Origin of the sequence: Bradyrhizobium sp. USDA 336, from assembly GCF_044908355.1 — a bacterium.
Taxonomy (GTDB): domain Bacteria; phylum Pseudomonadota; class Alphaproteobacteria; order Rhizobiales; family Xanthobacteraceae; genus Bradyrhizobium; species Bradyrhizobium yuanmingense.
The window spans coordinates 620100-730827 of the sequence record NZ_JBIYDC010000002.1 but is presented as its reverse complement, the minus strand read 5'-3'; the positions used below and the strand labels follow the sequence as shown (position 1 = coordinate 730827).

The window sequence follows — 110728 nt, the reverse complement described above, 5'->3', positions numbered from 1 at the left end:
GGCGCGTGCAGCTGCCCGATCAGCTCCGCCGGCAGCAGCCGCTCGCCAGCGAACTCGCCCCTGCCGAGATGCAGCCGCATCCAGTTGGCCAGATCAACCACCGACGTGTTGATGGCGCCGGCGGCCGTGGTGCGGATCGGCAGCTGCAACGCCGGCAACCGCGTGTCGACATCGATCATGTAAGGCCGCGCCGGTTCAGGCCCGGCTGCGAGCTCATCCAGCGAGAAACTCACTGTCATGCCGAGCGGATCCGTGAGGCGACTGCGGAGAAAGGATTCGAAGCTCTTCCCGCTCAGCCTCTCGATCAACAGACCGGCAGCGTTGTAACAGAGGTTGTTGTATTGCCAGGCGGCGCGAATGTCGCGGCTCAGCTCGAGATGCCGCATCAGGGGCAACATCTCAGCCGGAGAGAGGTCTCCCGGCATATGAACCCAATCGTGCCGTGGCAGCCCCGACTGATGGCTGAGCAGATCGCGAATAGTGACTCGTTCGGTGGCGACCGCGTCGGAAAGGCGAAACTCCGGCAAATAGTCGCGGACCGGTTTGCTCCAGTCGAGCACCTCCTCGTTGTGCAACAAGGCGACAGCGGTGGCGGTGAACGATTTGGTGATCGAACAGATCACGAAATGCGTATGCGGCGTGACCGGCAGATCGGCCTCCACATCGCGCCGGCCATAGGCGCGTGTGAGCACGACCTCGCCGTCCTGGACGACGGCGAGCGCCGCGCCCGGGACCTTCCAGACCGCCATCGCTTCCGCGGCGAGCCGATCGATGTCGGGAATGAGAGACGCGAACGGACTATCAGGGATCTCGGATGAACTGTTCATGATCGATGCGCGACCTTCAAGATGCGCAAGCTAGCGGTATCAACGTGAAATGGAAAGTCAGGGCGCGGACTTTCGCAAAGAAGTGAAGCTATGTGGCGAGATCGCCACGGATGGAAGAGATCGCGCTACTCCACCAGCTCCGGCCACGGCACGATGGTCGACTTCACCGTCTTCATCGCCATCGCGTCCTTCACCGCCTGCGCGACGCCTGCTTCCGTGAACGGGTAAATCGTCTGCATCTTCGCCCAAGGATATTTGTCGCGCGTGCGGTAGAGCATGTCGACGCCGAGCGGGAGATCATTGCCGGTGAAGCCCCAGGATCCCAGCACGTTGAGGTCCTTGGTGCAGATGCGGTGCCAGGAGGTGTCGATCGAGCCGGCGTCGGTGAACTGGCCCATCTCGACATAGGTGCCGCCGTCGCGCAGCATCTCGATGCCCTCGGGGCCGGCGGTCGGATGCCCCGAGCAGTCCATCACGAGATCAGCGCCGAAGCCGCCGACGATCTTTCGCACGCGATCGATGCGATCCTGCGGTGACTTCAGCTCGTCGATGTTCACAGTCGCCTCCGCGCCGAACTCGCGCGCCAGCTTGAGCCGCGGCTCCTCCGGCGCGCCGACGCAGATCACGCGCCCCGCGCCCATCTCCCTGGCGGCCGCGACTGCCAAGATACCGATCGGGCCGGAGCCCTGGATCACCACGGTGTCGCCCCAGCTGAATCCGCCGGCGCGCGTCGCCCGGTTGAAGGCGCGGATGCAGGAGGTCAGCGGCTCCGACAGCGCGCCGAGGCGCAGCGACATGTCGTCCGGCAGCTTGTAGATCTTGGTGCCTGGCAGCATGTCGAGATCGACATAGACATATTCGGCCCAGCCGCCCCACAAATGCGGCGCCCTGTCGAAGCCGAGATTGCGGCCGTAATAGACCGGCGTCAGGCACTTGTTCGCGGTTTGCGGATAGTGGATGCAATAGTAGCAGCGGCCGCAGGGCATTAGCGGCGGGATCATTACTTTTGAACCGACGCTGAGCGGCTTGCTCATGAAGTCCTCGGAAAATTCATCGCCGCATTCGACGATGACGCCGCCGAGCTCGTGTCCCAGCGTGAACGGCCAGGGCAGCGGCTTCGGCCAGTGTCCTTTCAGGATGTGCAGGTCGGTGCCGCAGACGCCGCAGGCGCCAATCTTGATCAGGGCGGCCTTCTTGCCGACCTTCGGCCACGGCACGGTGCGGATGACGGGCTCCGAGCCGGGACCGGCGTGGGTGCAGACGCGGATCTGTTGCATGGCTGTTTCCTCGCTGCCCGCTTGTTTTGTTTTAATCGTGCGGGCCTGCGATCAACCTATGACAGTCCTGCGACATTGGAAATACCAACGCGGCGCGTTGACACGCCGCAGTTGTGTGAGCAGGCTGCGTGTGCCGGAGCGATGCCTGCTTCGGACCTGCGCGGCTCCTCGCGCCGCTGTCAGCCGGGATCAATCGATGGATTTGCGACCGGGTTCGGAACGAATTTTTGTCGCCTCTGACACCGATCCGTTGGACGGATATGTGCAATGGGCGCCGCAGAAGTCGCTGTGGCTGGCGGGCATGACGGCGGCCGGCATCGCGCTCGGACCAATCTGTTGCTCCTGGTCGGCATTGGCGCTGTTCCTCGCGACCAGCGCCGTCACGCTCTGCGCGGGGCACTCCGTCGGCATGCATCGCAAGCTGATCCATGCGAGTTTCGATTGTCCGCTCTGGCTCGAACATCTCTTCGTCTATCTCGGCACGCTCGTCGGCATGGCCGGGCCGTTCGGCATGATCCGCCTGCACGATTTCCGCGACTGGGCGCAGCGGCAGGGCGCGTGCCATGAGTATTCCCGCCACGGCGCCGGCTTCTGGCGCGATGCCTGGTGGCAATTGCATTGCCGGCTGGTGCTGCGCCATCCGCCGGATTTTCGGCTCGAACCGCGGCTTGCCGGTGACCGGTTCTATGCCTTCATCGAACGCACATGGATGTTGCAGCAATTGCCATGGGCCCTCCTCTTCTTTGCAATCGGCGGGCTGGACTGGCTGGTCTGGGGCATTTGCGTGCGCGTCAGCGTCTGCGTCACCGGCCACTGGCTGGTCGGCCACTTCTCCCACACAAGCGGCGATCAGATCTGGACCGTCGATGGCGTCGCGGCCCAAGGCTACAATGTCCGCCTCGCCGCGCTGATCAGCATGGGCGAGAACTGGCACAACAACCATCACGCCTATCCGGGCTCGGCGAAGCTTGGACTTTTGCCGGGACAGGTCGATCCCGGCTGGTGGCTGATCCGATCACTCGAAGCGATCTGGTTGGTCTGGAATGTCAGGACGCCGCACAACCTGCCGGAACGGCCCGGCTTGCGGCGATTGACCGAGGCGAAGCTGCGCGATGGGGTCGCCGATGCTGCGTGATGATCGCGATGACGGGGCCGATGCGGTACGGGCGCCGTCATTGCGAGGAGCTCTTGCGACGAAGCAATCCAGACCCCTCCGCAGGTGCAGCCTGGATTGCGTCGCTGCCCCGGCTCGACGAGAGCGGGCCGGAGCTCGCAAGGCTTGCACCTGAGATCACGGGGCCTCGTGGCAAGCATGCATGGCTGCTGTTCCACCACACCCAATTGTCTTGAGCGCCGGCCGCCGAGCGTGTAACTCGCCACGAGTCTCACCTCAGGTCATCCCGTGAATCCCCTTCCCCAAAATCCCGTGGCCGCGTCCGGATCGTTCGCGGCGATGAGGTCCGTGCCCTACCGTCTCCAGTTCGTCTCTTACGTGCTGGCGATGATGGCGGACAATATCGAGCATGTGATCAGCTATTGGGTGGTGTTCCAGAAATTTCATTCGCCGACGCTGGGCGGGTTTGCCGTGCTGTCGCACTGGCTGCCGTTCCTGCTGTTCTCCGTCGCGGTCGGCGGCCTCGCCGACCGGTTCGATCCGCGCCGCATCATCCAGTGCGGCATGCTGCTGTTCATCGTCGCCTCCGCCGGTTGGGGCTACTTCTTCCTTACCGATACGATCCAGATGTGGCACGCGATGCTGCTTCTGGTGATCCATGGCTGCGCCGGCGTGCTCTGGCAGACCCCGAACCAGCTCTTGCTCTATGACCTGGTCGGCCCGGCCGATCTGCCGAGCGCGGTGCGGCTGAACGCGATGGCGCGCTATCTCGGCATCCTGGTCGGACCTGCGGTCGGCGGCATCATCATGCTGACGCTCGGTCCCTCGCACGGCATCATCTTCAACACGCTGTTTTATCTGCCGATGCTGCTCTGGCTGTTCTGGGCCCCGATCAGGGACAAGAGCGTGGCGGCGCATCGCTTCGCGGTGCGAGGCCTTGCCGACATCGTGCTCACCATCCGCGCGATCGGCACCCAGCCGGTGCTGTTGGCGATGACGTGGCTCGCCGGCCTCACCTCCTTCATGATCGGCAACGCCTATCACGCCCAGATGCCGGGCTATGCCGGCGATCTCGGCCATGGCGATCCCGGCGTCTCCTATAGCGTGCTGCTCGCCGCGGACGCGGCCGGCGCATTGCTGGCCGGCATCGCGCTGGAATCCTGGGGACGGCTGAAGGGCACCCCGCGCACCGCGATCACGCTGGCGATGCTGTGGAGCGTGGCGCTGCTCGGCTTCGCGCTCGTGCCGGTCTATCCGGTCGCGATCGCGCTATTGTTCTTCGCGGGCTTCTTCGAGCTCTCGTTCAACACCATGGCGCAGGCGCTGGTGCAGCTCAACGCGCCGCACGACATCCGCGGCCGCGTCGTCGGCCTCTACAACATGGCCGGGCTCGGCATGCGGGCCTTCAGCGGCATCACGATCGGGGTAGCCGGTGCGGCGATCGGCATCCACTGGTCGCTCGGGCTCTCGGCCGCGGTGCTGCTGGCGCTGCTGTGCCTGCTGTATCAGCGCGCGGCGAAGCGGGCGTGAGGGCGCAGCGCTACGACACTGCCGATTGACTCCGGCGTCTCCCCACCGCACGCTCGAGACTTGTGGGAGATGAGGCATTGCGCAATCGCTGGGGCATTCTTGCGATCCTGTTCGTCGTGCGCCTCACCATCGCGTTCCAGTTTCAGAGTGTTGCGGCGGTCGCGCCGCTGCTGCAACAGACCTTTGGCGTCGGCCTTGCCGATATCGGCATCCTGATCGGGCTGTATTTCACGCCGGGAGTCGTGCTGGCGCTGCCCGGCGGCGCAATCGGCCGCGCGCTCGGCGACAAGCCGACGACCATCGCCGCGCTGCTGCTGATGACGGCAGGCAGCCTCGTCATGGCCACCGCCGACGTCTGGGGCTGGCAGATGGCGGGCCGGCTCGCCTCCGGCGCCGGCGGAGTGCTGCTGACGGTGCAGCTCACCAAGATGGCCGCGGACTGGTTCGCAGGCAAGGAGATCGCCACCGCGATGGCGATCTTCGTCAATTCCTGGCCGGCCGGCGTTGCGATTTCGCTGCTGGTCCTTCCAGCAATCGGCACCGCCCATGGCGCAGGCGCCGTCTTCCTGTCCGTGGGCGCATTGACCGCGATCGGCATTCTGCTGGTCGCGTTCTACCAGCCGCCATCCGGAGCTGCCGTCAGCGCCGCCGGCTCGAGCCGGCTCGATCCGCTCGCCCTGCTCGCGGTGGTCGTCGCCGGCGTGATCTGGGGCCTCTATAATGTCGGCTTCGCCATGATCTTCTCGTTCGGCCCGACGTTCTTGGCCGAGCGCGGTTGGAGCATCGCCGCGGCAGGCTCGGCGATCAGCATCGTGATGTGGTTGTCGGTCATTTCTGTTCCGGCAGGCGGCTTTCTCGCCGATCGCTTCAAGCGACCTTTTATGCTGGCGATCGCGGCCAGCCTACTTGTGGCCGTGCTGCTGGCCTGGCTGCCGCGATCGGACTGGGTGATCACAATTCTGGTCCTGATCGGCCTCATCGGGGGCCATCCCGCCGGCCCAATCATGAGCCTCGCCGCCCGCGTGCTTGTCCCGGAGACCAGGGCGATCGGAATGGGCGTGTTCTACACGCTATTCTATGCCGCAATGATGCTCGGTCCCGCCCTGGCCGGGCGGCTCGCCAAATCGGCCGGGAGCGCGGCGGTCGCGCTCGACCTCGGCGCACTGACGGTGCTTGCGTGCCCGCCCCTGGTGTGGCTTTTCGAGCGCATCGTGTCTGTCCGCAACCGGCGCGCCCGATCCTAACGCGGCATTAACCCTGTGCACCTTAGGGTCGCAAGGACTCCGCCCGGGCGGGGGGTCGGGTGTTGGAAATGGCGTTGGCGAACAAAAAATTTCTTCCGGCCGCCGAGGAGCGCAGGCGCTTCCAGCGGGTGAAGGTGCACCTGCTCGGCCGCTACATGTTGCCGGACCGCCGGGAATTCCCCTGCCAGGTGATCAACATGTCGCCGGGCGGCCTCGCCTTGCTCGCCCCCGGCATCGGCAATGTCGGCGACCGCGTGGTCGCCTATCTCGACCATATCGGCCGCGTCGAGGGCAAGATCACCCGGATCATCGACAACGGCTTCGCCATGACCATCGGTGCGACGCCGCGCAAGCGCGACAAGCTCGCCGCGCAGCTGACCTGGCTCGCCAACCGCGACATCCTCAATCTGCCGGAGGACCGCCGCCACGACCGTATCGTGCCGCGCAACCCGATCGCGGTGCTGACGCTCGAGGACGGCACCAAGATGACCTGCCGCATCATCGACCTCTCGCTGTCGGGCGCGGCCATCGCTGCCGAAAACCGGCCGCCGCTGAAATCGACGGTTCTGCTCGGCCGGGTCCAGGGCCGCGTGGTCCGAAACCTCGAGGACGGCTTCGCGCTGGAGTTCATGCACGAGCAGCCGGCAGAGACACTCGAAGAGAGCGTTACCGCGCGGTAAAGCGCAAGGACGCGAAAACCTCCATATTTCCAGGCTCGAAGGCGGCTTCCGCGATGCGGACGCCGCCTTTTTCATGTCCAGCGGCGAATGGCCAGCGGTTAACGGAGGGGCTGCAGATAAGCGCAAACAACGCTCCTCCCAGCGTTTCCGCGTTAATAGATAAAATTTGAATCAATTGCAGTCATATCCAATTTTACGCGAATTCTATTCAAGTATAGATCGAATTCGCCGCGCCTTTTACTTGCATTCGTCTCGACTTGACTTGGTCGACTTAGCGGCAACTCAAAAGCTCCGTGCGAAATGTGGTCCCAACAAGAAACGGGGGCCGCAATGTTTGACTTCAGGGGACGGGGGAAGGGAGTGGCGCTGGCCGCCATGCTCTTCGGGATCAGCGCGGCAGCGCAGGCCGGCGAAGGCCGTCTGCTCTACGCGAGCCTCGGCGACACCACGCGTGCGCCGATAGGCTGGGTCGAGTTCTGCGCGGACAATGCTGCCCAGTGCCAGGGCGCACCGCTGCAGCCGCGCGACATCGTGATGTCGCAGGCCGCATGGCGCGACCTCGTCAAGGTCAATCGCTGGGTCAACGAGACCGTCAAGCCTCTGACCGACCAGGAGCACTGGGGCGTGATCGAGAAGTGGTCGCTGCCGTCAGACGGTTACGGCGACTGTGAAGACTACGTGCTGTTGAAGCGCAAGATGCTGATGGATGCCGGTTGGCCGCGCCAGGCCCTGCTCATCACCGTGGTGCGCGACAAGAAGGGCGAAGGCCACGCGGTGCTGACGGTGAAGACCGACAAGGGCGAGTTCATTCTCGACAATCAGAACGAGAACGTCCTCGCCTGGACGGAGACCGGCTACCGCTTCGTCAAGCGCCAGTCGCAGAGCGATCCCAACGTCTGGGTCTCGCTGGGCGATACCAAGCCGGCGGTCTCCACCGCCAGCGCCAAAGATTAGTAGGAACGAGACAACAGGTTACGCGACCCGGTCACATCCCCACCCCTCCCCGTCCCAGACCGGTTCGCGCGCGCCCAGCCATCCCCCAATGGCTGGGCGCAACTTTTTGGGAAAGCGCGATCAGCTCTGCTGGCCTTGGCGCGACCAGGGCACGCGTGCGGCGGCAAAATCCCGCCAGCTATCCTGCAAGCCCTGCTGCATGCCGATCGATGCCCGCGCCTGCCAGCCGGCGATCGCGGCCGCCGCAATGGCGCTGTCGCGATCGTCAGTGCCGAGCCCGTCGAGCAACGAGGCCGTCACCGCCATGTCGTTGAAGACGCCGAGCTCCTCCTGCAAGCCGGCGAGCCGGCGCGCGAATTTTCGTGCGGACTTGCGATCCTCGTACAGCGGCAGCAGGAACTCGCTGAGATAGCGCAGCCGCTTGGTGGCGAGCCGCACGCGGTGCAGCTCGTCGACCGTCAGCGACTTGAAGCGGCGACCGCGCTTGAGTGCCTTCGCATACTGCTCCGACAAGACGCGCTCGGCGAAATTGACGGCGGGCTCCGCGAGCCGGCCGAGATCTTGCGCCGCGACGCCGTTGCGCCAGCCGCGCGTCTCGATCCAACCGCCAAGACTGATCAGGAAGAGCGCGCAGCGGCGATCATCGAGCGCGTGGCGGGCGCTGCGATAAGCTTCCGCCTGACGCTGAGCCGCGGCCCGCCCAAGCGCATCGAAACCCGCGACCGACGGACAAGCTTTTGCGATCGCCGGCAAGGTGGCGAGCTGGAACACGTCCCAGTCGCGCGCGGCAGACAGGCCTTGCGCCAGCCATTTGGCCTCCGAGCGCAGCGCCTCGAGGTTGCTGAGCGCGCCGACCGATCGCATCAAGTCGAGCGCGGATCGCAGCCGGCGCAGCGAGACGCGCAGCTGATGCACGCCTTCCGGATTGCGGCCGTCCTCGGCCGCCGGCAGCGATTGCAGCAGGTGAAGGAAGCAGGCGCGCAGGATGGTCGCGAAGGCTTCGTCGAGCGTCACGGAGGGATCGAGACGAAGCTTGCGCGGCCGGCGAGCCGACGGCGGCAGGTCCGCGGCAAGATCGAATCCGCGCGCGGACTTGCTGCGGATGGACGGCTTCACCCTTCCGTGCTCCGCAAGGCGCAGCGCGATCTCGTAGATCGCGCTCGCGCTGCCGCTCTTCAGCTCCAGCTCGATCTCGCTGACAGGAACCGACCGGTCGCCGGCCGTCAGCTCGCCCTGGTCGCAGGCGACCTCGACCGTGCCGGACGGCAGGTCGACGATGCGCGTGTGCCGATGCACATCGGCCGTGAACACTGCTTCGAGCGGCTGAGTTCCGAGCCGCTCGCAAAGCTTCTCCGGAATGAACGGCATCGCCAAGGCGAGATCGGGCGCAAGCGACGGCACGCTTGCTTCCCATTCGCCGCGACGCAACGGATCGTCCGCAACCTCGGTCTTCACGGTCTGCACGAAACGCGTGCCGCTCTGGCGGACGCGCAAGCTCAGGCCGGCACGACGAAGCGCCCGCTCGGGCGTGTCGTAGTAGACGGATTTAAGACGTTTGCGCGTGCCCTTGTTGCGTGCGTTCGCCGCGATCACCGGCGCTGCGCCGAAATGCGCCATGCGATCGGCACCGACGAGCAGCTTGAGCTCGATTTCGGCGGCGGGAGATGCGGGCTGGGTCGGGCTCGGCGCGGGCGTCACGTCCTGCGATGGCGTCTGCTCAAGAGGAGCGCGCTCCTCGACCGTCGCGGGTTCCACGCTGACCTCCTCGTGTTGCCCCGGGAAGCCGGTGAGGAGCTGCGTTCTCTTAGTGTTCCCAACAGCAGAATTGGCTTCCGGCGCGCCCGGAGTCTTGCGAGCCGGCGCAGCATCTGACTTTAGCATTTGCGGTAACATGACAGTTCGATGACAAGGCGACAGGATATAGCCGGTACAGCCTGCGAGGACTAGTCACATCAGATCGCCGTGCGATCATGATTCACACGTAACGCGTCACACAAAAGGTGCAGCCGTCAGCGCAAACCCCTTCAACGCCTGACCACGACGCGCCGAGGGATGCCGCTCATTCTGCCGCTTCAAGATTGGCCGGCTTTTCAGCCCCGCCGAGCGGGGAAACCGCCGGGCCGTTGAGCGCGGTGCCATCGGGTGCAAACTGCGATCCGTGACATGGGCAGTCCCAGCACTGTTCGAGTGAGTTCCAGTGCACGACGCAGCCCAAATGGGTGCAGCTCGCCGAATGCAAATGCAAATGTCCGCTTCGGTCCCGGCACGCCGCGATCTTCTTCAGGCCACTTCGGAAGAGGCGCCCCTCGCCAGGCCGCAGTTGTTCAGCGCTCGCGATTTCACTTGCGGTGAGATACTCCGCGAAATTCTTGATAGGGGTGATGTTCTCGCTGATGAACTCGCCGATGTTCCTTTGAATCTTCCGTGACGGAGCGTAGACGTCCTCCCAGGGACTGGCGCCGCTGGTGATGAGATCAGCGATCAGCATGCCCGCCACGAGCCCGTTCGTGATCCCCTGCCCGGAATCGCCGCTGACAACGAATACATGCTCCTCGTCGGGGCTGCGACCGATGAAGCCGGCGAAATCGACCGGCTCCAGCACCTGACCCGACCACCGATAGGTGACCTCGCGCAAATCCGGCAATCGCTCGCGCGCCCAGCGCTCAAGAGCGTCAAGGCGTTGTGCACCATCATTTGCCTCACCCGACTTGTGATCTTCGCCGCCGATGATCACGATGTCCTCGTCGGCAGACAACGGTTGGAGGCGGACATAATGATAAGGATCGAGCGTATCCCAATAGAGCGCATCCTCCACGGCGCCCGCGGCAATCTTCGCGGCGAGCGCATAAGTGCGGTAAGGCGCCTGCTTGGTGTGGATCGCCACCTGCACGTTGACGGGCGAGTTGGTCGCAACCACCACGTCGGCGGCGTGAACCTCGTAGCCTGAGGCGGTGGTGACGACCATGCTGCCCTGGCGTTGCTGGATGCTCTCGACGCAGGTGTCGGCATAGAGCTGGGCGCCCCGGCGCTGCAGTGCGCTCGCCAGACCGGCGAGATATTTAGTCGGATGCAGGCGCGCCTGGCGCGGAAAGCGCAGCGAACGCGTCTGACCCCTGTCATGGAATGGTGTCCGCTCGACGCAATTGTCGACCGGAATCTGCAGCTTGCGACAGCAGTCCAACTCACTATCCAGCTCGGATGCGGACGTTTCGGATGCCAGTACCCAATAGCCATCGACGCGCTTAAAACCGCAATCGATGTGCTCGGCGCCTTGGATGGCCTCGACGCGATCGATCGCGGCCGCGACGCTCTGATAGTAACGCCGCGCACAGTCAGGGCCGCGGACTCGCACAAACGCATCGTAACCATCATCAAGCGCGGTCGCCAGATGCGCCGTGGTGCGCGCCGTCATCCCGCTGCCGATGCGGCCGCGATCGATCACTGCGACCGAACGGCCATGGCAAGCAAGTTCATATGCGACCGAAAGCCCGGCTATTCCGGAGCCGACCACGGCAACGTCCACGCCGACCGTACGCGACAGCACCGGAGCTTCGGCGACAGATACGTCCATCCAGAGCGACCGCGTGTGCTCATCCCGTACGTTCATGGCGCTACTCCTCGGAAGAACAAACGATGCAGCAGAATGACGGTTCCTATGTGCGCTGCCGAACGAAACGTCGATGAGATGGCCGCATTCATTAGGAACCTTCATCGTGCTCGCGCTTGAACCGGCATGAAAAGTCCATCACCGGGGATGCGCAGGGCGCTGCGCCAGGCGCGATTGTACGGGCACCTGCTCGTCCGCAACGACAGGCTGTATCACCCGGGCGGCAATCATCCGATCTGCTCGATACAGCTTGCACGAGAGATGGTCAGGTCAGGATGGATGACCAAGCACGACGGCGAATACGAGATCACGGCAGAGGGGCAGCTTGCCGCCGAAAGCGAACTCGGTCGCTGAGGAGCCGATGCGGCACCGTCCAATTCCCGGCCGGGGAGTCGGGCCTGTTGACTGTTCCGGCGATTGCATCATTGACTAGCGGCACGGTCCTCACAAAGAGCTGCCATGCCCTCGTTCCGTCCCGTTATCGCGTTGTCGAGAGGCCTCGAGGTCCTGCGCGTCATCAACCAGGAACGGCAATCGACCGTAGGGTCGCTGCACAAGGCGACGGGCCTCAACAAGGCAACGATCGTCCGCATGCTCGAAACGCTGGAGCATGAAGGATATGTGGTGCTGCGCGCCGAGCCGCCCAGCTATGCACCAACCGGACGGGCGCTCCTGCTCAGCGCAGGCTACGACGAACCCAATTGGATCGGCGGTATCGCCGAACCGATGCTCAACAAGTTTCGCCAGCAGATTCAGTGGCCCTCGGACGTGGCCGTGCTCGACCAGGAATCCATGGTGATCGCGCACACCACCCGGATCGGCGGCTCGCTGCTGTTCCACCGTCCCCCGGGTTTTCGTTTTCCAGTGCTGGGCACCTCGATGGGGCGCGCCTATTTGGCGTTTAGCGAGCCGGCCGAGCAGGAGCGCATCGCGGCGCGCCTTGCCCTCAGCCCGGAGCCCTGGAACGACCTCGCCCGCAATCCCGCCAAACTCACGAAGGTGCTGCGCGCGATCCGGAAAGCCGGATTCGCAGTGATGGGCGAGAGCTACAGCCGCCGCATCTTCGGCGGCGCCGTCTGGGCGATCGGCGTTCCCGTCGCTGTTCCGAACCGCCTCTTCGCAAGCATGAACGTGATGATGCTGCGCGAGGCCGTCAGCACCGAGGAAGGTCTCCGGCGCTTCGTGCCTCAGATGAAGAAAGTCGCCTCCGCACTGGCCGAGACGCTCAGCGCCAGGCTTGCTGCGGCAGGCCCGTCCGCGGCCGCCAAGAGGTAGCCATTTCACACAATGAAATGTTGTTTCTATTTGACTCTGCTCGTGTGACATCTCTGCCCGGCGTCCCAAGGGCGCCCAAAGACGCAACAAAACGGGAGGGGCAAGTGAGGACATTCGTCGCAATGCTGGGCGCTGCAATTGCAGGCTTGGTGCTGGCCACGGCTGACGGGGCAGCGGCCGAAGCCTGGCCGACCAAAGCAATCAAGATCGTCGTCTCGACTCCCGCCGGCGGCATCACCGATGCGTTCGCCCGCGCCTATGGCGATTACATCTCTCAGAAGCTCGGACAGCCGGTCGTCGTCGAAAACAAGACGGGAGCGAGCGGCGCGCTGGCAGCCCAATCGGTCAAGGATTCGCCGGCGGACGGCCATACGCTGATGTACACGATCTCGTCCACGCTGCTCGGAAACCGGCTGCTGCTGAAGTCGCTCGCCTACGATCCGGACAAGGATTTTACGATCGTCGCGATGACGCCATCGGGTCATCTGCCGCTGGTCGTCCATTCCGCTACCGGTGCAAAGTCCATCGAAGATTTCGTCGCCTATGCGCGCCGCAACAAGGTCACGGCCGGCTCGTATGGGATCGGTTCGTTCGCGCACATCGCGATCGCCGAACTCAACCGCCAATATGGCCTCGACATCTCCATCGTGCATTACCGCGGCGAAGCGCCGATGTGGCAGGACCTGGCGGCCGGCGTCATCCAGGCCGCGACCGGCAGCTACCAAGCCGCGCTTCCGGTCCTTGATACCGGCGTCGGCCGCGCGATCGCTGTTCCGTCACTGGTTCGCATGAAGAAGCTGCCGGACACCAAGACGTTCACCGAGCAGGGGGTCACCGGCAAGGTCTTCCAGCTGACCAGCTTCACGACCCTGGTGGCGCCCGCTGCGACGCCGACCGATCGGATCGAGCTGCTGGCCAAGCTGATGGTCGAAGGCGGCAAGACCGAGCGTGTCCAGAAGCTGCTGGAGGCCTTCGGGGTCGATGCGCCGGCAATGGACCGCGCATCCTCGGTCGCCCTCTACGAAAAAGAAGGGCCGGTCTGGCTGGAGTCGATCAAGAATCTCGGATTGGAGCCACAATAGCGTCCGGACCCGCCGATCCCGTGCGCTGGCGACGCCCTTCTCACGCCCCCAGCACGTCCGCCAGCCGCAGTTCGTCGGCGGCGGGATCCTTCAGGAACAGCTCCGCCTCGATCTCGTTCAGGTGCGACAGCATCAAGGCGCCTGCGCGCGCCTTGTCGCGCTTGCGGATCGCGGCGGCGATCCCGGCGTGATGATCGGTGCCGCAGGCGGGCGTGTCGTGACGGCGGTAGAGCAGGATGATGAGCGAGGAGCGCGCGATCAGCTCCTTCAGGAAGCCGAGATAGATGCTGTGGCCGCTCATCTCGGCGACGAGACGATGAAACTCGCCGGAGAGCCGCACCGAGGCGCGGGCATCGCCGCGCAACTCGGCCTCGCGTTCTTCCGTGAGATGGTGCTGCAGGCGATCGAGCCAGGCCGGCGAGACCGCGTCAATGGCGCGGTCCACGATGTTGGGCTCGATCAGGCGCCGCGCCTCGAACACCTCGCGGGCATCAGCCGGCGTCGGGCGCGCAACGAAAGCGCCGCGATTCTTCTCGATGTTGACGATGCCCTCATACGCAAGCTGCTGCAGCGCTGAGCGCACCAGCGTTCGGCTCGCGCCGTAGATGTCGCCGATCTCGTCCTCCCCGAGCTTGGTGCCGGGCAGCAGGCGATGCTCGAGGATCGCGGCGGTCACACCCTCCCGGATACGGCTGACGCGATCGCTCGCGTCTGGCGCATCGGGTTTCTGGCGGGTCTTGGCGGCCATGATTGTGAGGCTCGATCGACGAACGTTCGGCCTGCAATGTTAGTCGACGAGCTGTATCCAATCACAGGCGAAACTTTATACAATCTTCGCCCGTTTTGTGTGCAGTTGGCTGCACAGGTGACGGCCGGACAAATTGGGCCGGAATCGATCTAACGAACTGACTCCGCTGCACAGTTTTTGAAATTCGCACCGTCGCGGGCTGTTGGCACGGACCTTGCGGAGAGAGGCGGGACGCAACGCCCCTCCTCGGACACGCCATGGCCATTCCCGCCGCTCTCGAACTGGTCGCCGTCACCAAGCGCTACGACGCCACGCTGGCCGTCGACAACGTCAACCTGAAGATCCCGGCCGGCACCTATTGCTGCCTGCTCGGCCCCTCCGGCTGCGGCAAGACCTCGACGCTGCGCATGATCGCAGGTCACGAGGCGGTCAGCGAAGGCGACATCATCCTCGGCGCGCAGAACGTCACCGACCTCGAGCCCGCCAAGCGCGGCACCGCGATGATGTTTCAGTCCTACGCGCTGTTTCCGCACCTCTCCGTGCTCGACAACGTCGCCTTCGCCCTGAAAATGCGCGGCATCGACAAAGCGACGCGGCACAAGCGCGCCGGCGAATTGCTCGAGCTGGTCGCGATGAGCCAATATGCAGGCCGTCTTCCGGCGCAGCTCTCCGGCGGCCAGCAGCAGCGCGTCGCGCTCGCGCGCGCGCTGATCACCGAGCCGCAGATCCTCCTGCTCGACGAGCCGCTCTCGGCGCTCGATCCGTTCCTGCGCGTCAAGATGCGCGGCGAGCTGAAGCGGCTGCAGCGCGAGCTCGGCATCAGCTTCATCCAGGTCACCCACGGCCAGGAAGAGGCGATGGCCCTCGCCGACCACATCGTGGTGATGAACCACGGCAGGATCGAGCAGCAGGGCACGGCGCGCGACATCTTCCATCGTCCCCGCACCGAATTCGTGGCCCGATTCATCGGCGGCCACAACGTGCTCAGCGACGCCGGCAATCTCATCGCCGTTCGCGCCGATCAGCTCGGCATCGTGCCGTTCGTCGACGGCGCCTTCGGCGCGCCGGCGCTGCTGACCCAGACCGAGTATCAGGGATCCTACATCGCCGTCTCGCTCACGCTCGACGACGGCACCGCCCTGTTCTCCCACGTTCCCGAGTCCACCTTCGACGTGCATCCGTTCCGTCCGGGCGATCGCGTGCTGGCGACCTGGGATCCCGCCAAGGCGCAACGCCTGCAATAGCACCCTTCACCACGGAAATGCGCAACACAGAGGAGTGAGCGAAATGACCGAGACGACCAGGAAGACCGGCGTCAGCCGCCGCACGCTATTGAAGGGCACCGCGGGTCTCGCCGGCCTCGCCGCCGGCTCCGGCGCGATCACCGGCTTTCCTTACGTGAAGTCGGCCGATGCGAAGGTGCTGCGCTATCTCGGCACGGCCGTGAACGAGGGCGACGACATCGCCAAGCAGTGCCTGAAGGACACCGGCATCAAGATCGAATACATCACCGCGACCACCGACGATGTCACCAAGCGCGTGATGACCCAGCCGAATTCCTTCGACGTGCTGGATACCGAATATTTCTCGCTGAAGAAGCTGGTGCCGTCGGGCAACATCCTTGCGCTTGACGCCAAGAAGATCAAGGAGTTCGGCAACATCACGCCTGTCTTCACCAAGGGCGAGACGCCCGGCGGCAAGAAGATCGGCGGCCAGGGCACCGCGCCCTGGAAGGTGCTCTATCTGGAAGGCAAGGACTCCAAGAAGTTCGCGACGTCGGCGACCGAATTCGTCACGCTGATCCCGACCGTCTACAACGCCGACACGCTCGGCATCCGCCCCGACCTGATCAAGCGCCCGATCAGCACCTGGGCCGAGCTGCTCAACCCCGAGTTCAAGGGCAAGGCTTCGATCCTCAACATCCCCTCGATCGGCATCATGGATGCCGCGATGGTCGTGGAAGCCTCCGGCAAGTACAAATATGCCGACAAGGGCAACATGACCAAGGAAGAGATCGATCTCACCATGAAGGTGATGACCGAGGCCAAGAAGGCCGGCCAGTTCCGCGCCTTCTGGAAAGACTTCAACGAGAGCGTCAACCTGATGGCCTCGGGCGAGACCGTGATTCAGTCGATGTGGTCGCCGGCGGTCACCAAGGTACGCTCGATGGGCATCCCCTGCACCTTCCAGCCGCTGAAGGAAGGCTACCGTTCCTGGGCTTCCGGCTTCTGCGTGTCCAAGGGCGTCTCGGGTGCCAAGCTCGAATGGGCCTATGAATTCGTGAACTGGTTCCTGTCGGGCTTTGCCGGCGCCTATCTCAACCGCCAGGGCTATTACTCCGCCGTGCTCTCCACCGCGAAGGCGCACATGGAGCCCTACGAATGGGCCTACTGGATGGAAGGCAAGCCGGCCGAGAAGGACATCAAGGCGCCCGACGGCTCGCTGCTTGAAAAGGCCGGCGCGGTGCGTGACGGCGGCTCCTACGAGGATCGCATGGGCGGGGTCGCGTGCTGGAACGCCGTGATGGACGAGAACGACTACATGGTCCGCAAGTGGAACGAGTTCATCGCGGCGTAACGGACATGTCGGAAGAAGTCCTGCAACAGGCAGCCCCGGGTTTGATCCCGGGGTCGGGCACAGCGCGCGCCGCAAAGCCGACGCGCCTGTCGCCGTCCTTCATCTCCTGGCTCCAGGCCGGGCCGATGATGCTGGTGTTTCTCGCGTTCTTCCTCATTCCGCTCGTCTTCGTCGTCATCGTCTCGTTCTGGGACTACAACGAATACCAGCTGCTGCCGGCTTTCTCCGGCCGCGGCTACACCGACACGTTCGAGGGCTGCATCGCGCAGCTCCCTGAGCTCTGCACCATCGCCAAGACCTATCTGAAGACGCTGAAGCTCTGCTTCCTGGTCTGGGCCATCACCCTCTTCATCGGCTTCTGGGTCGCCTACTTCCTCGCCTTCCACGTCAAGTCCAAGACCTGGCAGATGGGCTTGTCGCTGCTCTGCACGATCCCGTTCTGGACCTCCAACGTGATCCGCATGATCGCCTGGATCCCGCTGCTCGGGCGCAACGGCCTGGTGAACACCGGCCTGATGAAGACGGGACTGATCAACCATCCGATCGAATGGCTGCTGTTCTCCGAATTCTCCGTCGTGCTGGCGCTGGTGCACCTCTTCACCTTCTTCATGGTGGTGCCGATCTTCAACTCGATGGTGCGCATCGACAAGTCGCTGATCGAGGCCGCCTATGATGCCGGCGCCAGCGGCTTCCAGACCGTCGTCAACGTCATCATTCCGCTGGCCAAGCCCGGCATCGTGATCGGCTCGATCTTCGTCATCACCATCGTGATGGGCGACTTCATCACCATCGGCGTGATGGGCGGCCAGCAGATCGCCGCCGCCGGCAAGATCATCGAGACGCGGGTCAACGCGCTGCAATTCCCCGCCGCCGCGGCCAATGCCGTGATCCTGCTCGCAATCACCTTCCTGATCATCACCATGATGTCGCGCATCGTCGACATCAAGAAGGAGCTCTAGAGCATGAAGGAAGGACGCCCGCGCTCGTTCTACGTGCTCGCGATCTTCTTCGCGGCCTATGTGCTGTTTCTCTACGGGCCGATGATCGCGATCTACGTGCTGTCGTTCCAGGGGCCGCTGGGCGGCCTCACCTTCCCGATGAACGGCGTGTCGACCTTCTGGATCGCGAAACTGTTCCAGGGCACCGGCATCGTCGATCTCGGTGCCGCCTTCCGCCGCTCGCTGCTGCTTGGCATCGTCGTGATGATCGTCACCGTCGTGCTGTCGGTCGCCGCCGGCATGGCGTTCCGGCGCAAGTTCAAGGCGCAGAGCATCCTGTTCTACTCGGCGATCGCCAGCCTCATCGTGCCCTCGATCATCACCTCGCTCGGCATCTCGCTCGAGTTCCGAATCATCGACGACCTAATCAAGGCGCATTGGAACGAGAATTTCGAGACCTCGATGGGCCTGCTCACGTCCGGGCTCGGCGCGCACCTGACCTGGACGCTGCCGTTCGGGCTGCTCATCATGTTCGCGATCTTCAACCGCTTCGATCCGCGGCTGGAAGAGGCCGCGCGCGATCTCGGCGCGACACCGTGGCAGACGTTCCGCCATGTCGTGCTGCCGATCATCCTGCCCTCGGTGATCGGCATCGGCTTGTTCGGCTTCACGCTGTCCTGGGACGAGCTCGCACGCTCCAGCCAGGCGATCGGCGCCGTGAACACGTTGCCGCTGGATCTTCAAGGCCTCACCACCACCGTGACCAACCCCGACATCTACGCGCTCGGCACCGTGATCTCGGCGGTCTCGTTCACGGTCATCACGCTTGCGCTCGGCACCATTCACGTGCTCAACAAGCGGCAGGCGGCCAAGGGCTCGGACGCCGGCAAGGGACTCGTCTGAGATAAGGACTCGTCTGTTCCGATGCGGCTTCACGTCGTCAATCCCAACACAACAGCGTCGATGACGGCGAAGATCGCCGCTGCCGCGCGCAGCGTCGCCGTCGCGGGTACCGTGATCGATGCGCGTCAGCCGGCGATGGGCCCGGTCTCGATCGAGGGATTTTACGACGAAGCTTTCGCGGTGCCCGGCATGCTCGGCTGCATCCGCGAGGCCGATCGCGACGGCGCGGACGCGCACATCATCGCCTGCTTCGACGACACCGGCTTGGATGCCGCGCGCGCCGCCGCCAAAGCGCCTGTGATCGGCATCGGCGAGGCCGGCTTCCACCTCGCGAGCCTGATCGCCGCTCGTTTTGCCGTGGTGACCACGCTCGGCGTCTCCATCGTTCCGATCGAGCACAATCTGCGCAAGTACGGCCTGGCCGAACGCTGCGTCCGCGTCCGTGCCGCCGAGGTCCCAGTGCTGGCGCTGGAAGAGCGCAACAATGATGCGCTCGGCAAGATCTCGGCGGAGATCACCGCCGCCATCCGTGACGATCGCGCCGAGGCCATCGTGCTCGGCTGCGCCGGCATGGCCGATCTCGCAGGCGAGCTCGCCGCCGCGCACGGCCTGCCCGTGGTCGACGGCGTCGCGGCCGCGGTGACGCTGGCGGAATCACTGGTGCGGCTTGGACTGAAGACCTCCCGGCTCGGGCCTTATGCGGCACCGCGCGCAAAGAGCTATTCCGGGCCGTTCTCGCAATTTCAGCCTTGATCCCTGCCCCCCGCGCTGCGCTCCGGGGCTGCAAGGGCCGCTGATCACTGGTTTTTTGCCGCTCAGCCTCTTTTTGGTCCCATTCCTTGCCGAAACGTAAGGCTTTCGGGACGCCCCGGTGACCCCTCTGGGTTGCCGGTCTTCGCCACTCACCAAGTTTCAATTTGGGTTTTGTCAGCGATGATCGATCTCGCCCAGGACAGGCCGTCCAACACCCTCCTTCGCCTTGGCGCCCAGCCGATCGCGCTGACTGCTGCAGCCCTCCTGCTGCTGATCGCCGGCGTGACGTCGATCGCAATCTGGCGGGCCTATACCGGCGCCGCCCCCGAGAGCGACCGGGTGGTGGCCTCGCGGCAGCTTCAGGCCCGCGCCGCCCAGGCCTCCGAGCAGCTGGTCGAGAAGACCAAGGGGCTGGAGGCGACCCAGCAGGAATCGATCGACCAGCTCCAGGTGGTGCAGGACCAGCTTCAGACGATGAAGCGGCTGCTGGCGGCGCAACAGGCCGACACCAAGCGCCTGTCGGAGCAGGTCACGGCCTTGAACGAATCCATCGACGGCTTGCGGCAGTCCTTTGCCAGTGCACGGGCGACGGAGGTCGAGACTCCATCGGTTACCCGCAGGAAACCGGCGCGGCACCGCCACGCCAGCGCACGCAAGCGCTCGGGCGGCTGAGCCGGTCACGGTGCGGGAACTTTATTTTCGCCACTTGTGAACTGGATCACATTCGCCGGTATGATTCCGCGCGATGCTCGCCGTTACCGGATGGCGTGAGCCGATTTCAATATCCGGGGCTGGCAAGGTCGTTGACGGTATACTGCGTCAACGACCTTGTTTTTTAACAGCTATTCCGCCTCACTCGCAGACGTCGACCTGGCGGTAGCGCCATCCCGACGGGGTCATGACGCGCTTGCGCGCGACGTAGCAGCCGCCATAACCGTCGTTGTAGCCGGCGCCATAATAGGTGGGGCCGCCGTAGTAGGGGTAGCCGTAATAACCGCCGTAGTAGCCGGCGCCGGCGAGACCTACCCCGATCCCGACCCCTGGCCAGAAGCCGCCGCCATGCCAATGACGGTGCCCCCAGCCATGGAAGCCGCCACCATGGAAGCCGCCGCCGTGAAAGCCTCCACCACGTCCGAAACCGCCGCCCGCCTCGGCCTTTTGTGGCGCCAACAGCCCGACCGCCGCCACGGCCAGCGCCGCCATCATCATCCTGCGTAACATCACTCGATCCTCCGCGTGGAGGTCGCTCCACGCTTCAAAGCAGGACCAAGCTACCGTCAGTCGGTCATTCGTGACAGCCACGCTGTCTCACTTCCGCGCGAGCATCGGCGGCAGATGCTCTTCATTGTCCTACCTTGCCCGTCCACTACGCGGCAGCGCCCATCTCCGCCCCGAGATCCTCGACCATGGTCACGAAGATATGCGAATCCTCTCCGTCGCCGCCGATTTGAAGGCGCCGCCACGACACCTTGCGCCGGCCGCGGATCGGGTTGTTGATCGTATCGGTGATGGGCTCGAGTTGCTGCTGCTGGGCGAGCAGCTGCTTGTCGCGCCGCTCGATCAGATCGGCAGTTTCCTTGGAAAACAGTTCGCGCGCTGTCTTGCCGACGATTTCGGCGCGCGACATGCCGATCTGCTTCTCGGCAGCCTTGTTGATGAACAGATAGCGCAGGTTGGGCGCATCCTTGGCGATGATGCCTTCGGTCACGTTCTCGACGACGATGGCGAGCAGGCGCTCCATGCGCTCGTGCATGCGCTCGCGCTGACGCTGTTCGGTGATGTCCTCCTGCACCGACACCCAGCCGCCGCCGTCCATCGGGCGCTCGTAGATCTTGATGACGCGGCCGTCGTTCAAGGCAAGCTCGTAGGCCGTCGGTTCGCGCCTGGCGATCCGGTCGAGCACCGCCGCGACATATTTCGCGACGTCGCCGCTGAACAATCCGCTCTTGACCCTGTGCTCGAGGATCTCCTCCAAGGTCGAGCCGGTCTGGATCGTCTCCGGCAGATCGTACATCTTCCGGTAATTGGCATTCATCGCGACCACATTGGCCTTGCCGTCGAGCATGATCAGCCCCTGCGGCATGTTGTTGATCGCCGCCGAAAGCTGCCACTTCTTGGCCTGGTACTTGTCGTTGAACTTGTCGCGCTCGGTCATCGCCGCGTCGCGCGCCTGCGCGGTGCCGAGCTCGAGCTCCTCGAGCTCGAAGATGCGCGCCACCGCGTCACGGAAATTCTGTACCGCGCGCGCAAGGCGCCCGATCTCGTCGTGACGGCGCAGATGCGGCACCTCGCTCTTGACGTCGCCCTGCGCGATCCGGTCGGTCGCCTGCGTGATATCGGCGAGCGCGCCGACCACCGAGTTCCGCATGACGACGACGTTCAACGCCGCGAGCATCAGCGCCACGAGCCCCAGCGCGAACAGATAGGCGGCTGCGTAACGGTGGCTGTCGGCGAGCTCGTCCGCCTCGCGGGCGCGCTGTTCGTAGATGCGCTCGAGCGCTTCGAGATCGCTGTTGAGCTTGCTGCGCAGGGTGCGGTTGGCGTCGTTGTCGCCCCACTCGCGGGCCGCGGCGGGGCTGATCTCGACGCCGCGGCGCACCAGCTCCTTGCGGAAGTCGATGAATTGCTGGATGCGTTGGCGGAAGGAGGAGAACAGCTCGGCGTCGTCGTCGCGCACCGTGCGCTCCATGCTCTTCACGGCCTCGGCGAGCTCGCGGTTGCGCCGCACCAGCCCGTCCGCGAACTGCTTCATCGCGGCACGATCGGCGGACATGTAGATGCCGCGCGATTCCATCACGACGGCGTAGATCAGGGCGTTGATGCGCCCGACGCCGACCGCCGCGTCGGCGGAGGTGGCATGCAGGTGGCGATACGTCGTCTGCAGGCGCACCGACTGGACCGACATCACGAGCAGGAAGGTGGTGACGATCGCGAGGAAGGCGGCAATGCTATAGACCTTCTCCGCAACGGTCAGCGTGTCGGCGCCGCGTATGAAACGGACCAATTTCTTCAAGAATTTGGTTCCGGCACCGAGACCGGATTGCAGCGCAGCAGCTCCCATGGCGCCGCTCCTCCTGGTTGAAAACGCTGGATGATAAGCGTGATCGCGCTAGCAGAGGATTAAAGCGCCAACCTGTATTTTTACGGTCGAGCCTTGGCCCGGCTGGGGCGAAGCGCGGCCGGGCGGGCCGGTCAGTCGATCCGCTTCAGGCCCTGCTTGAAGCGCGGACCGTTGGCTACGTAGAACCGGGCCGCGCTCCCCATCTTCTGCACCTGGGCGTCGTCGAGCGTGCGGATCACGCGGGCGGGCGAGCCGATGATCAGCGAGCGTTCGGGGAACTCCTTGCCCTCGGTGATGACGGAGCCGGCGCCGACGATGCTGTTGCGGCCGATCTTTGCCCCGTTCATCACGATCGAGCCCATGCCGATCAGCGCGCCCTCCTCGATGGTGCAGCCGTGCAGGATGACGTTGTGGCCGACCGTGCAGTTCTTGCCGATGACAAGCGGAAAGCCGAGATCGGTGTGGCAGGTCGAGCCGTCCTGCACATTGGCGCCCTCGCCGACCTCGATCCACTCATTGTCGCCGCGCAGCACCGCGCCGAACCAGACGCTCGCGCCCGGCTTCAGGCGCACCCGGCCGATCACGGTCGCGGTCTCGGCGATGAAATAATTGCCGTCGGCGGGAAGGTCGGGCGCCTGCCCGTCGAGCTCGTAGATGGCCATGGGGAACTCCTGTCGCGTTGACGAGTGGCATAGCCAAACGGCAGCCGCGACGCAAAGGGCCAGCCGCGCTCGAGGCGCTTCGGATCAGACCAGAAGGCCGGCGGCGCGCAGCGTCATCAGGAAGAAGGTGCCGCTCATCATGCTCCAGAACCCGGCGATGACGGTTGCCATCATCACGAATTCGACGCGGCGGCTTTCCACCCGCACGCCGCGCAGCGTGTTGCGCATGATGATGAAGGGCGCGGCGAACACCAGGAAGGGAACCGCCGCGAAGGTTTTCGGGGCCACGCCGTCCTGCAGCAGGCCGAAGCCGGCGGGCCGCTGCGCCAGCGCCTGGTATCCGTTCACGAGCGCGCCCGCGAGCGCGAAACCGATGCCGATCGAGAAGAAGGTGTTGAGAGCTTCAGGTGTCATCGGAAGTGCTCCGCCCTTACGCAACGCGCGTGCCTTCCTGTGACAAACAGAGCCCGTTAACGCTACATTATCCTTAAGGAAAGGTTAACGCGGCCGGGCGTCCGGTGCAGGGGCGTCCCCGATCCAAGCAGCCGGGAACGCTGCGCGAGAGCGCCGTCGCATGGCATATTCGCCGCTGATTCGTCGGCCATCGGCCGACCTCCGGTCGACCTCGCGCAATTCATGACATTGTTCTCGGCAGCTCCCCTCAGGTCCCCCCGCCCGCGCACTCGGGCGCATGTCGTCCCGATCGTGCTCGGCGGCGCGGCGGCGATCGCAGCTGTCGCGCTTGTCGCCTATCTGCTGTGGCCGACCTGGGGCAGCCGGGGCGCGAACGCGCCGGACAAGCTGCCGGTGAGCGTCGGCGGCACGTTGTTCAACCTGCCGGTGACCGCGATCCGGATGAAGATCCAGCGGCACTCGGGGCCGCAGGAGCGCATCGATCTCGACTTCCTCTATCCGTCGCTGGAGCCGCCCGGCGCGCCCAAGCACGTCACCTCCGACACGGCGGAAGCGGCGCTGCAGGCGATCGACCGCATCTTCCTGTCGATCGCGGCCCATCACGATGCGCTCTCGCCCGAGCAGCGCACGGCCATGATTTATCCGCGCTATCTCGACCAGGCCGCGGCAAGCCCAGCGGACGGCCTGACGATGCGGATGTTCCGAAGCGATACGCCCTACGGCAGCGAGGACCTCTATTCGGCTGCGAGCCCCGCGCTCACCGCGCGCTGCACGCGCGATGCCGCCACCCCCGGCATGTGCCTCGCCGAGCGCCGCGTCGGCGGCGCCGACCTCACCTTCCGCTTTCCACGGAGCTGGCTGTCGCAATGGCGCGACGTGGCCGAGGCGATGGACAGGCTGACGGCGCAGCTGCGCGGGCCGCGGGGCTGAGCGGGGGCAGCTGGCGTCTCCAAAAACAAAACGTCGAAAACAACCCCATGCACAGTAGCCAAGCGTTGGCAGCATCGAGTCTTTTCGTTTTTTTCGAATAATGATTGACCCATCAGGCCAAAACAGGGCATGATGGCCGCGATGCGTGGCACGGGGTTGCCCGGATGGCGCATGGATGTGTGACTGATATCACTGAGCACAGATTGCGATTGGCCATGCTGCGAATAATCTGACGCTATTGCATTCGGGGGCTGGAAAGCGGCTTCGGCTGTTTGTTTTGTTGATTGTTGCGAGCTGGGTCGGAGCCGGACCGGCGCTGGCTGAGAAGCGCGTCGCGCTGGTGATGGGCAACTCGGCCTACAAGAACGTGGCGCGGCTGGCGAACCCCGCGAACGATGCCACCCTGGTCGGCGGCATGTTCAGGAAGGCCGGGTTCGATACCGTCGACATCAAGCTCGACCTCAACGGTTCGGAGATGCGCCGGGCGCTGCGTGACTTTGGCGGCAAGGCACGGGATGCCGGCGTCGCGGTGGTTTATTACGCCGGTCATGGCATTGAACTGGACGGCGTCAACTATCTGATCCCGACCGACGCGACGCTGGAGACCGACAGCGACGTGCTGGACGAAACGATCGCGCTGGACCGCGCGCTGTTCGCCGTCGAGCCTGCAAAGCAGCTGCGCCTGATCATCCTCGATGCATGTCGCGACAACCCGTTTGCCAAGACGATGAAGCGTACCATCGCCTCGCGTGCCATCGGCCGCGGCCTCGCCAAGGTCGAGCCAACCAGCCCGAATACGATGATCGCGTTCGCGGCGAAAGCGGGCTCGACGGCGTCCGACGGCGACTCCAAGAACAGCCCGTTCGCGGCGGCTCTCGTCGAACGTCTGCCGACGCCCGGGCTTGACCTTGGCAAGGCCTTTCGGTTCGTTCGCGACGATGTGCTCAAGAGCACCGGCAACAAGCAGGAGCCTTTTGTCTACGGCTCGCTCGGCGGCGACGACGTGGCCCTGGTTCCGGCCAAGCCGGTCGCAGCGCCGGGCCCGCAAGCCAATCCTGACAGCGAAATCCGGCGCGACTACGAACTGGCGCTCCAGCTCGGCACGCGCGACGTTTGGACCGCGTTCCTCAATCGTTATCCCAGCGGCTTCTATACCGATCTCGCCAAGGCTCAACTCAACCGGATTTCTGCCGAAGACGCCCGCGCTGCAGCGGCCGAGAAGGCGCGGGCGGCCGAGGAGGAGAAGGCAAAGCTTGCCGCCGAACGGGCCAAGAGGGCCGAGCAGGAGAAAGCCGCAGCAGCGGCCAAGGCTGCCGAAGATGCTCGAATCGCCGCGGAGAAGGCCAAACGGATCGAAGAGGCCAAGGCGGCCGCCGCCGAGCAGCGCAGGAAGGATGCAGAGGCAAAAGCGCTGGCCGACAAGCAGGCCGCCGAAAAAGCGCTGGCCGAAAAGATCGCCAGCGAAAAGGCAGCGGCTGAGCTAGCCGCCAAAGAGAAGGCTCAGCGTGACGCTGAGCAGAAGGTCGCGGCCCTGGCCCCTGCTCAATCGGCGCCCTCGCTCTCGCCGCTGGAAACCGCCAAGCTGGTTCAGTCGGAGCTTCGTCGCGTCGGTTGTCTGGCCGTCGCCGCCGACGGCGACTGGAATGCGTCATCACAGCGCTCACTGACGCTGTTCAACCAATATGCGGGAACGAAGCTCGACCCCAAGCTCGCGAGCTTCGAGGCCCCTCGACATGATCAAGTCCAAGCCGGGCCGGGTCTGCCCGCTGGTGTGCAATCGCGGCTTCAAGGCGGACGGCGATACTTGCGTCAAGATCGCGTGTCGCGCCGGCTATCGCGTCAACGACGACAATGAATGCGAGAAGGTGCAAGACAAGAAGCCGGTCGCAACCCGTGAAGATGCCAAAAAGCGCGACACGGAGCGCAAGCAAACCGAAGCTGCACCCGCGAAGCCGCAGTCCTCTGGTCAAATAGTCTGTTCCGGAACCGGTGGAATCTGTCGTCCGGTTCGTCCCGGCTGTCGCCTTGAGCAAAAGGGCTCCAGCAACCTCGAGGTCTGCAATTGAGCACGTAAAGCTCATCAGGATGTTGGTCCAGCAATGCTGGCGCAGCTGCGCTGTGCTCGCAATGACCGGCGTGGAGAAAGTGCACCTCATTCTTCGCTGCGTGCATGGGACGCAGCGCAGCGTCTCCCTGGCGATACGAAGCATCGTGAGGTGCGCGGAGCCCGGCCCATGGTGCAGAGATGCGTCTCGGGGCTTCTGGGTTCCGGCTCTGCACCGCAACGCTGATGGCCTGGGGTGCGTCCGGGACACGAAAGAGCGCCGCACACATCGAAAAATGTCGCTGCGCTCGCAAGGAAGAGGATAAATTATTCCTGATCGACCAGGTCGTCCTCGAGGATCGCCATCTGGAACTGGAACGAGCGATCGTCGTCCTCGTCGTCGACGAAGAGCACGCCGATGAACTCCTCGCCGATATAGACCTCGGCGGAATCGTCCTTCTTCGGCCGCGGCACGACGCGGATCTTGGGATTGCCGAATACGCGCTTCAGATATGCATCTAACTTTCTGACTTCTTTGACGTCCACGGCAAGTCTCCGATCGAAAATGGTCGGCGGGTTTTAGGACGAGATGCGGCCAACCGCCAGCATGAATTGTCAAAGAATTTGGGGAGGAAAAGGGCCGGAAAATCCGGCCCTTCGCAGCATCAAGGGCCCGCTCAGAGCCCCATTGCGTTGATCATCTGGTCCATGGTGCGCGACGGCTCGGCGCAGCCGGCCTCGCCGACGATCTTGGCCGGCACGCCCGCGACCGTGACGTTATGCGGCACCGGCTTGACCACGACGGAGCCTGCGGCGATGCGCGCGCAATGGCCGATCTCGATATTGCCGAGGATCTTTGCACCGGCGCCGATCAGCACGCCGTGGCGGATCTTGGGGTGACGATCCTCGTTCTCCTTGCCGGTGCCGCCGAGCGTGACGCCGTGCAGGATCGAGACGTCGTCCTCGATCACAGCCGTCTCACCGCAGACGAAGCCGGTGGCGTGGTCGAGGAAGATGCCGCGGCCGATGCGCGCGGCGGGGTTGATGTCGGTCTGGAACACCGCCGACGACCGGCTCTGAAGGTAATAGGCGAAATCCTTGCGGCCCTTCAAATAGAGCCAGTGCGCGAGGCGATGGGTCTGGATGGCATGAAAGCCCTTGAAGTAGAGCAAGGGATCGATGAAGCGCGAGGTCGCGGGATCGCGGTCGTAGACAGCGACGAGGTCGGCGCGGAAGGCGTTGCCGAGATCGGGGTCGTCGCGCAGCGCCTCGATATAGGCCTGACGCACCAGATCGCCCGACAGCGCGGAATGATCGAGCCGGTCGGCGACGCGGTGGACCACCGAATCCTCCAGCCGGCCGTGATGCAGCACCGCCGAATAGATGAAGGTCGCAAGCTCCGGCTCGCGGCGGACGATGTCCTCCGCTTCGCTGCGGATCCGGTCCCAGATCGGATCGAGCGATGCGAGCTTTCCTCCCGGATTGACCTGATGCACTGCCATGGGATCTGCTCTTTCGAATTGGCTGGTTTTGTTGGTTCTATAGCACAGTCTAGGCGACAAAGTCCTGACGGGCTTGCCTGAGAGTGAACAGCACCTTGCCCCACAGGGCATGCCAAGGCCTTGAAAGACAACAGGTTCCTCTAACACCCCAAGCGGCAAGGTCGGCTCAAAGTGGTCAGAGTTCCGCCAAATTCAAGGCGGGCCGCGTCAAACTATTGGTGAATTCGCCCCCAACCGTTATTGCGGGCATGATCCGAACTGGGGGCAGTGCCGATTTGACCATCACCACCGATCAACTGCGCGCGCGCGCCGCGGGCTCATTTTGGCTGCGGCTGGCGGCGGTGGCCCTGCCCCTTCTCTTGCCCCTCCTGATGATCGCGCCGGCGGTCTGGAACGGCTATCCGCTGTTGCAATGGGATACCGGCGGCTATCTCGCGCGCTGGTACGAGGGTTATCTCGTCCCCAGCCGCTCCACGGTGTTCGGCCTCTATTTGCACTATGGCGAGGGTTTCGGTTTCTGGATCAACCTCGCCGCCCAGTCGCTGGCAACGCTATGGCTGCTGCAGCTCACGCTTCGCGTGCTGGGATTGATGCAGACCTTCCGCTTCGTCGCGATCAGCCTCTCCCTGATGCTGTCGACCGCGCTGCCCTGGCTTGCGAGCATGCTGCTCACCGACATCTTTGCCGGGCTCGCGGTGCTGTCGCTGTTCCTCCTGGTGGTCGGCGCAAACCGCACCTCGACGCTCGAGAAGGCATCTTTGTTCGTCTTCACCGCCTTTGCCGCAGCGACCCACAGCGCCACGCTCGGCGTGCTGCTCGGACTGTGCGCCGCGGGCTGGATGTCGCGGCCGTTTCTGGGCGCGCGCCTGCCGCTGGCCGGACTACTGCAGGCGAGCCTCACCATCGTCGCGGGCGGCTTGATGCTGGTGTCGGCGAATTATGCGTTGTCCGGCAAGCTGGCCTGGACGCCCGGCGGCTACGGCGTCGCCTTCGGCCGCATGATGCAGGACGGCATCGTCGCGCAATATCTCAACGACCGTTGCCCGCGCGAACGTTACAAGCTCTGTCCCTACCGCAACGAGCTGCCGGCGAGCGCCGACGAATTCCTGTGGGGCAAGAGCGTGTTCAACACGCTCGGCCGTTTCGCAGGCATGAATGAGGAGATGGGCACCATCGTCGTGCAGTCGCTGAAGGATTATCCGGCTTGGCAGGCCGGCGCGGCGCTCCGCGCGATGGGACAGCAATTGCTGCACGTGGCGACCGGCGAAGGCACCAACGGCTGGATCCCGCACACCCGCGGCATCATCGAGCGCTACATCCCCGCACAGGCCGCGCCGATGCGCGCGGCGCGGCAGCAGAACTGGGGCGTCAATTTCGATGTCGTGAACTGGCTGCATGTCCCGGTCGCGCTGGCCTCGATGCTGGCGCTGCTCGTGCTGCTCGGCCATGCGCTGGCGAGGCGCCGGCTGGACGATCTGACGCTGCTGGCGGCGACCGTGACGCTGGCCCTGCTCGGCAACGCCTTCATCTGCGGCGTGATCTCAGGGCCCCACGACCGCTACGGCGCGCGCATGGTGTGGGTCGCGACGTTCGTGGTGCTGATGGCGGTAGCGCGGCGGCTGGGCGAGGACAGCAAGGCGCGCAAGTCTGGAAGATGGCGCGATTGCAGAGATCACCAGCCGTGAGGGACTGACGGCATTTTCCACATCAATCCGCGACAGGCTGCTCCCGACCTTCCGAGCAGAATTCAGGTGCGTCGATGTGGCGAGCTCTTTCTCCTCAGATGCGAACCTATCATAGCGGAGACGGGATTGATCGCAGGCCTCCGCGCCAGGAGCCTTGATGCGCTCGTGCTAATCGCTGACCGGGTCTGGCCAAAAGATGACGCGCGAGGGTCCACACGGCATTACCTGCGTGCTAACTTGAACGACGTGTTATGTCATAAGGTGCCAGCGAGATGCGCCGCCGTGATTTCATCAAGGCTGTTGCGGGCTCGGCTGCAGCCTGGCCGCTGGCGGTGGGCGCGCAGCCCACAGATCAGCCCAGGAAGAAGATGCCTCGTATCGGCCTTCTGGCGTCGGTTCATCATGAACGAATCGATGCCTTTGAGCATGGGCTACGCGAGCATGGGTATGCCCAGGGCCAGAACATCATCATCGAGCACCGGTTCTGGAATAACGATCCGAAGCAACTGGCAAAGTTTGCCGCCGACTTGGTCACTCTGGATGTTGAAGTGATCGTAGCGCCCTCTACGCCCGAGGCCCTTGCCGTCCAAGCGCTTACCAGCACGATCCCCATTGTGACTGCCACCGCCGACGCGGTCGGTGTCGGGTTGGCGGCAAGTTTCGCGCGGCCCGGCGGAAACGTCACCGGACTGACCGCCGTCGGTGGAAGCAGCAAGAATCTCGGTCTCCTGGCGGAATTGCTGCCGCGAGCATCGCGTTTTGCGGTCCTGCTCGACCCAGACAACCGGTATCATGCCGAGTTGATGGCCGGCTTTCAGAAGACCGCCGCGGAACGACACTTCGAGATTCTTCCGGTGGTGAAACGCTCGGTGGAAGATATAGGTCGGGGATTCCACACCATGGCGTCGAAGCATGTCCAGGGCCTCCTCGTGCTTGCGGACCCCATCGCGCGCACCAACCGGCGGGAGATCATCGAGCTCGCCGCACAATACCGAATTCCCGCGGTGTACTATTTTCGTGAAGAAGCGGTCGAAGGAGGCCTTCTCGCTTATGGCGCGGATCTCATCGAGCTCCATCGTCGGGCCGCCGCTTATGTTGCAAAGCTCCTGCGGGGCGCGAAAGCCGCCGAACTCCCGATCGAGCAGGCCGAACGCTTCCGCTTAGTGATCAATCTAAAGACCGCCAACGCACTCGGCCTGAGTATCCCGACTGCGCTACTCGCGACCGCCGATGAGGTGATCGAATGATGCTGCCTGCATGCGGTCCGAGCGGGTCTGGTCGGCGAACGCGCGGAAGGTGCGGCCGACGGCATTGGTGATGTCGTCGAGGGACGGTTCTTCCAGCGCCTCGGCGACGTTCTCGCCGGGACCGCTGGACCTCGATCAGGGAATTGCGGTGACATTGCTGTCACCGTGATTCACCCCACATTTTTTCACATCTCCTTGGCGAGCGCGAACAGCCGGAATTCCTCGAGTGCCGCGTGCCGATGTGGCGCGGCTTCGCGCCGGTAGGTCTCCGTGTCGACGATCGCGCGAAAGGTGGCGAAATCGCCGTACTCATTGAGCGCGGCTTCGTCCCAGCGCTCGCCTGGCGAGCCGACGAGGCTCGTCAGGATCGGGCCGGAGAACATCCGCGCGAGCGGCTTACCGGCCGCAAGACGCCGGAACGCCGGCCTGTAGCGTTCGTGAAAGGCTTCGCGGCCCGTGCATGGCGCGGCGTCGAAGCCGTCCTCGTAACGCGCCTGCGCGCGGTAGCGCAGCAGATTGAGCATATAGACCGGCTGGCCGGGTGGAATCGCCCGCTCGGCGGCGTCGAGGGCTTGGAGAGTGATTTCGATTGGGTTCATCAGACTTCCCGCGTTTTTAGCGCTTGCAGAATGCGCGCTGCCTATCCCTAGCTAACGGTTCAGGGCCGGCGCTTGTAGTGACTGCACAGCCATGATTATGTGGACTTCATGTCCACAACGACTTTGCCTCCCGATCTCTCGCGTCTCCTCGCCTTCGTCCGCGTCGTCGAGGCCGGCTCCTTCGCTGAAGCCGCGCGGCGGGCGGGGACGACCACCTCGGCGATGTCCAAGGCGGTCGCCCGCTTCGAACAGGCTCACGGATTGCGGCTTTTGCATCGCTCCACCCATTCGCTGGCGCTGACCGAAGAGGGCGACAGGCTGATGACGGCGGGACGCGCGTTGGTCGAAAGTCTCGCCCGTGTCCAATCCGCGCTCGGCGAAGTCGCGCGCGACGATGGCGGACGAGTGCGCGTGACCGCTCCCGCCTCGTTCGCGCGCGCCTGCATCCTGCCACGGCTGCCCGCGTTCCTGCGGGAACGGCCAGAAATCGAGATCGAGGTCAAATTCCGCAACGAGATTCTCGATCTCGCAGCGGAAGGCGTCGATGTCGCGATCCGCACAGGGCCCCTCGACCGCGCGCCCGGCCATCAGGCGCGGCGGCTTTGCACGTTCTCCTGGATCGCTTGCGCCTCGCCCGCCTATCTGAAGGCGCGCGGCGCGCCGGCCACTCCCTTCGAGCTCTCCGCGCACGACCACGTCGGCTTCCGCAATCCCGCAAGCGGTCAGATCCTGACCTGGCGCTTCGCCGACCCGCGCGGCAAAGGACCCATTCGCTTCACGCCCAAACCCAAGCACATTTGCGACGACGCGCACGCTTCGCTGGCTTTGTTGACGAATGGGTTCGGTGTCGGCTGGGGGCCGGCGTGGCTCGTTGGCGACGACCTTCTCGCCGGCCGGCTGGTCGAGGTTCTGGCGCCCTGGCGCGCGCCTGGGGAACCCCTATGGATGCTGCGCACCTCGGGCCGCCGCCCGCCCCTGCGCACACAGCGCGTCATGTCGTTCCTCAACACGCTTCCCGCCGCGTTCAGCGACAAGGCGGTGTGAAGCAGCGGTCGTCACCCAAATTGAGGCGCTGAGAAACTGAGCTAAAGGTCCTAGGGGTTTGCCGACTCAGCCGCGGCGTGAAAGGAAGTCGAGCACGCCGGTCTTGTAAACCTTGTCGCCGACCGCGCGCATGTGGTCGCGGTTCGGAATGTCGAGCACTTCCGCGCCTGGGATGATGGCGCCGAGCGCGCTGGCGCTTCCTGCGACGTCGTCGGCGCTGCCGACAGCGATCAGCACCGGCACCTCGATGCGCGCGGCCTGCTGCCTCGTCATGAGATCGCGCGTGCCGCGCAGGCACGCGGCGAGCGCGCGGCGGTCGGAGCGGGTCTGGTCGGCGAACGCGCGAAACGTGCGGCCGACGGGATCGGTGACGTCGTCCAGCGCGGGCGCCTCCAGCGCTTTGGCGACGTTCTCGCCGGGACCGGTGCCCTCGACCAGGCCGCCGATGCCGATGCCGCCAAGGATCGCCGAGCGCAGGCGCTGCGGCTCGTTGAGGGCGAGCCAGGCCGTCATCCGCCCGCCCATCGAATAGCCCATGATGTCGGCCTGCGGGATGGCGAGATGATCCATCAGCGCGAGCACATCGCCGGCCATCACGGGTATAGAATATTGCGCGGGCTCGTAGAGCTTTGCGCTCTCGCCGTGGCCGCGATTGTCGAGCGCGATGACGCGGCGTCCGTTCTTGCGCAGTTCCGACACCCAGGTCGGATAGACCCAGTTCACGTTCTTGCTGGAGGCAAAGCCGTGCACCAGGATGATCGGATCGCCCTCGCCTTCGTCGAGATAGGCAATTTCAACAGCGCCGTTGTGAAAGCTCGGCATCAGCAGTTCCGTGAGGTGTTGAGGGGAATGACGCGATCTTAGAGCACGATCCGGCAAAGTGTGCAGCGGTTTTCCGGCAACATCATGCTCAAACAATAGCCTGAAGCGGATCGCGCCTCAGGCCGTCGCGGCCGCGTTAGCCAAAGCAGCGTCGGCCGCCATCTGCGCGCGGCGAAGCCGCCGCGCCCGCCTGCGATCGCACCAGGCCTGGGTCAGGCGCTCGGTCGTCGCCTTGATGGAGGAGAGCAGGCCGAACAGCGTCACGACCGCGCCGAACAACCACATCGCCAGATCGAACGCGCCGCCGACGAGCAGCAGCGCGCCGCGGCCGAGCAGCTTGATGATCGCGCGCGTCTTGCCGCCTTGCGCTTCCGCAAGCCGCACAGCGCGCGCGACGTCCTTGGGACCCTCGGCGATGCGGAGCGTATCCATGGCCCCGCGCGTGCCGGTCTTTCCGGCGACGCGCGTGACGTCCTTGCCGAGCCGGACCAGCGCACCGGCCTTCTCGGCCCGGAACGCGGCCTTGATCGCGCTCACGGTCTGGCCAGGGCGCAGCACCGAGCCCGATGCCACCGCGTTCCGCAGCATCGGCGCGTCGACGACCTCGCGCGCGGACCGACCGGCCCACGCGGCGAGCCCCTCGCCAAGCCGTCCGAGCTTGCGCGCATCCTTCACCAGAGTCAGTCCTGCGCGCACCGGCGCGGCACCGCCGACGGAGACATAGGTTGCCGCCGTCACCGCAAGGCCGGCCGCCGCAAGGGACAGCACGAGGCGGTCGGTGTCCTCGCCCATGGCGAGGTGCTTGCCTTCGCGCACCACGTCCCTGATGTCGCCGAACACGAAGAGATCGCCGGCCACGGTACCGGACAGGCTGGCGACATCGTCCGCGTTGCCGGTGACGAGACCGGTGGCGAAGCGCTTGGCGAAATGCGCGGTGGAATTCTCCGCTTTCACGGCATCAGTGACGCGGCTCAAGAGGTCGTCGGGAAGCGCGATGTTGCGCTCGCGCGCCAGCGTGACGAAACTGTCGGCGAGATCGGCATCGCCGGAGGCGAGCGCGGCCTCGATGTTGTCCTGAACCAGGCGGTCGTTGTGCCGGAGCAGTGCATCGAGCTTCAGCTCGGAGAGCGCGACCGGATCATCCTGGGCGGCCAGGATCGCGCCGGCCTCGCGGGCATGCGGCGCCACCTGCGCGAGCACGAAGCCGCACACGGCCATTCCCGCCAACGCCGTACTGATTCGCAGCCACTTCATGTGGAAAGCCCGGATGCCCTGAGATCGCTTGCGCGGAACACTACGTCTTTCGTCCCGGTTTCACGCAACCACAGAGATAGTATGCCAAAATTGCGACACAACGTCCCCGACGAAAGAAGGGCTTCTCTCAGGCCGCAAGATTGTGTCGAATTTGCATGAGCAAATGAGCATGGGGCGCTTGCGAAGCTTTTCGGTTCCGCTGGACTAGCAATCACCTGTACCCGCCAGTATGGTCCGCAGCGCCTCAAAGATGCCGCGTCGGTTCGTGATTGTATCTGCCGCCATTGCCACTCCAGGATGAACTTCGATGTCCGACCATGTCGTCCCGCACTTCCATAACGATGCCGGTGTTCCCGTCATCGAGATTGGTTCGCAAGAGTTCATGTGCGTGGGCGCCAATCCTCCGTTCGACCATCCGCACGTCTTCCTCGACCTCGGCAACGACAACGAGATCATCTGCCCCTATTGCTCGACGCTGTACCGCTTCGCGGCCGACCTGAAGCCGGGCGAAGCCCGCCCGCCGGAATGTGTGCTGAAGGACAAGGTGGCCTGACCGCGTCCATCGGTTAAGGGGTGGCGCTCTCCCGAACGATTGTCATCGCCGGTGCCGGCATTGGTGGCCTGACGGCCGCGCTCGCGCTCGCCGCCCGCGGCTTCCGCATCGTCGTGCTGGAGAAGGCCGAACGCCTCGAGGAGGTCGGCGCCGGCCTGCAGCTCTCGCCCAATGCCAGCCGCGTGCTGGTCGAGCTCGGCCTCACCGAACGCCTCAAGCTGCGCGCCGTCACCCCGGAAGCGCTCTCGATCATGAGCGCGCGCGCCGGCGGCGAGCTGCTGCGCATGCCGCTCGGCGAAGCCGCCTCGCTGCGCGCCGGAGCGCCCTATTGGGTGGTGCACCGTGCCGACCTGCAAGCGGCCCTCGCCGGCGCCGTCGCCGACCATCCCGACATCGACCTGAAGCTGGGCGCGACCTTCGAGGACGTCGCGCCTCACGCCAAGGGCCTGACCGTGGTCCATCGCAGCGGCACGATCCGCCGCAGCGATCTCGCCAGCGCGCTGATCGGCGCCGACGGCATCTGGTCGACGGTGCGCCAGCATCTGTTTCCCGAGGTGCAGCCGCGCTTTTCCGGCCTGATCGCCTGGCGCGGCACGCTCGATGCCACGCAATTGCCGAAGGACTATACCGCGCGCCGGGTGCAGCTCTGGATGGGACCGAACGCCCATCTGGTCGCCTATCCCGTTGCGGGCGGGCGCCAGATCAACGTGGTCGCGGTGCTGCCCGGCACCTGGAACCGGCCGGGCTGGAGCACGCCCGGCGATGTCAGCGAGGTGATGGACGCCTTTGCCGGCCCGCGCTGGCCGCCGGCGGCGCGGATGCTGCTCGCCGCGGTCGACAGCTGGCGCAAATGGGCGCTATTCGGCGTGCCGGACGGCTGCCCCTGGAGCAAGGGTTCGGTGGCGCTGCTCGGCGATGCCGTGCACGCGATGCTGCCGTTCGCAGCGCAAGGGGCCGGCATGGCGATCGAGGATGCCGCCGTGCTCGCCCGGCATTTGAGCCTGGAAGCCGCCGAGGGCAGCAAAGCGGTTGCCGCCGCGCTGACGCAATACGGCCGTGCCCGCCAGGCGCGGGTGCGGCGGGTGCAGCGGACCGCGCGGCAGCAGGGCCGCATCTATCATCTCAGCGGGCCGCTCGCGCTCGCACGCGATGTTGCGATCCGCGCGCTGGGCCCGCAGCGCATGCTGGCGCGACAGGACTGGATCTACGGCTGGCGGCCCTGATGCGGAGCGCCGCCGGCAGCATGCCTCAGCGGGCCGCTTTGCCGGATTTGGCGCTGGCCGCGGGCGATGCCGGAGGCGGCGGCGCCTCGGGCGGCGTCTCCCGGCATCTGTTGCGGCGCCAGGCGTCCTCGGCCAATTGGGCCTGCCCGCGCACGGCGACATAGTCGTTGCGATAAGCGAGCTCGGACACGACGGCGCCGCCCGCCCCGGTCTCGGCCTTCTCCATCAGCCGCTGCAAATCGGCGGTGCGCTTGGCGAGGTCCTTGCGCTCGGTCTCAAGCTGCTTGCAATCGTACAATTCGTATTTGGCGGGATCGGCAAAGGCCGGTGCGATCGTCTCGCTCACGCCGGCGCAGCCGGACAGCGCGAGGCCAGCCGCAAGCAGCGCGAAGGACGCGCCAAAGCCGCGCAGCCAAAAGGAAAACGAAGCAGCCATGCCGGATGAATAGCCCCCGTGGATTGAGAATGCCTAAAGCAGCAACAGATGTCCGGATTGAGGCTTTGCCTTGTGCCCCCGGCTCGCTTAAGGAAGAACCGTCCCTCCGGCGGCGAACGCGCCAATTCCAGACCGCCGGAACGGACTTAAGTGTTTGATCTCGTTGGATCAAGCGGGCATGGCGGAATTGGTAGACGCAAGGGACTTAAAATCCCTCGGTGCGCAAGCGCTGTGCCGGTTCGACCCCGGCTGCCCGCACCACTAGCTTGTATCACCCTTGCTCGAGTCGCTTTGGCTCTGCGCGGAAATCGAGCAGCACGATCCAGAAGCAGATCAGCGCGGTGACGAGGAGGATGAAGGTGCCCTCGATCGGCGCGCCCAGTAGCGAGATCAGTGCCGGGAAGGCGAGGCCGATGCCGAGACTGGCGGCGAGCGCCAGGGGCGGAAGATCGACGATGAGGATCGCGGCAAGAAGCGCGAGCTCGAAGAAGGCATATTCCTTCAGACGCGGCGAGCTGAGATAGAGCGCGAACATGGCAAGCACCGTGATGCGCATGGCCGTGCGCGGGTGATCCATCAGCCAGCGATCGAGCTGCGTCAGCAGCGATGCTCCTTCCCGCACCGGTCCGCTCGCGGCCGCGCGCAGGACCGACAGCGCGAACGGCACGAGCACGAGCGCAAGTGCCGCGAACGCATAGGCCGCCAACATCGCCGGCTTGCCGTCACCGAAGCCGGCCTGGACCATGAGGTCACGCGCCAGCAGCAACAGCGACGGATTGGTCTCCACGAGACCGACGGCATGCTGGCCGGGAATTTGTCCTGCGATCGCGAGCAGCCAGCTCGCGAACAGATCTGGATAGAGTAACCGCGACAGCGCGAGCGGCAACGCGAAGGCGAACGCGGCCACCGCGATCAAGGCCAGCTTGCGGCCAAGCGGCAGCGGCAGGAAATAGAGCGCCGCCAGCACCGGGACGAACACCAGCTTGAACGAGGTCACGAGGCCGAGCAGCGCCGCGCCGGCGAAGCGCGAGGAAAAGTTCGAATCCTGTTCGGACGCGAGCGGACGAAGCAGGAGCTTCAGCGCGATCGCGGTCAGCACTCCGCTCAGCAGCGCAAAATTCCCCGACGCCACCACGAATTCGAAACCGACGAACGCGCCGAGCGCGCAGAGCACCTTCAAGCCAGCATCGCGCGCGCTGGCACGCGTCCGGCCTAGGCCGGGCAGAAGCAGCGCGCAGAGCGCGGCGAGGACGAGAAAGATGCTCCTGTAATGATCGAGCAGAACGCCGCCCGCGCAGAGCGGACGGAAGACGTCCAGCGTCACCGGCAGATAGGGATAAGAATAGGTGGTGCCCCTCAGGTTCTTGACGAAGTAGGGATCGAGCCCGTCGGCATGCGCATCGACGGCCGCGCAATTGACCCGGACGTCCCAGCCATACGGCAGGTCGAGCGAGGCATCGTTGGCGAGATTACCGAGCACCAGCAGCGCGGTCAGCGTGACCACGCCGGCAAGCCAGACGTTGCGCCTGGCAACCTTGGCCGCAGGCGCCAACCATCGTGCTGCACCTGATATGTCGGACACGGGCGATACCCTGTTTGGCTTCTCGCGGCGCCGTTGCGGCAGCCGGTCCGGCCACAATGGACAGGACGGGTTGCCGATTCATCTCCCCGGCGTGCTGCGCCCGATCTTATGGTGAATCCCTGGTTGCAGGCCGAGCCGTCCGGCGACGCGGCTTCGGAAAACGCTTCGAAAATGGTTCGATGTGCGCGGCGACGCGGTCGCGGATGGCCCATCAGGCCGGCGACGGGCCCTCACCTGATCTTGACCGCTCCTGCTCCGCCTGCCAGCCATCCCGAAACATGGGTTGTGCAACGCAGCATCGGGGCTAAATAGCTCGCTTAATTGCAGGGGTAAGCTTCTTGTCCGACGTCAATGCCGACGGTTGGGTGTCCGCAGGACACCGCCCAATGGGTTTTCCGGAATTCGTCATCGTGATCGCGTCCATCATGGCGCTGAACCCGCTCGCGATGGACATGATGCTGCCGGCGCTGCCCAATATCGGCGCCGCCTTCAAGATTCCCGTCGAGAACCATCTGCAGCTGGTGCTGTCGACCTTCCTGATCGGCTTCGGCGCCGGTCAGTTCGTCATGGGTCCCCTGTCGGACCGCTTTGGGCGCCGACCGGTGCTGCTCGGCGGCATGGCGGTCTATGCGGTGGCGAGCGTGCTGGCGGTCGCCGCGCCCTCGTTCGAGACGCTGCTGCTGGCGCGCGCGCTCCAGGGGCTCGGCACCGCGGCGACGCGCGTGATCGCGACCTCGATCGTGCGCGATTGCTATGTCGGCCGCCGCATGGCGAGCGTGATGTCGCTTGCCATGATGGTGTTCATCGCGGTGCCGGTGGTCGCCCCCTCGTTCGGACAGGCGGTGCTGCTGGTGACGGCGTGGCGCGGCATCTTCGTCGTGCTGATGCTATACGGCCTGCTCGCGCTCGCATGGTGCGTGCTGCGGCTGCCTGAAACTCTCCCCCGGTCGGAGCGCCGATCGCTGGCGCCCGCCGACGTGCTCTCCGCGTACCGGCAGACCGTGACCCATCGCCAGACCATCGGCTATGCCACGGCTGCCGGCAGCGTGATGGGCGCACTGTTCGCCTACGTCTTCTGCGCCCAACAGATCTTCACCGGCATCTATCACCTCGGCCACTACTTCCCGCTTGCTTTCGCGGCGATCGCGGCCGGCGTCGCCATCGCCGGATTCCTCAATGCAAGACTGGTCGGGCGGCTCGGCATGCGCGTGATCTCGCACGGCGCGCTGACGCTCTACACGGCCGTGGCCGGCGTGATGCTGCTGACGGAAAGCCTTAGCGTGCTGCCGCTCGCCTTGTTCATGGTGCTCTCGGCCCTGATGATGTTCTCGTTCGGCATGATGGTCGCCAACTTCACCGCACTGGCGATGGAGCCGCAGGGCCACATCGCCGGCACGGCCTCCTCGCTGTACGGCTCGATCACCACGCTGATCGGGATCGTGGTCGGCATGGCGATCGGGCAGAGCTTCGACGGCACGCTGCTGCCGTTCTCGATCGGCTTCTTCCTGTCCACCCTCGCCGCGCTGGCGATCGTGCTGGTGGTCGAGAAGGGACGGCTGTTCAGGCCGCAACATCGTCCGATCAGCTAAAGCGCGATGAGATTCGGATGGATCGTCATCGTGCTAGTTGTTACGCATGATCTTTCCGGAAAGCCGCTTCGCACCTTTCTGGATCATGCTTTTAGGAACTTCCCGCCCCTCGCGATGTTGTACCGCAGCAATTCAAAGGATTGGCGAGATGGAACAAGAGAACAGATCGGATCAGCCCGCGTCCGAGATCGAACAGCCGATTTCGCAGCCTCGTTCCGATGAACGAAAGGACTCGAGCTTGGCATTCGTGAGGGAAGGGCTCGAGCAGCTGCGCGACAGCCACTGCTAGACGAGAGCGATCACCGACTGCTTCATAGAAGCGCTGCTTGATAAAAAACGGCGCCGCAGGAGACTGCGGCGCCGTTCGTTTTTCACATGCAAGGCGCGCGGCGCTTACTCCGTCTTGTCGACGTTCCAGAACACCGGGGTCGCGGGACCGTCGAGCACACCGTTCAGCGACTTGCGCCAGCCGCTCGCGATGAGATACTGCCCGAGCGGAATGTAGATCACCTGCTCATAGGCCTGCTTCTGGATGTCGGCGGCGATCTTCTTCTGATCGTCGACCGAGGCGGCGCGGACGAAAGCGTCCTTGAGCTGCTCGATCTTGGCATCCTCCGCCCAGCCGAACCAGCCCTTCTTGCCCAGGCCGCTGATCGAGAGATTGGCGATCGGGTTCGAGACGTCGGCCGCGACCCAGTTGGTGAAGAACATGTTCCAGCCGCCTTCCTTCGGCGGCTTCTGGCTGGCGCGGCGGCTCACCACCGTCTGCCAGTCGGTCGCCTGCAGGTCGACCTTGAAGCCGGCCTCGCGCAGCAGCTGGGCCGCAACGATCGGCTGCGCCTTCAGCGTCGTGACATCGCCGGGCGCCATGATCACGATCGGCGTGCCGTCATAGCCGGACTCGGCGAGCGCCTTCTTGGCTTGCGCCATGCCGTTCCCCTTGACCAGGGTCTCGGAGCCCACATCGGTCGCGAGCGGCGTGTCGCACACGAAGAAAGCGCCGCAGATCTTTTGGTACTTGGCATTGCCGACCAGCGCGTCGAGCACGTCCTTCTGGTTCATCGCCAGCAAGGCAGCCCGCCGCACCTTCACGTTGTCGAACGGCGGATGAAGGAAGTTCATCCGGCCGAGGGTCTGAAAGCCGAACTTGTTCAGGACCTCGATCTTGAGCTCCTTGTTCGCTTCCAGCACCGGCAACATGTCGAACGGCAGGTTCTCCATGAAGTCGATGTCGCCCGACTGCAGCGCGTTCACCGCGGTCTGCGAGTCCGGCATGGTGATCCATTCGACGCGGTCGACCTTCACCACCTTGCCGCCGGAGGTCCAGCTCGCCGGCTCCTTGCGCGGAACGTAATCGGTGTTCTTGACGTAGACCGCCTTCACGCCGGGCTGGAATTCGCCCTGCACGAACTTGAAGGGGCCCGAGCCGATCTGCTCGGGAATCTGCTTGTCCGCCGGCGTCTCCGCAAGGCGCTTCGGCATCATGAAGGCCACGCGCGAGGACGGCTTGCCGATGGAATCGAGGACGAGCCCATAGGGCTCCTTCAGCTTCAGCGTGATGGTCTTGGCGTCGGTCGCCTCGATGCTGGCGGTGAAGTCCATGAGCTTCTGGCCCATGCCGTCGACCGCGGCCCAGCGCTTTAGCGAAGCGACGCAATCTTCCGCCGTCACCGGCGCACCATCATGCCACTTCAGACCGTCGCGCAGCGTGAAGGTGTAGGTGAGCTTGTCGTCGGAGATCTTCCAGTCAGCCATCTGCGGCTGGACCTTGAAGTTCGAATCGGTGGCCACCAGCGTGTCGTAAACCATGTAGCCATGGTCACGCGTGATGTAGGCCGTGGTGAAGATCGGGTCGATGATGCGCAAATCCGAGTGCAGCACCGCCGTGAGGGTCTTGCCGGCTGCAAACACCGGCGAGGCCAGCGCGGTCGAGAGCGCGACGACTGACAGCGCGAGTGTGGAGGCGAACGCGCGAGGCCCCCGGCGCATGAAATGGAACATGGAAAGTTCTCCTGACGTGAAACTGTTCAAAGGCAGGTTATTGATTGAGCATGAAGTCCGTTCGTTGGGCGAACTAACCTCATGCATGCCTTTATCTTTTCGAGACTTGCAGACAGTGCCGAGCGCGTCAATCCGGTTTCGTTGCAAGCCCTTGCGGCGCAGGCACGGGCTCCACAGGGATCGATTTGGCTCTACAACACCTCCACTCGTCCTGCCCGCGCCGATGCAATGCGCGTTCCATCTTTCCAAGCTCGAGAGACATTGAGATGAATCGTGCCAATCTCCCCTTTGATTCCGAGGCAATGCTCGCGGGCCTGCGCACCTGGGTCGAATGCGAAAGCCCGACCTGGAACGCGGGCGCCGTGGACCGCATGCTCGATATCGCAGCGCGGGACATGGCGATCATGGGTGCGACGATCGAGCGCATCGCCGGTCGGCAGGGTTTTGGCAGCGTGATCCGCGCGCGCTTTCCGCATCCGAAGCAGGGCGAGCCCGGCATCCTGATCGCTGGACACATGGATACCGTCCACCCGGTCGGCACCATCGAGAAGCTGAAATGGCGGCGCGAAGGCAACAAGTGCTACGGCCCCGGCATCTTCGACATGAAGGGCGGCAATTATCTCTCGCTGGAAGCGATCCGGCAGCTGGCGCGCGCATCGTTCACCACGCCGCTGCCGATTACCGTGCTGTTCACGCCGGACGAGGAAGTCGGCACGCCCTCGACACGCGACATCATCGAGGCCGAGGCCGCGCGCAACAAATACGTGCTGGTGCCGGAGCCCGGCCGCGCCGACAACGGTGTCACTACCGGACGTTACGCCATCGCACGCTTCAACCTCGAAGCGACAGGCCGGCCGAGCCACGCCGGCGCCACGCTGTCGGCGGGACGCTCGGCGATCCGCGAGATGGCGCGGCAAATTCTCAACATCGACGCCATGACGACGGAGGACTGCACCTTCTCGGTCGGCGTTGTGCATGGCGGGCAATGGGTCAATTGCGTCGCCACCACCGCGACCGGCGAAGCGCTGTCGATGGCCAAGCGCCAGGCCGATCTCGATCGCGGTGTCGAGCGGATGCTGGCGCTGTCCGGCACCAAAGACGACGTCACCTTCAAGGTCACGCGCGGCGTGACGCGGCCGGTCTGGGAGCCGAATGCGGGCACGATGGCGCTGTACGAGAAGGCGCGCGGCATCGCCAGATCTCTTGGCATGGAACTGCCGCATGCAAGCTCCGGCGGCGGCTCCGACGGCAACTTCACCGGCGCGATGGGAATCCCGACGCTCGACGGCCTCGGCGTGCGCGGCGGCAATGCCCACACGCTCGAGGAGTATATCGAAGTCGAGAGTCTCGTTGAGCGAGGCCGCCTGATGGCGGGGCTGCTGGCGACGCTGGCGTGATCGCGAAGCGATCCCGTAGGTGGGCAAAGGCGCTAAGCGCCGTGCCCGCCGTTTTCCCGACTGAAAGCAGGTGGGCACGCTCCGCTTTGCCCACCCTACGAAGATTGGCTGCACCGCAAAAACTGTGGCCCTCGTGGCACGGGAATTGCTGAAATGTTAGGCTGATGGCAGGCTGGCCGAAGAGCCCTGCCCAATTTGACTCTAAACTGACGGATCCAACTTGCTCGGATATCTCCTTCGCCGAATTCTCGCCGCCGTGCCCGTGATGGGCGTGGTCGCGCTGTTCGTTTTCCTCCTGCTCCGCCTCACCCCCGGCGATCCCGCCGCGATCCTCGCCGGCGACAACGCGACCCCGGAACGGCTGGAGCGCATCCGCGAATCGCTCGGCCTCAACGAGCCGCTGATCGTGCAGTTCATCACCTGGGTGAACAAGCTGCTGCACGGCGACCTCGGGACGTCGCTGATCTCCAATTTGCCGGTGATGAAGATGATCGGCCAGCGCGTCGAGCCGTCGATCTCGATCGCGTTGTGCACCATCATCCTCGCCGTCATGGTCGCAGTTCCCTTGGGGGTGATCGCGGCGTGGAAGCACGGCACCTGGATCGACCGTTTCGTGATGGGTCTGTCCGTGCTCGGCTTCTCGGTGCCGGTGTTTGTGGTCGGCTATGTCCTCATCCAGGTCTTCGCGATCGAGCTGCGCTGGGTGCCGGTGCAGGGCTTCCGGAGCATCTTCAACGGCTTCGGTCCGTTCTTCGAGCGCATGATCCTGCCGACCTGCGCGCTGTCCTTCATCTACGTCGCACTGATCGCGCGCATGACGCGTGCGGCGATGCTCGACGTGCTCGGCGAAGACTACGTGCGAACGGCGCGCGCGAAGGGCATCAACGAGGTTGCGGTGATGATGCGCCATGCGCTGCGCAACGCCGCCGTGCCCGTGATCACCGTGATCGGGACCGGCTTTGCGCTCTTGATCTCCGGCGTCGTCGTCACCGAGAGCGTGTTCAACATCCCCGGCATCGGGCGTCTCACCGTCGATGCGGTGCTGGCGCGCGACTATCCGGTGATCCAGGCGATGATCCTGCTGACCTCGCTGATCTACGTCGTCGTCAATCTTCTCATCGACGTCGCCTACACCCTGCTCGATCCCCGGATCCGGTACTGAGGCAAGGACAAGAACAAAATGTCGGTCGATACCCTTCCCCAGTCCTCCATTCCGATCACGTCGCCGTTGCGGCCGCGATTCGGATTCCTCACCTCGACCCCGATCATCGCCACCGCGACGTGCCTGCTCGCGCTGATCGTGGTGGTCTCGATCCTCGCGCCGCTGATCGCGCCGCATGATCCGGTCCAGCTCGCCCCGTCGCAGCGGCTCAAGCCGTCCTCCGCTCAGTTCCTGCTCGGCACCGACGCCTACGGCCGCGACGTGTTGTCGCGCGTGATCTATGGCGGCCGCATCTCGCTTCTGATCGGCATCGGCGCGGCGATCCTGTCGATCGCCATCGGGCTCGCGATCGGCCTCGTCTCCGGCTTCTTCAAGCTGGTCGATTCCATCATGATGCGCGTCATGGACGGCCTGATGGCGATGCCGAGCATCCTGCTCGCGATCGCCGTGGTGTCGTTGTCAGGCGCCAGCCTCTGGACCGTGCTGATCGCGATCACGATCCCCGAGATTCCGCGCGTTGCACGCCTGGTCCGCTCGGTCGTGCTGTCGGCCCGCGAGGAGCCTTACGTCGAGGCCGCGATCTCGGTCGGCTCGAGCCTGCCGAAGATCATGTGGCGCCACCTGATGCCGAACACGATCGCACCGTTGATCGTCCAGGGCACCTATATCTGCGCCAGCGCAATTCTGACCGAAGCGATCCTCTCCTTCCTCGGCGCCGGCATCTCGCCGGAGACGCCGACCTGGGGCAACATCATGGCCGAGGGCCGCCAGTACTTCCAGATCAAGCCGTCGCTGATCTTCTGGCCGGGCCTGCTGCTCTCCATCGCCATCCTCAGCATCAACCTGATCGGCGACGCCGCCCGCGACGCCCTCGATCCGCGCATGAAGCAGCGGGAGGGGAAGTGACTTGTCTCGCCGGCCCATCCCCTTGTTCCGTCATTGCGAGCGAAGCGAAGCAATCCAGTCTGCATCTGCGGAGAGATTTCTGGATTGCTTCGTCGCTTCGCTCCTCGCAATGACGACGGAGTGACCTGATGACCAACACCATCCTCGACATCAACAATCTCGTCGTCTCCATCGGCAAGCAGCCGAAAGGCGCCAACATCATCGACGGCATCTCGATCCAGGTGCGCGAGCGCGAGACGCTGTGCCTCGTCGGCGAGAGCGGCTCGGGCAAGTCGGTGACCTCGCTCACCACCATGGGCCTGTTGCCGAAGGGCACGCTGGTGCCGACCGGCGGCAGCGTGAAGCTGGTCGGCGAGGAGCTGCTCACCGCCACCGACCGCCGCCTGCGCCAGCTGCGCGCGACCAAGATGGCGATGATCTTCCAGGAGCCGATGACCGCGCTCAATCCGGTGGTGCCGGTCGGCCGCCAGATCGACGAGGTGCTCCGCGCCCACACCAGCCTCGACGCGAGGGCTCGCAAGCAGCGCATCCTCGACATGATGGAGCAGGTGCGCCTGCCCCAGGTCGAGCGCATCTTCGCCTCCTACCCCCACCGCCTCTCCGGAGGCCAGCGCCAGCGCATCATGATCGCGATGGCGCTGGTGCTGGAGCCGAAGCTCCTCATTGCCGACGAGCCGACCACCGCGCTCGACGTCACCACACAGAAGCAGATCCTGACCCTGATCCGCGACCTCCAGCGCGATCACGGCACGGCGGTGCTGTTCATCACCCATGACATGGGCGTGGTGGCCGAGATTGCCGATCGCGTCGCGGTGATGCGGCAGGGCCGCCTGGTCGAGACCGGCCCGCTCGAGACCGTGCTGCGCAATCCGACCATGGAATACACCCGCAACCTGCTCTCCTCGGTGCCGAGCCTGGTGCCGCGCCCGCCGCGCGAGGAAACCCGCGAGCCAGTGGTGCTGGAGGCCAACGAGCTCGGCAAGGTCTACAAGGAGCGCTCCTTCTTCGGCAAAGGCCGCGAGGTCGTCGCTGCCGACAAGGTCACGCTCACCCTGCGCAAGGGCCGCACGCTCGGCATCGTCGGCGAAAGCGGCTCGGGCAAGTCGACGGTTGCGCGCTGCATCGTCCGCCTGATCGATCCGACCTCCGGCGGGGTGCGCCTCGCCGGCCGCGAGATCGCCGACATCTCGCGCCGCCTGCTGCAGCCGCACCGGCAGAAGATCCAGATCGTTTTCCAGGATCCCTACCGCTCGCTCAACCCGCGCATCACCGTCGGCGAGAGCATCGCCGAAGGCCCGGTCAATTACGGCATCCCGCACGCCGACGCGATGAAGCGGGCGCGCGAGCTGCTCGAGCTGGTCGGCCTGCCGCCGGATGCGGTGTCGCGCTATCCGCACCAGTTCTCCGGCGGCCAGCGCCAGCGCATCGCGATCGCCCGGGCGCTCGCGCTCGATCCGGACGTGCTGGTCGCGGACGAAGCGGTCTCCGCGCTCGACGTCTCGGTGCAGGCGCAGGTGCTGGAACTGCTCGACGAGATCCAGAAGCGGCTCGGCATCGCCATCCTGTTCATCACCCACGATTTGCGCGTCGCAGCCCAGATCTGCGACGAGGTCGTGGTGATGCAGCACGGCCGCGTCGTCGAACAGGGACCCGCCGCCGAAGTGCTGACGCATCCGAAGGAGGCCTACACCAAGGCGCTGCTGGATGCGGCGCCCGGGCGGGGTTGGGATTTTGCGAACTTCCGTCCGGTGGCGGAAGGCGTGGGGGCGACGGCTTAACTCTCTCCGCCGTCATTCCGGGGCATCGCGAAGCGATGAGCCCGGAATCCATCAGGCTGCGAACTCTGTCGCACGATGGATTCCGGGCTCGCGCTACGCGCGCCCCGGAATGACGGCGGAGCAGCATTCCCAAAACGATCTGACCCTATGCGTGGCACGATTGCTTCCTGCCTTGCTCTCTTCGCAAGGCCAAGGCTAACGTCGCGCACTTTCCAACGCTGGACCTGAACTGAATGACACGCATCGCCGTCGGCGGCTTCCTGCACGAGACCAACACCTTCGCTCCGACCAAGGCGACCTTCGCCGACTTCCAGCACGGCGGCGGCTGGCCGGCGATGACCAGAGGTAGCGACGTCTTGAAGGTGATGCGGCGCATCAATGTCGGCCTCGCCGGTTTCGTCGACAGTGCCGAGGCGAACGGCTGGGAACTCGTTCCGACCATCGCCTGCGGCGCGAGCCCCTCCGCTCACGTCACCAAGGACGCCTTCGAGCGCATCGTGAAGGTGATGGTCGACGGCATCGCAGCCGCCGGCCCGATCGACGCGGTCTATCTCGACCTGCACGGCGCTATGGTGACCGAGCATCTCGACGACGGCGAAGGCGAAATCCTCGCGCGCGTACGCCGCGTCATCGGCAAGGATGTTCCGCTGGTCACCAGCCTCGATCTCCACGCCAACGTCACGCCCGAGATGATGGAGCATGCCGACGCGCTGATCGCCTACCGCACCTATCCGCATGTCGACATGGCCGAGACCGGCCGCGCCTGCGCGCACCATCTCGCGCTGCTGCTGCAGACGAAGCAGCGCTTCGCAAAGGCCTTCCGGCAATTGCCGTTCCTGATCCCGATCAGCTGGCAATGCACCAACGACCAGCCAACCAAAGGCATCTACGAAAGACTCGCTGCGCTGGAGAGCGATGCCGTCCCCACCCTCTCTTTCGCGCCCGGCTTCCCCGCCGCCGATTTCCGCGACTGCGGCCCGAGCGTATTCGCCTACGGCAGGACGCAGGACGACGCCAACCGCGCGGCGGACGCGCTTCTGAAGCTGATCGAAAGTCACGAGAACGATTTCGACGGCAAGATCTGGTCGCCCGACGACGGCGTGCGCCACGCCATGGAACTTGCCAAGAGCGCGCGCAAACCGATCATCATCGCCGACACCCAGGACAATCCCGGCGCCGGCGGCGATTCCGACACGACGGGCATGCTGCGCGCGCTGGTGCGCAACAAAGCGAGTGCCGCAACCGGCGCCATCTACGATCCGGAATCGGCCAAGGCCGCGCACGCGGCCGGCGTCGGCGCCGCCGTGACGCTCTCGCTCGGCGGCAAGTCCGGCATCCCCGGCGACGAGCCCTATCGCGAGACGTTCGTGGTCGAGCAGCTGTCCGACGGCCGCTTCATCGCGCCCGGCCCCTATTACGGCGGCCGCGAGATGGAGATGGGCCCGTCCGCAGCCCTGCGCATCGGCGATGTCCGCATCGTCGTCTCCTCGCACAAGGCTCAGCTCGCCGACCAGGCGATGTACCGCTATGTCGGCATCGAGCCGACCGAACAGAAGATTCTGGTCAACAAGAGCTCGGTGCATTTCCGCGCCGATTTCGAGCCGATCGCGGAAAAGCTGATGATCTGTGCCGCCCCCGGTGCGATGCCGGCCGACACCGCTTCGCTGCCCTGGACGCGCCTGCGCCCGGGCATCCGCATCAAGCCGAACGGCCCCGTATTCACGCCTCCCTCACGCTAACCGGACAGGACCACATGCCCACGATCGATCGCATCGACGGCTACGCCGACGAGCTCACCGCAATCAGACGCGACCTCCACGCCCATCCCGAGATCGGCTTCGAGGAAGTGCGCACCTCCGGCATCGTCGCCGACAAGCTGAAGAGCTGGGGCATCGAGGTGCATCGCGGCCTCGGCGGCACCGGCGTGATCGGCGTCATCAAGGGCAAGGGCACGGGCAGCAAGCGCATCGGGCTTCGCGCCGACATGGACGCGCTCCCGATGGAAGAGAACACCAATCTGAAGTGGAGCTCGAAGATCCCCGGCCGCTTCCACGGCTGCGGCCATGACGGCCACACCACCATGCTGCTCGGCACCGCGCGGTATCTCGCCGAGACCCGGAACTTCGACGGCACGGTACATCTGATCTTCCAGCCGGCCGAGGAAGGCCTCGGCGGCGCCCGCGCCATGATCAAGGACGGGTTGTTCGAGAAATTTCCCTGCGACGAGCTCTACGGCCTGCACAACGCGCCCGACCTCAACCATGGCGAGATCGCGATCCTTCCGGGCCCGGCCATGGCCAGTGCCGACTTCTTCGACCTGCGCATCACCGGCTACGGCGCGCATGGTGCGATGCCCGAGCGCTCCAAGGATGCGGTGGTCATCGCAACGACGCTGGCGCAGGCGATCCAGACCATCGTCAGCCGCAACGTCGACCCGCTGCAGGCCGCGGTGATCTCGATCACCCAGATCCATGCCGGCTCCGCCTACAACGTCATTCCGGGCGATGCGCATCTGTGCGGCACCATCCGCACTTTCTCGAACGAAGTCCGCGCCCTGATCGCCGAGCGCATCCGCACCATCTGCGCCGGCATCGCAAGCGCCTATAGTTGCGTGATCGACGTCGACATCCGCGACACGTTCGGCGTTCTGGTCAACCAGGTCGAGCAGTCCAAGGTGGTCGAGGAGGTCGCGCGCACGATCGTCGATCCCGCCAACGTGATCACCCGCATCCAGCCGAAGATGGGCAGCGAGGATTTCGCCGACATGCTGGAGACGATTCCCGGCGCTTACTTCTGGGTCGGCCATGACGGCTCGGTGCCCGTGCACAATCCCGGCTTCGTGCTCGACGACAAGATCCTGCCGATCGGCGCCAGCATGTTCGCCCGCATCGTCGAGACGCGCATGCCGGTGGGTGGCAATGCATAAGCGCGTCGAGGAAGCGGTCACCTCGCTGCACGATCTTTCCGCGGTCGACCTGATCGCGGGTTATCGCGCCAAGCAATTCTCGCCGAGCGAGGTGCTGGAGGACGTGCTCGCGCATGTCGCGGCGTGGGAACCGCATCTGAAGGCGCTCTATGCGTTCGACCCCGATGGCGCGCGCGAGGCCGCAAAGGCCTCGACCGCGCGCTGGACCGGCGGCGAGCCCTCCGGGCCGCTCGACGGCGTGCCCGTGACGGTGAAGGACAACATCGCGACCAAGGGCGTACCGGTGCCGTTGGGGGCCGCCAGCGTCAAGCTCGTGCCGGCCGAGAAGGACGCACCGCCCGCCGCGCGGCTGCGTGAGGCCGGCACCATCATCTTCGCCAAGACCACCATGCCCGATTACGGCATGCTGTCCTCCGGGCTCTCCTCGTTCCACGCGCTCGCGCGCAACCCGTGGGATCTCAGCAAGAACCCGGGCGGCTCCAGCGCCGGCGCTGGCGCCGCCGCCGCGGCTGGCTACGGTCCCCTGCATCTCGGCACCGATATCGGCGGCTCGGTCCGCCTGCCCGCCGGCTGGTGCGGCCTCGTCGGCCTGAAGCCGAGTTTTGGCCGCGTGCCGATCGACCCCACCTATGTCGGCCGTGTCGCAGGCCCGATGACCCGCACGGTCGACGATTGCGCGCTGATGATGAGCGCGATCGCAAAGCCCGACCGGCGCGACGGCATGAGCCTGCCGGCCGAGCTGCTGAACTGGAAGGGGCTGGAGAAATCTCCGCGCAAGCTGCGCATCGGGTTGATGCTCGATCCCGGCTGCGGCCTGGCGCTGGAGAAGCCGGTGCGCGAGGTCGCAGTGAAGGCCGCGAAGGCGTTCGAGTCCGCAGGCAGCGTCATCACCGAGGTCGAGGGCATCCTCACGCGCGAGATGCTCGACGGCCTCGACAATTTCTGGCGCGCGCGGATGTGGGACGATCTGTCCAAGCTGACGCCGGCCGAGCAGGCCAAGGTGCTGCCCTATATCTTCAAGTGGGGCGAGTCCGGGGCCAAGCTCTCGGGCGTCGACGTCATCCGCGGCTTCAACCAGACCATGGCGATCCGCGCGGCTGCGGCAAAGCTCTTTTGCGAGCTCGACTATGTGATCTCGCCGACCGCGCCGAACGTGAACTATCCGGCGGAATGGGCTTCGCCCACCAACGATCCGATGAAGCCGTTCGAGCATATCGCCTATACCGTGCCGTGGAATATGTCGGAGAACCCGGCGATCTCCCTCAACGGCGGCTTCGACGCCAAAGGTTTTCCCATCGGCGTGCAGATCGCCGGCCGCCGCTTCGACGACATCGGCGTGCTCGGCATGGCCAAGACCTTCGAAGGTCTGCGCGGCCCGCAGCGGCCCTGGCCGAAGCCGCCGGCAACGTAGCGGCGCGCATCTAGCGTCTCAGCACAACTCGTCATGCGCGGGCTCGCCCCGCGCATCCATCCTCTTCAAAAAGATGGATTGCCGGGTCAAGCCCGGCAATGACAGAATTGATTCAAGAATGACAGGGAAGGAAACCACCATGGCGTATGAGACGATCAAGTACGAGGTCGCCGATCAGATCCTCACCATCACGCTGAACCGGCCCGACAAGCTCAACGCCTTCAACGCGCAGATGCAAGCCGAGCTGATCGACGCGTTCGACGCCGCCGACAAGGACGACGATGTCCGCGCCATCATCGTCACCGGCGCCGGCCGCGGTTTTTGCGCGGGCGCCGATTTGTCCTCCGGCGCCGACACGTTCGACCGGGACGCGCGGCGCGGGCCGGTGAAGCGCCTCGCTGACGGCAAGGTTGATTATAGCGACCCGCAGGTGCGTGACGGCGGCGGCCAGGTGACGTTGCGCATCTTCAAATGCCTCAAGCCCGTGATCGCGGCGGTGAACGGCCCGGCCGTCGGCATCGGCGTCACCATGCAGCTTGCGATGGATATCCGCATCGCCTCGGAGGCTGCGCGGTTCGGCTTCGTGTTCTCCCAGCGTGGCATCGTGCCCGAGGCGGCCTCGAGCTGGTTCCTGCCGCGCATCGTCGGCATCTCGCAGGCGCTGGAATGGTGCTATTCGGGCCGTGTCTTCCCGGCGCAGGAAGCGCTTGCGGGCCGCCTCGTCAGCAAGGTCGTGGCCCCCGATGATCTGCTGCCGACCGCCCGCGCGCTCGCCAAGGAGTTTGCAGCAAAGACCGCGCCGGTGTCGGTCGCGCTGATCCGCCAGATGATGTGGCGCATGATGGGCGCCGACGATCCCATGGAAGCCCACAAGGTCGACAGCCGCGGCATCTATGCCCGCGGCCGCTCCGACGACGTCAAGGAAGGCGTGGTTTCGTTCCTGGAGAAGCGTCCCGCGCAGTTCAAGAACAAGGTGTCGACCGATATGCCGGATTATTTCCCGTGGTGGACGGAGCGAGAGTATAAATAGCGCTCTCGTAGGGTGGGCAAAGCGAAGCGTGCCCACGCATTTTTTGCAATCGGGAGAGATGGTGGGCACGGCGCAAGGGCGCCTTTGCCCACCCTACGGCACCGTCATTCCATCACCAGCGCGACCCGCCCGATAGCCTTGCGGTCGATTAGCAGCCGCATCGCCTTCGCGTAGTCTTCCAGCGGCAGGCGGTGCGAGACGTTGGGGCGCAGCTTGCCCTCCTCCGCCCATTGCAAAAGCGCCTTCAGGCGGACCTCGCCGAGCGCAGGATTCTTGCGCACCGCTTCGCCGGCGCGTACGCCGAGCACGCTGGCGCCCTTGATGAGCAAGAGATTGGTCTTGGCCGAGCCGATGCCGCCGGTGAAGCCGATCACCAAGAGCCGCGCGCCCCAGGCGATGCAGCGCATCGAATCTTCGAAGACCTGGCCACCGACGGGGTCGAACACGACGTCGGCGCCGCGGCCGTCGGTGATGCGCTTGACGGCATCGCGGAACGGCTCGCGGTCGTAGCGGATGAGATGATCGGCGCCGCGCGATTTCGCGATTCCGAGCTTCTCGTCGCTGGAGGCGGTCGCGATCACGGTCGCGCCCAGCATCTTGCCGATCTCGACGGCGGCAAGGCCGACGCCACCGCCGGCGCCGTGGACCAGCAGCACCTCGCCGGGCGCGACCCGGCCGCGATCGATCAACGCATGATAGGCCGTGCCGTGGCCTGCGAGATAGGTGGCAGCCTCCGCATAGTCGAAGGTGGACGGCATGGGAGTGAGCTGCGACGGCGTGACCACCGCTTCATCCGTGAAGGCACCAAAGCGCATCTTCACGATGACCTTGTCGCCGACGGCAACGCCGCTTGCCTCCGACCCCACCTCGATGACGTCGCCGGCCGCTTCCATGCCCGGCGTGAACGGCAGCTCCGGCTTGAGCTGGTATTCGCCGGCGGCCATCAGCACGTCGGGGAAGTTCAGCCCGGCGGCGCGGATGGCGACGCGCACTTCGCCCGGCTTGAGCGCGCGGGGCGGAAACTCCTCCAGCAGCAAACGCTCGGGCGCGCCGAGCTCGCGGCAGACGACGGCGCGCACCATCAGGCCGCGCTCGCCTTGCTGCGCTGAAGCGCTTCGCGGATCAGCGGCAGGCGGTCATTGCCGAAATACATGTCGGTCTTGTTCACGAAAATCGTCGGCGAGCCGAAGCCGCCGCGCGCGACGACCTCCTCGGTATTGGCCTTGAGCTGGTCCTTGATGCCCTGCTCGGCAATGCCGGCGAAGAACTTCTGTTCGTCGATGCCGACCTTTCTGCAGATCTCCGCAAGCACCGCGTCCTGCGAGATGTCCTTGTCCTCGCCCCAATAGGCCTCGAACACTGATGTCGCGAACGGCACCATGTCCTGACCGAGCCACAGGCAGCCGCGCATCGCCTTCACGCTGTTCACCGGAAACACCGTCGGCGGCATCTTGATGGCAAGGCCCGCCGAGCGCGCCCAGTCGGCGAGGTCCTTCTTCATGTAGCGCGCCTTCAGCGGCACCGGCTTCTCGCGCTGCGCGTAGACGCTCGGATTGACCGAATTGAAGATGCCGCCGACCAGGATCGGACGCCAAGTTATCTCGGCGCCCAGTTCCTTGGCGAGCGGCTGGATGTTGTGGAAGGCGAGATAGGTCCAGGGGCTGGAGCAGTCGAAGAAGAATTCGATCATGGGGGTTCCTTTTTGCTGTCATTCCGGGGCGCGCCCCCTTTGGCGCGAACCCGGAATCCATTTTGCCTCTCGGTACGCTGCCTGATGGATTCCGGGTTCGCGCTTCGCGCGCCCCGGAATGACGAGTCACTTCCTTCCCAACACTTCCTTAGCCCTTTGTCCGAACATGATCTTGCGTGATTCCTCGTCGAACGGCTCTTTCACGAATTTTCCGATCGCAAGCCCCGCCTGCACCTGCGGCCTTGCCCGGACCTCGGCATACCAGCGTTTCACATTGGGATAGTCGTCAAGCGTAAAACCCTGCGCCTTGTGGGTCATGGTCCAGGGGAAGCAGGCGATGTCGGCGATGGAATAATCGCCGGCGACATAAGCGCCGGTCCTGGCCAATTGGCGATCGAGCACGCCGTAGAGCCGCGCCGCCTCGTCGCGATAGCGCTCGATCGCGTAAGGGATCTTCTCGGCCGCATAGAGCGCGAAATGGCCGTGCTGGCCGAGCATCGGCCCAAGGCCCGCCATCTGCCACATCACCCACTGGATCGTGGTGGAGCGGCCGCGCCAATCGGCGGGCAGGAAGCGTCCGGTCTTCTCCGCGAGATAGATCAGGATCGCGCCGGTCTCGAACGCGGAGAACGGCGCGCCGCCATCTGCGGGCTCGTGATCAACGATCGCGGGAATGCGGTTGTTCGGAGAGATTTCCAGGAACTCAGGATTGAACTGCTCGCCGGCGCGGATATTCACGGGGATCACCCGATAGGGAAGCCCGAGCTCCTCCAGCATGATCGAGATTTTCCAGCCGTTCGGCGTCGGCGCGTAATAGAGGTCGATCATGGGCCTTCCCTTGCGCCGTCCCTATCGCTGCCGCCAGCCAATGACGACTTTTGTTGTTCTGTACCTCGACGTTAGGACATGGCAGGAAGGGGCGCAACAACCCGCCGGGAGGGCCGCCATGCTGTTTCCAACCACGATCGCCGGCTCCTTGCCGAAGCCGGAATGGCTCGCCGAGCCGAACATGCTCTGGGCGCCCTGGAAGTCCGAAGGCGACGAGTTGCTCCGCGCCAAGCGCGATGCGACGCTAATCTGGCTGAAGCTCCAGGAGGACGCCGGCATCGACATCGTCACCGAAGGCGAGCAGGCCCGGCAGCACTTCGTGCACGGCTTCCTGGAGAAGATCGAGGGCATCGATTTCGCCCACAAGGTCGAGATGGGCATCCGGAAAGACCGCTACAAGGCGATGGTGCCGCAGGTGGTCGCGCCGCTGCGGCTGAAGGATCGCGTCCATGCCTTCGAGGCGCGCGTCGCGCGCACGCACACCAGGAAGCAGCTGAAATTCACCCTGCCCGGCCCGATGACGATCATCGACACCATTGCCGACCGCTATTATGGCGACAGGGTCAAGATGGCCTTTGCCTTCGCCGAGCTCTTGAACGAGGAAGCCAAGGCCTTGCAGGCCGACGGCGTCGATCTCGTGCAGTTCGACGAACCCGCCTTCAACGTCTACATGGACGAGGTCAACGATTGGGGCATCAAGGCGCTCGAGCGCGCCGCACAGGGCCTCACCTGCGCCACCGCCGTGCACATCTGCTACGGCTACGGCATCAAGGCCAATACGGACTGGAAGGAGACGCTCGGCAGCCAATGGCGGCAATACGAGCAGATCTTCCCGGCCATCGACGCGAGCCCGATCCAGCAGGTCGCAATCGAGTGCCGCAATTCCAAGGTGCCGCTCGACCTGCTCGCGCTGCTGAAGAACAAGATCGTGCAGGCCGGCGTGATCGACGTCGCCAGCGATACGGTCGAGGCCGCCGAGGACGTCGTGAAGGTGATCGAGGCGGTGTCGCAATTCGTGCCGAAGAGCAACATCATCGCCACGACCAATTGCGGCATGGCGCCGATGCGGCGCGAGATCGCCGAAGCCAAGCTGATGGCGCTCGGCGCCGGCGCGGCGCTGGCGCGCGAGAGGCTGGGATGATCACGAAACGTCGGCGCTTCAGCCCGACGCCGTCGGATGCAGCACGGGCCGATAGCCGGCCATGATGGCGCGCAGCGTCGAAGGCGGTGTCAACAACATCGCTTGATCGACCAGGCGTGCATGCGACGCGTAACCCGCCGGCGACCACAGCAGCGCCTGTCCCTGCCTCACCAGAAAGCTGTCTTCGCCCTGCTGCACCATTGCGCCGTCGGGCAGGTCTGCCAACGGCATCGGGAGCGGGTGCAATTGCTTGCGACCGCGATCGAGACGCTCGCGATGCAAAACGGCATCCATCGCCTTGGCGCTGATGTCGCTCGCGCCATTGCCCTTCTCCCACGCCGCGCGAAACCGCTTGGCGTCGTCGCGCCGGCAGAAGAAGCAGGGCCGGTGTCCTGCCGCGAAGGCCGTCGCCTCGTCGAGGAAGAACAGCTCGGTCCAGCTCCGCCGCGCCATCACCGGACGACGCCAGCCGCGGAATTCGCACAGGCATGTGATCCAGGCCGGCGTCGACCAGCGCTTCTTCAATAGCGTCTTCGTCGCGGGATCGTGGATGATGCCGCGATTGCCGGTGAACAGACCGCGGTGTGGGGTGGCGATGATGTCGCCGGTGGGCGTGACGCGGTTTTGCAGGGGGTGAGTGGCGAATGGCGAATGGCGAGTGGGGACGGTCTTACTCGCCATTCGCTACTCGCCATTCGCTCTGGTCACGCCGCGCCGTCGCGCAGCGGCGGGTGGTAGGACAGTGCGGTGTCCCAGGGGAAGAAGATCCAGGTATCCTGGGAGACTTCGGTGATGAAAGTGTCGACCAGCGGGCGTCCCATCGGCTTGGCGTAGACGGTGGCGAAATGCGCATCGGGCAGCATCTCGCGCACCATCCTGCCGGTCTTGCCGGTGTCGACGAGGTCGTCGACGATCAACAGGCCTTTGCCGGTGCCGCCGCCGAGCGTCATGGTCGCCTCGGAAATGCCCTTGAGCACCTGGAGCTCGCCCTGCTTGTTGTGGTCGTAGCTGGCGATGCAGACCGTATCGATGATGCGCACCCCTAACTCGCGCGCCACGATCGCGGCGGGCACCAGGCCGCCGCGGGTGATCGCAATCACCGCATGGAACGGACCGACCTCGTTGAGCCGCCAGGTCAGCGCCCGGCAATCCCGGTGGAACTGGTCCCACGAGACGGGGAAGGCCTTGCCTGCCCGCTCCTGCGCGCTCAGTTCCGGTGCTTCACCAGCCATCGCCTGTCTCCTGCAATCTCCTCCGGCAATTCCCTGCTAGCGGTTGACGTTCAATCCCGCCAGCATTTCCTTCACCGCGGCCATTGCCGCCGCGAGCTTCTCCGGATCGCGCGAGCGCACCACCAGATTGGTGTTGGGCTTCTGCTCCTCGTCCATGAAGGGATAGCTGCCGATGATGGTGTCGGGATGGGCGGCGGCGATCTCCCGCAGCGGGCCGCCGATGTCGCCCTCGCGCGCATTGGCGCGGACCGAGTCCGACAGCATGCGCACGCCGGACTTCAGCTTGGGCGAGACGATGTCCATCATCGCCTGCATGATCGAGGGCACGCCGGCCATGACGATGACGTTGCCGATCTTGAAGCCGGGGGCGAGAATGGTCGCACTCTGGATCAGCTCGGCGCCGTCGGGGATGCGGGCCATGCGCAGCCGGGCCTCGTTGAGGTCCTGCTCGCTCCAGCGCTCGCGGAAGCGGGCGACCACTTCCGGATGATGGTCGATGCCGACGCCGAACGCCTTGGCGACGGCATCTGCGGTGATGTCGTCATGGGTCGGCCCGATACCGCCCGTGGTGAAGACGTAGGTGTAGCGATGCCGCAATGCATCCAGTGCAGCGATGATGTCGGGCTCGTCGTCGGAGACGACGCGGACCTCCTTCAGGTCGATGCCGATATTGGTCAGGTATTCGGCGATGAAGCCGATATTCTTGTCCTTGGTCCGGCCGGACAGGATTTCGTCTCCGATGACCAGAATGCCCGCCGTGACGATCTCGCTCATGCCTTAAGTCCCTCACCTGTGACGCCGACTTTGCCGAGGTAACGCGTTGAAGTCACGCGGTTTTGCTTCTGAAATAAGCAGTCTTCAGCCATTTTTTCAGGCACGCCGTCGGCCGTCGCCGGCAAATGCCCCCTCTCCATGCTTATCGCGCTGGCCCGGCCCTTGCTACCACATGAAAGTCATGCACTGTTGACGCATGGCCATAGGACGTTGCGGTCTCATCAAGGCCGACGCGACCTGGCGCATGGCGCAACGCCTGGGGAGACAAGTCGGGATCTATGGCAGTCGCGTTTGACGAAATGAACATTCCCGGCGGGGACCTCCGCCCCGCCTACCAGGAGCTGGCGCGCTGGCTCAAGGAGACGCCTCCCGAGGCGCTCGAATATCGCCGCCAGGAAGCCGAGCTGCTGTTTCGCCGGATCGGCATCACCTTCGCGGTCTACGGCGATTCCGAGTCCACCGAGCGCCTGATCCCCTTCGATGTGATTCCGCGGATCATGTCCGGCAAGGAATGGGCGCGGCTGGAGAAGGGCCTGAAGCAGCGCGTGCGCGCGCTCAACATGTTCCTGCGCGACATCTATCACGGCCGCGACATCCTCCGCGCCGACATCGTGCCCGACGATCTGATCTTCCAGAACCCGGTGTTCCGGCCCGAGATGAACGGCCAGCAGGTGCCGCACGACGTCTACGTGCACATCGCCGGCATCGACATCGTCCGGGTCGATGCCGAGGACTTCATCGTGCTGGAAGACAACGCCCGCACGCCGTCGGGCGTGTCCTACATGCTGGAAAACCGCGAGATCATGATGCGGCTGTTTCCGGATCTGTTCGCCCGCCACCGGGTGGCGCCGGTCGAGCGCTATCCGGACGAGCTGCTCGCAGCGCTCCGCTCGGTCGCGCCGCAAAGCGCCTCCGGCGAGCCGACAGTCGCCCTGCTCACCCCGGGCGTCTACAATTCGGCCTATTACGAGCACTCCTTCCTCGCCGACAAGCTCGGCATCGAGCTGGTCGAAGGCCGCGACCTCGTCGTCAAGAACAACGAAGTGTTCATGCGGACGACGGAAGGGCTGAAGCGGGTCGACGTGATCTATCGGCGCGTCGACGACGACTTCCTCGATCCCCTCACCTTCCGTCCCGATTCGGTGCTCGGCGTGCCCGGACTGATGTCGGCCTACGCGGCCGGCAACATCACGCTCGCCAACGCCGTCGGCACCGGCATCGCCGACGACAAGGCGATCTACTCCTACATGCCCGACATCGTGAAATTCTATCTCGGCGAGGAGCCGATCCTGAAGAACGTGCCGACCTGGCGCTGCCGCGAGCCGAAGGACCTCGCTTATGTGCTGGACAATCTAAGCGAGCTCGTCGTCAAGGAAGTGCACGGCTCCGGCGGCTACGGCATGCTGATCGGCCCCGCCGCGACCAAGGCGACGATCGAAGCGTTCCGCGACAAGCTCAAGCGCGAGCCGGAAGGTTTCATCGCCCAGCCGACCCTGGCGCTTTCGACCTGCCCGACTTGCACGGCGTCGGGCCTCGCTCCACGTCACGTCGATCTTCGCCCCTTCGTGCTCACGGGCAGCAAGAGCACGACCATCGTGCCGGGCGGGCTCACCCGCGTCGCGCTCAAGGAAGGCTCCCTGGTGGTGAACTCGAGCCAGGGCGGCGGCACCAAGGACACCTGGATTCTGGACGAGTAGAGAGATGCTGTCGCGTACCGCCGAAAACCTCTACTGGCTCGCCCGCTACGTCGAACGGGCCGAATATCTCGCGCGCACCATCGATGCGACGCTGCGCGTCACCGCGCTTCCCGCCGCCTATATCGGCAAGACCAATGAATGGGATTCGGCGCTGCTCACCGCCGGCGTCGCCGCGAGCTTCTATCAGGCCTATGAGGAAGCCAACGAGCACAACGTCGTCGAGTATCTCTCGTTCTCGCAGAACAACCCGTCCTCGATCCGAAACTGCATCGAAGCGGCGCGGCTGAACTCGCGCTCGGTGCGTACGGCCCTCACCAGCGAGATGTGGGACACCATCAACTCGGCCTGGATCGAGCTTCAGGCGGTGTGGAGCAAGGGCACCTCGACGCGCGAGGACCTCGCAAAATTCCTGCGCTTCGTGCAGGAGACCTCGCTGCGCTTCGACGGCTCGGCCTATCGGACCATGCTGCGCAACGACGCCTATTGGTTCTCGCGCATGGGCGTGCACCTGGAGCGCGCCGACAACACCGCGCGCATCCTCGACGTGAAGTATCACGTGCTGCTGCCCGAGGAGGAGCATGTCGGCGGGCCGCTCGACTTCTACCAGTGGAGCTCGATCCTGCGCTCGGTCTCGGCGCTGACGGCCTATCACTGGGTCTATCGCGAGACGCTGAAGCCCTGGCTGATCGCGGACCTCTTGATCCTCAACGACACGCTGCCGCGCTCGCTCGCCAGCTGCTACGGCAACCTCGTGCGCAACCTCGACCAGATCGGCGTCGCCTATGGCCGCCAGGGCCCGGCCCAGCGCCACGCCCGCGGCATCCGCAACCGGCTGGAACACAGCAACATGAACGACATTTTCCAGCATGGCGTGCATGAATTCATTCAGGAATTCATCGCGGACAATTCCAGGCTGGGCGAAATCATCACGAAGCAGTATTTGATCTAGTCGAACAGGGACCTACCTCAGCCTTCGTCATTCCGGGGCGCGCGCAGCGCGAACCCGGAATCTCGAGATTCCGGGTTCGGTCCTGCGGACCGCCCCGGAATGACGGAATCAAAACACCATGCGCCTGCGAATCCAGCACAGCACGACCTATCGCTACGAGCCGCCGGCCACCAGCGTGATCCAGATCCTGCGCATGACGCCGGGCAGCCATGACGGGCAGTACGTCGCGGAATGGCAGATCGACGTCTCCACCGACACCAAGCTCGACATGCATGAGGACGCGTTCGGCAACGTCACCCACGTGCTGTCCTGCGGGCCCGTCGGCGACATCCAGATCATTGCCGAAGGGCTGATCGAGACCCACGACACCGGCGGCGTGCTGCGCGGCAGCGACGAGCGTTTTCCCCCCGGCATGTTCCTGCGCGTCACCGACCTCACCTCGGTCAATCCGGCGATGACGGCGGTCGCGCGCCAGTTGCGCAGCGAGGCCGAGAGCGACACGCTGGGCTTCCTGCACACGCTGATGACCCAGGTGGCCGATCACATGACGTTCGACGAGGACCCCACCAACAGCGGCACGTCCGCAGCGGAGGCGTTCACGCTCAAGCGCGGGGTCTGCCAGGATTACGCGCACATCTTCATTGCCTGCGCCCGCGCCGGCGGCGTGCCGGCGCGGTTCGTCTCCGGGCATTTCCTGCGCGCAGATGATACGGTTCATCAGGAAGCGGGCCATGCCTGGGCTGAGGCCTACGTGCCCGATCTCGGCTGGGTCGGCTTCGATCCCGCCAACAGCATCTGCGCTACCGATGCTCATGTCCGCCTCGCGATCGGGCTCGACTATCTCGGCGCGGCCCCGGTGCGCGGCACGCGCTACGGCGGCGGCACGGAGACGCTGACGGTGGCGGTGAAGGTCGAACAGGCCGGCCGCGGCGGGCAGTCGCAATCGCAGTCCCAGCGGCAGGGCTAGTTAGCAGCCGCCGGCCGAACACATTCGGCGTGCTACAATCGCGGGATCGGATGAGACCCGCGAGGTAGCCATGGCGACTGTGAAACTGCTTTCGGATGATGAACTCTCGGCTGAAGCGCGCGCCGTCTTCGACGACATCCGCAAGGTGCGGAAATCGGACTTCGTCAACAATTTCTGGCGCGCGCTGGCGCATGATCCGAAGACGCTGCGGCGAACCTGGGAGAGCATCAAGGAGGTGATGGCTCCCGGCGCGCTCGATCCCAAGGTCAAGGAAATGCTCTACGTCGCGGTGTCGGTCGCGCACGGCTGCAGTTATTGCATCCACTCGCACACGGCCGCCGCACGGGCCAGGGGCATGACCGAGGCCGAATATGGCGAACTGCTCGCCATCGTGGGCATGGCCGCGGAGACGAACCGGCTGGTGACGGCGCTCGGCGTGCCGGTTGACGAGGCGTTTCTGGTGGATGCGGCGGGTTGAGGTGGGCGGTCGCCGCAGCGTACCTTGCTCGTCATTCCGGGGCGCGCGTCGCGCGAGCCCGGAATCCATTTATCCACCAACGCTGCGGCTCGATGGATTCCGGGCTCGCGACTTCGTCGCGCCCCGGAATGACAGCCTTCCCCCGCGGGAATCGGGGGTTTCATGGCTCCCTGAAATTGGCTAGTAATTCCGCGCAAACGCGTTCGGGGACTGGAAATGACCTATTGCTGCGGAATCCTGGTTCGGGACGGTCTGGTGATGATCGCCGATACCCGCACCAATGCCGGCCTCGACAACGTCTCGACCTTCCGCAAGCTGCACATCTTCTCCAAGCCCGGCGAGCGCATCATGGCGATCGCCAGTGCCGGCAACCTCGCCATCAGCCAGTCGGTGCTGTCGACGCTGACCGAGGGCCTCGAAGACCCCAATACGGGCGAGATCGAGACGCTGATGAACGCGCCGACCATGTTCCAGGCCGCCCAGCGCATCGGCCGGGCGATCCGGGCGGTGCACGCCACCGAAGGGCCGGCGCTGAAATCCGAGGACGTGTCCTTCGACGTCTCCTTTCTGTTCGGCGGCCAGATCAAGGGCGCGCGGATGCGCCTGTTCATGGTCTACACCGCCGGCAATTTCATCGAGTGCACCACCGACACGCCTTACTTGCAGATCGGCGAGCACAAATACGGCAAGCCGGTGCTCGACCGCGCCATGCATTACGACGTCGAGCTCTATGAGGCGCTGAAGACCGGCCTGATCTCGATGGATTCGACGATGCGCTCGAATCTCGGCGTCGGCCTGCCGATCGACGTGCTGGTGGTGCGCACCGACGCCTGCGAAGCCGATCTCAACCATCGCATCGAGGCGGGCGAGCCCTATTTCCACGACCTTCGCTCGCGCTGGTCGGCGGCCTTGCGCGCGGCTCATCAGAACATTCCGCGCCCGCCCTACAAGAACGACAAAGAACCCAAAACCTGACAGCAGAAGAGAGAAGGCAGGAAACGATGAGTGAAGCGAAAAAGATCGCATTGGTGACGGGCGCCGGCACCGGCGTCGGGCGCGCGGCGTCGCTGGCGCTGATGAACAGTGGCTTCACCGTGGTGCTCGCAGGCCGCCGGCTCGACATGCTCGAGGAGACGGCAAAGCTCGGTCCCGCTGGAAAAAGCCTCTGCGTCACCGCCGATATGACCAAGCCGGATTCCATCGCCGCGCTGTTCGACAAGGTGAAGGCGACCTATGGCCGCCTCGACGTGCTCTTCAACAATGCCGGCATGGGCGCGCCGGCCGTCAACTTCGAGGATCTCAGCCTCGAGCAATGGCAGGCCGTGGTGAACACCAACCTCACCGGCCCCTTCCTGTGCACCCAGCACGCCTTCCGCATCATGAAGGACCAGACCCCGCGCGGCGGCCGCATCATCAATAACGGCTCGATCTCGGCCCACGCGCCGCGACCGTTCTCGGCGGCCTATACCTCGACCAAGCACGCCATCACCGGCCTCACCAAGGCCTCTAATCTCGACGGTCGCATGTACGACATCGCCGTCGGCCAGGTCGACATCGGCAATGCCGCAACCCCGATGACCGACCGCATGGTCAACGGCCCCGGCGTGCTGCAGCCCGACGGCACCACCAAGCACGAGCCGCGCATGGACGCGAAAGCGGTCGGCGACGCCGTGGCCTACATGGCCAGCCTGCCGCTCGATGCCAACGTGCTGACCATGACGGTGATGGCGACCAAGATGCCGTTCGTCGGGCGGGGCTGAACAAAAAAGCGCGAAAACAACCCCATGCACAGTAGGCGTCAAGAGGCGCCTGCTGCTGCCGGGCCGCGGGTGTGGCGCGAGTTAAGTCTCCACGCCATCTCAACAATCGTCATTGCGAGCGCAGCGAAGCAATCCAGGCTGCCGCCGCGGTGAGATTCTGGATTGCTTCGTCGCAAGAGCTCCTCGCAATGACGTGGAGAGAGCGGAGCCCCAACAACGCGACCCGCTTCCCCGCCCCGTCGGCATTGCCTTTGCAGCGCAGGCACGGCCATAATCATCGGGGTTTGGGGACATCATGCTGCGCCTGCAATCTGCACTCGGCATTTTCGCATTGCTGCTGATCGCCTTCGCGCTGGCGGAGAATCGGCGCGCCGTGTCGCTGCGCCAGGCGGCGATCGGCCTCGCCGCGACCTTCGTCACCGCCCTCATGCTGCTGAAGCTGCCGGTCGTCGCTCATGCCTTCGGCGCCATCAACGAGGCGGTCGGCGCGATCTCGGCGGCCTCGCGGGCCGGCTCCGCGTTCGTGTTCGGCTATATCGGCGGCGGACCCCTGCCGTTCGATCTGAAGGCGCCGGGCGCGGACTTCATTTTGGCGTTCCAGGCGCTGCCGATCGTGCTGGTCATGAGCGTGCTCACGACGCTGCTGTTCTATTGGCGCGTGCTGCCACCGATCGTCCGCGGCATGGCCTGGCTGCTGGAGCGCACGCTCGGCGTCGGCGGCGCGGTCGGGCTTTCGACCGCTGCCAACATCTTCCTCGGCATGGTCGAGGCGCCGCTGTTCGTGCGGCCGTATCTGGCACAGATGACGCGCAGCGAGTTGTTCCTGGTCATGACCGGCGGCATGGCCGGCATCGCCGGCACCGTGCTGGTCCTATATGCGACGCTGCTGGCCCCGCTTATTCCCGACGCCGCCGCACATTTCGTCATCGCCTCGGTGCTCGGCGCGCCGGCGGCGATCCTGATCAGCCTGATCATGGTCCCTGAAACCTCCGACAAGCGCACCGGCGGCGCGCTGGAGGATCCGCAGATGGAGGTCGCCAGCACGATGGACGCGATCGTGAAAGGCACCAGCGCGGGCATCGAGCTGCTGATCAACATCGTCGCGATGCTGCTGGTGCTGGTGGCGCTGGTCTATCTCGTCAACGCAATCCTCGGCCTGCTCCCGCACGTCGGCGGCGCCGCGATCTCGCTGCAGCGGCTGCTCGGCCTCGTCATGGCGCCGGTGTGCTGGCTGATGGGGCTGCCGTGGGATCAGGCGATCACCGCCGGCAGCCTGATGGGCACCAAGACGGTGCTGAACGAATTGATCGCCTATGTCGACTTCTCGAAGCTGCCGCCCGATACGCTCGATCCGCGCTCGCGCCTGATCATGCTCTATGCGATGTGCGGCTTCGCCAATTTCGCCAGCCTCGGCATCATGATCGGCGGCTTAGGGGTGATGGCGCCGGAGCGGCGCGAGGAGATCAATGCGCTGGGGCTGAAGTCGATCGTGTCGGGGACGCTCACGACGTGTCTGATGGGGGCGGTGGTGGGGGTGTTGGCGTAGGTCTCTCTCCACCGTCATTGCGAGGAGCTCTTGCGACGAAGCAATCCAGACTGCCTCTGCGGATACATTCCTGGATTGCTTCGCTGCGCTCGCAATGACGGCCGAAGGAGTATGGGCCTCAACTGCACAATTTCGACTTCTGCAGGATGCGACGCACCTCAGGCATCTTGGCACGGCACGGCTCGGCCGCCATGGCCTTTGCCTCGCTGGTTCGCCCCTGCACCCACAACAACACCGCCATCAAGCCCTGCGCCCCGGAACGGACCGGTCCACCCGCCACATCCAAAGCTGCGAGCGACATGGCGGTTCGCGCTTCCCTCTCGGCGGCATTGATATCCGCTTGTTCCAGGAAGAAGACGGCACGGTAGACGTGAGCCCGCGCGTCTTTCGGGTAGCGGGTAACGAGATCGAGCGACCGGCTGGCCATCTCGTCGCCCTTCATCGGCACTTCCGAGGCGCGGATATAGTGCGCGGCATCGGCCATGTAGGCCGAATAATGCGCGGCGGCGAAGCCGGCGCAGATGAGAGCTCCGATGGATCCTGCCAGCAAGGTCATGCTCGCGCTCCGCGGCAGGCTGTCATAGGACCAGAAGGCGAGCCACGGCGTGACGGCGAGCGCGGCGCCGGCCACGGCGCCACCTGCATGGGCGTAATAGTTGACGTTGCCGGACGCACCAAAGGCCATTGGCAGCAGTGCGGGAAGGCCGAAAAACAGCGACGTCTTCAGCCGCGATATAGTTTGATCGGCGTTCGCTTCGGGATCGAAGCTCGCCACGAACAGCGCGGCGATCAGCCCGGTGATGGCGCCCGATGCACCGACGCCGACCGTGCCGGGACCGTTGCCCAGCAGCGAGCCGGCCTCTCCGGCCAGTGCACTGGCAACGAAGATCAGCGCGAACCAGCCACGGCCGATCAGCGACTCCAGCCTGACGCCGACGATGAACAGCGCAACGCAATTGCTCACGAGGTGCCACCCGCTGCCATGCAGAAGCGGCGCAAGGCCGATTCGCCACCATTCCCCCCTTCCGACGACGAGATCGTAGCCGGACGCGCCTTGAGCGATCAGCGAGCGCACATCAATGTCGCCGTCTCGCGCGATGTCGATGGCGAGACTGCGTTGCAGAACGAAGATCAGGAGCAGACCGAAGATCAGGCCGATGGTGAGGAAGGGGATGTCGGCCAGAAGCTTGTTGTCGGCAAAAAGCGTCTCCTCGCTGGAAGAGAGCTTCTCTATGGCGATCGGCGCGGCGACGGCTTGAAACGATGCTCTTGGAGCTGGCGCTACGGTGCCGCGTCGGCCAAAAGTGTTGGTCGCCATGAAGCATCTCCCGCGTTGTCACACCCTTGAGTTGACGCGAGAGGTATTTTCGACTGGTTAGCACCAGGCTTGCGGGGCGGCCGAAATCATCCCGATTGCTGACCGCCCGGTTTCTCGGATCGCCCGCATTTTAGCGATCGAGAGATGCGCGATTACGCCTTCAGCTCCACCGTCTTGAACTCAGCGGGGAGGATCACCTCCAGCAGCTCCACGTCGTCCGAATAGTCCAGGATCATGTGCCTGATCTTCGGCGGCTGGGTCCAGGCGCTGCCTTGCTGCATCAAGGTCTCGCCCTGGCCTTCCATATAGGTCTTCACCCAGCCCTTGAGCACGTAGACCATCTGGAATTCGACGTCGTGATAGTGGAGCTTGGAGACCTCGGCCGGGTTGCAGGGGCCTTGCAAGCGGATCACATGCGCCTGCGCGAGGCCATGGGTCGCCTCGGCGATGCCGAGATCGCGATACTTCGCGTAGGCGCGCAGGCCGTCGGCCTTGAAGTCTTCCTCGCGGTGATGGCTGACGGCGATGCGCTGCTTCGGACGTGCGGGCTTTTTCGCAGCGGCGGTACGCGCCTTCGCCTTCACGGCCTTGCGTGCCGAGGATCGCGCCGCCGCCTTGGCGCCGCTCCGCTTCTTCACCGCGGTCTTCAATGCGGGCCTCGATGCCTTTTGCTTGGCCATTGTGTGCCTCCCTGTTCTGAGCCGCGCCCGTCGCACGGGTATGGCCCGAAGGTCAGCTTATCCAGTCGTGGGCGAGGCAGCAATCGCAGAGCTGGTTACTGCCCGTGTGGAGAGATCACCCCACCCCGCTCGCGCTTCGCGCGATCGACCCTCCCCCTCCAGGGGAGGGTAAGAGGCTGAGGCTAGTCACGCGATCACGTCGCCAATCGAAGCTTGCCCCAAGCTGGCGTGGCGAGCGGGGGGCGTCTCGTGTTCGCTCTCGCGCTGAACTAGTTTCGCCCGCAGATCCGGAGGAATTGATTCATGGGCAGCAATGTCGGTCAGCGTGCACTTCAAAATGCCCGGCTTCAGAAGCGGCAACAGGCCGACGTGCTGCCGTTGCTCGGGCAAGCGCTCGAGTTGCACAAGAAGGGCCGCCTCTCCGAAGCCAAGGCTGCCTATCGCCAGCTCCTGCAGATCGCGCCCAATCAATTCATCGCGCTGCATATGCTCGGCGCGTTGGAGTCCGATGCTGGGAATTATCAGCAGGCCGAGATCCTGCTGAGCCGGGCGGTTGCCGCGGATCCGCGCTCGGCCGAAGCCCATATGAGTCTGGGCGTCGCGCTGAACGGGCTGAAACGTCACGCTGAGGCCCGCGAGAGCTACCGCAAGGCCCTCGCCTTGCGGCCCAACTACGCCCTCGCCCTCTCCAACCTCGGGAACGCGAGCGCGGCCCTTGATCTGCATCTGGAAGCGCTCGAGAGCTACGATCGGGCGCTCGCCATCGACGGAAACCTTGCCGAAGCCCACAACGGCTGTGGCTCTGCGCTCTGCCGTCTGCGCAACTACGACGAGGCTCTCGCAAGCCTGAACCGCGCGCTCGCGATCAAGCCCGACTATGCGGCGGCGCTGGCGAACCGCGCCGTGGCACTCCGGGAGCTGCAGCGATTCGATGAGGCCATGGCGGATTGCAACCGGGCAATCGCCCTCGCTCCTGACGACGTGAACGGATGGCTTTGGCGCGCCAATGTCCTGCTCCAGACCCGGCAGATGACCCAGGCCTTGGCCGATTGCGACAAGGCGCTCGCGATCGCGCCCGATTCCGATCAAGCTCATCTGGTGCTGGGCCTTTGTCTTGCCGGACTAGGCCGAGTCGACGAAGCCCTCGCCAGTTTCGACAGAGCCCTCGATATCAGGCCCGACCTCGAGAGCGCGATCTCCAGCAATATCTTCACGCTCGATTTCGTGCCGGACGCCAGCGTCGAGCGGCATCAGCAGGCGCGACGCGTATGGTGGGAGCGGATCGGGGCGAAAATCGCTTCAGAAGCGGCGGCACCGCATGACAACAGCCGCGATCCGGATCGTCGCCTGGTGCTGGGCTACGTCTCCTCAGACTTCAACGCGCATTCGGCTGCGTTCATCTTCAAGCCTGTCCTGCAACACCATGACCGCGCCCAGTTCGAGATCGTGTGCTACTCGTGCTCGTCGAAAGTGGACGCGACGACACGCGAGTTTCAAGGCATCGCCGATCGCTGGCGCGACGCCTCGCAATGGAGCGACGATCGCCTCGCCGCGCAGATTCGCGACGATCGCATCGATATCCTGATCGATCTGTCCGGCCATACCAGAGGAAATCGCCTCGGCGTATTTGCGCGCAAGCCGGCACCGATTCAGGCGCACGGCTGGGGCCATGGCACCGGCACCGGGTTGCCGACGATCGACTATCTGTTCTCGGATCCGGTCGGGATTCCGTACGACGTTCGGCATCTGTTTACAGAGACGGTGGTCGACCTGCCGTGCTTCGTCACGCTGGCGCCGCTGCCGGCCGGGATTACGCGGGCCGGAACGCCGGCAATCTCGAACGGCTTCGTCACGTTCGGTGTCTTCAACCGCATCAGCAAGATCTCGGATGAGGCAGCGGCAGTCTGGTCCAGGATCCTCGAACGGGTGCCGGGCTCGCGCCTCCTGATCAAGGACGTTGCGCTCGACGACCAGCTGGTCCGGGACAAGCTGCTGGCGCGATTTGCGGCCTGCCGATTGCCGGCCGAACGCGTCGATCTGCTCGGGGCCACGTTGCGGGACGCGCATCTGGCATCGTTCAATCGCATCGATATTGCTCTCGATCCGTTCCCGCAGAACGGCGGCGTCAGCACATGGGAAGCCCTGCAGATGGGCGTGCCCGTGGTGGCGAAGCTCGGCAACAGCCTGCCCGGCCGCGCTGCCGGCGCCATCCTCACCGCACTTGGCCTGCCGAACTGGGTCGCCGACAGCGAGGAGGCCTATGTCGAGATCGCGGCCAGCCGCGCGGCCGAGATCGGCGAGCTCGACACATTGCGCCGCGAACTGCCCGCAACGATCAACGCCGCGGCCGCGGGCAACCCCATCTCATATGCACGAGCGGTGGACGCGGCCTATCGCGCGATGTGGACACGCTATTGCAACGGCGCTGTCGGTGCGTGACATCGTAGGGTGGGCAAAGCGCAGCGTGCCCACGACTTCTCTCAATCGGAAACAGACGGTGGGCACGGCGCGCGAAGAGCGCGCCTTTGCCCACCCTACGAGACCGGTGCTCCGTTCAATGCAGACGGAACACGCCGTCGACGGCGCGAAGCTCGGCCGGCTTGATCAGCTTGGAATGGGCCACCGTCACCGAATGGAGGGGACCGTCGAGCTTCTCCTGCCAGAACGCCAGGAAATCGGTCAGCGCGGGGAATTTCGGAAACATGTCGTAGTTCTGCCAGACATAGGTCTGGAGCAGCGAGGGATGATCCGGCATCCGATAGAGAATTTGTGCCGTCGTCAGCCCGTAGCCCAGCATCTGTTTCCGGAATTCCTCGGAAACGCCCCCAACGCGCAGTCCCATGCCAAACCTCCTTTGCAGGAGCGCATCCGGCGAGTGGCTTGGTCCGTGCCCCGGGGAGCCACCCGGAAACGATGCGCTCACATGAGAGAAATGTGACGCAAACTGACAACTCATCTCAAGCCCAAAAGTTTAACAAGCTGTTGAAATTCAATGCTTTAGCAGCAGAGACGACTCCGTGCTAATACGGTCACCCAAGAGGCGTCGAGAGGCCTCCAAGGCGGTTAACGATGGCGAGGGGTTTCTGGCAGTCCGCGCTTTCGGCTGCTAATTTTTCTGCTACAAACCCTTGCCCCCGCAAAATTCCTGTCCTATTTCAGGCTCGCCCGTGCTAGCACTCACGGGCAACGACTGCTAACAATCTCAAAATCCTCAACACGTGCAATTGCTTAGGAGGACTGCATGAAATTCCGTCCGCTTCACGACCGCGTCGTGGTCAAGCGCATCGACGCAGAAGAGAAGACCGCTGGCGGCATCATCATTCCCGACACTGCCAAGGAAAAGCCCTCCCAGGGCGAAGTCGTCGCCGTTGGCCCCGGTGGCCGCGACGAAGCTGGCAAGCTGATCCCGATCGACCTGAAGGTCGGCGACCGCGTGCTGTTCGGCAAGTGGTCCGGCACCGAGGTCAAGATCGACGGCCAGGACTTGCTGATCATGAAGGAGAGCGACGTGATGGGCGTTCTCGAAGTCAGCGAGTCCAAGAAGAAGGCGGCTTAAGAGCCCCTCTCCTCCCTCCAGTCAAACTCACCTAAGGAAAACTCCAGATGGCAGCCAAAGAAGTCAAATTCTCGGTTGAAGCGCGCGACAAGATGCTGCGCGGCGTCGACGTTCTCGCCAACGCGGTGAAGGTCACGCTCGGTCCCAAGGGCCGCAACGTCGTGCTCGACAAGTCGTTCGGCGCTCCTCGCATCACCAAGGACGGCGTCACCGTCGCCAAGGAGATCGAGCTCGACGACAAGTTCGAGAACATGGGCGCGCAGATGGTGCGCGAAGTCGCCTCCAAGTCCGCTGACGCCGCCGGCGACGGCACCACCACCGCCACTGTGCTCGCCCAGGCGATCGTGAAGGAAGGCGCCAAGTCGGTCGCCGCCGGCATGAACCCGATGGACCTCAAGCGTGGTATCGACCTCGCGGTCGAAGCCGTCGTGGCCGACCTCGAGAAGAACTCGAAGAAGGTCACCTCGAACGACGAGATCGCCCAGGTCGGCACCATCTCGGCGAACGGCGATGCCGAGATCGGCAAGTTCCTCGCCGACGCCATGAAGAAGGTCGGCAACGAGGGCGTCATCACCGTCGAGGAAGCCAAGTCGCTCGAGACCGAGCTCGACGTGGTCGAGGGCATGCAGTTCGACCGCGGCTACATCTCGCCCTACTTCGTCACCAACGCCGACAAGATGCGCGTTGAGATGGACGACGCCTACATCCTCATCAACGAGAAGAAGCTCTCCTCGCTGAACGAGCTGCTGCCGCTGCTCGAGGCCGTGGTGCAGACCGGCAAGCCGCTGGTCATCGTCGCCGAGGACGTCGAAGGCGAAGCCCTCGCGACCCTGGTCGTGAACCGCCTGCGCGGCGGCCTGAAGGTCGCGGCCGTCAAGGCTCCGGGCTTCGGCGATCGCCGCAAGGCCATGTTGCAGGACATCGCGATCCTGACCGGCGGCCAGGCGATCTCGGAAGACCTCGGCATCAAGCTCGAGAACGTCACGCTCAACATGCTCGGTCGCGCCAAGAAGGTGATGATCGACAAGGAGAACACCACGATCGTCAACGGCGCCGGCAAGAAGGCCGACATCGAGGCGCGCGTGGCCCAGATCAAGGCGCAGATCGAGGAGACCACCTCGGACTACGACCGTGAGAAGCTCCAGGAGCGTCTTGCCAAGCTCGCGGGCGGCGTCGCGGTGATCCGCGTCGGCGGCGCGACCGAGGTCGAGGTGAAGGAGCGCAAGGATCGCGTTGATGACGCGATGCATGCGACCCGCGCAGCCGTGGAAGAAGGCATCGTTCCGGGCGGCGGCGTCGCCCTGCTCCGTGCCTCCGAGCAGCTCAAGGGTCTGCGCACCAAGAACGACGACCAGAAGACCGGAGTCGAGATCGTGCGCAAGGCGCTGTCGGCCCCCGCTCGCCAGATCGCGATCAACGCCGGTGAAGACGGCTCGGTGATCGTCGGCAAGATCCTGGAGAACAAGGCCTACAATTACGGCTTCGACTCCCAGACCGGCGAATATGCCGACCTCGTCAAGAAGGGCATCATCGACCCGACCAAGGTGGTCCGTACCGCGATCCAGAACGCTGCCTCGGTGGCCGCGCTCCTGATCACCACGGAAGCCATGGTCGCCGAGCTGCCCAAGAAGGGCGGCGCCGGCCCCGCGATGCCTCCGGGCGGCGGCATGGGCGGCATGGACTTCTAAGGTCCAACCACCTCGAGAACTACGAAACCCCGGCAGCGATGCCGGGGTTTTGTTTTGGGGGGCCTCTGTTCTCTCAACCAGTCATTCCGGGGCGCGCCCCTTGGGCGCGAGCCCGGAATCCATAACCACGAAACTCACGGGCGACGGGCATAGCGGGCCCACTCCATCTGGCTGTGATTATGGATTCCGGGCTCGCGCTACGCGCGCCCCGGAAGGACAAGGTGTGCAGGATGACCTTATTTGGTTAGCCCCGAATAGAGATCATCCCAGTTCGGATTCTGATCCTCGACTATAAAGTCTTCCAATCCCGCTGCCACTTCTTGCACCCCTTCTTACGGGCGACAGGCATAGCGGGCCGTTCCATCCGCCTGGGGTTATGGATTCCGGGCTCGGCGCTACGCGCCGCCCCGGAATGACAAGGAGTGCAGACTGAACCTTATTTGGTTATCCCCGGATAGAGGTCATCCCAGTTCGGGTTCTGCTCCTCGATGAGACGCGTCTTCCAGTCGCGTCGCCATTTCTTGAGCTCCTTCTCGCGGGCAATGGCCGTCGCGGGATCGTCATAGATTTCGAACAGGACGAGCTTGTCGACGCCGTACTTGCTCGTAAAGCCGGGGACGGCTTGCGTTCTATGCTGATATACGCGGCGCACCAAGTCGTTGGTCACGCCGATGTAGAGCGTGCCGTGTTTCCTACTCGCGAGGATGTAGACGTAGTAGGCCATTCTATCCGCCTGTGGTTATGGATTCCGGGCTCGCGCTACGCGCGCCCCGGAATGACGGCGGAAAGGCCTCCCCCTCACTCCACCTTCCCGAGCCGCTCGAAGCGCGGCTCGCCCTCGTCGTCGAGGGACCAGAAGATCCGCGTCACCTTGCCGATGAGATTGTCCATCGGCACGAAGCCGAATGTCGACATGCGGCTGTCGGTGGAATTGTCGCGGTTGTCGCCGAGCACGAAGATGTGGCCCGGCGGCACGGTGAAGACGTTGGTGTTGTCAAGATAGCCGTCGTCGAGGCAGTCATATGTCACATAGGACGCGCCGCTCGGCAGCGTCTCGCGCCAGCGCTTGACGGCCGCACCGTCGTCCACGCCGCAGGCCTCGTCGGCAAATGTCGCTTCCAGGGCGACGCGGGTCACCGGGCGATCGTTGAGGATGAGGCGGCCCTGCCGCATCTGGATGCGGTCTCCGGGCAGGCCGACGACGCGCTTGACGTAGTCGGCAGAACTGTCCTTCGCCGTCCGGAATACCACGATATCTCCGTATTCGGGATCGGCGGCGAGGATGCGGCCCGAGATCCAGGACGACGCGAAAGGGAGTGAATAGCGGCCATACCCGTAGGGATATTTCGCGGCGAAGACGTAGTCGCCGACCATCAGCGCCGGTGTCATCGAACCGGACGGAATGTTGAACGGCTGATACAGAACGAAGCGAAACAGGATCACCGGCGACCACAGCACCGGGATCATGAGGATCAGGACGACGATCGCCTTCCAGTCGCTGGATCGTGCCGCGGGGCGGATCGATTCCTGGAGAACGGTCATGTGCCTTCCCTGATCAAGACGTTGCGGCTCCAGGATGACGCAACCTGCGAGCGCGCTCAATCCCCGACGAGCTCAAATTGGTCGCGCCTCGCGCCGATCGCGTTCATCGCAGACCGCGGCAACACCGATGTGAAGGGCCGCTTGCTGCATTGCAGCCCGCCTCCGAACTTTTCGCTGGAGCACCTTGCGCCGCCCGCGTGTTTTCCGTTGCCGGTCCAGAGGCCGGAAGCAACAATTGGCATACATGGGCGGGCAGTCGCTTGAGCAAGGAGCCCACCAATCGCGCATCAGTCTGCCCTCGCTTTCAAATAAGATATAGGCGGGACGGCCGGGCGGCTTGAGGCTCTTGAACGAACCCTGAAGATTCGTGTGCAAAGGACCTAGTCGCAGCGTCCCAATAAGAATTCTTTCCGCTCTTATGGGACACCTTTGGTGGCGAGCTTCCTCTCGGTCACACCCGACTCCGCTACGCTCAAAACAAAACGCCCCGGGCGCGAGGCCCAGGGCACAAATCGGTATTGAATGTGATTTGCTGTTCAGTAGCAGGGCAGCAGCTGCACTACAAAGTTTTTTGTATCGACCTGCAAGTTATCAAGTGCAGCAAGTCGATTCACAACTGATCCTGATCGTCTGGGGCACTATTGGCGGACGACAGCCCAATCCACGGTCACCACAACGTTGAATCTGCCACCCTGAATGTCATAAACGAGAATTTCAAAGGCCTCCTGATTTTTCTCGCTGATGAAGGCGCAATAAAGGGGCCCCTTTCCTTCAGGGCCAGACGGGCCACCGTTCTGCGTGTATGGGGTTAGAAGTATCAGGTCATGGGGTTTCAATCCGGGCACATGAACAACTTCCGTGCCAAATTCTCTATGCCGGGTCTCAATCCTCGAGGTACCAGCCGCAAATATCGAATGGGGCATGCAATTCCTCCAATGATCTGAGTTGAAAGGTTGGTTTTCGAGCGTGTCTCCCGAGAGTTGGGACGCGCACTCACCTTCCGCTTAGGCATCGAACGATTATGGAGATGATTGTTGGCGCTTACGAATTGGTAGCGCAAATAACGGCGGGCTAGGGCAATGACCGGGTTGAATGACACGAAGACCACCACCCGAAAAATACTACCCGCTGAAGTAGCATCCATAAAAGCGGGAGCTAAAGATACAATCAATACGCTCTGCTACTTCTGCGTTCATCGGTCGCATATACGTAAGGGCCGATGACCATTCCAACTACACAGACTTAGCGGCGGCTGCGCCCGAACTTCTCCGTCCACTTCGATCTGCTTGCGCCGTGGTGCGACGATCACGGTAACATGCGATGTCAATTGCGCGAGACGTCCTGGAAGCACGCCCTCACCCACGCGATCGTCACGCGTGTCGCCGGATCGCGCTTGAGGTGGTTCTGCACGAGCAGCCAGACGTCGCGGCGCTTCGGCAGCAGGGTGGCGCGCAGGCTGCGGTCGGCGAGCAGCGGCCCGCAGCTGTGCTCGGGCAGCACGCCGATGGCCTGATGCGACTGGATCATGGTGCGGATGATGCGGATATTGTCGGTGACGCAGCGCACGTTCGTCAGCCGCTTCGCACGCAAGAACTGCGCTTCCGGAATCGCGTCGAGCTCGTCCGGATAGACGCAGGCAATCGGCTCGCTGCCGCCGCGGTCCGCGGGCTCGAAGAAGTACAGCCTGACGTCGCCGAGCTTGGAGATGGTGAAGTCGCCCTTCTCCGGCTTGCGCAGGCGGATGGCGAGATCGGCCTGCCAGCGCGAGAACTTGACGTTGCCGCTCGCCGTGAGGAATTGCAGCGTCAGCCCGGGATGATCGCGCAGGAAGCTGCTCGCATGCGGCGCCAGCAGCTCCTCGGCGACCGCATTGGTCGAGGCGATGCGCAGCCGCCCGACCGGGCCGACCTGGCTCTCCTTGATGCGGTCGATCGCCGCCGCATGCGCGGCCATCGCACCGACATGCGCGAGCACCGCCTCGCACTGGCGCGTCGGCCGCCGCACGCCGTCCACCGCATCGAACAGCTTCACGCCGAGATCGCGCTGGATGCGCGCGAGCCTGCGGCCGACGGTGGTCTCGTCGATGCGCAGCCGCGCGCTGGCGCCGGCATAGGTGCCCTCGTCCCTGACCGCAGCGATGATGCGCAGATCGTCCCAGTTCATCGGGCGAGCCTAGCAGGCGCCGCCGCTGCCTGCAAATTTGCAGCCATCAGCTGCAATAGTCCTGCACAATGGCAGGTGCTGCTGCGCTAGTGTCGAAGCATCCGAATTCACGAAGGCCTGACGGCATGACCGCTCCAAAGACGCTGCTCGAACTCGCCGGCGCCGATCTCGATCCGCCCCAGCTCAACGAGACATGCCTCGTTCTGATCGACATCCAGAACGAATATTGCGCCGGCCCGCTCGCCCTGCCCGATGCGCAAGCGGTGATCGCCGCGGCTGCGCGCCTGCTCGCGCGCGCACGGGAGAGCGGAGCTGCGATCTTCCACGTCGCGCACAAGGGCCGCGCCGGCGGCCTGTTCGACCGCGAGGCGGCGCGCGGCGCGATCGTCGAACGCCTGACGCCGCTCGCGACCGAGCCCGTGATCGAGAAGGCGCTGCCGAATGCCTTCGCCGGCACCGACCTGCAGGCCCGGCTGGCCGCCACGGCGCGCAAGAACATCGTGCTCGCGGGGTTCATGACGCATATGTGCGTGTCTTCGACCGCGCGCGCCGCGCTCGATCTCGGCCTGCGCACGACGATCGCGGCGGATGCCTGCGCCACGCGCGATCTTCCCGATGGGCGCGGCGGCACGCTGCCGGCGAGAACGATTCACGAGGTCGCTCTGGCCGAATTATCGGATCGCTTCGCGATCATCGCGCAGAGCGACGTGCTGACCTGAGGAGACCTTCCAGATGCTGCAGCTCTATTTCTTTCCGATGGCCTGCTCGCTCTCGAGCCGCATCGCGCTGCTGGAGGCCGGAATCGAGGCGCAGTATCACCTCGCCCATATCTGGACCAAGCGGCTCGTGGACGACGGCGGCGATTTCCTCCGCGTGTCACCGAAGGGCGCGGTGCCGGTCCTGGTGCTGGAGAACGGCGAGCGGCTGACGGAAAGCGCAGCGGTGCTGCAATACATCGCCGATGTGAAGCCGGAGGCACGCCTTGCGCCAAGGCCCGGCGACATCGATCGTTATCGCCTGCAGGAATGGCTGAGCTTCGTCGGCGCCGAGATCCACAAGGCGTTCCTGTTTCCAACCTTCTGGTACAAGGACGACGGCTCGCTGGCCAAGCCGCGCGCGAGGATCATGCAGACATTGTCGGTGCCGGCAGCGCATCTGGCGGGCCGCGAATTCCTCGTCGGCGACGGCTTCACCGTGGCCGATGCCCATCTCACCTGGACCTTGCTTCTGCTCCGTCCGGCAGGGATCGACATCGCGCAATGGCCACCGCTCGCGGCCTATCTCGAACGCATGCAGGCCCGCCCCGCGGTCCGGCGCGCGATCGCGACCGAGATGGCGCTGCGCAAGACCTTGGAGTCGAGCGCGGCGTGACAGCATGCCACGGCGGCGCGATTCGCGTGGCCGGGAAGCAGAGCATTGATGTCGGCGCGACATGCGCTAATCTGGGGGATATTTTTCGATATTTCCTGGGACGGCATTCATGCGTGCTTCTTCCGGAATGTGCCTGGCACGGACTTGCGTCGCTCTCCTCGCCTGCTGGCTGTGCCTTGCTCCGGCATCGGCGGAAACGCGGGTCGCGCTGGTCATCGGCAACGGCGCCTACGTCTCGACCGCGAAGCTTTCCAACCCCCTGCATGACGCCGAGGACGTCGCAGCCTCGCTGAGGCGCAGCGGCTTCGAGGTGCTCCAGGGCATCGACTTGCGCCAGGCCGACATGCAGGACCTGACCATCCGCTTTGCGCGAGCGGCGAGCCGAGCAGATGTTGCCATGTTCTACTACAGCGGCCATGCGATGCAGTACAACGGCGTGAATTACCTCATGCCCGTCGATGCCGTGCTGACGGATGAGGCCGATCTCAAACGCTTCGTGCGGGTCGACGATATCGTGAACGATCTGCAGCAGGCCAAGAACCTGCGCATCTTGGTGCTGGATTCCTGCCGCGACAATCCGCTGGCGGAAACTCTCAAGCGTTCCGCCGGCACGACGCGCGCCGCCTCGATCGGACGGGGGCTGTCGAAAGTCGATGCTCCTCGCGGCACGATCGTGTCGTTCTCGACGCAATCAGGTCAGGTGGCCGCCGATGGCACCGGCCGCAACAGTCCCTATACCACCGCGTTCCTCAAGCACATCGAGCAGCCCCAGGAGATCGGCGATGTCTTCCGCGACATCAGCAGCGACGTCTACGAGAGCAGCGGCAAGACCCAGCTACCGGAGCTTTCGCTGTCGATCATCGGGAGGTTCTACCTGAACGGACCGGTATCGGTCACGGTTGCGGCTCCGCAAGCTGCATCTCGGCCTGATCCTTGCGCATCCGCGGAAGTACATTGGAGGGCCGCCGATGGAATCGGCACCGTCGGCGCCTTTGAGGATCACCTCGCACGTTTTCCGAATTGCACCTTCGCCAATCTGGCCAGGGCGCGGATCGAAAGCCTGAAACAAAAGGTGGCACTTGCGCCGACGAGCGGCGAGAACAAGACGTTCGATGGCAAGTGGGACGTCACCGTGAACTGCGCCAGCTCGGGCAAGGCATTGGGCTATACCCGCGCGCTGTCGGCCACGGTCGCGAACGGCGTATTTCATGCAGAGGACCGGGACCCGCGTACGAACAGTACGCTCGAAATCGACGGTCAGATATCGGCTGATGGGAAGAGCACGCTCAGTGCACGCGGCCTCACCGGTCCGAGCGCCTACACCATCAACAACGTCGCCCCCGGCTCATCCTACGCATACACGATCGACGCGCAATTCGAGCGCAGTCGTGGCAGCGGCAAACGCAACGAACAGCGTCCGTGCAGCTTCACCTTCGTCAAGCGATAACTGCCCGCACCGGCGGCCACGCTACGCCTCACTCCACCCGCGCCAGCACCGCGAGCTTGCGGATGCCCTTGTTGCGGTAGGCGTCGAGGAACGCGTAGTAATCCTTGAACGACACGCAGCCGTTGGAATCGCCGCCCGGCCCGAGCATGAAGGTGTGGGCGAGCAGGCCATCGCGGCCGTAGATCGCGCTCTCGCCGCCGATCGGGGTGAGGCGCAGCGCCGGCACGCCGTGGAACAGCGCCTCGCGCGGCTTCAGCGTATAGATGTGCGGCGGCGTCACGCCGCGCATGCGCAGGCGGCGGGAGTCCGGATCGTCGCGGTTGGCGCCAAGGCCGGAATGCGCCTCGAGCCTGGTGCCGTCGGGCAGATACACCATCTTGGCCGTGATGTCGTAGACCGCGGTGTCCCGCTCATAAGGCGGAGCGCCGCCGAACATCGGGTTCTGCTCCTTCGGGGCGATGGACGCGGTGATGCTGGCATCGGCCGAGGCGTAGGCGAGCAGCCCGCCGGACGCTTCGCGCTTGCCCCACAGCTTTTCCACCATTGCCTGGCGCGGAGCGGTGATCGACATCACCGCGGCCTTGGCGCGATCGGCAAAGGATTTTTGCTTGGCTTCGGGCGCCGGCACGATCTCGGCCGGGTCGGCCGAGGCGAGTTGCAGCTGGGCAGCCGGCGCGCGCTTGGTCTTGTCCGCGGCGTTGTCGGCGCCCTTGGCTGCCGGCTTCAGCGCCTCCGCGACCTTCGCGATCACGCCCTGCTTCGGGGCGTCTTTGGCCACCGCAACGACCTGCGCCGGGGGTGCGGCGCTTGTGGCATTCGACGGCACGCCCTGCGTTGCGGCCGCCGCAAAGCGCTCGTTGAACATTTCGCGCGAGATCGGAGCTGCGACCTGGAGGCGGTCGGGCAGCAGCGCGAAGGTTTCCTTGATGGCCTCGCCGGCCTCGCGCAGCACCACCCTGGGCGCGCGCTTGATCACCGGCTCGTCGTAGCCGACGCTGCCGACCGAGGGATAGACGCTCGCGCCGAAGATGTTGCTGTGGATAGTCCAGCCGGCGCCCATCACGGCACAGCCGATCGCCGCGGCGCCAAGCCAATTGGTCGTGGTCATTTTCCGGGAAGATTTCCGCGAATTGGTCTTCGAGAAATTCTTGGACTTCCGTGCCGCGTTACTCTGCGCAGCGATACTCGTACTCATTCGCCTTGCGTCCAGGACGGTGTCACTCAGTCCCCCTTCGAAGTGCCGCTGGTCACGATCCGGGAACAGCATCTCGCAGAGGGTCGGAGCGTCATTAAGGCGACTTTTAGTTAAATGCGGATTAAGTTCGGGCGGATCTGCGGCAGCTCGTTAATGCTGTCCCGTTTTGAGAAAAAAGCCCGCAGAACTACGGACTTAGTCGGGTCTGTTAACTATAATTCTCGGCCGGTTCAGCACGCTCTGCGGACGTCTGCGGCCACATCCATGACGCACTTGAGAACGTCATTTTCGTGGTCCTCAACTGCCCCTGAACGTAACGTGCCAGCGTTGCGCGAGGCTGGTGGACGACGCGTCGGATTGGCCTCGTCGGCCGCGCGGGAATGGTGCATGCTTATGGCGCCGGGCGACCTCACGCGGCACGGCGCCGTGATTGAAAGTTGATCGTCTCGGTTCTGGACATCGCCGCCGCGAGAAAATAGCTCCCACTTCGGCACTTTTCAGCAGCCTCTGCGCGTGATACGGTACCGTATCATCCTGCCCTGAGCTGTGCCGAGCACGCAAACGGAGGCTGGCATGAGAGGGATCGCGCGCGCAGGGTTTTTCGCCCTGGCGGGGTCGTTTCTGTTGATCGGATCTGCGACGGCGCAGCCTGCGGCGAATGCGGGCTGCACGGCATCGCCGTCGGCTGCCGGGACGCAGACCTGGCGCTGCGACAACGGCATCACCATCGTTGCGGAAAACGGCGCCAGATTTGAACTTAAGGACGCCAACCGCGACGGACATATAGACTCTGTGGAGTTGAGCAGCAAAGCGCTGCTGATTGAGGTGCCCAAGAAGCCGCGCGGCAATCCCTTCAAGGTGCTGACGCCGCAAGCGATTGCCGCAGTACGCGGCACGAAATGGGCGGTCGATGCCGCTGACGCCAAGACTTCCGTGTTCGTCGCAGACGGCCGGGTCGGCGTGAGCCGCAGGGCTCGTGGACGCGCCGTCGTGCTCGGCCCCGGAGAAGGCGTCGATGTCGAGGCAACCGGTCCGTTGACCGTCAAGACCTGGGGCCAGCCGCGCGTTGACGCGCTCATGGCCAGACTCGGGCAATGAGCCCGGGCCGGCAAAGCCGGGCCCATGAGATTTGGATCATACGATTGCAAGACCGCATGCGCAGCCGACGCGTTCAGATCCTGGTGGCACTCGTCCTCACCGCACTGTGGGGCGGGGGCATCTATGCCATGCACGCCGACGGCCATCTGCGCTTCCTGGACCGCCTCGAAGCCACGTTGACGGATTGGCGGACCCAGGCGCGCGGCGTGCGGCGTCCGCCGGATTTCGTCACCATCGTTGCGATCGACGACACCGTCGTGAAGCGCGGCGGCACCTATCCACTGCCGCGCGCCGATCTTGCCCGCGTCGTCGACACCATCGTGCAGTTCAAGCCGAAGGTCGTAGCGATCGACCTGCTGCTGGTCGACCGCAGCGCCGCGATCGGCGATGCGACGCTGGCCAACACATTGGCCACCGGTCCCATGGTGCTCGCCGCCGCCGCGATCTTCCCCTCCGCCAGCGAAACAGTGGCACCCAGCCGAGAAGGTCCCCTCGCCGTGCTGCCGGAGGCCGAGCGTTTCCTGCAGCCATTGCCCGCATTCGCCGAGCACGCCGAGGTCGGCATCGTCAATGTCGCGACCGGGCAATCAGGCTCGCCGCTCTCGGTGCCGATGCTGTTCCGGACCCGCGACAAGGTCGAGCTGTCGTTTCCGTTGCGCGTCGCGGCCCGCGCGCTCGACGAGCCGCTGACCGTCGCGCCGGGCCATCTCATGCTCGGGGATCGCGTGGTGCCGACCGACAGCAATCTGGCATTGCCGATCACCTATTACGGCCCGCGCCGCACCATCCGTACCGTCAGCGCACAGAGCATCTTCGACGGCACGCTCGATCGCGCGGCCATCGAGAACCGTATCGTCGTGATCGGCGCCTCCGTCGCCGGCGGCGGCGACTTCTATCCGACGCCGTTCGATTCCCTGATGCCCGGCGTCGAGGTGGTCTCGACCGCAATCACGCATCTCGTCGCCGGCGATGCCATCCTGCGTGACCACCGGGTCCGCATTGCCGACGCGCTCACGGCGATCCTGCTGCCGGTGCTGCTGGTCGGCCTGCTCGCCTGGCGGCGCATCGCGCTCGGCACCATGGCGGCGGCCGCGGTGATGATCGCCTGGGCCGGGCTCAACCTGTTCGCGTTCACGCACGGCGTCTGGCTGAACGCCGCGACCACGCTCGCCGCCGCCGTGCCGCCGGTTGCGGTCTTTGCCGGCGTGCAGCTGTGGGCCGGAGGCCGCCGCACGCAATATTTCGCCGCTAAGAGCAGGTCGCTTGCGCAATTCCAGGCTCCGGCGCTGCGGGATTGGCTCTCGCGAGATCCGAACTTCCTGTCGAAGCCGGTGCGGCAGGATGCAGCCGTGGTGTTCGTCGATCTCTCCGGTTTCACCGGTTTGAGCGAGCGGATCGATCCGGACGAGCTCACGGATATTCTGAAGGCGTTTCATGCGCTGGTCGACCGGATCGCGATCGATTGCGGCGGCATGATCACGGGCTTTCTCGGCGACGGCGCCATGATCCTGTTCGGGCTACCGCGCGCGATGCCCGACGATTCGGCGCGCGCGCTGAAGTGCGCGGTCGATCTGCATCGCGGCCTCGCACGCTGGATCGCCTCGCTGCCGCCGGCGATCGCAGGTCAACTCGGCTACAAGATCGGTGCGCATTGCGGCCCGATCGTCGCCTCGCGACTCGGCGAAAGCCATCAGCACATCACGGCGACAGGCGACACCGTCAACGTCGCAAGCCGGCTGATGGAGATTGCCGCCCAGAACGATGCGCGCCTCGCGCTGAGCGACACGCTGCTGGATGCGGCCGACTTCCAGGGCGCGCCCGACGGTGTTCTGTCCGGCCCCTTGCTCGCCCAGGTCCGCGGCCGTTCCGGCGTCGTAACCGTCTGGTTCTGGCGCGATCGCGATGGGCCGGGACAGGATGCTGACAAGGCCGAGATGATCGACTAAAGCGCGATGAAGTGATGCTCGATCGTAGCAAAGACGGAGGTGCGCTCCCTCTCCCGCTTGCGGGAGAGGGTTGGGGAGAGGGTGTTTCCGCAATGGGACAATCCCCTAGAGGAGAAAACCCTCACCCGCGCCGGAGCCTGTCATCGGGCGCGCCTTCGGCGCGACCCGGTGGGCGCGACCTCTCCCGCAAGCGGGAGAGGTTGCACCGAGCGCGCGGCAATTGATTCGACCTCAAGCCATTCCGCTCTAAGGCGCTACCGCGCTTCCGGTGGCGGCGAGCGGTCCAGCACTTCGCCTTTGGCGCCTTCCAGCAGGTCGATGCCGTAGGTCTCGACCACGAGCGGCCCGCGCTTGCGCTGCAGTTGCGCCACCTGCGTCACCTTTGCAAAGAGAGCATTGAGGACGGGATGACCGTCGGCGCGCAGCTCGTCGACATAGAGCAGCTTGCCCGCGAGCAGCTTGGGATCCGGCTCAGCCATGTTGACCCAGCGGATACGCTGGCTTTGCTGCACGACGCAGGTGCCGCGCGGCAGATAGAAGGCGAGCCAGCTCGTGGTGCCGTAATCCTGCGCAAGCACGCAGCTCGCACCCACGCGCACGCGCACCGCTTCGATCTCCGAGGCGAGCTCGCGCCAGCCGACACCGACACTACGCACGGTGGCATCGCGGCGATATCCGGACAACCAGCCGGTATTGGCCTGCACGATCAAGGCTGCAAACATGACGATGCCCACAGGCGCGGCCCAGCGCAGGCAAACGTCGACGAGGCGCCGCTGACGCGGCTTCCATTGCGCAAGATTGGCAGCGGCGGCCGCGGCAATGACGAACGGCGGATACACCGGCGCGAACCAGTTGGCCTCGACCCGGGCATGCAGCGAATGCCAGACGAAATAGGCGACGATGGTCCAGAACATCGTCTCGATCAGCACGCGCGAGGCGAGCGCGCCGGCGCGCTGCCAGGTCAGCGCGTGCAGGCCCATCGCACCGAGGATGAAGACCAGCGGCGTTGCGAACGCGATCTGGGTCGGGATCAGTTCGGCGATGAAGACGGGGCGGAAGTCCTCGATCTTGGCACGCCCGAGCTGCTTTGCGAACGAGACCCATTGATGGTCGGCATTCCAGAGGATCACCGGCGAGAACAGTGCCAGCGCCACGAGGCCGCCGAGATAGGGCCAGGGCGAGAGGAACCAGCGCCGCAGCTTCGGCACGCAAGCGAGCCAGATCAGGATCGCGGCGCCAAAGAACATCGCGGTGTATTTCGACAATAGCGCCGCGCCGACTGCGGCGCCGACCGCGAGCCACCAGGCGCCCCGTCCCGTCTCCAGCACCTTGGCGAGGAAGAACAGCACGAAGCTCGAGGCGACCAGCAGCGGCGCATCGGGCGTGACGATCAGCGTGCCGACGGAGGCCAGCAGTGTCACGTTGAGGAGGATGGCGCTGGTCGCGGCCACGCGTGTGCCGCCGAACAGGATCGCGGCCGAGCGATAGACCGCATAGCTCATCGGCAGCGCCAACAGGATCGAGACGAGGCGGACGCCGAGCTCGGTATCGCCCGCGATCATGGTGCCGGCGCGGATCACATAGGCGACCATGGGCGGGTGGTCGTAATAGCCCCCGGCGAGACTCTTCGACCACATCCAGTAATAGGCTTCGTCGAACGTGATCGGCGTGAAGGCGGCTGCGACGAGCCGCAATCCCACCAGCGCGACAATCAGCAGCGCGGTGTTGCGGACGATCCGCGCATCGGCCCCGCCCATCACGCGCTATTTCTTGCGCCAGACGAACAGTCCGGACATCGCGTAGTTCCACACCACGCCCATCAACGCGCCCGCCAGGCCGGCCAGCCACCAGATCGGCTCCTGGTCGTAGACCGAGAAGGCGACGCCGACATTGGCGAGCAGGCCGACGCTGCACACGATGTAGAAGGCGATCAGGCCGCGCAGCAGCGCAAAGCCCTTCAGCCGCTGGTCGCGATAGGTGAGGAAATTGTTGAGGATGAAATTGCTGGTCATGGCGACGATGGCGCCGGCGGCCTGCGCCTCCGGGAACGGCGCGTTGAACAGGCGAAGCGCGATGAACAGCGTGGTCAGGTGCACAACGAGGCCGATGCCGCCGACCATCGCAAACAGGATGAAGCGCAGCGAGACGACGTCGTTGGTCAGCTTGGCGAAGACGAGACCGAGGAAGTCGAGCGCGACCATGGAATCGAGCTTGCTCTCGCCGTGCTGGCGGGCGCCGAAGGTGTAGGGAATCTCGACCGCCCGCAAGCTGCCATGCGCGGTCGCGACGATGTCGAGCAGGATCTTGAAGCCGTGCACGGAGAGTTTTGGCGCGAGCTGCTCGAAGCGGTCGCGGCGGATCATGAAGAAGCCGCTCATGGGGTCGGCAATCTCGACCCGCAGCATCTTCTTGGCGACCTCGGTCGCGAGCGCGCTGGCGCCGGCGCGCTGCCTGTTGAAGCCTTCGCTCTTGTAGCCCTCGATGTAGCGGCTGCCGACGACGAGGTCGGCCTGATCGCTCGCGAGCAAGAGCAGCATCTTGGGCAGTTGCGTCTCGTCGTGCTGGAGGTCGGCATCGATCACGGCCACATAGGGCGCGCTGGAGGCAAGGATGCCCTCGATGCAGGCGCCCGACAGGCCGCGGCGGCCGATGCGGCGGACGCAGCGCACGCGGCTGTCGCGCTGCGCCAGCTCGCGCACGACATCCCAGGTGCCGTCGGGCGAATTGTCGTCGACGAACACGACCTCCCAGGCGACGTTGGCGAACGTCGCCTCGAGGCGCCGGTACAGCACGGTGACGTTGTCGCGCTCGTTGAAGGTCGGGACGATGACCGACAGTTCCGGCCCCTCTTGAGCCCAGTTGTCGATGCCCGGTCTGATCGCTTCGTTCATGACGGCAGCGTATATCCGCCGCATCCTGCGCTGCCAAGCCGAGGTTCTGGGGAATGGCCGAAAAGAGGCCTAAAATGCCAACGACCCCGGAACGGCGGGCTGCGCGTACATCCGGCGCAAGCCTTAAGCTATTCCAAGGTCGTTCCAGCGACGGAGGTCTTTACGCTCAACGCCGCCGTTAGAAGCTAGATGGGGATGGCAAAGGCGTTCCGCAAGGGGGTTGGAAGCCCGATTCTCATGTCCTATTGGTTGGGCACTTCCCGGATGACCGGCCCGCGCGGCGCGGGCGCGACCGGGGCTGCGGGCGCCGCCGCAGGAGCCGGCTCGGCCTTCGCCGGCTTGGGCGGCTTGCCGTACTGGCCGATCGGCCCGAACACGACGGCAACCGCAAGGACGACCGCCGCGACGATCGCCCCCAGAATGCCACCCACCGACTCAGACGACATGCAAGTTCCTGCTCCAGACGGGCTCACTGATACCATGGATGAGCGCGCGACTGGAAGGCCCAGGGCGAATAGCGAATGGCGAGTGGCGAATGAGCATGGCCTGCCTTGTCGCCCTATTCGCTATTCGCCATTCGCCACTCCCCTACTTCTGGGGCGGCCGGTGCTTGACGAAGGCCATCACGATGTCCTTCTGCGCCGCCTCCACCGCTCTATTCGCGGTGGCGAGATGGGCGCCGGCATCGATATCAGGATATTGCGTGGTGAGATAATCGAGCAGCGTGACCCGGTAATATTGCCGCTCCGACGGACAGGCGCCCGCAACCGAGCGGCCGAAATCCTGCTCCGACAGGCCCTGATTGGACTCGCGCGAATATTCCCGCGCGAGGCAATGCCAGTAGCCGTCGCGGCCCTGCTGAGCGAGCTTTTGCGCGCCCTTCGTGTCGTCGTCATCCGCCACGGCAGAACTTGTCATGGCAGCAGATGTCATCATGACGAGCGCGACCCCCACCGGCAGCATCCGCATCTTGTTCTCCTTCTTCGCGGGCCCGTCGCGAGCTTAGACCGGACCGGCCAACTGGCCAATCACTTCTGGTTTGACTAGGATGAGATCCCTCCCCGTCGATGCGAGATACTCCCGTGGCCAAAGCAAAAACTGCGTCCAAAAAATCCGGCAACATCTTCATCGGAATCGGCGGCTGGACCTTCGAGCCCTGGCGCGGCGTGTTCTATCCGGAGAAGCTCGCGCAGGCGAAGGAGCTGTCCTATGCCGCCTCGAAGCTGACCTCGATCGAAATCAACGGTACCTATTACGGCTCGCAGAAGCCGGAGAGCTTTCGCAAATGGGCGAGCGAGGTGCCTGACGGTTTCGTATTCTCGGTGAAAGGACCGCGCTTTGCGACCAACCGCCGCGTGCTCGCGGAGGCCGGCGATTCCATCAAGCGGTTCTACGATTCCGGCGTGCTGGAACTCGGCGATCATCTCGGGCCGGTGCTGTGGCAGTTTGCGCCGACGAAGAAGTTCGATGGTGCCGATTTCGGCAAGTTCCTGGAGCTGTTGCCGCGCAAGCTTGAGGGGCGCGCGCTGCGCCATGTCGTGGAAGTGCGCCATGACAGCTTCTGCACGCCGGACTTCGTGGCGCTGATCCGCGAGTTCGAGACGCCCGTGGTTTTCGCCGAGCACGGCAAATATCCCGCCATCGCAGATGTCGCCGGCGATTTCGTCTATGCACGGCTGCAGAAGGGCAATGACGAGATCAAGACCTGCTATCCGCCGAAGCAGCTCGACGCCTGGGCCGAGCGCTTCCAGGACTGGGCTTCGGGCGGTGAACCCGACGATCTCCCGAAGGTTGACAAGGCCAAGCCGAAGAGGGAGCCGCGCGACGTGTTCGCTTACGTCATCCACGAGGGCAAGGTGCGCGCACCGCACGGCGCCATGGAACTGATCGCACGGGTGAGTTGAGGCCCCATGGCAAAGGCGAAGAAGCTCTTCACCATCGGCTACGAGCAGACACCGCCGAAGGCCGTGCTGGACGAGCTGGAACAGGCCGGCGTCAAGCTCGTGGTCGACGTGCGCGCGGTGACCTCGTCGCGCCGGCCAGGCTTTTCCAAGAAGCAGCTTTCGGCGGGCCTCGACGAGCGCGGCATCGGCTATGTCCATCTCGCCGCGCTCGGCACGCCGAAGGAAGGCCGCCTCGCCGCCCGCAGCGGTCAATACGACGTGCTGGAGAAGATATTCTCCAAGCACCTGAAGACGCCGCAGGCGAAAGAAGAGATGGACGAGCTTTCTGCGCTGGTGAAAAAGGCCGGCCCGGTGTGCCTGCTGTGCTACGAGCGCGACCACACCCACTGCCACCGCCAGATGATCGCGGAGATCATCGAGGAGCGCGATGGGGTTGCGGTGAAGAATTTGGCGGGGCGGCAGGTGTAGTTGTCGCCGTCATTCCGGTTCGCGACTTCGTCGCGCCCTGGAATGACGGATAGATTGACCTACCCCTCCCCCGCCAGCCGGAACGTCCCCTCCATCATCTGCACGCAAGCGCCGCCGACGTGGGCGGAGACGATCTTGCCGTCCTGCTTGCGCACGCGGGTCGAGAGGATGCTTGGACGACCCATGTCAAAACCCTGGCCGACGGTCAGCTTCAGCTCGCCGTCGCGCGTGGGATCGAGATCGGCGAACAGCGCGGCGGCGGCAACCGTGGCGCTGCCGGTGGCGGGATCCTCGACGAGGCCGCTGGCACCGCGCATGAACATGCGCGCCTGTCGCTCGCAAGGCGCCTCCGCCGCCGGCACATCGCGCGTATAGAACCACACCGCGCGGGCACCATCGCGCGGCAAGACCTTGCCAAAGGCCGCAGCATCGGGCCGGGCCCGCTTCAGCGCCTCACGCGAATGCAGCTCCATCACCAGAAACGCGTTTCCGACGGTGACAATCTGCGGCTCGTGATTGTCGGCCCTGATGTCGTCGGCAACGAGCGAGATGCAGCTCGCGGCTTCCGCTGTTGACAGCGTTGAGAGCCGCTGCAGCGGCTGCGGCGCGGTGAGCTCGGTTCTGATCACCCTGCCCTGCTCTCGCACGATCTCGACCGGGACCAACCCGGCCTTTTCCTCGAACAGCAGGCGTGGCTTCGGCTCCTTCGCCATCGAGGCCAGCACGAAGGCGGTGCCGACATTGGGATGGCCTGCAAAGGCGATCTCCTGCACCGGCGTGAAGATGCGCACCTCGGCGTCGTTGGCCCTGTCGCGCGGCGGCAGCACGAAAGTGGTCTCGGAATAATTGAACTCGGTCGCGATCGCTTGCATCTGCTGCGTCGTCAGCCCGCCGGCATCGAGCACCACGGCGAGCTGGTTGCCGCCGAAGGCGCGGTCGGTGAACACGTCGACGGTGATGTAGCGGCGCTGCATCGTCACTTCCTCATGCAAGTCGCGGCCGCGACCGGCCGCATCGCGCAGCACTCTACAAGCCGAAAACATCGCCCGTCATGCCCCAAAATTGAGTGCAATCGGAGCAATCGCTTGCATGAAAGTGAACTGCGCGCGCCGATGTGTGATGCAGTTACCCCAGCTGAAACACCGGTACTTTCCGCTCGTAGCCGCGCACCTCGACCTCGCCGAGCGCGACGGCATCGCTCCCGTCATCGCCCAGCGCCTCGCGCACGGATGCGGAGATCAGGAGCTGCGAGCCGAAATCCTTGTTCAGCGCCTCGAGTCGCGAGGCGAAGTTCACGGTATCGCCGATGACCGTGTATTCCTTGCGCCGGGGCGAGCCGATATTGCCGGCGACGACCTCGCCGAAATGGATGCCGATGCCGATCCGCAGCGGCCAGCTCGTCTGCGCGTTGATGCGGTCCATTGCGGTCAGCATCTCACGCCCTGCGGCAACCGCACGGTGCGCTGCGTCGGAGGCCTCCAGCGGTGCGCCGAACAGGGCGAGAAACCCATCGCCCAGGAACTTGTTGACGATGCCGCCATGTCGGTCGAGGATATCCACCAGCACGGCAAAGGCGCCGTCGAGCCGGTCGACCACCTCCTGCGGACTGCGCGACTGCGCGCCGGCCGTGAAGCCGCGGAAATCGACGAACATCACCGCAACGCGGCGGACGTCGCCGCTAGCGCCCGTTCCCGCCGTCATCAGCCGCTCCACCACCTGCGGCGAGACGTGCTGGCCGAACAGATTGGTGACCCGGTCGCGTGCGGTCGCGGCCGCGATGCTCGCGGCGAACTGGCGGCGGAGCTGAGCGCCGACGGCGCCAGCGAGTACGCCGCAGATCAGGATGACGATGCTGCGCACGGCGTGGAGATAGACCAAGGGCTCATCCGTCTCGCCGGTCGAGTTGTAATATAGTGCGACTGCCAGGAGCCCGGCCGCGGCGACGAAACCAGTGAATGCAGAGAGCCAGAAGTCGAGCCGCAGCGTCGAGAGGATCACGAAGATGAAATACATCAGCGGCACGGCGAAGCCGAGCGCCTGGGGCGCGCCCATGGTCCGGATTTGCAGAATGAGAATCAGCGTCGGCAGCGACGTCTCGATCAGCGTGCCGATATAGCGCCTGATCACCGGCAGGTCGCGATCGAGGCGGAGGTTCTTCCTGATCTGGGTGTGGACCCAGGCCTCGAACAGGATGAAGCCGGCCAGAAGGCCGTAGACCTCCATGATCCCCTCCGTTCCGCGCCAGACCCGGTTCACCACTGCGGGATCGATCAGGTAAATGGCCGTCAGTAAAAACATCATGCAGCAGCCGGTCGCGATCAGCGCTCGCACCCGCAGCAGCTCGGTGCGCAGCACCTCCCGCGTCAGCTCGCGCTCGAAGTCCTCCGACAAGACGGCATGCTGCCGCGCTTTCCTGCTCGCAAACTTGGCCATTCCACCCCTCGATTCCGGGATTCCGGGGTATTGTGCCTCAATCCAGCGTGCGGCGGAAGCGCGTCACCGCGACGGTCATGGCGAGCAGCATCAGGGCCGCCAGCGCCAGCGTATCGAAGCGCAAATTCTCCATGGTCGCGCCCTTTAGCATGATGGCGCGGACGATCCGCAAATAATGGGTCAGCGGCAGGCATTCGCCGAGATATTGCGCCCAGGCCGGCATGCCTGCGAACGGGAACATGAAGCCGGAGAGCAGAATGCTCGGCAGGAAGAACATCATCGACATCTGCATGGCCTGGAGCTGGTTCTGAACCAGCGTCGAGATGGTGTAGCCGACCGCCAGATTGGTGGTGATGAACAGCGTCGACAGCAACGCCAGCAGGACGAGATTGCCGAGCACGGGCACGCCGAACAGGCCGACACCGATGCTGATGATCAGGAAGGCCTGGACGAAGCCGACCAGCACGTAGGGCACGATCTTGCCGAACATCACCTCGACCGGCTTGATCGGCATCGACAACAGGCTCTCCATGGTGCCGCGTTCGACCTCGCGCGTGACCGAGAGCGCGGTGAAGATCAGCATGGTCATGGTGAGGATGGTGCCGACGAGGCCTGGCACGATATTGAGGCTGGAATTCGCGGCCGGATTGTAGCGGGCGTGGGCGCGGATCTCGAACGGCATCTCCGGGGGCTCGCCGATATAGAGATCGTGCGCAAGCGCGGTCTGCACGATCATGCCGAGCGAGCCGAGCGCAGCGCTTGCGGCGACTGGATCGGTGGCGTCGGCCGCGACCAGCAGCGCCGGCCTGTCGCCGCGCCGCACCGCCCGCTCGAAGCCGCGCGGGATCTCGACCCCGAACAGCACCTTGCCGGACTTCAGGAGGTTGTCGAAATCGTCGACGTCGTGAACCTCGTAGAGGAAGCGGAAATATTTGGTGTTCTCCAGCGCCTTCAGCACCGAGCGGGCGAGATCGGAATCCTCCTGGAGCAGCACCGCGCTCGGCAGATGGCGCGGCGTGGTGTTGATGGCATAGCCGAACAGCATCAGCTGCATCACCGGCAGCATCACGATCATCGCGAACGAGACGCGGTCGCGCCTCAGCTGGATGAACTCCTTGACCAGCATCGCGTAGGAACGCCGCAGGAAGCCGAAACGCTCGCGGATTTCGCGCCGTGGTTCGGGATGTTCTACCGCGCTCATTGGAAATTGTCCTTGGAGCGTCCCATCAGCTCGATGAACACGTCTTCGAGCGAGGGCTTGGACTTCTGCCAGTGCAGGCCGCCTTTCTCGCGCCAGGGCGCGATGCTGGCTTCGAGCGCCGGGACGTCGCGGCCGGAAACATGCAGCGAGGTGCCGAACGGCGCCACCATGTCGATGCCGGGCTTGCCCGTAAGCGCGGCGCCAAGCTCGTTCAGGGCGTCGCCCGTGACGGTATAGGTCGTGAGCGCGGATTTCGCGATCACCTCCTCCACCGTGCCGTGCGCCAGCAGATAGCCGTAGGCGATGTAGGCGATCTCGTGGCAGCGCTCGGCCTCGTCCATGTAATGGGTCGAGACCAGCACTGTGAGGCCCTCGGCGGCCAGCGCATGGATCTCGTTCCAGAAATCGCGCCGCGCCTTGGGATCGACGCCGGCGGTCGGCTCGTCCAGCAGCAACAATTGTGGATTGGGCAGCGTGCAGGCCCCCAGCGCCAGCCGCTGCTTCCAGCCGCCGGAGAGCTCGCCGGCGAGCTGCTCCTCGCGGCCCGAGAGCCCGAGCCGCTTGATCATGTCGCGCGCGGCACCGCGCGCGCGTCAGCGAGGCCATAGAGCCGCGCCACGAATTCGAGGTTCTCGCGCACCGAGAGATCCTGGTACAGACTAAAACGTTGCGTCATGTAGCCGACCTGGCGCTTGATCTTCTCGGCATCGCGGCGGATGTCGTAGCCGAGGCAGGTGCCCTCGCCACTGTCGGGCGTCAGCAGCCCGCACAGGATGCGGATGGTGGTGGTCTTGCCCGAGCCGTTGGGACCGAGGAAGCCGTAGATCGAGCCGCGCTTCACCTGCATCGACAGATCGTGCACGACCTCGCGGCCACCGAATGACTTGGTCAGGCCCTTGACGTCGATTGCGATGCCGTTGCCGTTGCTCATCGCTTGTCCGCCACCGGTGTCTTGGTCTCAGGAGTTTTGGGATTGAGGTGGATGTCGATCGGCTGTCCGACGCGCAAAGCATCGGGCCGCGAGGGTCGCGCCTGGATCAGATAGACCAGCTTGTTGCGCTCTTCGAGGCTGTAGATGACGGGCGGCGTGTATTCGGCCGAGGTCGCGATGAAGTAGATCTTCGCGGTGAGGTCGGCGGCGCAATTGTCACAGGAGACACGCACCGTGTCGCCGATCGCGAGCTTCGGCAACTTGGTCTCCGGCACGAAGAAGCGCAGCTTCATGTTGCCGGGCGGCATGATCGAGAGCACCGGCCGCTGCGCCGCCACCATCTCGCCTTCGCGGAAATAGATCTGCTGGATGGTGCCGGCGACCGGCGCAAAGCCCTTGCGCCGCGCCATCCGCGTCTCCGAGGTCGCCACCCGCGCCTCCGCGACGCGCAAGGCGGACACGGCGGAATCGAGATTGGCCTGCGTGCCCGAACCGGTCTTGTTCAGCGAGGCCGCACGGTCATAGGTCTGCTGCGCATTCGCAAGCGTCGCCTTCTGTTGGTTGAGGTCGGCAAGCTGGAGATCGTCATCGACGGAATAGAGGTGATCGCCGACCTTGACCTCGTCGCCTTCGCGGACGTTGAGCTTGGTGACGCGCCCGGCTTCGTCCGGACTGACGAAGATCATGTCGGCCTCGACCCAGCCCTGGAAGCCGGGATCGCGCTTCTCCTTGCACCCGGCAAGCCCGGTGGCCAGCACCGCGAACAATACCACAACAGAAATTGCTTGCGACGACCTCATGTCGTCCTCCGTTCGCCAAAAATCAAATCGAGATGAACGCGCAGCATCTCCTGCGCGTCGAGCGGCGCATGCCGCGCAAACAGGCTCTGCCAGATCACGGCGATCATCGCGGGCGCGACCAGGATCTGTGGATAGCGCGCGAGGTCCTTCTGCCGGATCTCGCCGCGGGCGATGCCGAGCTCGATCAGCGCGCGCATGGCAGTGATCCCGCGCGAGACCACCTCGCGGTAGTAGAAGTCGGCGACGGACGGAAAGCGCGGCCCCTCCGCCACGATCAGACGCACCAGATCGCCCCGCCTCGTGCCGATCACCTCCTTCAGGAAGTTGCCGGCGAACGTCTCGATGAGGTCGCGCACCGAGCCTGCCGGCGGCGGCAGCGTGGTCAGCCGTGCGACCACGGGAACGATGACGACGCGCACCAGCTCCTCGAACATCGATTCCTTGTCCTTGAAGTGCAGGTAGATCGTGCCCTTGGCGACGCCGGCGCGCTTGGCGATGTCGTCGAGCCTGGTGGCGGCAAAGCCGCGGGCGATGAACTCCTCCATCGCTGCCTCGACGATCGCCGCACGCCGCTCCGCCGCGCGCGAGGCGCGGTTCGAGGCAGGCGCTGCATCGGGGCCAGTAGCCGCAGGGCCGTTCGCGAGGGTGGGAGCCGCAGGGGGCGAGGCGGCTTTGGTCGGCTTCTTCGTCATTCGAGATATATGACTGACTAGTCAGTCATAGTCAAGAGAGTTCAACGGTGAACTCGCCCGTCGCAGACGAATTAGCATTGACTAATGCATTAGCATCCGCTAATTTGATTTTATGATCGAAGCCACCCCAAACCCCGTCACCACCGTGATGCGCGCCCTCGCCGATCCGACCCGCCGCGCCGTGTTCGAGCGTGTGTTCGAGAGCAAAGAGATCAGCGTCGCCGAGCTGACGCGCGGCAGCGGCGTCACGCAAGGAGCCGTCTCGCAACACCTGAAATCGTTGAAGCAAGCGGGCCTCGTCGCCGAGCGCGCCGAGGGCCGCAACGTCTATTACCGCGCCGCGCCGCAGGGGCTGGAGCCGCTGGTCACCTGGATGGACCATTACGGCGTCTTCTGGCGCGAGCGTTTCCAGAACCTGCGTGACCTCTTGAAGGAGATCGACCCGTGAGTGCTGCCGCCTTGAAAGCCGACACAAGAGACATCGTCATCGACGAGGTCTTCCCTCACACAGCCGAGACGATCTGGAAGGCGCTGACCAGCGCACAGCTGATCGGGCGCTGGCTGATGCAGCCGACCGGCTTCGAAGCCGTCGAAGGCAAGGCCTTCACCTTCCAGACCACGCCGGGCGGCAACTGGGACGGCGTGATCCATTGCCGGGTTCTCGAGGTCGTGGCGCATCGCCGCCTCGTCTACGCCTGGAAGGGCGGCGACGAGCGCAACACCGGCTATGGCGCCCCGCTCGACACCGTCGTGACCTGGTCCCTCACCCCAGTCGAAGCCGGCACGCGGATCCGCCTCGTCCATGCGGGCTTCGTCCTGCCCAGGAACGAGTCGGCCTACACGGTGATGAGCGGCGGCTGGAAGCAGGTCGTTCGCAAGCTCGACGAGATCAGCGGCGAAGATTGAGCGGGAGAGATCGCGATGGAGAAGCCCTATACCGGCGGCTGCGCCTGTGGCGCGATCCGCTATTCGATCGAAGGGGAGCCCCTCTTCAGCAATCACTGCCAATGCCGCGACTGCCAGCGGGAAAGCGGCAGCGGCCATGGCTCGTACGCGACCTTCGCGCGCGCCGGTGTGACGCTGACGGGCGATGCCAAGCACTGGGACATGGTCGCCGACAACGGCCAGGTGAAGACGCGCAGCTTCTGTCCGCAGTGCGGCGTCGCCGTCTACATGACCTTCGCGGCACAGCCCGACGTGTTCACGATCCGCGCTGCGAGCCTCGACGAGCCCGCCCGCTACAGGCCGCAGGCGGTGACCTTCGCCGCGCGCGCCCATGAGTGGGATCCTCTCGATCCTGGCCTGGTGAAGTTCGACGGCATGCCGCCGGGGTGAGCACACCCTCCGTCATTGCGAGGAGCGAAGCGACGAAGCAATCCAGAAAACCTGCGCCGAACAATTCTGGATTGCTTCGCTTCGCTCGCAATGACGGATGTGGAGGCTATCGAGCGGCAACTAACTATGAAACTTCAACCCGTCGACGATCTTGTCGATCACCTTCCGCTCGGCGCGCATCGCAATGCCAACGAGATTGAGGTCGCCACGCGCAACCGCCCTCACCGCCTCCCGATTGGCAGCATCGTGCGTGGTCTTGAACATGTCCTCGGTGTAGACCGCCGCCTTGACGTTGCGGGTGAGCGCGCGGTCCAGCGCGCGCGACAATGCAGGACCGTCGGCGCCGTAGATCAGGATCGGCTGCCCGATCAGCGCATGATACTTCGTGCCTGAGGCGTCCTCATAGGCTTCGCCGATGCATTCCGGAAAGGCCGCGGCGATGCCGCTGGTGAGGAAGGAGGCTACGTTCAGCTTCTGCCAGGCTTGAAGATCGGTACGGATCACGACCGCGATCTTGGTGTCGAATTGCATGTAATTCCTCAAGTTGTCATTCCGGGGCGCGCCACTTGGCGCGAACTATGGTGCGCAATTGCGCACCTGAGAATCCATTCGTCCACCCGCTCTGCGGCACGATGGATTCCGGGTTCGATGCTACGCATCGCCCCGGAATGACAGCAAGAGAAAATCAGCCTTTCGCGTCGCAGGCCCAGGCGCGGATCACGCATTCCTTGCCGCCGTATTTGTAGCATTCACGCGTGGCGGCGTTGAGCGAGGCGGAAATCTTCGGCTTGACGGCATAGCCATAGGCGCCGCAGGGATTGGTCATATCGACCGACATCGCGGCACAGGCGCGCTTCATCGTCACGGTGGTGCAATCGCCCTTGCATTGCTTCTGCGCGGCGGCGCGGGCCTCGTGCTCGTGGCCATAATCATAGGCCTGGCCATAGGCGCCGCACTTGCCGACCGCAAAGGCGCCGGCGGCATGGGCTTCCGTAATGTGGCGAGCGCCGGCAACGCAAATGGACAACGCAAAGAAAAACATCGCGCAACGGCGCGCGACGATGTTCGAAGCCATGGAAAACCCCTCCCCCCAAGGCAGGTGGAGGCAACTCTAAGCGGCGGTCGTTTCCAGATGGTGAATGAGGCGTTGAAATCGAGAGGATGGGTAGATGCAGTAGGGTGGGCAAAGCGAAGCGTGCCCACCAATTGTCAATCGCCACGAAGAGGCCGTGGGCACGGCGCTCCGCGCCTTTGCCCACCCTACGGCCGTCGGTTACGGCACCTTCAGCCTCGCCGTGCCGCCTCCAGCGCCTGCGGCGTGTCGATGTCGAGGAAGGCGCTCTCGCCGTCGACGGGCACCTCGGCGACGGCCTCAGTGTGCTTGGCGATCAGATGCCGCGCGCCGACGTCGCCGTCGAGCGTCATCAGCTCCTTGAAGAAGCGGCGCGACCACAGCACGGGGTTGCCGCGGCGGCCCTCGCTGACGGGAACGACGATGAGATTGCCGCGGTCGGGCGCGAAACTGTCGATCAGCCTGTCGATCAGGCCGGCGTCGATCAGCGGCATGTCACCGAGACACACGACGGCGCCATCGCAGGTCTCGGGAACGGCGGCGATGCCGGCCTTCACCGAACTGGCGATGCCGCCGGCGAAGTCCGGATTGCGAACGAATGTCACCTTCAGGCCTTGAAGCGCCTGCTCGACGAGCTCGGCCTGATGGCCGGTGACGACGATCACCTCAGATGCCCTAGAGGCCAGCGCCTGCTCGGTCGCGAGGCGCACCAGCTTCTTGCCGTCGAGCTCGGCGAGCAGCTTGTTCGGCCCGCCCATCCGGGTCGAGCGGCCCGCCGCGAGCACGATAGCCGCGACCTGGCGGTTGCCTTCGGTCTCCGGCTTGGCGCGCGGCTGCGGCCGCGTCACGATCTCCATCAAGAGGCCGCCGACGCCCATGCCCATCAGCTCGGAGCGGGTCACCTTGATGCCGGCGAGAAGCCGCATCAAGACCCAGTCAAAACCGTTCTCGACCGGCGAGCGCGCACAGCCCGGCGCGCCCAGCACAGGCACCTCGCCGGCGCGGGCGATCAGCAGGAGATTGCCGGGGTCGACCGGCATGCCGAAATGCTCGATCTCGCCGCCGATTCCGGTGACGGCCGCCGGAATCACGTCGCGGCGGTCGGCGATCGCGGATGCACCGAACACGATCACGAGCTCGGCGCCGAGGCCGAGCAGTTCCTTGATCGCGGCCGACAGCGCCTGCTCCTCGTGCGGGACCCGGCGCTCGGCGATGATGCCGGCGCCGGCCGGCGCCAGCCGTTCGGCGGTGACGCGCAGCGTCTTGTCGATGACCTTGGTGGACAGGCCCGGCAGCAGCGTCGAGACCACGCCGACGCGCTTGATCACGTAAGGCGCGACCTTCAGCACATCCTTGCCCGCCGCCTTCACCGCGGCATCGCGCAAACTCGCCTCGACGCCGAACGGGATGATCTTGACGGTACCGACCATCTCGCCCTCGACGACCGGCTTGTAGGCGGCGAGCGTCGCAAAGGTAATGGCTTCGTCGATGTTGTTGATGCGGTCGACCGCGGCGCGGTCGATCACCAGCACGCCCGCTCGCGCGGCGAATAGATTGGCACGCCCGGTGAAAGCGCGCTCGACATGGATGCCCTCGCCGCCAATGGCGAGCGCAATGCTGGCGGCCGCAACGTCCTCGGAGACGTCGCCCGCCTCCATGCGCACCACGACTATGTCCTTGATGCCGGCGCGTTCCAGCGACTCGACCTCGGCAGGTCCGATCGTCGTGCCCTTCTTCAGCACCAGCGATCCCTGGCGCAGGGTTGTGGACGGTCACCCCGCCAATCGCATCCCTGGGGCTCGCCGGGCCGAACTTCATGCCGCTTCTTCTTTTTCCTTTGGAGGCAGCCGAAGCACGGCCGTGATCTCGGCCATGATCGCCACCGCGATCTCGGACGGCGAGACCGCGCCGATAGCAAGACCAATGGGCGCGTGGATGCGCGCGATGTCGCTTTCCCTGGCGCCTTGCGCCCGCAACCGGTCGCCACGCTTGGCATGCGTCTTTCGCGAGCCGAGCGCGCCGATATAGAAGCAGTTGCGCTCGAAGGCGTGCAGCAGCGCGGGGTCGTCGATCTTGGGATCGTGCGTCACCGCCACGAACGCGGTGTAGGCATCGACATTGAGCGGCGGCAGCGCAGTATCAGGCCATTCGGCGATCAACGGAATGTCGGGAAAGCGCTCGGGGCTCGCAAAGGCCGTGCGCGGATCGACCACGGTCACGTCATAGCCGAGCGAGCGCGCCAGCGGCGCCAGGGCCTGGCTGATATGAACCGCGCCGATGATGACGAGCTTTGCCGTCGGGGCGTAGACGTTGAGGAACAGCTTCTTGCCGCCGGCCTCGACACTGGCGCTCTTGCCCATGCGAAGCTGCTTTTCCAGCTCGGCGCGCAGCGGATCCCTGGCGAAATCCTTCGCCTTCACCAGGCGCTGCTCGCCGCTCTCGGTGTCGGTTACCAGAATGACGGGCCGGCGCGCGGCGCGTTCGGCATTGAGTTCGTGCAAGATGTCGAGCTTCACGGCTAACCGACCTTCTCGACGAAGACGCGGATGGTGCCGCCGCAGGACAGCCCGACGTTCCAGGCGGTCTCGTCGGCGACGCCGAACTCCAGCATCTTCGGCTTGCCGCTCTGGATCACATCCATGGCCTCCGTAACCACCGCACCCTCGACGCAGCCGCCGGAGACGGACCCCAGGAACGTGCCTTCGTCGTTGATGACGAGGCTGGAGCCCGCCGGGCGCGGCGCCGAGCCCCAGGTTTCGACGACCGTCGCGAGCGCAACGCCACGGCCGGCCTTCTGCCAGTCCTCCGCCGCCTTCAGGATGTCCTCGTCGCGATCGAGCATGGCTGGCCTCTCAAGCTGCGGAGCGGATCAGGCTGCGGTGATGCGGCGGCAGCGGCTGGGAGAGCGTCGTGATCAGCTCCTGGATCGAACTCAAATTATGCACGGGCCGGAATTCGTCAACGTGGGGCAGCATCATTTTGATGCCCTGCGCCTTGGCCTCGAAGCCGCCAAACCGCAGCAGCGGGTTCAGCCAGATCAGCCGCCGGCAGGACCGGTGCAGCCGGTCCATCTCGAAGGCGAGCTTGGAATCGGCCTCCCGTTCCAGCCCGTCGGAGATCAAGAGCACGATGGCGCCCTGGCTCAGCACCCGCCGCGCCCACAATTTGTTGAAGTTATGCAGCGAGGCCGAGATGCGGGTGCCGCCGGCCCAGTCCTCGACCGAGGCCGAGCAGCTCGCCAGCGCCTCGTCCGGGTCGCGCTGGCGCAGCGCGCGGCTGACATTGGTGAGGCGCGTGCCGAACAGGAACACCGAGACGCGCTTGCGGGCATCCGTGATGGCATGCAGGAAATGCAGGAACAGGCGGGTGTATTCGCTCATCGAGCCCGAGATGTCGAGCAGCGCCACGATCGGCGCCGGCTTCTCGATCCGTCCGAGGCGATGGATGTCGATGATGTCGCCGCCGGTGCGCAAGGAGGCGCGCAACGTGCGGCGGAGGTCGAGGCGCAGGCCGCGCGCATCGGGCCGGCGCCGGCGCGTCAAGAGCTCGGCCTGCGGCAGATGCATCCGCTCGATGGCACGGAGCGCCTCGGCGATCTCCGCCGCGCTCATCTGCGCAAAATCCTTCTTCTGCAGGATCTCCTTGTCGGAGACCGACAGGCGCAGATCCTGCTCCTGGTGCTGCGGCGTCTCGGTCATGCGCGGCTGCGACATCGCCTCCTGGACGCGGCGGGCGCCGGCCTGGGGCTTTTTCTTGGCCTCGTCCGGCAGCGGCACCGAATCCAGCATGTGCTTCCATTCCTCCGAAGCGCGGAAGAACAGATTGAAAGCCTGCTTGAAGATCAGCGCATGCTCATGGCGCTTGACGAAGATCGCCTCCAGCGTGGTGAAGACGTCGGATCGGCTGCCGATGTCGATCACCTGCAGCGCGCTCATGGCATCGATGACCGCGCCCGGCCCGACCGGCAGGCCGGCCGCACGCAGCGCGCGGGCGAAGCCGACGATGTTGTCGGCGAATTGCTCGGTCTTTTCGGGAGCAAGGTGGTTGATGGCCATGTCTCGTATCCATCCCCTCGTCATTCCGGGGCGCCGCGCGAGCGGCGAGCCCGGAATCCATTTATCCACCGTCCCCGCTGCCTAATGGATTCCGGGCTCGCGCTGACGCGCGCCCCGGAATGACGAGCTAGTTACGACGCCCGCGCGTCAATTCTCGCTCGTCGCGTCCTTCAGCACCTTCTGCAGCGTGTTGCCCTGCATGCGGGTGATGTCGTCCTGGTACTTGAGCAGCGCGCCCAGCGTGTCGCCGACCACTTGCGGGGTCAGCGAGCGGGCATCGAGTTCCGACAGCGCGGTGGCCCAGTCGATGGTCTCGGCAACGCCCGGCGACTTGTAGAAGTCCTGGTTGCGCAGCGCCTGCACGAAGCGCACGACCTGCTGCGACAGCTTGGCGGAGATGCCGGGCACGCGTGTCTTGACGATCGCGAGCTCGCGCTCGGCGGCGGGATAGTCGACCCAGTGATAGAGGCAGCGCCGTTTCAGCGCGTCGTGGATCTCGCGGGTGCGGTTGGAGGTGATGATGACGATCGGCGGGTGCGGCGCCTTCACGGTGCCGAATTCGGGGATGGTCACCTGGAAGTCACTGAGGATCTCGAGCAGGTAGGCTTCGAACGCCTCGTCGGCACGGTCGAGCTCGTCGATCAGCAGCACCGGCGGACCGGCGACATCAGGCTCCAGCGCCTGGAGCAGCGGCCGCTTGATCATGTAGCGGTCGGCGAAGATATCGCTCGAAAGCTGATCGCGATCAGTGTCGCCCGCGGCTTCCGCCATCCGGATCGCGATCATCTGCGACGCGCTGTTCCACTCATACACCGCGGAGGAGACGTCGAGGCCTTCATAGCACTGCAGGCGGATCAGCTTCCGCCCCAGCGCCGCCGAGAGCACCTTAGCGATCTCGGTCTTGCCGACGCCGGCCTCGCCTTCCAGGAACAGCGGTCGGCCCATACGCAGCGACAGATACGTCACCGTCGCCAGTGAGCGCTCAGCGAGATAGCCGCGCGACGTCAGGAGTTCGAGCATCGCATCGACCGATGCCGGCAAAGCACCGGAAGAAGTGGCCGCTGAAGTCATGGAAAAGCCAGTCTCGCTACGCCCTCACCGGGGACAGGTCTGGACCGAGGAATGAGGTCAGCTCATTCCTTGGCATTGGCAGCATCGACGGCGCGCCGCGTCAGCACCTCGATGAGATGCGCGCGGTATTCGGCGCTGCCGTGGATGTCGCTGTTGAGGCCTTCTGCCGGTACCGCGATGCCCTCCAGCGCCTTCGAGGCGAAGCGCTTCTTCAAGGCTTCCTCGAATGCGGTGACGCGGAACACGCCTTCGGAGCCCGCACCGGTGACGGCAACGCGCACGTCCGAAGGACGCCGCGCCACGAACACCCCGACAAGCGCATAGCGCGAGGCCTGGTTGCGGAACTTGACGTAAGCGGCCTTCTTCGGCAGCGGGAACATCACCTTGGTGATGATCTCATCCGCTTCGAGCGCGGTCGTGAACAGGCCCTGGAAGAACTCTTCCGCCTTGAGGCGGCGCTTGTTGGTGACGATGGTGGCCCCGAGCGCGAGCACCGCGGCCGGATAATCGGCAGTCGGATCGTTGTTGGCGAGCGAGCCGCCGATCGTGCCCTTGTGACGCACGGCGGGATCGCCAATGCCGCCGGCAAGGTTCGCCAGCGCCGGAATGGCTTCACCGACGATGGCGGAGGTCGCGACCTCGGCATGCTTGGCGGTGGCGCCGATCACCAGCGAGCGGCCCTTCATCTCGATCGTGTTGAGCCCCTCGATGTGGGAGAGGTCGACCAGATGCGGGGGGCTGGCGAGGCGCTGCTTCATGACTGGAATCAGCGTGTGGCCGCCGGCGATCACCTTGGCGTCCTCGTTCTTCACCAGGAGGTTGGCCGCCTGGCGAACGGTCCCAGGGCGATGATATTTGAATTCGTACATCTGTATGTCCTGATCGCGGGAGGCGCGTTACGCGAGGTCGGATTTGGCCATCGCCTTCGCGCCGGCGGAGATCGAGGCGACGATGTTCTGGTAGCCCGTGCAGCGGCAGAGATTGCCTTCGAGCTCCTCGCGAATGGTGTGGTCGTCGAGCTCGTGGCCCTTGCGGTGCACGATGTCGATCGCGGTCATGATCATGCCGGGCGTGCAGAAGCCGCACTGCAGGCCATGGTGCTCGCGGAAGGCCTCCTGCATCGGATGCAGCGGCGCGCCGTCCGCAGCCAGCCCCTCGATCGTCTTGACCTCGTGGCCATCGGCCATCACCGCAAGCGTGGTGCAGGACTTCACGGCCTTGCCGTCGAGATGCACGACGCAGGCGCCGCACTGCGAGGTGTCGCAGCCGACATGGGTGCCGGTCAGCCGCAGATTCTCGCGCAGGAATTGCACCAGGAGCGTGCGGGGATCGACATTGGCGGTGACTGGATTGCCGTTCACGATGAGGGAGATTTTTGCCATAAGCACTCTCTGTCAGCACCCCGACGGGTCCCGTCGAAGCGGTTCTTATAATTATTCCAACCCATCATATGGGCCATTATGCCCCGGGGCAACATCGCCCCGGGCGCAAGGCGCCATGCCGAAGGCGCTACCCTAAAAGTATTGGACCTTCAGCTCTGTACGGCCTTGGCGAAGTTCGCGAAAAACTCGTCGGCCAGCTTCTTGGCGGCACCGTTGATGAGGCGCTGGCCGAGCTGCGCCAACTTGCCGCCGATCTGCGCCTCGACGTCGTAGGAGAGCAGCGTGCCGCCGTCCTTCTCGGCGAGCTTGACGGCCGCGCCGCCCTTGGCGAATCCGGCCACCCCGCCCTCGCCCTCACCGGAGATCTTGTAGCCGTTCGGCGGGTCGAGATCGGACAGCGTGACCTTGCCCTTGAAGCGCGCCGACACCGGGCCGACCTTCATTTTCGCCGTCGCGCGGAAGCCGCCGTCGTCGGTCTTCTCCAGCTCCTCGCAGCCGGGGATGCAGGCCTTCAGCACCTCGGGATCGTTGAGCTTGGCCCACACGGCCTCGCGCGGCGCCGCAAGCTGGACTTCGCCGTTCATCGTCATGGCCATGAGGGTGCCTCCCTGATCGCGTAACTATAGTACTGATCAAGTAACGCAGCGACGCGGCAAAGGAAAGACCGGCGCCCGGTCACGTGCAATGCATATTCGCAACTGCAAAATGACGTGTGCGGGCGGTGGGGGATTGGCACGGCCGGGCCATGATGATTAGGTCGCGCGCAACATGAGCACATCCATCTCCCCCCTGCTCGCACCGATGCTGTCGAGCGCCGCCATGCGCGTGGTCTGCGACGATCGGTCGACCTTGCAGAACATGCTCGATTTCGAGGCAGCCTTGGCACGCGCCGAGGCGGCAAGTGCGGTGATTCCCGCATCCGCCGTCGGACCAATCGAGGCGGCGTGCAAGGCCGATGGCTTCGACATGGCCGCACTGGCCGAGGCCGCGACGCGGTCGGGCAATCTCGCGATTCCCCTGGTCAAGATGCTAACCGCCAATGTCGGCAAGAATGACGCGGAGGCCGCGCGCTACGTGCATTGGGGCGCGACCAGCCAGGACGTCATCGACACCGCGACCATGCTGATGCTGCGCGCCGGCATCGCGGCGCTGGATGCCGACCTCAGCCGCGCCATCAAGGGCTTTGCCGCGCTGGCGCGCAGCCACCGCAACACCGCGATGGTGGCGCGGACCTGGCTTCAGCACGCGCTGCCGATGCCGTTCGGGCTGAAGGCCGCCGAATACGCCTCGAGCCTTGCCCGCGCCCGCTGCCGCCTGCGGCGGCTCTCCCGCGAGGGCCTCGCGCTGCAATTCGGCGGCGCCGCCGGCACGCTCGCTGCGCTCGGCGACAAGGGGCTCGCGGTGGCCGAACGGCTGGCGCAGGAGCTCGAGCTGCCGCTGCCCGAGGCGCCCTGGCATACCCATCGCGACCGCATCGCCGAGGCCGCATCCTGCTTCGCCATTCTCGCCGGCAGCTGCGGCAAGATCGCGCGCGACGTCTCGCTGCTGATGCAGACCGACGTCGCCGAAGCGTTCGAGCCCGCCGGCGAAGGCCGCGGCGGCTCCTCGACCATGCCGCACAAGCGCAACCCGGTCGCCGCCGCAAGCGCGCTGGGCGCTGCGACCATGGCCCCGCAGCTTGCCGCGACGATCTTCGCCGCCCAGGTGCAGGACCACGAACGCAGTGCCGGTCCCTGGCACGCGGAATGGCCGACGCTGCCGCAATTAATGCTGGTCACATCAGGCGCGCTGGCTGCCGTCGTCGACATCGCCGAGGGTCTCGAGGTCGATGCGGCGCGCATGCTCCGCAATCTCGATGCGACGCATGGCTTGATCATGGCCGAGGCCGTCACCTTCGCGCTCGCCGAAGCCATCGGCAAGAGCAACGCGCATCATCTCGTCGAGGCCGCGAGCAAGCGTGCCGTCGCCGAGAGGAAGCATCTGCGCGAGGTGCTGTCGGCCGATTCGCAAGTCACCGCGCACCTTACGGCGGAAAAAATTGCGGCATTGTTCGAGCCGAGGGCCTATCAAGGGGCGTCACAGGCGCTGATCGATCGCCTGCTCGACAGCCTCGATCAAGATTAGAAACGGAGACGCCGCATGCCCATGATCGATGCCGACGGATGCCTCCTCAACGTCTCCGTCGAAGGCCGCGACGGCAGGCCGACCTTGATGCTGTCGAACTCGCTCGGCTGCACGCTGCAGATGTGGGAGGCGCAGATGAAGGCGCTGACGCAGGTGTTCCGCGTCATCCGCTACGACCGCCGCGGCCACGGTAAGTCGAACGTCCCGCCGGGTCCTTACTCGATGGAGCGGTTCGGCCGCGACGTGCTCGCGATCCTCGACGATCTCAACATCGAGAAGGTGCATTGGTGCGGCCTGTCGATGGGCGGCATGGTCGGGCAATGGCTCGGCGCCAATGCGCCCGAACGGTTCGGCAAGCTGATCCTCGCCAACACCTCCTGCTACTACCCCGATCCAACTAACTGGCACAACCGCATCAAGGCGGTAAAGGAGGGCGGCATCGCCGCCGTCGCCGATGCCGTGATCGCGGGCTGGCTCACCCAGGATTTCCGCGAGCGCGAGCCTGCGATCACCGCGAAGATGAAGTCGATGCTGCTCGCCTCGCCTGTCGAGGGCTATCTCGCCTGTTGCGAAGCGCTGTCGACGCTCGACCAGCGCGCGCTGCTGCCGAAAATCAAGAGCCCGACGCTGGTGATCGCCGGCCGCCACGACGTGGCGACGCCGATCTCGGCCGCCGAACTGATCCGCTCCAGCATTCCCGGCGCCAGCATGACGATCATCGACGCCGCGCACATTTCGAACGTCGAGCAGCCGCATGCGTTCACGGATGCGGTGGTGGGGTTCCTGACGCAGCGCTAGCAACAACCCGTCATTGCGAGGAGCGTAGCGACGAAGCAATCCAGTCCGTCTCCGCGGGCACATTTCTGGATTGCTTCGCTGCGCTCGCAATGACGAAAGAGGAGAAACACCATGGACGACCAGAAGCGCCGCGATGGCGGCATGAACGTGCGCCGCAAGGTGCTGGGCGATGCCTGGGTCGACAAGTCGATCGCGAACCGCAACGCCTTCAACACCGACTTCCAGGACCTGATCACCCGTTACGCCTGGGGCGAGATCTGGACGCGGCCGCATTTCGACGAGCGCACGCGCCGCGTGCTGGTGATCGGCACCATGGTCGCGCTCGGGCAATGGGACGAATTCCGCCTGCACGTGCGTGCGGCGCTCGCTGAGGGCGGCTTCACGCCCGAGGACATCAAGGAGATCCTGCTGCAGCAGGCGATCTATTGCGGCGTGCCGGCCGCCAACCACGCCGTCAAGGAAGCCTCAGCGATTGTGCAGGAGCTCGGCCTGCTCAAGACCTAGAGGCTGAAGATTCGGCGGTGCGGCGACCTCGGCCACCTTCGGCGCAGCTGCCGGCTTCTCGATCACGAGCACGACCGCGGCACCGAGCAGCATCAGGAGCTCGGTGGCGTGCAGCCGAAGCGCAGCCAGCTCGCCGACCTTCGAGGCCATCACCATGCTGGCAAAGGAGATCAGGCTGCCGATTGCCAGCGCAATACCGAGCGCCTCGTCGCTGCCGCCGCCCTTGCGGGTGCGGGGAATGCAGAGCAGCACGAGGTAGATCGCAAAGAACGCCACCACGGTCAGCCGTCCGAGCGCCAGCAGCCAGGCGGCACGTACCGTGTCCATGCCCGCCATCTGCAGATGGTCGCTCAGGTACAGCGCCACCGCGACGCTCGGCCGCTCGTAGAGGCCGCGCACGGGCGCCACGATGATGCTGAAGGCTATGAGGCTCCAGACGGGAATGAAATAGGCCGCCAGCAGCGCGCCGTTGACCGAGCCGATCCGCCAGTTCCTGAACATGCCGCTTCCCGCCTGGTTTGCCGAGCCTTCGATGGAAGGCGGCGGCCATGCCGGAGCTAACTCGCATCAGACTGTGGCGGCAATTTAAACCCTTTGTTTACCTTAACTGCCCGCCCGCTTTCGTCATTCCGGGGCGGCTCGCAGAGCCGAACTATGGTGCACAATTGCACAGCCGAGAATCTCGAGATTCCCCGGTGCGCAGTTGCGCACCTGAGGTCTGGTGCTGACGCACCTCCCGGAATGACGGGCAAACGATGGCCCCAAGAAAAAAGGCCCCGCCTTCCGGCGGGGCCTCTCCTCACTCCTGGGTTCCCAAACTCGCTATTCCTGGTCGCGCTGGCCGCCCTGCTGCTGGCCCGGGCGATCGCCCTGGCGCGGATCCTGCTGCTGCTGTCCGGGTTTCTGACCCCCACCCTGCTGCTGCCCGGGGCGCTGCTGGCCGGGGTTCTGGTTCTGCTGACCCGGATTCTGGTTCTGCTGCTTCGTCATTCGGGGAAACTCCCTTGTTGGACGTCAGAGGCAAGACAACGGCCTGCATCCACTTTGGTTGCCTTGGGGACCAGGTTCCTCGCAGGACCGAGGGAACCCGGCACTGAAATGATCTCTGTACAAGCCTTAAGGCGGAGACCGGGCCAGTTGCAGCCGCCAGTTCCCTCCTGTTACAAAACCTGGTGAACGCTCAAGGGCTGCCGGGGCCCAAGAACTCTCTGCAAGAGCTCCCTTTGAGCCGCGTCAAGTTTGGGTACGGCAGCTTATGGATTATTTCGCCCAGCAGCTCATCAACGGCCTCGTGCTCGGCTCAATCTACGGCCTGATCGCGATCGGCTACACGATGGTTTACGGCATCGTCGGCATGATCAACTTCGCCCATGGCGACGTCTTCATGATCGGCGGCTTCATCGCCCTCATCACCTTCCTGATCCTGATCTCGCTCGGCCTCACGGCCGTTCCCGTGATCCTGCTCTTGGTGCTGCTTGTCTCGATGGCGATCACGGCGCTCTATGGCTGGACTATCGAGCGCATCGCCTACCGGCCGCTGCGCCATTCCTTCCGCCTCGCCCCGATGCTGTCGGCCATCGGCATGTCGTTCGTGCTGACGAATTATTCGCAAGTGGCGCAAGGCGCCCGGGTCAAGCCGATCCCGCCCGTCATCACCGGCGGCTATACGCTGCATGAAAGCGCGGACGGCTTCGTCATCCAGCTCTCCAACATCCAGATCATCGTCGTCATCACCACCATCGTGCTGCTGGCCATCTTCACCTGGCTGGTGTCGAACACCCGGCTCGGGCGCGACATGCGCGCCTGCGAGCAGGATCAGACCATGGCGGCGCTGCTCGGCGTCAACGTCGACCGCACCATCTCCATGACCTTCGTGATCGGCGCGGCGCTCGCCGCCGTCGCGGGCCTGATGTACCTGCTCTATTACGGCCTGGTCGACTTCTTCATGGGCTTCGTCGCCGGGATCAAGGCCTTCACGGCCGCGGTGCTCGGCGGCATCGGCTCCCTGCCCGGCGCCATGCTCGGCGGGCTTTTGATCGGCCTGATCGAGACGTTCTGGTCGGCCTATTTCTCGGTCGAGTACAAGGACGTTGCGGCGTTCTCGATCCTGATCGTCGTGCTGATCTTCATGCCGACCGGCCTGCTCGGCCGTCCCGAAGTCGAAAAAGTCTAACGGATCGGCCGCGTGACAGCACCCTCGACCCACACGACCAAACCTGCAACGGGCACCGCCGCCCTCCTCAAGACCGCCTTCATCAACGCCCTCATTGCGCTGGTGCTGTTCTCGCTGATGGTCGGCATCCGCACCGAGGCGGGGCCCGAGGGCCAGCTCACCTACTGGACGCGATTCGGCGAGCTCGCCTCCCTCGTCGCCGCGGTGTTCGGCGGCTCGATCGCGATCGAGCTGCTCAGGCAATGGATCGGCCCTGCCGGCACCGAGACGCTCGTGCCGCCGGCGGTGCAGAAGGGCATGTCGCTGGTCGGCCGCTATCTTGCGCCCGCGCTGCTGATCTTCACGCTGCTGGTGCCCGTGATCTTCTATAACCAGCGCTATATCCTCGACCTCGCCATTCTCGTGCTCACCTATGTGATGCTGGGCTGGGGCCTCAACGTCGTGGTCGGGCTCGCCGGCCTGCTCGATCTCGGCTACGTCGCGTTCTATGCGGTCGGCGCCTATTCCTATGCGCTGCTCGCCACCAATTTCGGCTGGTCGTTCTGGATCTGCCTGCCGCTCGCCGGCATCCTCGCCGCATTCTGGGGCGTGCTGCTCGGCTTCCCCGTGCTGCGCCTGCGCGGCGACTATCTCGCCATCGTGACGCTCGCCTTCGGCGAGATCATCCGCCTCGTCCTGATCAACTGGCAGGATCTGACCGGCGGACCGAACGGCGTATCCGGTATTCCGCGTCCGACCCTGTTCGGCATTCCGCTCGACAGGAGCGACGATGGGTTGGCCGCCCTGCTCCGCATCGAGTATTCGCCGACCCACCGCATCGTCTTCCTGTTCTATCTGATCCTGGCGCTGGCGCTGCTCACCAATTGGGTGACGATCCGCCTGCGCCGGCTGCCGATCGGGCGCGCCTGGGAAGCCTTGCGCGAGGACGAGGTCGCCTGCCGCGCGCTTGGCATCAACACCACGACGACCAAGCTCACGGCGTTCGCGACCGGCGCCATGTTCGGTGGCTTCGCCGGCGCCTTCTTCGCCACCCGGCAGGGCTTCATCAGCCCGGAATCGTT

105 protein-coding genes, 1 tRNA gene and 4 pseudogenes (2 of these 110 only partly in view) are annotated in these 110728 nt (G+C 64.9%); 57 read left to right on the top strand and 53 right to left on the bottom strand.

Features of this window, described 5'->3' with window-relative positions; all coding sequences use genetic code 11:
* Both ABIA45_RS04245 and ABIA45_RS04240 read right to left on the bottom strand, forming a co-directional pair.
* Positions 1-827: the 5' end (the start) of a serine hydrolase gene (locus ABIA45_RS04245; RefSeq protein WP_404651128.1), read on the bottom strand. It extends 928 nt beyond the left edge of the window; the window shows 827 of its 1755 coding nt (coding positions 1-827); the start codon lies at positions 825-827; its stop codon lies beyond the left edge, outside the window.
* A 125-nt stretch (positions 828-952) separates the two neighbouring features.
* Positions 953-2104: a zinc-binding dehydrogenase gene (locus tag ABIA45_RS04240; protein WP_404651127.1), complete on the bottom strand. Its 1152-nt coding sequence runs from the start codon at positions 2102-2104 to the stop codon at positions 953-955.
* Here ABIA45_RS04240 and ABIA45_RS04235 point away from each other — a divergent pair.
* The 5 genes from ABIA45_RS04235 to ABIA45_RS04215 all read left to right on the top strand — a co-directional run bounded on the left by ABIA45_RS04235 (position 2022) and on the right by ABIA45_RS04215 (position 7626).
* Positions 2022-3239, top strand: coding sequence for an acyl-CoA desaturase (locus ABIA45_RS04235; RefSeq protein ID WP_404651126.1), 1218 nt, complete (start codon positions 2022-2024; stop codon positions 3237-3239). The genes ABIA45_RS04240 and ABIA45_RS04235 overlap by 83 nt on opposite strands.
* Positions 3240-3506: 267 nt before the next feature.
* Positions 3507-4748: an MFS transporter gene (locus ABIA45_RS04230; protein ID WP_404651125.1), complete on the top strand. Its 1242-nt coding sequence runs from the start codon at positions 3507-3509 to the stop codon at positions 4746-4748.
* A gap of 77 nt (positions 4749-4825) precedes the next feature.
* Complete coding sequence (locus ABIA45_RS04225; protein ID WP_404540148.1) at positions 4826-5992, top strand: CynX/NimT family MFS transporter; 1167 nt, start codon at positions 4826-4828, stop codon at positions 5990-5992.
* A gap of 68 nt (positions 5993-6060) precedes the next feature.
* A complete protein-coding gene (locus ABIA45_RS04220) occupies positions 6061-6672 on the top strand; it encodes a PilZ domain-containing protein (RefSeq protein WP_026312634.1) in 612 nt (203 codons plus the stop codon).
* A 330-nt stretch (positions 6673-7002) separates the two neighbouring features.
* A complete protein-coding gene (locus ABIA45_RS04215) occupies positions 7003-7626 on the top strand; it encodes a transglutaminase-like cysteine peptidase (protein WP_404651124.1) in 624 nt (207 codons plus the stop codon).
* Between the two features lie 120 nt (positions 7627-7746).
* On the opposite strand, the gene ABIA45_RS04210 is transcribed toward ABIA45_RS04215, so the two are convergent.
* Both ABIA45_RS04210 and ABIA45_RS04205 read right to left on the bottom strand, forming a co-directional pair.
* Entirely contained in the window at positions 7747-9507 is a 1761-nt protein-coding gene (locus ABIA45_RS04210; RefSeq protein WP_404651123.1) for a CHAD domain-containing protein, read from the bottom strand.
* A 178-nt stretch (positions 9508-9685) separates the two neighbouring features.
* On the bottom strand, positions 9686-11233 hold the full coding sequence (locus tag ABIA45_RS04205) for an FAD-dependent oxidoreductase (RefSeq protein ID WP_275503322.1): 1548 nt from the start codon (positions 11231-11233) through the stop codon (positions 9686-9688).
* A gap of 126 nt (positions 11234-11359) precedes the next feature.
* Between ABIA45_RS04205 and ABIA45_RS04200 the strand changes: the two genes are divergently transcribed.
* The 3 genes from ABIA45_RS04200 (at position 11360) to ABIA45_RS04190 (ending at position 13590) form a co-directional block, all read left to right on the top strand.
* On the top strand, positions 11360-11587 hold the full coding sequence (locus ABIA45_RS04200) for a hypothetical protein (protein WP_036044010.1): 228 nt from the start codon (positions 11360-11362) through the stop codon (positions 11585-11587).
* 105 nt (positions 11588-11692) lie between these two features.
* The gene (locus ABIA45_RS04195; RefSeq protein ID WP_404651122.1) at positions 11693-12508 is read left to right on the top strand and encodes a helix-turn-helix domain-containing protein; all 816 of its coding nucleotides are present in this window, start codon (positions 11693-11695) and stop codon (positions 12506-12508) included.
* 104 nt (positions 12509-12612) lie between these two features.
* Positions 12613-13590, top strand: coding sequence for a tripartite tricarboxylate transporter substrate binding protein (locus ABIA45_RS04190; RefSeq protein ID WP_036029677.1), 978 nt, complete (start codon positions 12613-12615; stop codon positions 13588-13590).
* A 40-nt stretch (positions 13591-13630) separates the two neighbouring features.
* On the opposite strand, the gene ABIA45_RS04185 is transcribed toward ABIA45_RS04190, so the two are convergent.
* Complete coding sequence (locus ABIA45_RS04185) at positions 13631-14338, bottom strand: GntR family transcriptional regulator (RefSeq protein ID WP_271544706.1); 708 nt, start codon at positions 14336-14338, stop codon at positions 13631-13633.
* A gap of 257 nt (positions 14339-14595) precedes the next feature.
* On the opposite strand from ABIA45_RS04185, the gene ABIA45_RS04180 reads away from it, so the two are divergent.
* The 6 genes from ABIA45_RS04180 (at position 14596) to ABIA45_RS04155 (ending at position 20181) form a co-directional block, all read left to right on the top strand.
* Entirely contained in the window at positions 14596-15582 is a 987-nt protein-coding gene (locus tag ABIA45_RS04180) for an ABC transporter ATP-binding protein (RefSeq protein WP_404651121.1), read from the top strand.
* 43 nt (positions 15583-15625) lie between these two features.
* Positions 15626-16915: a PotD/PotF family extracellular solute-binding protein gene (locus ABIA45_RS04175; protein ID WP_036044006.1), complete on the top strand. Its 1290-nt coding sequence runs from the start codon at positions 15626-15628 to the stop codon at positions 16913-16915.
* A 5-nt stretch (positions 16916-16920) separates the two neighbouring features.
* Positions 16921-17874 (top strand): ABC transporter permease, encoded by a 954-nt coding sequence (locus ABIA45_RS04170; RefSeq protein ID WP_404651120.1) that lies wholly within the window; start codon positions 16921-16923, stop codon positions 17872-17874.
* Between the two features lie 3 nt (positions 17875-17877).
* The gene (locus ABIA45_RS04165) at positions 17878-18756 is read left to right on the top strand and encodes an ABC transporter permease (RefSeq protein ID WP_404651119.1); all 879 of its coding nucleotides are present in this window, start codon (positions 17878-17880) and stop codon (positions 18754-18756) included.
* A 21-nt stretch (positions 18757-18777) separates the two neighbouring features.
* Positions 18778-19509 carry an aspartate/glutamate racemase family protein gene (locus ABIA45_RS04160; protein ID WP_404651118.1) on the top strand — a complete coding sequence of 244 codons (732 nt, stop codon included), beginning with the start codon at positions 18778-18780 and terminating at the stop codon, positions 19507-19509.
* Positions 19510-19689: 180 nt separating this feature from the next.
* Positions 19690-20181, top strand: a complete 492-nt coding sequence (locus tag ABIA45_RS04155; RefSeq protein ID WP_157280644.1) for a hypothetical protein — start codon at positions 19690-19692, stop codon at positions 20179-20181.
* A 180-nt stretch (positions 20182-20361) separates the two neighbouring features.
* On the opposite strand, the gene ABIA45_RS04150 is transcribed toward ABIA45_RS04155, so the two are convergent.
* The 4 genes from ABIA45_RS04150 to ABIA45_RS04135 all read right to left on the bottom strand — a co-directional run bounded on the left by ABIA45_RS04150 (position 20362) and on the right by ABIA45_RS04135 (position 23646).
* Positions 20362-20730, bottom strand: a complete 369-nt coding sequence (locus ABIA45_RS04150; protein WP_404655607.1) for a hypothetical protein — start codon at positions 20728-20730, stop codon at positions 20362-20364.
* A gap of 145 nt (positions 20731-20875) precedes the next feature.
* Entirely contained in the window at positions 20876-22570 is a 1695-nt protein-coding gene (locus tag ABIA45_RS04145; protein ID WP_404651117.1) for a PAS-domain containing protein, read from the bottom strand.
* 131 nt (positions 22571-22701) lie between these two features.
* Positions 22702-23232 (bottom strand): gamma carbonic anhydrase family protein, encoded by a 531-nt coding sequence (locus ABIA45_RS04140; RefSeq protein WP_404540125.1) that lies wholly within the window; start codon positions 23230-23232, stop codon positions 22702-22704.
* Between the two features lie 84 nt (positions 23233-23316).
* The gene (locus ABIA45_RS04135) at positions 23317-23646 is read right to left on the bottom strand and encodes a DUF6949 family protein (protein ID WP_157280648.1); all 330 of its coding nucleotides are present in this window, start codon (positions 23644-23646) and stop codon (positions 23317-23319) included.
* A 222-nt stretch (positions 23647-23868) separates the two neighbouring features.
* Here ABIA45_RS04135 and ABIA45_RS04130 point away from each other — a divergent pair, with 222 nt between their 5' ends.
* Complete coding sequence (locus tag ABIA45_RS04130) at positions 23869-24576, top strand: hypothetical protein (RefSeq protein ID WP_404651116.1); 708 nt, start codon at positions 23869-23871, stop codon at positions 24574-24576.
* Between the two features lie 343 nt (positions 24577-24919).
* A pseudogene (locus ABIA45_RS04125) lies at positions 24920-26642 on the top strand (caspase domain-containing protein).
* 305 nt (positions 26643-26947) lie between these two features.
* Here the strand turns inward: ABIA45_RS04125 and ABIA45_RS04120 are convergent.
* Together ABIA45_RS04120 and cysE are read right to left on the bottom strand one after the other, a co-directional pair.
* Complete coding sequence (locus ABIA45_RS04120) at positions 26948-27166, bottom strand: DUF3126 family protein (RefSeq protein ID WP_007602550.1); 219 nt, start codon at positions 27164-27166, stop codon at positions 26948-26950.
* Between the two features lie 131 nt (positions 27167-27297).
* Entirely contained in the window at positions 27298-28122 is an 825-nt protein-coding gene (cysE, locus tag ABIA45_RS04115; protein ID WP_145640657.1) for a serine O-acetyltransferase, read from the bottom strand.
* A 275-nt stretch (positions 28123-28397) separates the two neighbouring features.
* Here cysE and ABIA45_RS04110 point away from each other — a divergent pair, with 275 nt between their 5' ends.
* Both ABIA45_RS04110 and ABIA45_RS04105 read left to right on the top strand, forming a co-directional pair.
* Positions 28398-29807 (top strand): hypothetical protein, encoded by a 1410-nt coding sequence (locus tag ABIA45_RS04110; RefSeq protein ID WP_404651115.1) that lies wholly within the window; start codon positions 28398-28400, stop codon positions 29805-29807.
* 272 nt (positions 29808-30079) lie between these two features.
* Complete coding sequence (locus tag ABIA45_RS04105) at positions 30080-31054, top strand: ABC transporter substrate-binding protein (RefSeq protein WP_404651114.1); 975 nt, start codon at positions 30080-30082, stop codon at positions 31052-31054.
* On the opposite strand, the pseudogene ABIA45_RS04100 reads toward ABIA45_RS04105, so the two are convergent.
* Positions 31052-31180: pseudogene (locus tag ABIA45_RS04100) on the bottom strand (alpha/beta hydrolase); the annotation flags it as partial. The gene ABIA45_RS04105 and the pseudogene ABIA45_RS04100 sit on opposite strands and share 3 nt — an antisense overlap.
* A gap of 59 nt (positions 31181-31239) precedes the next feature.
* Positions 31240-31653, bottom strand: coding sequence for a hypothetical protein (locus tag ABIA45_RS04095; protein ID WP_404651113.1), 414 nt, complete (start codon positions 31651-31653; stop codon positions 31240-31242).
* A 108-nt stretch (positions 31654-31761) separates the two neighbouring features.
* Here ABIA45_RS04095 and ABIA45_RS04090 point away from each other — a divergent pair, with 108 nt between their 5' ends.
* A complete protein-coding gene (locus ABIA45_RS04090) occupies positions 31762-32697 on the top strand; it encodes a LysR family transcriptional regulator (RefSeq protein WP_404651112.1) in 936 nt (311 codons plus the stop codon).
* 66 nt (positions 32698-32763) lie between these two features.
* Here ABIA45_RS04090 and ABIA45_RS04085 read toward each other — a convergent pair whose 3' ends face one another.
* Both ABIA45_RS04085 and ABIA45_RS04080 read right to left on the bottom strand, forming a co-directional pair.
* The gene (locus ABIA45_RS04085; protein WP_404651111.1) at positions 32764-33519 is read right to left on the bottom strand and encodes an alpha/beta fold hydrolase; all 756 of its coding nucleotides are present in this window, start codon (positions 33517-33519) and stop codon (positions 32764-32766) included.
* 117 nt (positions 33520-33636) lie between these two features.
* The gene (locus ABIA45_RS04080) at positions 33637-34773 is read right to left on the bottom strand and encodes a hypothetical protein (protein WP_271544740.1); all 1137 of its coding nucleotides are present in this window, start codon (positions 34771-34773) and stop codon (positions 33637-33639) included.
* Between the two features lie 307 nt (positions 34774-35080).
* Here ABIA45_RS04080 and ABIA45_RS04075 point away from each other — a divergent pair, with 307 nt between their 5' ends.
* Both ABIA45_RS04075 and ABIA45_RS04070 read left to right on the top strand, forming a co-directional pair.
* The gene (locus tag ABIA45_RS04075) at positions 35081-35326 is read left to right on the top strand and encodes a zinc-finger domain-containing protein (RefSeq protein ID WP_008562814.1); all 246 of its coding nucleotides are present in this window, start codon (positions 35081-35083) and stop codon (positions 35324-35326) included.
* Positions 35327-35346: 20 nt separating this feature from the next.
* A complete protein-coding gene (locus ABIA45_RS04070; protein ID WP_404651110.1) occupies positions 35347-36549 on the top strand; it encodes an FAD-dependent monooxygenase in 1203 nt (400 codons plus the stop codon).
* Positions 36550-36574: 25 nt separating this feature from the next.
* Here ABIA45_RS04070 and ABIA45_RS04065 read toward each other — a convergent pair whose 3' ends face one another.
* A complete protein-coding gene (locus tag ABIA45_RS04065; RefSeq protein WP_404651109.1) occupies positions 36575-36985 on the bottom strand; it encodes a twin-arginine translocation pathway signal in 411 nt (136 codons plus the stop codon).
* Between the two features lie 172 nt (positions 36986-37157).
* Here ABIA45_RS04065 and ABIA45_RS04060 point away from each other — a divergent pair.
* Positions 37158-37246, top strand: a tRNA-Leu gene (locus tag ABIA45_RS04060).
* Positions 37247-37256: 10 nt separating this feature from the next.
* Here ABIA45_RS04060 and ABIA45_RS04055 read toward each other — a convergent pair.
* A complete protein-coding gene (locus tag ABIA45_RS04055; RefSeq protein ID WP_404651108.1) occupies positions 37257-38567 on the bottom strand; it encodes a hypothetical protein in 1311 nt (436 codons plus the stop codon).
* A gap of 386 nt (positions 38568-38953) precedes the next feature.
* Here ABIA45_RS04055 and ABIA45_RS04050 point away from each other — a divergent pair, with 386 nt between their 5' ends.
* Positions 38954-40156: a multidrug effflux MFS transporter gene (locus tag ABIA45_RS04050; RefSeq protein WP_404651107.1), complete on the top strand. Its 1203-nt coding sequence runs from the start codon at positions 38954-38956 to the stop codon at positions 40154-40156.
* Positions 40157-40549: 393 nt separating this feature from the next.
* Here ABIA45_RS04050 and ABIA45_RS04045 read toward each other — a convergent pair whose 3' ends face one another.
* Positions 40550-42157: an ABC transporter substrate-binding protein gene (locus ABIA45_RS04045; protein ID WP_271544757.1), complete on the bottom strand. Its 1608-nt coding sequence runs from the start codon at positions 42155-42157 to the stop codon at positions 40550-40552.
* A 266-nt stretch (positions 42158-42423) separates the two neighbouring features.
* Here ABIA45_RS04045 and ABIA45_RS04040 point away from each other — a divergent pair, with 266 nt between their 5' ends.
* The 8 genes from ABIA45_RS04040 to ABIA45_RS04005 all read left to right on the top strand — a co-directional run bounded on the left by ABIA45_RS04040 (position 42424) and on the right by ABIA45_RS04005 (position 52767).
* Entirely contained in the window at positions 42424-43554 is a 1131-nt protein-coding gene (locus tag ABIA45_RS04040; protein ID WP_404651106.1) for a M20/M25/M40 family metallo-hydrolase, read from the top strand.
* 220 nt (positions 43555-43774) lie between these two features.
* Positions 43775-44716 (top strand): ABC transporter permease, encoded by a 942-nt coding sequence (locus tag ABIA45_RS04035; protein WP_271544761.1) that lies wholly within the window; start codon positions 43775-43777, stop codon positions 44714-44716.
* An 18-nt stretch (positions 44717-44734) separates the two neighbouring features.
* Positions 44735-45622, top strand: a complete 888-nt coding sequence (locus ABIA45_RS04030; protein WP_271544763.1) for an ABC transporter permease — start codon at positions 44735-44737, stop codon at positions 45620-45622.
* A gap of 128 nt (positions 45623-45750) precedes the next feature.
* Positions 45751-47400, top strand: coding sequence for an ABC transporter ATP-binding protein (locus ABIA45_RS04025; protein WP_404651105.1), 1650 nt, complete (start codon positions 45751-45753; stop codon positions 47398-47400).
* Between the two features lie 233 nt (positions 47401-47633).
* Positions 47634-49139 carry a M81 family metallopeptidase gene (locus tag ABIA45_RS04020; RefSeq protein WP_404651104.1) on the top strand — a complete coding sequence of 502 codons (1506 nt, stop codon included), beginning with the start codon at positions 47634-47636 and terminating at the stop codon, positions 49137-49139.
* A gap of 14 nt (positions 49140-49153) precedes the next feature.
* The gene (locus ABIA45_RS04015) at positions 49154-50326 is read left to right on the top strand and encodes a M20 aminoacylase family protein (protein ID WP_404540083.1); all 1173 of its coding nucleotides are present in this window, start codon (positions 49154-49156) and stop codon (positions 50324-50326) included.
* Positions 50319-51737 (top strand): amidase, encoded by a 1419-nt coding sequence (locus ABIA45_RS04010; protein ID WP_404651103.1) that lies wholly within the window; start codon positions 50319-50321, stop codon positions 51735-51737. Before ABIA45_RS04015 ends, ABIA45_RS04010 begins: the two co-directional genes overlap by 8 nt.
* A gap of 139 nt (positions 51738-51876) precedes the next feature.
* Entirely contained in the window at positions 51877-52767 is an 891-nt protein-coding gene (locus tag ABIA45_RS04005) for a crotonase/enoyl-CoA hydratase family protein (RefSeq protein WP_404540077.1), read from the top strand.
* Positions 52768-52871: 104 nt separating this feature from the next.
* Here the strand turns inward: ABIA45_RS04005 and ABIA45_RS04000 are convergent, their stop codons facing one another.
* From ABIA45_RS04000 to ABIA45_RS03990, 3 genes are all read right to left on the bottom strand, one after another.
* Complete coding sequence (locus ABIA45_RS04000) at positions 52872-53849, bottom strand: NADPH:quinone oxidoreductase family protein (protein ID WP_271544773.1); 978 nt, start codon at positions 53847-53849, stop codon at positions 52872-52874.
* Positions 53849-54457: a 2-hydroxychromene-2-carboxylate isomerase gene (locus ABIA45_RS03995; RefSeq protein ID WP_271544775.1), complete on the bottom strand. Its 609-nt coding sequence runs from the start codon at positions 54455-54457 to the stop codon at positions 53849-53851. Before ABIA45_RS03995 ends, ABIA45_RS04000 begins: the two co-directional genes overlap by 1 nt.
* 126 nt (positions 54458-54583) lie before the next feature.
* Positions 54584-55285: a glutathione S-transferase N-terminal domain-containing protein gene (locus tag ABIA45_RS03990; RefSeq protein WP_271544777.1), complete on the bottom strand. Its 702-nt coding sequence runs from the start codon at positions 55283-55285 to the stop codon at positions 54584-54586.
* Between the two features lie 118 nt (positions 55286-55403).
* Between ABIA45_RS03990 and ABIA45_RS03985 the strand changes: the two genes are divergently transcribed.
* Positions 55404-56426 (top strand): methionine synthase, encoded by a 1023-nt coding sequence (locus ABIA45_RS03985; protein ID WP_157280673.1) that lies wholly within the window; start codon positions 55404-55406, stop codon positions 56424-56426.
* An 18-nt stretch (positions 56427-56444) separates the two neighbouring features.
* On the opposite strand, the gene ABIA45_RS03980 is transcribed toward ABIA45_RS03985, so the two are convergent.
* The 3 genes from ABIA45_RS03980 to ABIA45_RS03970 are packed head-to-tail and all read right to left on the bottom strand — an operon-like array spanning position 56445 to position 58432.
* Positions 56445-57107 carry a hypothetical protein gene (locus ABIA45_RS03980; protein ID WP_271544781.1) on the bottom strand — a complete coding sequence of 221 codons (663 nt, stop codon included), beginning with the start codon at positions 57105-57107 and terminating at the stop codon, positions 56445-56447.
* 23 nt (positions 57108-57130) lie between these two features.
* Positions 57131-57658, bottom strand: coding sequence for a xanthine phosphoribosyltransferase (gene gpt / locus ABIA45_RS03975; protein ID WP_271544783.1), 528 nt, complete (start codon positions 57656-57658; stop codon positions 57131-57133).
* Positions 57659-57694: 36 nt separating this feature from the next.
* On the bottom strand, positions 57695-58432 hold the full coding sequence (locus ABIA45_RS03970) for a molybdopterin-binding protein (RefSeq protein WP_271544785.1): 738 nt from the start codon (positions 58430-58432) through the stop codon (positions 57695-57697).
* A 278-nt stretch (positions 58433-58710) separates the two neighbouring features.
* On the opposite strand from ABIA45_RS03970, the gene ABIA45_RS03965 reads away from it, so the two are divergent.
* From ABIA45_RS03965 to ABIA45_RS03935, 7 genes are all read left to right on the top strand, one after another.
* Complete coding sequence (locus ABIA45_RS03965; RefSeq protein WP_036015353.1) at positions 58711-60129, top strand: circularly permuted type 2 ATP-grasp protein; 1419 nt, start codon at positions 58711-58713, stop codon at positions 60127-60129.
* Between the two features lie 4 nt (positions 60130-60133).
* Positions 60134-61078, top strand: a complete 945-nt coding sequence (locus ABIA45_RS03960; RefSeq protein ID WP_036015356.1) for an alpha-E domain-containing protein — start codon at positions 60134-60136, stop codon at positions 61076-61078.
* A 118-nt stretch (positions 61079-61196) separates the two neighbouring features.
* Positions 61197-62045, top strand: coding sequence for a transglutaminase domain-containing protein (locus tag ABIA45_RS03955; protein ID WP_404540064.1), 849 nt, complete (start codon positions 61197-61199; stop codon positions 62043-62045).
* 70 nt (positions 62046-62115) lie between these two features.
* Complete coding sequence (locus ABIA45_RS03950) at positions 62116-62523, top strand: carboxymuconolactone decarboxylase family protein (protein WP_271544789.1); 408 nt, start codon at positions 62116-62118, stop codon at positions 62521-62523.
* A gap of 216 nt (positions 62524-62739) precedes the next feature.
* Complete coding sequence (locus ABIA45_RS03945) at positions 62740-63498, top strand: proteasome-type protease (RefSeq protein WP_025037198.1); 759 nt, start codon at positions 62740-62742, stop codon at positions 63496-63498.
* A gap of 26 nt (positions 63499-63524) precedes the next feature.
* Positions 63525-64283, top strand: coding sequence for an SDR family oxidoreductase (locus ABIA45_RS03940; RefSeq protein ID WP_275511250.1), 759 nt, complete (start codon positions 63525-63527; stop codon positions 64281-64283).
* A 295-nt stretch (positions 64284-64578) separates the two neighbouring features.
* Positions 64579-65829 (top strand): NupC/NupG family nucleoside CNT transporter, encoded by a 1251-nt coding sequence (locus ABIA45_RS03935; RefSeq protein ID WP_404651102.1) that lies wholly within the window; start codon positions 64579-64581, stop codon positions 65827-65829.
* 118 nt (positions 65830-65947) lie between these two features.
* Here the strand turns inward: ABIA45_RS03935 and ABIA45_RS03930 are convergent, their stop codons facing one another.
* Both ABIA45_RS03930 and ABIA45_RS03925 read right to left on the bottom strand, forming a co-directional pair.
* A complete protein-coding gene (locus ABIA45_RS03930) occupies positions 65948-67147 on the bottom strand; it encodes a rhomboid family intramembrane serine protease (RefSeq protein WP_404651101.1) in 1200 nt (399 codons plus the stop codon).
* Between the two features lie 152 nt (positions 67148-67299).
* Positions 67300-67827: a cupin domain-containing protein gene (locus tag ABIA45_RS03925; RefSeq protein WP_404651100.1), complete on the bottom strand. Its 528-nt coding sequence runs from the start codon at positions 67825-67827 to the stop codon at positions 67300-67302.
* Positions 67828-68130: 303 nt separating this feature from the next.
* On the opposite strand from ABIA45_RS03925, the gene ABIA45_RS03920 reads away from it, so the two are divergent.
* Entirely contained in the window at positions 68131-70266 is a 2136-nt protein-coding gene (locus ABIA45_RS03920) for a tetratricopeptide repeat protein (RefSeq protein ID WP_404651099.1), read from the top strand.
* Between the two features lie 115 nt (positions 70267-70381).
* Here the strand turns inward: ABIA45_RS03920 and ABIA45_RS03915 are convergent, their stop codons facing one another.
* Positions 70382-70669, bottom strand: a complete 288-nt coding sequence (locus ABIA45_RS03915) for an usg protein (protein WP_036015394.1) — start codon at positions 70667-70669, stop codon at positions 70382-70384.
* A 399-nt stretch (positions 70670-71068) separates the two neighbouring features.
* Here ABIA45_RS03915 and ABIA45_RS03910 point away from each other — a divergent pair, with 399 nt between their 5' ends.
* Both ABIA45_RS03910 and groL read left to right on the top strand, forming a co-directional pair.
* Entirely contained in the window at positions 71069-71383 is a 315-nt protein-coding gene (locus ABIA45_RS03910; protein WP_025037205.1) for a co-chaperone GroES, read from the top strand.
* Between the two features lie 47 nt (positions 71384-71430).
* Positions 71431-73071: a chaperonin GroEL gene (gene groL, locus ABIA45_RS03905; RefSeq protein ID WP_057029537.1), complete on the top strand. Its 1641-nt coding sequence runs from the start codon at positions 71431-71433 to the stop codon at positions 73069-73071.
* Between the two features lie 436 nt (positions 73072-73507).
* On the opposite strand, the gene ABIA45_RS03900 is transcribed toward groL, so the two are convergent.
* The 3 genes from ABIA45_RS03900 to ABIA45_RS03890 all read right to left on the bottom strand — a co-directional run bounded on the left by ABIA45_RS03900 (position 73508) and on the right by ABIA45_RS03890 (position 76776).
* On the bottom strand, positions 73508-73795 hold the full coding sequence (locus ABIA45_RS03900; RefSeq protein WP_157280681.1) for a GIY-YIG nuclease family protein: 288 nt from the start codon (positions 73793-73795) through the stop codon (positions 73508-73510).
* A gap of 74 nt (positions 73796-73869) precedes the next feature.
* A complete protein-coding gene (gene lepB, locus ABIA45_RS03895) occupies positions 73870-74613 on the bottom strand; it encodes a signal peptidase I (RefSeq protein WP_275502285.1) in 744 nt (247 codons plus the stop codon).
* A 1323-nt stretch (positions 74614-75936) separates the two neighbouring features.
* Positions 75937-76776: a LysR family transcriptional regulator gene (locus ABIA45_RS03890; protein WP_404540042.1), complete on the bottom strand. Its 840-nt coding sequence runs from the start codon at positions 76774-76776 to the stop codon at positions 75937-75939.
* A gap of 125 nt (positions 76777-76901) precedes the next feature.
* Between ABIA45_RS03890 and ABIA45_RS03885 the strand changes: the two genes are divergently transcribed.
* The 3 genes from ABIA45_RS03885 to ABIA45_RS03875 all read left to right on the top strand — a co-directional run bounded on the left by ABIA45_RS03885 (position 76902) and on the right by ABIA45_RS03875 (position 79594).
* Entirely contained in the window at positions 76902-77495 is a 594-nt protein-coding gene (locus ABIA45_RS03885) for a cysteine hydrolase family protein (protein ID WP_404651098.1), read from the top strand.
* A 13-nt stretch (positions 77496-77508) separates the two neighbouring features.
* Positions 77509-78147: a glutathione binding-like protein gene (locus ABIA45_RS03880; RefSeq protein WP_404651097.1), complete on the top strand. Its 639-nt coding sequence runs from the start codon at positions 77509-77511 to the stop codon at positions 78145-78147.
* A 109-nt stretch (positions 78148-78256) separates the two neighbouring features.
* Complete coding sequence (locus ABIA45_RS03875; protein ID WP_404651096.1) at positions 78257-79594, top strand: caspase domain-containing protein; 1338 nt, start codon at positions 78257-78259, stop codon at positions 79592-79594.
* Positions 79595-79622: 28 nt separating this feature from the next.
* Here ABIA45_RS03875 and ABIA45_RS03870 read toward each other — a convergent pair whose 3' ends face one another.
* A complete protein-coding gene (locus ABIA45_RS03870; RefSeq protein WP_225139793.1) occupies positions 79623-80702 on the bottom strand; it encodes a tlde1 domain-containing protein in 1080 nt (359 codons plus the stop codon).
* Between the two features lie 660 nt (positions 80703-81362).
* On the opposite strand from ABIA45_RS03870, the gene ABIA45_RS03865 reads away from it, so the two are divergent.
* The gene (locus ABIA45_RS03865) at positions 81363-81887 is read left to right on the top strand and encodes a FecR domain-containing protein (RefSeq protein ID WP_404651095.1); all 525 of its coding nucleotides are present in this window, start codon (positions 81363-81365) and stop codon (positions 81885-81887) included.
* A 56-nt stretch (positions 81888-81943) separates the two neighbouring features.
* Positions 81944-83833, top strand: a complete 1890-nt coding sequence (locus ABIA45_RS03860) for a CHASE2 domain-containing protein (protein WP_404651094.1) — start codon at positions 81944-81946, stop codon at positions 83831-83833.
* Positions 83834-84087: 254 nt separating this feature from the next.
* Here the strand turns inward: ABIA45_RS03860 and ABIA45_RS03855 are convergent, their stop codons facing one another.
* From ABIA45_RS03855 to ABIA45_RS03840, 4 genes are all read right to left on the bottom strand, one after another.
* Positions 84088-85590, bottom strand: a complete 1503-nt coding sequence (locus tag ABIA45_RS03855) for a glycosyltransferase family 39 protein (RefSeq protein WP_404651093.1) — start codon at positions 85588-85590, stop codon at positions 84088-84090.
* A gap of 6 nt (positions 85591-85596) precedes the next feature.
* A complete protein-coding gene (locus tag ABIA45_RS03850; RefSeq protein WP_157280692.1) occupies positions 85597-86724 on the bottom strand; it encodes a glycosyltransferase family 2 protein in 1128 nt (375 codons plus the stop codon).
* Positions 86725-86966: 242 nt separating this feature from the next.
* Positions 86967-87170 carry a hypothetical protein gene (locus ABIA45_RS03845; RefSeq protein WP_036043631.1) on the bottom strand — a complete coding sequence of 68 codons (204 nt, stop codon included), beginning with the start codon at positions 87168-87170 and terminating at the stop codon, positions 86967-86969.
* A gap of 142 nt (positions 87171-87312) precedes the next feature.
* The gene (locus tag ABIA45_RS03840) at positions 87313-87693 is read right to left on the bottom strand and encodes a hypothetical protein (protein WP_404651092.1); all 381 of its coding nucleotides are present in this window, start codon (positions 87691-87693) and stop codon (positions 87313-87315) included.
* A gap of 98 nt (positions 87694-87791) precedes the next feature.
* On the opposite strand from ABIA45_RS03840, the gene ABIA45_RS03835 reads away from it, so the two are divergent.
* Both ABIA45_RS03835 and ABIA45_RS03830 read left to right on the top strand, forming a co-directional pair.
* Positions 87792-88628, top strand: a complete 837-nt coding sequence (locus ABIA45_RS03835; protein WP_404651091.1) for a DUF72 domain-containing protein — start codon at positions 87792-87794, stop codon at positions 88626-88628.
* A 6-nt stretch (positions 88629-88634) separates the two neighbouring features.
* Positions 88635-89096, top strand: coding sequence for a DUF488 family protein (locus ABIA45_RS03830; RefSeq protein WP_404540024.1), 462 nt, complete (start codon positions 88635-88637; stop codon positions 89094-89096).
* Positions 89097-89155: 59 nt separating this feature from the next.
* On the opposite strand, the gene ABIA45_RS03825 is transcribed toward ABIA45_RS03830, so the two are convergent.
* From ABIA45_RS03825 to ABIA45_RS03800, 6 genes and pseudogenes are all read right to left on the bottom strand, one after another.
* Positions 89156-90070: a PhzF family phenazine biosynthesis protein gene (locus ABIA45_RS03825; protein WP_404540021.1), complete on the bottom strand. Its 915-nt coding sequence runs from the start codon at positions 90068-90070 to the stop codon at positions 89156-89158.
* Between the two features lie 151 nt (positions 90071-90221).
* Complete coding sequence (locus tag ABIA45_RS03820; protein ID WP_404540018.1) at positions 90222-91529, bottom strand: adenylate/guanylate cyclase domain-containing protein; 1308 nt, start codon at positions 91527-91529, stop codon at positions 90222-90224.
* 37 nt (positions 91530-91566) lie between these two features.
* Positions 91567-92730 (bottom strand): ABC transporter permease, encoded by a 1164-nt coding sequence (locus tag ABIA45_RS03815; protein WP_036012821.1) that lies wholly within the window; start codon positions 92728-92730, stop codon positions 91567-91569.
* A pseudogene (locus ABIA45_RS03810) lies at positions 92727-93661 on the bottom strand (ABC transporter ATP-binding protein). Before ABIA45_RS03810 ends, ABIA45_RS03815 begins: the two are co-directional and overlap by 4 nt.
* Entirely contained in the window at positions 93658-94461 is an 804-nt protein-coding gene (locus ABIA45_RS03805; protein ID WP_404651090.1) for an HlyD family secretion protein, read from the bottom strand. Before ABIA45_RS03805 ends, ABIA45_RS03810 begins: the two are co-directional and overlap by 4 nt.
* Positions 94458-95153 (bottom strand): TetR/AcrR family transcriptional regulator, encoded by a 696-nt coding sequence (locus ABIA45_RS03800; protein ID WP_275502256.1) that lies wholly within the window; start codon positions 95151-95153, stop codon positions 94458-94460. The genes ABIA45_RS03805 and ABIA45_RS03800 overlap by 4 nt, the downstream gene beginning before the upstream one ends.
* Before the next feature lie 112 nt (positions 95154-95265).
* Here ABIA45_RS03800 and ABIA45_RS03795 point away from each other — a divergent pair, with 112 nt between their 5' ends.
* The 3 genes from ABIA45_RS03795 to ABIA45_RS03785 are packed head-to-tail and all read left to right on the top strand — an operon-like array spanning position 95266 to position 96488.
* Positions 95266-95601 (top strand): helix-turn-helix transcriptional regulator, encoded by a 336-nt coding sequence (locus tag ABIA45_RS03795; protein WP_036043607.1) that lies wholly within the window; start codon positions 95266-95268, stop codon positions 95599-95601.
* Complete coding sequence (locus ABIA45_RS03790; protein WP_271544839.1) at positions 95598-96059, top strand: SRPBCC domain-containing protein; 462 nt, start codon at positions 95598-95600, stop codon at positions 96057-96059. The genes ABIA45_RS03795 and ABIA45_RS03790 overlap by 4 nt, the downstream gene beginning before the upstream one ends.
* A 15-nt stretch (positions 96060-96074) precedes the next feature.
* Positions 96075-96488 (top strand): GFA family protein, encoded by a 414-nt coding sequence (locus ABIA45_RS03785; RefSeq protein ID WP_404651089.1) that lies wholly within the window; start codon positions 96075-96077, stop codon positions 96486-96488.
* 120 nt (positions 96489-96608) lie between these two features.
* Here ABIA45_RS03785 and ABIA45_RS03780 read toward each other — a convergent pair whose 3' ends face one another.
* The 10 genes and pseudogenes from ABIA45_RS03780 to ABIA45_RS03735 all read right to left on the bottom strand — a co-directional run bounded on the left by ABIA45_RS03780 (position 96609) and on the right by ABIA45_RS03735 (position 104664).
* Positions 96609-97019, bottom strand: coding sequence for a DUF2000 family protein (locus ABIA45_RS03780; protein ID WP_198399601.1), 411 nt, complete (start codon positions 97017-97019; stop codon positions 96609-96611).
* Positions 97020-97173: 154 nt separating this feature from the next.
* Positions 97174-97563, bottom strand: coding sequence for a DUF4189 domain-containing protein (locus ABIA45_RS03775; RefSeq protein ID WP_271544842.1), 390 nt, complete (start codon positions 97561-97563; stop codon positions 97174-97176).
* A 209-nt stretch (positions 97564-97772) separates the two neighbouring features.
* Positions 97773-99378, bottom strand: a pseudogene (locus tag ABIA45_RS03770) (NTP transferase domain-containing protein).
* Positions 99375-100076, bottom strand: coding sequence for an XdhC family protein (locus tag ABIA45_RS03765; protein ID WP_404651088.1), 702 nt, complete (start codon positions 100074-100076; stop codon positions 99375-99377). Before ABIA45_RS03765 ends, ABIA45_RS03770 begins: the two are co-directional and overlap by 4 nt.
* A 2-nt stretch (positions 100077-100078) precedes the next feature.
* The gene (locus tag ABIA45_RS03760; RefSeq protein WP_025037240.1) at positions 100079-100402 is read right to left on the bottom strand and encodes an XdhC family protein; all 324 of its coding nucleotides are present in this window, start codon (positions 100400-100402) and stop codon (positions 100079-100081) included.
* 10 nt (positions 100403-100412) lie between these two features.
* Entirely contained in the window at positions 100413-101615 is a 1203-nt protein-coding gene (locus tag ABIA45_RS03755) for a VWA domain-containing protein (RefSeq protein ID WP_198399602.1), read from the bottom strand.
* 147 nt (positions 101616-101762) lie between these two features.
* Positions 101763-102686, bottom strand: a complete 924-nt coding sequence (locus tag ABIA45_RS03750; RefSeq protein ID WP_404651087.1) for an AAA family ATPase — start codon at positions 102684-102686, stop codon at positions 101763-101765.
* Between the two features lie 62 nt (positions 102687-102748).
* On the bottom strand, positions 102749-103555 hold the full coding sequence (locus ABIA45_RS03745) for an FAD binding domain-containing protein (RefSeq protein ID WP_404651086.1): 807 nt from the start codon (positions 103553-103555) through the stop codon (positions 102749-102751).
* 27 nt (positions 103556-103582) lie between these two features.
* A complete protein-coding gene (locus ABIA45_RS03740; RefSeq protein WP_014494194.1) occupies positions 103583-104068 on the bottom strand; it encodes a (2Fe-2S)-binding protein in 486 nt (161 codons plus the stop codon).
* Positions 104069-104217: 149 nt separating this feature from the next.
* Entirely contained in the window at positions 104218-104664 is a 447-nt protein-coding gene (locus ABIA45_RS03735) for a carbon monoxide dehydrogenase subunit G (protein WP_126260910.1), read from the bottom strand.
* A gap of 172 nt (positions 104665-104836) precedes the next feature.
* Between ABIA45_RS03735 and ABIA45_RS03730 the strand changes: the two genes are divergently transcribed.
* The 3 genes from ABIA45_RS03730 to ABIA45_RS03720 all read left to right on the top strand — a co-directional run bounded on the left by ABIA45_RS03730 (position 104837) and on the right by ABIA45_RS03720 (position 107494).
* On the top strand, positions 104837-106192 hold the full coding sequence (locus tag ABIA45_RS03730; RefSeq protein WP_404651085.1) for a 3-carboxy-cis,cis-muconate cycloisomerase: 1356 nt from the start codon (positions 104837-104839) through the stop codon (positions 106190-106192).
* Between the two features lie 15 nt (positions 106193-106207).
* Positions 106208-106990, top strand: coding sequence for a 3-oxoadipate enol-lactonase (gene pcaD, locus ABIA45_RS03725; protein WP_404651084.1), 783 nt, complete (start codon positions 106208-106210; stop codon positions 106988-106990).
* Between the two features lie 111 nt (positions 106991-107101).
* Positions 107102-107494, top strand: a complete 393-nt coding sequence (locus ABIA45_RS03720) for a carboxymuconolactone decarboxylase family protein (RefSeq protein WP_404539967.1) — start codon at positions 107102-107104, stop codon at positions 107492-107494.
* Here the strand turns inward: ABIA45_RS03720 and ABIA45_RS03715 are convergent.
* The gene (locus tag ABIA45_RS03715; RefSeq protein ID WP_404539964.1) at positions 107456-107995 is read right to left on the bottom strand and encodes a hypothetical protein; all 540 of its coding nucleotides are present in this window, start codon (positions 107993-107995) and stop codon (positions 107456-107458) included. The genes ABIA45_RS03720 and ABIA45_RS03715 overlap by 39 nt on opposite strands.
* A 321-nt stretch (positions 107996-108316) precedes the next feature.
* Positions 108317-108484 (bottom strand): hypothetical protein, encoded by a 168-nt coding sequence (locus tag ABIA45_RS03710; protein ID WP_271544864.1) that lies wholly within the window; start codon positions 108482-108484, stop codon positions 108317-108319.
* Between the two features lie 265 nt (positions 108485-108749).
* Between ABIA45_RS03710 and ABIA45_RS03705 the strand changes: the two genes are divergently transcribed.
* Together ABIA45_RS03705 and livM are read left to right on the top strand one after the other, a co-directional pair.
* A complete protein-coding gene (locus ABIA45_RS03705; RefSeq protein WP_271544866.1) occupies positions 108750-109667 on the top strand; it encodes an ABC transporter permease subunit in 918 nt (305 codons plus the stop codon).
* Positions 109668-109679: 12 nt separating this feature from the next.
* On the top strand, positions 109680-110728 hold the 5' portion of the coding sequence (gene livM / locus ABIA45_RS03700; RefSeq protein ID WP_271544868.1) for a high-affinity branched-chain amino acid ABC transporter permease LivM. It continues 271 nt past the right edge of the window; the window shows 1049 of its 1320 coding nt (coding positions 1-1049); the start codon lies at positions 109680-109682; the stop codon falls past the right edge of the window.

What these genes read in the sequence shown, in the direction of transcription:
- ABIA45_RS04240 (WP_404651127.1), bottom strand. Translation starts at nt 2,104, where the DNA reads ATGCAACAGATCCGCGTCTGCACCCACGCCGGTCCCGGCTCGGAGCCC.
- ABIA45_RS04220 (WP_026312634.1), top strand. Translation starts at nt 6,061, where the DNA reads ATGGCGTTGGCGAACAAAAAATTTCTTCCGGCCGCCGAGGAGCGCAGG.
- ABIA45_RS04215 (WP_404651124.1), top strand. Translation starts at nt 7,003, where the DNA reads ATGTTTGACTTCAGGGGACGGGGGAAGGGAGTGGCGCTGGCCGCCATG.
- ABIA45_RS04210 (WP_404651123.1), bottom strand. Translation starts at nt 9,507, where the DNA reads ATGCTAAAGTCAGATGCTGCGCCGGCTCGCAAGACTCCGGGCGCGCCG.
- ABIA45_RS04205 (WP_275503322.1), bottom strand. Translation starts at nt 11,233, where the DNA reads ATGAACGTACGGGATGAGCACACGCGGTCGCTCTGGATGGACGTATCT.
- ABIA45_RS04200 (WP_036044010.1), top strand. Translation starts at nt 11,360, where the DNA reads ATGAAAAGTCCATCACCGGGGATGCGCAGGGCGCTGCGCCAGGCGCGA.
- ABIA45_RS04195 (WP_404651122.1), top strand. Translation starts at nt 11,693, where the DNA reads ATGCCCTCGTTCCGTCCCGTTATCGCGTTGTCGAGAGGCCTCGAGGTC.
- ABIA45_RS04185 (WP_271544706.1), bottom strand. Translation starts at nt 14,338, where the DNA reads ATGGCCGCCAAGACCCGCCAGAAACCCGATGCGCCAGACGCGAGCGAT.
- ABIA45_RS04180 (WP_404651121.1), top strand. Translation starts at nt 14,596, where the DNA reads ATGGCCATTCCCGCCGCTCTCGAACTGGTCGCCGTCACCAAGCGCTAC.
- ABIA45_RS04175 (WP_036044006.1), top strand. Translation starts at nt 15,626, where the DNA reads ATGACCGAGACGACCAGGAAGACCGGCGTCAGCCGCCGCACGCTATTG.
- ABIA45_RS04170 (WP_404651120.1), top strand. Translation starts at nt 16,921, where the DNA reads ATGTCGGAAGAAGTCCTGCAACAGGCAGCCCCGGGTTTGATCCCGGGG.
- ABIA45_RS04165 (WP_404651119.1), top strand. Translation starts at nt 17,878, where the DNA reads ATGAAGGAAGGACGCCCGCGCTCGTTCTACGTGCTCGCGATCTTCTTC.
- ABIA45_RS04160 (WP_404651118.1), top strand. Translation starts at nt 18,778, where the DNA reads ATGCGGCTTCACGTCGTCAATCCCAACACAACAGCGTCGATGACGGCG.
- ABIA45_RS04155 (WP_157280644.1), top strand. Translation starts at nt 19,690, where the DNA reads ATGATCGATCTCGCCCAGGACAGGCCGTCCAACACCCTCCTTCGCCTT.
- ABIA45_RS04150 (WP_404655607.1), bottom strand. Translation starts at nt 20,730, where the DNA reads ATGTTACGCAGGATGATGATGGCGGCGCTGGCCGTGGCGGCGGTCGGG.
- ABIA45_RS04145 (WP_404651117.1), bottom strand. Translation starts at nt 22,570, where the DNA reads ATGGGAGCTGCTGCGCTGCAATCCGGTCTCGGTGCCGGAACCAAATTC.
- ABIA45_RS04140 (WP_404540125.1), bottom strand. Translation starts at nt 23,232, where the DNA reads ATGGCCATCTACGAGCTCGACGGGCAGGCGCCCGACCTTCCCGCCGAC.
- ABIA45_RS04135 (WP_157280648.1), bottom strand. Translation starts at nt 23,646, where the DNA reads ATGACACCTGAAGCTCTCAACACCTTCTTCTCGATCGGCATCGGTTTC.
- ABIA45_RS04130 (WP_404651116.1), top strand. Translation starts at nt 23,869, where the DNA reads ATGACATTGTTCTCGGCAGCTCCCCTCAGGTCCCCCCGCCCGCGCACT.
- cysE (WP_145640657.1), bottom strand. Translation starts at nt 28,122, where the DNA reads ATGGCAGTGCATCAGGTCAATCCGGGAGGAAAGCTCGCATCGCTCGAT.
- ABIA45_RS04105 (WP_404651114.1), top strand. Translation starts at nt 30,080, where the DNA reads ATGCGCCGCCGTGATTTCATCAAGGCTGTTGCGGGCTCGGCTGCAGCC.
- ABIA45_RS04095 (WP_404651113.1), bottom strand. Translation starts at nt 31,653, where the DNA reads ATGAACCCAATCGAAATCACTCTCCAAGCCCTCGACGCCGCCGAGCGG.
- ABIA45_RS04090 (WP_404651112.1), top strand. Translation starts at nt 31,762, where the DNA reads ATGTCCACAACGACTTTGCCTCCCGATCTCTCGCGTCTCCTCGCCTTC.
- ABIA45_RS04085 (WP_404651111.1), bottom strand. Translation starts at nt 33,519, where the DNA reads ATGCCGAGCTTTCACAACGGCGCTGTTGAAATTGCCTATCTCGACGAA.
- ABIA45_RS04080 (WP_271544740.1), bottom strand. Translation starts at nt 34,773, where the DNA reads ATGAAGTGGCTGCGAATCAGTACGGCGTTGGCGGGAATGGCCGTGTGC.
- ABIA45_RS04075 (WP_008562814.1), top strand. Translation starts at nt 35,081, where the DNA reads ATGTCCGACCATGTCGTCCCGCACTTCCATAACGATGCCGGTGTTCCC.
- ABIA45_RS04065 (WP_404651109.1), bottom strand. Translation starts at nt 36,985, where the DNA reads ATGGCTGCTTCGTTTTCCTTTTGGCTGCGCGGCTTTGGCGCGTCCTTC.
- ABIA45_RS04050 (WP_404651107.1), top strand. Translation starts at nt 38,954, where the DNA reads ATGGGTTTTCCGGAATTCGTCATCGTGATCGCGTCCATCATGGCGCTG.
- ABIA45_RS04045 (WP_271544757.1), bottom strand. Translation starts at nt 42,157, where the DNA reads ATGTTCCATTTCATGCGCCGGGGGCCTCGCGCGTTCGCCTCCACACTC.
- ABIA45_RS04040 (WP_404651106.1), top strand. Translation starts at nt 42,424, where the DNA reads ATGAATCGTGCCAATCTCCCCTTTGATTCCGAGGCAATGCTCGCGGGC.
- ABIA45_RS04030 (WP_271544763.1), top strand. Translation starts at nt 44,735, where the DNA reads ATGTCGGTCGATACCCTTCCCCAGTCCTCCATTCCGATCACGTCGCCG.
- ABIA45_RS04025 (WP_404651105.1), top strand. Translation starts at nt 45,751, where the DNA reads ATGACCAACACCATCCTCGACATCAACAATCTCGTCGTCTCCATCGGC.
- ABIA45_RS04020 (WP_404651104.1), top strand. Translation starts at nt 47,634, where the DNA reads ATGACACGCATCGCCGTCGGCGGCTTCCTGCACGAGACCAACACCTTC.
- ABIA45_RS04015 (WP_404540083.1), top strand. Translation starts at nt 49,154, where the DNA reads ATGCCCACGATCGATCGCATCGACGGCTACGCCGACGAGCTCACCGCA.
- ABIA45_RS04010 (WP_404651103.1), top strand. Translation starts at nt 50,319, where the DNA reads ATGCATAAGCGCGTCGAGGAAGCGGTCACCTCGCTGCACGATCTTTCC.
- ABIA45_RS04005 (WP_404540077.1), top strand. Translation starts at nt 51,877, where the DNA reads ATGGCGTATGAGACGATCAAGTACGAGGTCGCCGATCAGATCCTCACC.
- ABIA45_RS04000 (WP_271544773.1), bottom strand. Translation starts at nt 53,849, where the DNA reads ATGGTGCGCGCCGTCGTCTGCCGCGAGCTCGGCGCGCCCGAGCGTTTG.
- ABIA45_RS03995 (WP_271544775.1), bottom strand. Translation starts at nt 54,457, where the DNA reads ATGATCGAATTCTTCTTCGACTGCTCCAGCCCCTGGACCTATCTCGCC.
- ABIA45_RS03990 (WP_271544777.1), bottom strand. Translation starts at nt 55,285, where the DNA reads ATGATCGACCTCTATTACGCGCCGACGCCGAACGGCTGGAAAATCTCG.
- ABIA45_RS03985 (WP_157280673.1), top strand. Translation starts at nt 55,404, where the DNA reads ATGCTGTTTCCAACCACGATCGCCGGCTCCTTGCCGAAGCCGGAATGG.
- ABIA45_RS03980 (WP_271544781.1), bottom strand. Translation starts at nt 57,107, where the DNA reads ATGGCGAGTAAGACCGTCCCCACTCGCCATTCGCCATTCGCCACTCAC.
- gpt (WP_271544783.1), bottom strand. Translation starts at nt 57,658, where the DNA reads ATGGCTGGTGAAGCACCGGAACTGAGCGCGCAGGAGCGGGCAGGCAAG.
- ABIA45_RS03970 (WP_271544785.1), bottom strand. Translation starts at nt 58,432, where the DNA reads ATGAGCGAGATCGTCACGGCGGGCATTCTGGTCATCGGAGACGAAATC.
- ABIA45_RS03965 (WP_036015353.1), top strand. Translation starts at nt 58,711, where the DNA reads ATGGCAGTCGCGTTTGACGAAATGAACATTCCCGGCGGGGACCTCCGC.
- ABIA45_RS03960 (WP_036015356.1), top strand. Translation starts at nt 60,134, where the DNA reads ATGCTGTCGCGTACCGCCGAAAACCTCTACTGGCTCGCCCGCTACGTC.
- ABIA45_RS03955 (WP_404540064.1), top strand. Translation starts at nt 61,197, where the DNA reads ATGCGCCTGCGAATCCAGCACAGCACGACCTATCGCTACGAGCCGCCG.
- ABIA45_RS03950 (WP_271544789.1), top strand. Translation starts at nt 62,116, where the DNA reads ATGGCGACTGTGAAACTGCTTTCGGATGATGAACTCTCGGCTGAAGCG.
- ABIA45_RS03945 (WP_025037198.1), top strand. Translation starts at nt 62,740, where the DNA reads ATGACCTATTGCTGCGGAATCCTGGTTCGGGACGGTCTGGTGATGATC.
- ABIA45_RS03940 (WP_275511250.1), top strand. Translation starts at nt 63,525, where the DNA reads ATGAGTGAAGCGAAAAAGATCGCATTGGTGACGGGCGCCGGCACCGGC.
- ABIA45_RS03935 (WP_404651102.1), top strand. Translation starts at nt 64,579, where the DNA reads ATGCTGCGCCTGCAATCTGCACTCGGCATTTTCGCATTGCTGCTGATC.
- ABIA45_RS03930 (WP_404651101.1), bottom strand. Translation starts at nt 67,147, where the DNA reads ATGGCGACCAACACTTTTGGCCGACGCGGCACCGTAGCGCCAGCTCCA.
- ABIA45_RS03925 (WP_404651100.1), bottom strand. Translation starts at nt 67,827, where the DNA reads ATGGCCAAGCAAAAGGCATCGAGGCCCGCATTGAAGACCGCGGTGAAG.
- ABIA45_RS03920 (WP_404651099.1), top strand. Translation starts at nt 68,131, where the DNA reads ATGGGCAGCAATGTCGGTCAGCGTGCACTTCAAAATGCCCGGCTTCAG.
- ABIA45_RS03915 (WP_036015394.1), bottom strand. Translation starts at nt 70,669, where the DNA reads ATGGGACTGCGCGTTGGGGGCGTTTCCGAGGAATTCCGGAAACAGATG.
- ABIA45_RS03910 (WP_025037205.1), top strand. Translation starts at nt 71,069, where the DNA reads ATGAAATTCCGTCCGCTTCACGACCGCGTCGTGGTCAAGCGCATCGAC.
- groL (WP_057029537.1), top strand. Translation starts at nt 71,431, where the DNA reads ATGGCAGCCAAAGAAGTCAAATTCTCGGTTGAAGCGCGCGACAAGATG.
- ABIA45_RS03900 (WP_157280681.1), bottom strand. Translation starts at nt 73,795, where the DNA reads ATGGCCTACTACGTCTACATCCTCGCGAGTAGGAAACACGGCACGCTC.
- lepB (WP_275502285.1), bottom strand. Translation starts at nt 74,613, where the DNA reads ATGACCGTTCTCCAGGAATCGATCCGCCCCGCGGCACGATCCAGCGAC.
- ABIA45_RS03890 (WP_404540042.1), bottom strand. Translation starts at nt 76,776, where the DNA reads ATGAACTGGGACGATCTGCGCATCATCGCTGCGGTCAGGGACGAGGGC.
- ABIA45_RS03885 (WP_404651098.1), top strand. Translation starts at nt 76,902, where the DNA reads ATGACCGCTCCAAAGACGCTGCTCGAACTCGCCGGCGCCGATCTCGAT.
- ABIA45_RS03880 (WP_404651097.1), top strand. Translation starts at nt 77,509, where the DNA reads ATGCTGCAGCTCTATTTCTTTCCGATGGCCTGCTCGCTCTCGAGCCGC.
- ABIA45_RS03875 (WP_404651096.1), top strand. Translation starts at nt 78,257, where the DNA reads ATGCGTGCTTCTTCCGGAATGTGCCTGGCACGGACTTGCGTCGCTCTC.
- ABIA45_RS03870 (WP_225139793.1), bottom strand. Translation starts at nt 80,702, where the DNA reads ATGACCACGACCAATTGGCTTGGCGCCGCGGCGATCGGCTGTGCCGTG.
- ABIA45_RS03865 (WP_404651095.1), top strand. Translation starts at nt 81,363, where the DNA reads ATGAGAGGGATCGCGCGCGCAGGGTTTTTCGCCCTGGCGGGGTCGTTT.
- ABIA45_RS03860 (WP_404651094.1), top strand. Translation starts at nt 81,944, where the DNA reads ATGCGCAGCCGACGCGTTCAGATCCTGGTGGCACTCGTCCTCACCGCA.
- ABIA45_RS03855 (WP_404651093.1), bottom strand. Translation starts at nt 85,590, where the DNA reads ATGGGCGGGGCCGATGCGCGGATCGTCCGCAACACCGCGCTGCTGATT.
- ABIA45_RS03850 (WP_157280692.1), bottom strand. Translation starts at nt 86,724, where the DNA reads ATGAACGAAGCGATCAGACCGGGCATCGACAACTGGGCTCAAGAGGGG.
- ABIA45_RS03845 (WP_036043631.1), bottom strand. Translation starts at nt 87,170, where the DNA reads ATGTCGTCTGAGTCGGTGGGTGGCATTCTGGGGGCGATCGTCGCGGCG.
- ABIA45_RS03840 (WP_404651092.1), bottom strand. Translation starts at nt 87,693, where the DNA reads ATGCGGATGCTGCCGGTGGGGGTCGCGCTCGTCATGATGACATCTGCT.
- ABIA45_RS03835 (WP_404651091.1), top strand. Translation starts at nt 87,792, where the DNA reads ATGCGAGATACTCCCGTGGCCAAAGCAAAAACTGCGTCCAAAAAATCC.
- ABIA45_RS03830 (WP_404540024.1), top strand. Translation starts at nt 88,635, where the DNA reads ATGGCAAAGGCGAAGAAGCTCTTCACCATCGGCTACGAGCAGACACCG.
- ABIA45_RS03825 (WP_404540021.1), bottom strand. Translation starts at nt 90,070, where the DNA reads ATGCAGCGCCGCTACATCACCGTCGACGTGTTCACCGACCGCGCCTTC.
- ABIA45_RS03820 (WP_404540018.1), bottom strand. Translation starts at nt 91,529, where the DNA reads ATGGCCAAGTTTGCGAGCAGGAAAGCGCGGCAGCATGCCGTCTTGTCG.
- ABIA45_RS03815 (WP_036012821.1), bottom strand. Translation starts at nt 92,730, where the DNA reads ATGAGCGCGGTAGAACATCCCGAACCACGGCGCGAAATCCGCGAGCGT.
- ABIA45_RS03805 (WP_404651090.1), bottom strand. Translation starts at nt 94,461, where the DNA reads ATGAGGTCGTCGCAAGCAATTTCTGTTGTGGTATTGTTCGCGGTGCTG.
- ABIA45_RS03800 (WP_275502256.1), bottom strand. Translation starts at nt 95,153, where the DNA reads ATGACGAAGAAGCCGACCAAAGCCGCCTCGCCCCCTGCGGCTCCCACC.
- ABIA45_RS03795 (WP_036043607.1), top strand. Translation starts at nt 95,266, where the DNA reads ATGATCGAAGCCACCCCAAACCCCGTCACCACCGTGATGCGCGCCCTC.
- ABIA45_RS03785 (WP_404651089.1), top strand. Translation starts at nt 96,075, where the DNA reads ATGGAGAAGCCCTATACCGGCGGCTGCGCCTGTGGCGCGATCCGCTAT.
- ABIA45_RS03780 (WP_198399601.1), bottom strand. Translation starts at nt 97,019, where the DNA reads ATGCAATTCGACACCAAGATCGCGGTCGTGATCCGTACCGATCTTCAA.
- ABIA45_RS03775 (WP_271544842.1), bottom strand. Translation starts at nt 97,563, where the DNA reads ATGGCTTCGAACATCGTCGCGCGCCGTTGCGCGATGTTTTTCTTTGCG.
- ABIA45_RS03760 (WP_025037240.1), bottom strand. Translation starts at nt 100,402, where the DNA reads ATGCTCGATCGCGACGAGGACATCCTGAAGGCGGCGGAGGACTGGCAG.
- ABIA45_RS03755 (WP_198399602.1), bottom strand. Translation starts at nt 101,615, where the DNA reads ATGGCCATCAACCACCTTGCTCCCGAAAAGACCGAGCAATTCGCCGAC.
- ABIA45_RS03750 (WP_404651087.1), bottom strand. Translation starts at nt 102,686, where the DNA reads ATGACTTCAGCGGCCACTTCTTCCGGTGCTTTGCCGGCATCGGTCGAT.
- ABIA45_RS03745 (WP_404651086.1), bottom strand. Translation starts at nt 103,555, where the DNA reads ATGTACGAATTCAAATATCATCGCCCTGGGACCGTTCGCCAGGCGGCC.
- ABIA45_RS03740 (WP_014494194.1), bottom strand. Translation starts at nt 104,068, where the DNA reads ATGGCAAAAATCTCCCTCATCGTGAACGGCAATCCAGTCACCGCCAAT.
- ABIA45_RS03735 (WP_126260910.1), bottom strand. Translation starts at nt 104,664, where the DNA reads ATGGCCATGACGATGAACGGCGAAGTCCAGCTTGCGGCGCCGCGCGAG.
- ABIA45_RS03730 (WP_404651085.1), top strand. Translation starts at nt 104,837, where the DNA reads ATGAGCACATCCATCTCCCCCCTGCTCGCACCGATGCTGTCGAGCGCC.
- pcaD (WP_404651084.1), top strand. Translation starts at nt 106,208, where the DNA reads ATGCCCATGATCGATGCCGACGGATGCCTCCTCAACGTCTCCGTCGAA.
- ABIA45_RS03720 (WP_404539967.1), top strand. Translation starts at nt 107,102, where the DNA reads ATGGACGACCAGAAGCGCCGCGATGGCGGCATGAACGTGCGCCGCAAG.
- ABIA45_RS03715 (WP_404539964.1), bottom strand. Translation starts at nt 107,995, where the DNA reads ATGTTCAGGAACTGGCGGATCGGCTCGGTCAACGGCGCGCTGCTGGCG.
- ABIA45_RS03710 (WP_271544864.1), bottom strand. Translation starts at nt 108,484, where the DNA reads ATGACGAAGCAGCAGAACCAGAATCCGGGTCAGCAGAACCAGAACCCC.
- ABIA45_RS03705 (WP_271544866.1), top strand. Translation starts at nt 108,750, where the DNA reads ATGGATTATTTCGCCCAGCAGCTCATCAACGGCCTCGTGCTCGGCTCA.